At 48.2% G+C, this 115,343-nt stretch carries 104 protein-coding genes, 1 tRNA gene, 1 pseudogene and 1 riboswitch (1 of these 107 running past the window's edge); of the genes and pseudogenes, 30 read left to right on the forward strand and 76 right to left on the reverse strand.

Going from position 1 to position 115,343, the window contains the following annotated elements; all coding sequences use genetic code 11:
- Nucleotides 1–64: 64 nt before the first annotated feature.
- Both I3X05_RS11545 and I3X05_RS11550 read right to left on the reverse strand, forming a co-directional pair.
- The gene (locus tag I3X05_RS11545; RefSeq protein ID WP_045569554.1) at nucleotides 65–613 is read right to left on the reverse strand and encodes an NAD(P)H nitroreductase; all 549 of its coding nucleotides are present in this window, start codon (nucleotides 611–613) and stop codon (nucleotides 65–67) included.
- Nucleotides 614–788: 175 nt separating this feature from the next.
- Nucleotides 789–2,801 carry an NADPH-dependent 2,4-dienoyl-CoA reductase gene (locus I3X05_RS11550; RefSeq protein ID WP_193168122.1) on the reverse strand — a complete coding sequence of 671 codons (2,013 nt, stop codon included), beginning with the start codon at nucleotides 2,799–2,801 and terminating at the stop codon, nucleotides 789–791.
- A gap of 281 nt (nucleotides 2,802–3,082) precedes the next feature.
- Here I3X05_RS11550 and sppA point away from each other — a divergent pair, with 281 nt between their 5' ends.
- Both sppA and ansA read left to right on the forward strand, forming a co-directional pair.
- Nucleotides 3,083–4,933 (forward strand): signal peptide peptidase SppA, encoded by a 1,851-nt coding sequence (sppA, locus tag I3X05_RS11555; RefSeq protein ID WP_337970733.1) that lies wholly within the window; start codon nucleotides 3,083–3,085, stop codon nucleotides 4,931–4,933.
- Nucleotides 4,934–5,031: 98 nt separating this feature from the next.
- The gene (gene ansA / locus I3X05_RS11560; protein WP_039430003.1) at nucleotides 5,032–6,045 is read left to right on the forward strand and encodes an asparaginase; all 1,014 of its coding nucleotides are present in this window, start codon (nucleotides 5,032–5,034) and stop codon (nucleotides 6,043–6,045) included.
- Nucleotides 6,046–6,129: 84 nt separating this feature from the next.
- Here the strand turns inward: ansA and I3X05_RS11565 are convergent, their stop codons facing one another.
- Entirely contained in the window at nucleotides 6,130–6,414 is a 285-nt protein-coding gene (locus I3X05_RS11565) for a YeaC family protein (protein ID WP_337970734.1), read from the reverse strand.
- A 104-nt stretch (nucleotides 6,415–6,518) separates the two neighbouring features.
- Between I3X05_RS11565 and I3X05_RS11570 the strand changes: the two genes are divergently transcribed.
- Nucleotides 6,519–7,337 (forward strand): DUF2989 domain-containing protein, encoded by an 819-nt coding sequence (locus I3X05_RS11570; protein WP_413470317.1) that lies wholly within the window; start codon nucleotides 6,519–6,521, stop codon nucleotides 7,335–7,337.
- Between the two features lie 135 nt (nucleotides 7,338–7,472).
- Here the strand turns inward: I3X05_RS11570 and msrB are convergent, their stop codons facing one another.
- Nucleotides 7,473–7,892: a peptide-methionine (R)-S-oxide reductase MsrB gene (msrB, locus tag I3X05_RS11575; protein ID WP_139046274.1), complete on the reverse strand. Its 420-nt coding sequence runs from the start codon at nucleotides 7,890–7,892 to the stop codon at nucleotides 7,473–7,475.
- A gap of 338 nt (nucleotides 7,893–8,230) precedes the next feature.
- Here msrB and gap point away from each other — a divergent pair, with 338 nt between their 5' ends.
- The 3 genes and pseudogenes from gap to I3X05_RS11590 form a co-directional block, all read left to right on the forward strand.
- The gene (gap, locus tag I3X05_RS11580) at nucleotides 8,231–9,226 is read left to right on the forward strand and encodes a type I glyceraldehyde-3-phosphate dehydrogenase (protein ID WP_045569558.1); all 996 of its coding nucleotides are present in this window, start codon (nucleotides 8,231–8,233) and stop codon (nucleotides 9,224–9,226) included.
- Between the two features lie 187 nt (nucleotides 9,227–9,413).
- Complete coding sequence (locus tag I3X05_RS11585) at nucleotides 9,414–10,298, forward strand: D-hexose-6-phosphate mutarotase (protein ID WP_193168123.1); 885 nt, start codon at nucleotides 9,414–9,416, stop codon at nucleotides 10,296–10,298.
- Between the two features lie 103 nt (nucleotides 10,299–10,401).
- Nucleotides 10,402–10,782, forward strand: a pseudogene (locus I3X05_RS11590) (methyl-accepting chemotaxis protein); the annotation flags it as partial.
- Nucleotides 10,783–10,839: 57 nt separating this feature from the next.
- On the opposite strand, the gene I3X05_RS11595 reads toward I3X05_RS11590, so the two are convergent.
- On the reverse strand, nucleotides 10,840–12,273 hold the full coding sequence (locus I3X05_RS11595) for an AGE family epimerase/isomerase (protein WP_171816701.1): 1,434 nt from the start codon (nucleotides 12,271–12,273) through the stop codon (nucleotides 10,840–10,842).
- A gap of 231 nt (nucleotides 12,274–12,504) precedes the next feature.
- A riboswitch (purine riboswitch) is annotated at nucleotides 12,505–12,604 on the forward strand.
- Nucleotides 12,605–12,678: 74 nt separating this feature from the next.
- Between I3X05_RS11595 and I3X05_RS11600 the strand changes: the two genes are divergently transcribed.
- Nucleotides 12,679–13,683, forward strand: coding sequence for an adenosine deaminase (locus I3X05_RS11600; RefSeq protein ID WP_045569562.1), 1,005 nt, complete (start codon nucleotides 12,679–12,681; stop codon nucleotides 13,681–13,683).
- Between the two features lie 86 nt (nucleotides 13,684–13,769).
- Here the strand turns inward: I3X05_RS11600 and I3X05_RS11605 are convergent, their stop codons facing one another.
- A complete protein-coding gene (locus tag I3X05_RS11605) occupies nucleotides 13,770–14,234 on the reverse strand; it encodes a DUF2846 domain-containing protein (RefSeq protein ID WP_045569563.1) in 465 nt (154 codons plus the stop codon).
- A 455-nt stretch (nucleotides 14,235–14,689) separates the two neighbouring features.
- On the opposite strand from I3X05_RS11605, the gene I3X05_RS11610 reads away from it, so the two are divergent.
- A complete protein-coding gene (locus I3X05_RS11610; RefSeq protein ID WP_337970735.1) occupies nucleotides 14,690–16,054 on the forward strand; it encodes an endonuclease/exonuclease/phosphatase family protein in 1,365 nt (454 codons plus the stop codon).
- Nucleotides 16,055–16,194: 140 nt separating this feature from the next.
- On the opposite strand, the gene I3X05_RS11615 is transcribed toward I3X05_RS11610, so the two are convergent.
- From I3X05_RS11615 to I3X05_RS11630, 4 genes are all read right to left on the reverse strand, one after another.
- Entirely contained in the window at nucleotides 16,195–17,463 is a 1,269-nt protein-coding gene (locus tag I3X05_RS11615; protein ID WP_337970736.1) for an O-acetylhomoserine aminocarboxypropyltransferase/cysteine synthase family protein, read from the reverse strand.
- A gap of 133 nt (nucleotides 17,464–17,596) precedes the next feature.
- Nucleotides 17,597–17,755, reverse strand: coding sequence for a hypothetical protein (locus I3X05_RS11620; RefSeq protein ID WP_337970737.1), 159 nt, complete (start codon nucleotides 17,753–17,755; stop codon nucleotides 17,597–17,599).
- Between the two features lie 24 nt (nucleotides 17,756–17,779).
- Entirely contained in the window at nucleotides 17,780–19,237 is a 1,458-nt protein-coding gene (mgtE, locus tag I3X05_RS11625) for a magnesium transporter (protein ID WP_425304486.1), read from the reverse strand.
- Complete coding sequence (locus I3X05_RS11630) at nucleotides 19,167–19,667, reverse strand: hypothetical protein (protein ID WP_045569566.1); 501 nt, start codon at nucleotides 19,665–19,667, stop codon at nucleotides 19,167–19,169. The genes mgtE and I3X05_RS11630 overlap by 71 nt, the downstream gene beginning before the upstream one ends.
- An 840-nt stretch (nucleotides 19,668–20,507) precedes the next feature.
- Here I3X05_RS11630 and I3X05_RS11635 point away from each other — a divergent pair.
- Nucleotides 20,508–20,708, forward strand: a complete 201-nt coding sequence (locus I3X05_RS11635; RefSeq protein WP_193168127.1) for a hypothetical protein — start codon at nucleotides 20,508–20,510, stop codon at nucleotides 20,706–20,708.
- A 95-nt stretch (nucleotides 20,709–20,803) separates the two neighbouring features.
- On the opposite strand, the gene I3X05_RS11640 is transcribed toward I3X05_RS11635, so the two are convergent.
- From I3X05_RS11640 to I3X05_RS11650, 3 genes are all read right to left on the reverse strand, one after another.
- Nucleotides 20,804–21,040, reverse strand: a complete 237-nt coding sequence (locus I3X05_RS11640; RefSeq protein ID WP_045569568.1) for a hypothetical protein — start codon at nucleotides 21,038–21,040, stop codon at nucleotides 20,804–20,806.
- A 308-nt stretch (nucleotides 21,041–21,348) separates the two neighbouring features.
- Complete coding sequence (locus I3X05_RS11645) at nucleotides 21,349–22,065, reverse strand: hypothetical protein (protein WP_045569569.1); 717 nt, start codon at nucleotides 22,063–22,065, stop codon at nucleotides 21,349–21,351.
- Between the two features lie 627 nt (nucleotides 22,066–22,692).
- Nucleotides 22,693–22,769: transfer RNA gene (locus I3X05_RS11650), tRNA-Arg, on the reverse strand.
- Between the two features lie 203 nt (nucleotides 22,770–22,972).
- Here I3X05_RS11650 and folD point away from each other — a divergent pair.
- From folD to I3X05_RS11675, 5 genes are all read left to right on the forward strand, one after another.
- Nucleotides 22,973–23,830 carry a bifunctional methylenetetrahydrofolate dehydrogenase/methenyltetrahydrofolate cyclohydrolase FolD gene (gene folD / locus I3X05_RS11655; protein WP_039430037.1) on the forward strand — a complete coding sequence of 286 codons (858 nt, stop codon included), beginning with the start codon at nucleotides 22,973–22,975 and terminating at the stop codon, nucleotides 23,828–23,830.
- A 110-nt stretch (nucleotides 23,831–23,940) separates the two neighbouring features.
- Complete coding sequence (gene rlmA, locus I3X05_RS11660; RefSeq protein WP_045571779.1) at nucleotides 23,941–24,765, forward strand: 23S rRNA (guanine(745)-N(1))-methyltransferase; 825 nt, start codon at nucleotides 23,941–23,943, stop codon at nucleotides 24,763–24,765.
- A gap of 87 nt (nucleotides 24,766–24,852) precedes the next feature.
- The gene (locus I3X05_RS11665; protein WP_045571778.1) at nucleotides 24,853–25,782 is read left to right on the forward strand and encodes a ChaN family lipoprotein; all 930 of its coding nucleotides are present in this window, start codon (nucleotides 24,853–24,855) and stop codon (nucleotides 25,780–25,782) included.
- Nucleotides 25,783–25,922: 140 nt separating this feature from the next.
- Entirely contained in the window at nucleotides 25,923–26,279 is a 357-nt protein-coding gene (locus I3X05_RS11670; protein WP_337971191.1) for a hypothetical protein, read from the forward strand.
- 190 nt (nucleotides 26,280–26,469) lie between these two features.
- The gene (locus I3X05_RS11675; RefSeq protein ID WP_045571776.1) at nucleotides 26,470–28,047 is read left to right on the forward strand and encodes an alkaline phosphatase; all 1,578 of its coding nucleotides are present in this window, start codon (nucleotides 26,470–26,472) and stop codon (nucleotides 28,045–28,047) included.
- Nucleotides 28,048–28,147: 100 nt separating this feature from the next.
- On the opposite strand, the gene I3X05_RS11680 is transcribed toward I3X05_RS11675, so the two are convergent.
- Nucleotides 28,148–28,585 (reverse strand): YcgN family cysteine cluster protein, encoded by a 438-nt coding sequence (locus I3X05_RS11680; protein ID WP_045571775.1) that lies wholly within the window; start codon nucleotides 28,583–28,585, stop codon nucleotides 28,148–28,150.
- A gap of 146 nt (nucleotides 28,586–28,731) precedes the next feature.
- On the opposite strand from I3X05_RS11680, the gene I3X05_RS11685 reads away from it, so the two are divergent.
- The 5 genes from I3X05_RS11685 to I3X05_RS11705 all read left to right on the forward strand — a co-directional run bounded on the left by I3X05_RS11685 (nucleotide 28,732) and on the right by I3X05_RS11705 (nucleotide 33,328).
- The gene (locus I3X05_RS11685; RefSeq protein ID WP_082069773.1) at nucleotides 28,732–28,980 is read left to right on the forward strand and encodes a YkgJ family cysteine cluster protein; all 249 of its coding nucleotides are present in this window, start codon (nucleotides 28,732–28,734) and stop codon (nucleotides 28,978–28,980) included.
- Between the two features lie 128 nt (nucleotides 28,981–29,108).
- A complete protein-coding gene (locus tag I3X05_RS11690; protein WP_045571773.1) occupies nucleotides 29,109–29,831 on the forward strand; it encodes a winged helix-turn-helix domain-containing protein in 723 nt (240 codons plus the stop codon).
- Nucleotides 29,828–31,438 (forward strand): ATP-binding protein, encoded by a 1,611-nt coding sequence (locus I3X05_RS11695; RefSeq protein ID WP_045571772.1) that lies wholly within the window; start codon nucleotides 29,828–29,830, stop codon nucleotides 31,436–31,438. Before I3X05_RS11690 ends, I3X05_RS11695 begins: the two co-directional genes overlap by 4 nt.
- A 108-nt stretch (nucleotides 31,439–31,546) precedes the next feature.
- Nucleotides 31,547–32,536, forward strand: coding sequence for a DUF2860 family protein (locus I3X05_RS11700; RefSeq protein WP_045571771.1), 990 nt, complete (start codon nucleotides 31,547–31,549; stop codon nucleotides 32,534–32,536).
- Between the two features lie 18 nt (nucleotides 32,537–32,554).
- Entirely contained in the window at nucleotides 32,555–33,328 is a 774-nt protein-coding gene (locus I3X05_RS11705; RefSeq protein ID WP_052702582.1) for a PKD domain-containing protein, read from the forward strand.
- Nucleotides 33,329–33,397: 69 nt separating this feature from the next.
- Here I3X05_RS11705 and I3X05_RS11710 read toward each other — a convergent pair whose 3' ends face one another.
- The 6 genes from I3X05_RS11710 to I3X05_RS11735 form a co-directional block, all read right to left on the reverse strand.
- Nucleotides 33,398–33,814 carry a group II intron maturase-specific domain-containing protein gene (locus I3X05_RS11710; RefSeq protein WP_337970739.1) on the reverse strand — a complete coding sequence of 139 codons (417 nt, stop codon included), beginning with the start codon at nucleotides 33,812–33,814 and terminating at the stop codon, nucleotides 33,398–33,400.
- Nucleotides 33,815–33,942: 128 nt separating this feature from the next.
- Nucleotides 33,943–34,239, reverse strand: coding sequence for a reverse transcriptase domain-containing protein (locus I3X05_RS11715; RefSeq protein ID WP_337970740.1), 297 nt, complete (start codon nucleotides 34,237–34,239; stop codon nucleotides 33,943–33,945).
- Between the two features lie 14 nt (nucleotides 34,240–34,253).
- Nucleotides 34,254–34,706: a reverse transcriptase domain-containing protein gene (locus I3X05_RS11720; RefSeq protein WP_337971192.1), complete on the reverse strand. Its 453-nt coding sequence runs from the start codon at nucleotides 34,704–34,706 to the stop codon at nucleotides 34,254–34,256.
- 461 nt (nucleotides 34,707–35,167) lie between these two features.
- Nucleotides 35,168–36,291, reverse strand: a protein-coding gene (locus tag I3X05_RS11725) for an IS3 family transposase (RefSeq protein WP_337970741.1) whose coding sequence is annotated in 2 segments (ribosomal slippage) — nucleotides 35,168–36,039 and nucleotides 36,039–36,291 — 1,125 coding nt in all. Because the reading frame shifts where the segments join, the coding sequence is not laid out codon by codon here.
- Between the two features lie 272 nt (nucleotides 36,292–36,563).
- Nucleotides 36,564–43,838 carry an RHS repeat-associated core domain-containing protein gene (locus tag I3X05_RS11730; RefSeq protein ID WP_045570548.1) on the reverse strand — a complete coding sequence of 2,425 codons (7,275 nt, stop codon included), beginning with the start codon at nucleotides 43,836–43,838 and terminating at the stop codon, nucleotides 36,564–36,566.
- 12 nt (nucleotides 43,839–43,850) lie between these two features.
- Nucleotides 43,851–44,198, reverse strand: a complete 348-nt coding sequence (locus I3X05_RS11735) for a hypothetical protein (protein WP_045570547.1) — start codon at nucleotides 44,196–44,198, stop codon at nucleotides 43,851–43,853.
- 167 nt (nucleotides 44,199–44,365) lie between these two features.
- Here I3X05_RS11735 and I3X05_RS11740 point away from each other — a divergent pair, with 167 nt between their 5' ends.
- Nucleotides 44,366–44,728 (forward strand): hypothetical protein, encoded by a 363-nt coding sequence (locus I3X05_RS11740; protein ID WP_045570546.1) that lies wholly within the window; start codon nucleotides 44,366–44,368, stop codon nucleotides 44,726–44,728.
- Nucleotides 44,721–45,113: a hypothetical protein gene (locus I3X05_RS11745; protein ID WP_045570545.1), complete on the forward strand. Its 393-nt coding sequence runs from the start codon at nucleotides 44,721–44,723 to the stop codon at nucleotides 45,111–45,113. Before I3X05_RS11740 ends, I3X05_RS11745 begins: the two co-directional genes overlap by 8 nt.
- Before the next feature lie 54 nt (nucleotides 45,114–45,167).
- Here I3X05_RS11745 and recR read toward each other — a convergent pair whose 3' ends face one another.
- The 7 genes from recR to I3X05_RS11780 form a co-directional block, all read right to left on the reverse strand.
- Nucleotides 45,168–45,770 (reverse strand): recombination mediator RecR, encoded by a 603-nt coding sequence (gene recR / locus I3X05_RS11750; protein ID WP_039440073.1) that lies wholly within the window; start codon nucleotides 45,768–45,770, stop codon nucleotides 45,168–45,170.
- Between the two features lie 16 nt (nucleotides 45,771–45,786).
- Entirely contained in the window at nucleotides 45,787–46,116 is a 330-nt protein-coding gene (locus tag I3X05_RS11755; protein ID WP_039430063.1) for a YbaB/EbfC family nucleoid-associated protein, read from the reverse strand.
- A gap of 75 nt (nucleotides 46,117–46,191) precedes the next feature.
- Nucleotides 46,192–48,312, reverse strand: coding sequence for a DNA polymerase III subunit gamma/tau (gene dnaX / locus I3X05_RS11760; protein ID WP_045570544.1), 2,121 nt, complete (start codon nucleotides 48,310–48,312; stop codon nucleotides 46,192–46,194).
- Nucleotides 48,313–48,320: 8 nt separating this feature from the next.
- Nucleotides 48,321–48,866: an adenine phosphoribosyltransferase gene (gene apt, locus I3X05_RS11765; protein WP_045570543.1), complete on the reverse strand. Its 546-nt coding sequence runs from the start codon at nucleotides 48,864–48,866 to the stop codon at nucleotides 48,321–48,323.
- A 164-nt stretch (nucleotides 48,867–49,030) separates the two neighbouring features.
- Nucleotides 49,031–49,396, reverse strand: a complete 366-nt coding sequence (locus I3X05_RS11770; RefSeq protein ID WP_082069679.1) for a YbaN family protein — start codon at nucleotides 49,394–49,396, stop codon at nucleotides 49,031–49,033.
- A 42-nt stretch (nucleotides 49,397–49,438) separates the two neighbouring features.
- Nucleotides 49,439–49,570, reverse strand: coding sequence for a hypothetical protein (locus tag I3X05_RS11775; RefSeq protein ID WP_039430069.1), 132 nt, complete (start codon nucleotides 49,568–49,570; stop codon nucleotides 49,439–49,441).
- 183 nt (nucleotides 49,571–49,753) lie between these two features.
- The gene (locus tag I3X05_RS11780) at nucleotides 49,754–50,851 is read right to left on the reverse strand and encodes a response regulator (RefSeq protein WP_045570542.1); all 1,098 of its coding nucleotides are present in this window, start codon (nucleotides 50,849–50,851) and stop codon (nucleotides 49,754–49,756) included.
- Between the two features lie 278 nt (nucleotides 50,852–51,129).
- Here I3X05_RS11780 and I3X05_RS11785 point away from each other — a divergent pair, with 278 nt between their 5' ends.
- Nucleotides 51,130–52,017, forward strand: a complete 888-nt coding sequence (locus I3X05_RS11785) for a LysR family transcriptional regulator (RefSeq protein WP_202933408.1) — start codon at nucleotides 51,130–51,132, stop codon at nucleotides 52,015–52,017.
- A gap of 54 nt (nucleotides 52,018–52,071) precedes the next feature.
- On the opposite strand, the gene purF is transcribed toward I3X05_RS11785, so the two are convergent.
- The 10 genes from purF to fabB form a co-directional block, all read right to left on the reverse strand.
- A complete protein-coding gene (purF, locus tag I3X05_RS11790) occupies nucleotides 52,072–53,586 on the reverse strand; it encodes an amidophosphoribosyltransferase (protein ID WP_045570540.1) in 1,515 nt (504 codons plus the stop codon).
- Nucleotides 53,587–53,619: 33 nt separating this feature from the next.
- Nucleotides 53,620–54,114 carry a CvpA family protein gene (locus tag I3X05_RS11795; RefSeq protein WP_045570539.1) on the reverse strand — a complete coding sequence of 165 codons (495 nt, stop codon included), beginning with the start codon at nucleotides 54,112–54,114 and terminating at the stop codon, nucleotides 53,620–53,622.
- Nucleotides 54,115–54,175: 61 nt separating this feature from the next.
- On the reverse strand, nucleotides 54,176–54,730 hold the full coding sequence (locus tag I3X05_RS11800) for an SPOR domain-containing protein (protein ID WP_045570538.1): 555 nt from the start codon (nucleotides 54,728–54,730) through the stop codon (nucleotides 54,176–54,178).
- A complete protein-coding gene (gene folC / locus I3X05_RS11805) occupies nucleotides 54,731–55,993 on the reverse strand; it encodes a bifunctional tetrahydrofolate synthase/dihydrofolate synthase (RefSeq protein WP_045570537.1) in 1,263 nt (420 codons plus the stop codon). It lies immediately after the preceding gene.
- A 44-nt stretch (nucleotides 55,994–56,037) separates the two neighbouring features.
- Entirely contained in the window at nucleotides 56,038–56,964 is a 927-nt protein-coding gene (accD, locus tag I3X05_RS11810; protein ID WP_045570536.1) for an acetyl-CoA carboxylase, carboxyltransferase subunit beta, read from the reverse strand.
- A 171-nt stretch (nucleotides 56,965–57,135) separates the two neighbouring features.
- Entirely contained in the window at nucleotides 57,136–57,933 is a 798-nt protein-coding gene (truA, locus tag I3X05_RS11815) for a tRNA pseudouridine(38-40) synthase TruA (RefSeq protein ID WP_045570535.1), read from the reverse strand.
- A 104-nt stretch (nucleotides 57,934–58,037) separates the two neighbouring features.
- A complete protein-coding gene (locus I3X05_RS11820; RefSeq protein WP_337970742.1) occupies nucleotides 58,038–63,140 on the reverse strand; it encodes a FimV/HubP family polar landmark protein in 5,103 nt (1,700 codons plus the stop codon).
- Nucleotides 63,141–63,338: 198 nt separating this feature from the next.
- A complete protein-coding gene (locus tag I3X05_RS11825; protein WP_045570534.1) occupies nucleotides 63,339–64,352 on the reverse strand; it encodes an aspartate-semialdehyde dehydrogenase in 1,014 nt (337 codons plus the stop codon).
- Nucleotides 64,349–65,482: a 4-phosphoerythronate dehydrogenase gene (locus tag I3X05_RS11830; RefSeq protein ID WP_045570551.1), complete on the reverse strand. Its 1,134-nt coding sequence runs from the start codon at nucleotides 65,480–65,482 to the stop codon at nucleotides 64,349–64,351. The genes I3X05_RS11825 and I3X05_RS11830 overlap by 4 nt, the downstream gene beginning before the upstream one ends.
- Nucleotides 65,483–65,717: 235 nt before the next feature.
- Entirely contained in the window at nucleotides 65,718–66,929 is a 1,212-nt protein-coding gene (gene fabB / locus I3X05_RS11835; protein WP_045570533.1) for a beta-ketoacyl-ACP synthase I, read from the reverse strand.
- A gap of 129 nt (nucleotides 66,930–67,058) precedes the next feature.
- Here fabB and mnmC point away from each other — a divergent pair, with 129 nt between their 5' ends.
- Complete coding sequence (mnmC, locus tag I3X05_RS11840) at nucleotides 67,059–69,077, forward strand: bifunctional tRNA (5-methylaminomethyl-2-thiouridine)(34)-methyltransferase MnmD/FAD-dependent 5-carboxymethylaminomethyl-2-thiouridine(34) oxidoreductase MnmC (protein WP_337970743.1); 2,019 nt, start codon at nucleotides 67,059–67,061, stop codon at nucleotides 69,075–69,077.
- A 75-nt stretch (nucleotides 69,078–69,152) separates the two neighbouring features.
- Here the strand turns inward: mnmC and I3X05_RS11845 are convergent, their stop codons facing one another.
- From I3X05_RS11845 to I3X05_RS11855, 3 genes are all read right to left on the reverse strand, one after another.
- Nucleotides 69,153–69,677, reverse strand: coding sequence for an NADPH-dependent FMN reductase (locus I3X05_RS11845; RefSeq protein WP_045570531.1), 525 nt, complete (start codon nucleotides 69,675–69,677; stop codon nucleotides 69,153–69,155).
- Between the two features lie 112 nt (nucleotides 69,678–69,789).
- Nucleotides 69,790–70,053: a YfcL family protein gene (locus tag I3X05_RS11850; protein ID WP_045570530.1), complete on the reverse strand. Its 264-nt coding sequence runs from the start codon at nucleotides 70,051–70,053 to the stop codon at nucleotides 69,790–69,792.
- 14 nt (nucleotides 70,054–70,067) lie between these two features.
- Entirely contained in the window at nucleotides 70,068–70,598 is a 531-nt protein-coding gene (locus tag I3X05_RS11855; protein ID WP_045570529.1) for an elongation factor P hydroxylase, read from the reverse strand.
- 217 nt (nucleotides 70,599–70,815) lie between these two features.
- Between I3X05_RS11855 and I3X05_RS11860 the strand changes: the two genes are divergently transcribed.
- On the forward strand, nucleotides 70,816–71,439 hold the full coding sequence (locus tag I3X05_RS11860; RefSeq protein WP_045570528.1) for a trimeric intracellular cation channel family protein: 624 nt from the start codon (nucleotides 70,816–70,818) through the stop codon (nucleotides 71,437–71,439).
- 70 nt (nucleotides 71,440–71,509) lie between these two features.
- Here I3X05_RS11860 and aroC read toward each other — a convergent pair whose 3' ends face one another.
- Nucleotides 71,510–72,595 (reverse strand): chorismate synthase, encoded by a 1,086-nt coding sequence (gene aroC, locus I3X05_RS11865; protein ID WP_045570527.1) that lies wholly within the window; start codon nucleotides 72,593–72,595, stop codon nucleotides 71,510–71,512.
- 181 nt (nucleotides 72,596–72,776) lie between these two features.
- A complete protein-coding gene (prmB, locus tag I3X05_RS11870; protein WP_045570526.1) occupies nucleotides 72,777–73,709 on the reverse strand; it encodes a 50S ribosomal protein L3 N(5)-glutamine methyltransferase in 933 nt (310 codons plus the stop codon).
- A gap of 59 nt (nucleotides 73,710–73,768) precedes the next feature.
- On the opposite strand from prmB, the gene smrB reads away from it, so the two are divergent.
- Nucleotides 73,769–74,299 (forward strand): endonuclease SmrB, encoded by a 531-nt coding sequence (gene smrB / locus I3X05_RS11875; protein ID WP_045570525.1) that lies wholly within the window; start codon nucleotides 73,769–73,771, stop codon nucleotides 74,297–74,299.
- A gap of 48 nt (nucleotides 74,300–74,347) precedes the next feature.
- Here the strand turns inward: smrB and sixA are convergent, their stop codons facing one another.
- Nucleotides 74,348–74,812 carry a phosphohistidine phosphatase SixA gene (gene sixA / locus I3X05_RS11880; protein ID WP_193167649.1) on the reverse strand — a complete coding sequence of 155 codons (465 nt, stop codon included), beginning with the start codon at nucleotides 74,810–74,812 and terminating at the stop codon, nucleotides 74,348–74,350.
- Nucleotides 74,813–75,179: 367 nt separating this feature from the next.
- Here sixA and I3X05_RS11885 point away from each other — a divergent pair, with 367 nt between their 5' ends.
- Nucleotides 75,180–77,957 carry an insulinase family protein gene (locus tag I3X05_RS11885; protein WP_045570523.1) on the forward strand — a complete coding sequence of 926 codons (2,778 nt, stop codon included), beginning with the start codon at nucleotides 75,180–75,182 and terminating at the stop codon, nucleotides 77,955–77,957.
- A 98-nt stretch (nucleotides 77,958–78,055) separates the two neighbouring features.
- Here the strand turns inward: I3X05_RS11885 and fadJ are convergent, their stop codons facing one another.
- Entirely contained in the window at nucleotides 78,056–80,173 is a 2,118-nt protein-coding gene (fadJ, locus tag I3X05_RS11890) for a fatty acid oxidation complex subunit alpha FadJ (RefSeq protein WP_045570522.1), read from the reverse strand.
- Nucleotides 80,173–81,480, reverse strand: coding sequence for an acetyl-CoA C-acyltransferase FadI (gene fadI, locus I3X05_RS11895; protein ID WP_045570521.1), 1,308 nt, complete (start codon nucleotides 81,478–81,480; stop codon nucleotides 80,173–80,175). The genes fadJ and fadI overlap by 1 nt, the downstream gene beginning before the upstream one ends.
- Before the next feature lie 640 nt (nucleotides 81,481–82,120).
- On the opposite strand from fadI, the gene I3X05_RS11900 reads away from it, so the two are divergent.
- The 4 genes from I3X05_RS11900 to I3X05_RS11915 all read left to right on the forward strand — a co-directional run bounded on the left by I3X05_RS11900 (nucleotide 82,121) and on the right by I3X05_RS11915 (nucleotide 86,656).
- Nucleotides 82,121–82,696, forward strand: coding sequence for a sigma-70 family RNA polymerase sigma factor (locus I3X05_RS11900; protein WP_082069678.1), 576 nt, complete (start codon nucleotides 82,121–82,123; stop codon nucleotides 82,694–82,696).
- Nucleotides 82,689–83,420: a DUF3379 family protein gene (locus I3X05_RS11905; RefSeq protein ID WP_045570519.1), complete on the forward strand. Its 732-nt coding sequence runs from the start codon at nucleotides 82,689–82,691 to the stop codon at nucleotides 83,418–83,420. Before I3X05_RS11900 ends, I3X05_RS11905 begins: the two co-directional genes overlap by 8 nt.
- A gap of 284 nt (nucleotides 83,421–83,704) precedes the next feature.
- Nucleotides 83,705–85,027, forward strand: a complete 1,323-nt coding sequence (locus I3X05_RS11910; RefSeq protein WP_045570518.1) for an outer membrane protein transport protein — start codon at nucleotides 83,705–83,707, stop codon at nucleotides 85,025–85,027.
- Nucleotides 85,028–85,324: 297 nt separating this feature from the next.
- Nucleotides 85,325–86,656: an outer membrane protein transport protein gene (locus I3X05_RS11915; RefSeq protein ID WP_193157782.1), complete on the forward strand. Its 1,332-nt coding sequence runs from the start codon at nucleotides 85,325–85,327 to the stop codon at nucleotides 86,654–86,656.
- A 66-nt stretch (nucleotides 86,657–86,722) separates the two neighbouring features.
- Here the strand turns inward: I3X05_RS11915 and I3X05_RS11920 are convergent, their stop codons facing one another.
- The 31 genes from I3X05_RS11920 to I3X05_RS12070 form a co-directional block, all read right to left on the reverse strand.
- Nucleotides 86,723–87,502 carry an MlaA family lipoprotein gene (locus I3X05_RS11920; RefSeq protein WP_139046333.1) on the reverse strand — a complete coding sequence of 260 codons (780 nt, stop codon included), beginning with the start codon at nucleotides 87,500–87,502 and terminating at the stop codon, nucleotides 86,723–86,725.
- An 80-nt stretch (nucleotides 87,503–87,582) separates the two neighbouring features.
- Nucleotides 87,583–88,797 (reverse strand): c-type cytochrome biogenesis protein CcmI, encoded by a 1,215-nt coding sequence (gene ccmI / locus I3X05_RS11925; protein ID WP_193157783.1) that lies wholly within the window; start codon nucleotides 88,795–88,797, stop codon nucleotides 87,583–87,585.
- Nucleotides 88,797–89,279 carry a cytochrome c-type biogenesis protein gene (locus tag I3X05_RS11930; RefSeq protein WP_045570514.1) on the reverse strand — a complete coding sequence of 161 codons (483 nt, stop codon included), beginning with the start codon at nucleotides 89,277–89,279 and terminating at the stop codon, nucleotides 88,797–88,799. The genes ccmI and I3X05_RS11930 overlap by 1 nt, the downstream gene beginning before the upstream one ends.
- Nucleotides 89,276–89,830 (reverse strand): DsbE family thiol:disulfide interchange protein, encoded by a 555-nt coding sequence (locus I3X05_RS11935; RefSeq protein ID WP_045570513.1) that lies wholly within the window; start codon nucleotides 89,828–89,830, stop codon nucleotides 89,276–89,278. Before I3X05_RS11935 ends, I3X05_RS11930 begins: the two co-directional genes overlap by 4 nt.
- Nucleotides 89,831–91,813, reverse strand: a complete 1,983-nt coding sequence (locus I3X05_RS11940) for a heme lyase CcmF/NrfE family subunit (protein ID WP_337970744.1) — start codon at nucleotides 91,811–91,813, stop codon at nucleotides 89,831–89,833.
- A complete protein-coding gene (gene ccmE, locus I3X05_RS11945; protein WP_045570511.1) occupies nucleotides 91,810–92,295 on the reverse strand; it encodes a cytochrome c maturation protein CcmE in 486 nt (161 codons plus the stop codon). The genes I3X05_RS11940 and ccmE overlap by 4 nt, the downstream gene beginning before the upstream one ends.
- Nucleotides 92,292–92,498, reverse strand: coding sequence for a heme exporter protein CcmD (gene ccmD / locus I3X05_RS11950; RefSeq protein WP_045570510.1), 207 nt, complete (start codon nucleotides 92,496–92,498; stop codon nucleotides 92,292–92,294). The genes ccmE and ccmD overlap by 4 nt, the downstream gene beginning before the upstream one ends.
- Nucleotides 92,499–92,509: 11 nt before the next feature.
- Complete coding sequence (locus I3X05_RS11955) at nucleotides 92,510–93,253, reverse strand: heme ABC transporter permease (RefSeq protein WP_202933425.1); 744 nt, start codon at nucleotides 93,251–93,253, stop codon at nucleotides 92,510–92,512.
- A gap of 107 nt (nucleotides 93,254–93,360) precedes the next feature.
- Nucleotides 93,361–94,029: a heme exporter protein CcmB gene (gene ccmB, locus I3X05_RS11960; RefSeq protein WP_039430139.1), complete on the reverse strand. Its 669-nt coding sequence runs from the start codon at nucleotides 94,027–94,029 to the stop codon at nucleotides 93,361–93,363.
- Nucleotide 94,030: 1 nt separating this feature from the next.
- Nucleotides 94,031–94,648: a cytochrome c biogenesis heme-transporting ATPase CcmA gene (gene ccmA / locus I3X05_RS11965; RefSeq protein ID WP_193187036.1), complete on the reverse strand. Its 618-nt coding sequence runs from the start codon at nucleotides 94,646–94,648 to the stop codon at nucleotides 94,031–94,033.
- Between the two features lie 229 nt (nucleotides 94,649–94,877).
- A complete protein-coding gene (locus tag I3X05_RS11970; RefSeq protein ID WP_045570507.1) occupies nucleotides 94,878–95,375 on the reverse strand; it encodes a DUF2802 domain-containing protein in 498 nt (165 codons plus the stop codon).
- On the reverse strand, nucleotides 95,375–95,869 hold the full coding sequence (locus I3X05_RS11975) for a chemotaxis protein CheW (RefSeq protein ID WP_039430144.1): 495 nt from the start codon (nucleotides 95,867–95,869) through the stop codon (nucleotides 95,375–95,377). Before I3X05_RS11975 ends, I3X05_RS11970 begins: the two co-directional genes overlap by 1 nt.
- 40 nt (nucleotides 95,870–95,909) lie before the next feature.
- Entirely contained in the window at nucleotides 95,910–96,974 is a 1,065-nt protein-coding gene (locus I3X05_RS11980; RefSeq protein WP_045570506.1) for a chemotaxis protein CheW, read from the reverse strand.
- Nucleotides 96,964–97,743, reverse strand: a complete 780-nt coding sequence (locus I3X05_RS11985) for a ParA family protein (protein ID WP_045570505.1) — start codon at nucleotides 97,741–97,743, stop codon at nucleotides 96,964–96,966. The genes I3X05_RS11980 and I3X05_RS11985 overlap by 11 nt, the downstream gene beginning before the upstream one ends.
- An 8-nt stretch (nucleotides 97,744–97,751) precedes the next feature.
- Nucleotides 97,752–98,882: a protein-glutamate methylesterase/protein-glutamine glutaminase gene (locus I3X05_RS11990; protein ID WP_045570504.1), complete on the reverse strand. Its 1,131-nt coding sequence runs from the start codon at nucleotides 98,880–98,882 to the stop codon at nucleotides 97,752–97,754.
- A 29-nt stretch (nucleotides 98,883–98,911) separates the two neighbouring features.
- On the reverse strand, nucleotides 98,912–101,152 hold the full coding sequence (locus tag I3X05_RS11995) for a chemotaxis protein CheA (RefSeq protein WP_045570503.1): 2,241 nt from the start codon (nucleotides 101,150–101,152) through the stop codon (nucleotides 98,912–98,914).
- A gap of 9 nt (nucleotides 101,153–101,161) precedes the next feature.
- Nucleotides 101,162–101,902 carry a protein phosphatase CheZ gene (locus I3X05_RS12000; protein WP_045570502.1) on the reverse strand — a complete coding sequence of 247 codons (741 nt, stop codon included), beginning with the start codon at nucleotides 101,900–101,902 and terminating at the stop codon, nucleotides 101,162–101,164.
- 120 nt (nucleotides 101,903–102,022) lie between these two features.
- Nucleotides 102,023–102,391 carry a chemotaxis response regulator CheY gene (cheY, locus tag I3X05_RS12005; protein WP_000697869.1) on the reverse strand — a complete coding sequence of 123 codons (369 nt, stop codon included), beginning with the start codon at nucleotides 102,389–102,391 and terminating at the stop codon, nucleotides 102,023–102,025.
- Between the two features lie 45 nt (nucleotides 102,392–102,436).
- A complete protein-coding gene (locus tag I3X05_RS12010) occupies nucleotides 102,437–103,171 on the reverse strand; it encodes an RNA polymerase sigma factor FliA (protein ID WP_045570501.1) in 735 nt (244 codons plus the stop codon).
- A complete protein-coding gene (locus tag I3X05_RS12015; protein WP_045570500.1) occupies nucleotides 103,164–104,051 on the reverse strand; it encodes a MinD/ParA family protein in 888 nt (295 codons plus the stop codon). The genes I3X05_RS12010 and I3X05_RS12015 overlap by 8 nt, the downstream gene beginning before the upstream one ends.
- Before the next feature lie 13 nt (nucleotides 104,052–104,064).
- On the reverse strand, nucleotides 104,065–105,564 hold the full coding sequence (flhF, locus tag I3X05_RS12020) for a flagellar biosynthesis protein FlhF (RefSeq protein WP_045570499.1): 1,500 nt from the start codon (nucleotides 105,562–105,564) through the stop codon (nucleotides 104,065–104,067).
- Between the two features lie 30 nt (nucleotides 105,565–105,594).
- A complete protein-coding gene (flhA, locus tag I3X05_RS12025; RefSeq protein ID WP_045570498.1) occupies nucleotides 105,595–107,697 on the reverse strand; it encodes a flagellar biosynthesis protein FlhA in 2,103 nt (700 codons plus the stop codon).
- A gap of 155 nt (nucleotides 107,698–107,852) precedes the next feature.
- Entirely contained in the window at nucleotides 107,853–108,983 is a 1,131-nt protein-coding gene (gene flhB, locus I3X05_RS12030) for a flagellar biosynthesis protein FlhB (protein WP_045570497.1), read from the reverse strand.
- Between the two features lie 9 nt (nucleotides 108,984–108,992).
- Complete coding sequence (gene fliR / locus I3X05_RS12035; RefSeq protein WP_039430170.1) at nucleotides 108,993–109,775, reverse strand: flagellar biosynthetic protein FliR; 783 nt, start codon at nucleotides 109,773–109,775, stop codon at nucleotides 108,993–108,995.
- A 12-nt stretch (nucleotides 109,776–109,787) separates the two neighbouring features.
- Entirely contained in the window at nucleotides 109,788–110,057 is a 270-nt protein-coding gene (gene fliQ / locus I3X05_RS12040; protein ID WP_045570496.1) for a flagellar biosynthesis protein FliQ, read from the reverse strand.
- A 12-nt stretch (nucleotides 110,058–110,069) separates the two neighbouring features.
- Nucleotides 110,070–110,888 (reverse strand): flagellar type III secretion system pore protein FliP, encoded by an 819-nt coding sequence (gene fliP, locus I3X05_RS12045; protein WP_413470433.1) that lies wholly within the window; start codon nucleotides 110,886–110,888, stop codon nucleotides 110,070–110,072.
- A gap of 40 nt (nucleotides 110,889–110,928) precedes the next feature.
- Nucleotides 110,929–111,348, reverse strand: a complete 420-nt coding sequence (gene fliO, locus I3X05_RS12050; protein ID WP_193157788.1) for a flagellar biosynthetic protein FliO — start codon at nucleotides 111,346–111,348, stop codon at nucleotides 110,929–110,931.
- Between the two features lies 1 nt (nucleotide 111,349).
- Entirely contained in the window at nucleotides 111,350–111,760 is a 411-nt protein-coding gene (gene fliN / locus I3X05_RS12055; RefSeq protein ID WP_039430179.1) for a flagellar motor switch protein FliN, read from the reverse strand.
- 27 nt (nucleotides 111,761–111,787) lie between these two features.
- Complete coding sequence (gene fliM / locus I3X05_RS12060; protein ID WP_045570493.1) at nucleotides 111,788–112,834, reverse strand: flagellar motor switch protein FliM; 1,047 nt, start codon at nucleotides 112,832–112,834, stop codon at nucleotides 111,788–111,790.
- Nucleotides 112,835–112,841: 7 nt separating this feature from the next.
- Nucleotides 112,842–113,342, reverse strand: a complete 501-nt coding sequence (gene fliL, locus I3X05_RS12065) for a flagellar basal body-associated protein FliL (protein ID WP_193157789.1) — start codon at nucleotides 113,340–113,342, stop codon at nucleotides 112,842–112,844.
- Nucleotides 113,343–113,378: 36 nt separating this feature from the next.
- Nucleotides 113,379–115,343 carry the 3' portion of a flagellar hook-length control protein FliK gene (locus I3X05_RS12070; RefSeq protein ID WP_193157790.1) on the reverse strand. Its footprint extends 246 nt past the window's final position, so 1,965 of the gene's 2,211 nt are visible here — the last part of the coding sequence; the start codon falls outside the window, past its right edge — the gene reads right to left on this strand; its stop codon occupies nucleotides 113,379–113,381.

The raw sequence follows: 115,343 nt of genomic DNA on the forward strand, positions 1-115,343 counted from the left end.
CAATAAAGGGCCACCTTAGCGGATGTGGCCCTGAAAAATCAAGAAAAACTGTATAAATAACCAGTTACAAGTATTCAACAAACTTTGACAGATCGCGCTCAGGCACTTTCATCGCGCTGCAATCGGCCGTACCGAGATAGAGGAAACCGACAATTGCATCGTCGCCTTGTAGGCCAAACGCTTGAGTAACTTGAGGATGAAACATCCACTCGCCGGATCGCCAAATGCCTTGAAACCCTTGTGCCACCGCAGCCATTTGCATCGCTTGCACAGCGCATCCCGCGGAAAGATGTTGCTCAAAAGCGGGAACTTTGTCGTGTTCGGTCACTTTGGCCACCACAGTGATCACCATCGGCGCGCGAAACGGCGCATTTTTCAGCTTTTCCAGTACGGCTTCATCGCATTGATCTGCGCGTCCGGCTTTTAGCAAAATATCCGCCAGTTTTTTCAGGCCTGCTCCTTGCGCAATCACAAAGCGCCAAGGCGTCAGACCGCCGTGATCCGGTGCGCGTAAACCAGCGCGAATGATGTTTTCCAGCGCTTTGCCTTCCGGCGCAGGCGCACTCAACTTAGCGATAGAACGGCGGTTTAATAGCAGTTCGAGAGCGTCCATGGATCTGTCCTTTTCAAAAGTGTGAGTCAGTGAGTTGCTATTCTTAGCGGGGTAACCCGATTGCGCCTCACTTTAGCATAATTCAAGCGTGTCAATAACACCCTGTTTTCTGTGGAAATAACGCCAATAAAAAAGCCGCGCATGGCACGGCTCTGAATTGATTCACTTGGCGTAGTTACAGCTTAATCGCCAGTTTCACCCCTTGTTTGATGGCGCGTACCGCGTCAAGTTCGCCAGCGTAATCAGCACCACCGATGACGTGCAGTTTATCACCCAGCTCTGACCATTGACTTTCAAACGGACGAACGGACTCCTGCCCTGCACAGACGATGATGCTATCCGCATCAAGGATCTGTTCCTTGCCATCTAAACGAATGTGCAAGCCCTCTGGAGTAATTTTCTCATAACTCACCCCACCGAGCAGATTCACGCCGCGTTTCTCCAAAGTACGTTTGTGGATCCAACCTGTGGTTTTCCCCGGACCACGGCCGACGCGCCCTTTGCGACGCTGCAATAGCCACACGGTTTTATCGCTGACGGCGTCAGGGAATGGGTAGAGACCGCCCGGATGCGCCATCTCTTTATCAATGCCCCATTCGTGGAGCCAATCGTCGAGCGTGTGCTGCGCAGGCTCCGTTACCATGCTGGCCACATCAACGCCAATGCCACCGGCACCAATGATCGCCACTTTCTCGCCCACAGGCGTTTTGTCACGAATCAGGGTTTGGTAGTCAATCACTTTATCGCTGCCTTCAAGCCCCTGAATGCTCACTTTGCGCGGTTCAACCCCAGTGGCCAAAACCACTTCGTCGTACTCTTTGAGCAGCTCTAAGCTCGCTTCGGTATCGAGGCGCAGGTTTACGCCTGTTTCGTCAATCATGTTGGCAAAGTAGCGAATGGTTTCACGAAACTCTTCTTTGCCGGGAATTTGCATGGCTAAGCGGAATTGGCCACCAATGCGGTCATTTTTCTCAATCAAATCAACACTGTGACCACGTTTGGCCAAGGTTGTCGCACAAGAGAGCCCCGCCGGCCCTGCGCCCACCACTGCGATGCGTTTTTTCTCCAGCGCAGGCTCCACCACGATCTCCGTCTCATAACACGCCAGTGGGTTGACCAAGCAACTGGCTCGTTTAGCCTGAAATACGTTATCAAGACAAGCTTGGTTACAACCAATACAGGTGTTGATGAGGTGCGCTTTCTGCTGCTCCGCTTTGGCAATAAAATGCGGATCAGCCAAAAACGGGCGGGCCATGGAAACCATATCGGCTTGGCCTGAGGCCAAAATACGCTCGGCTTCTTCTGGCGTATTGATGCGATTACAAGTCACTATCGGTACTGAGACATGCGGTTTAACTTTCTCGGTAACCCAAGTAAATGCACCGCGCGGTACTTGGGTAGCGATGGTCGGAATGCGCGCTTCGTGCCAGCCAATGCCGGTATTGATAATGGTCACGCCCGCATTTTCAAGCGCTTTGGCCAGTAGGATAACGTCTTCAAACGTGCTGCCCTGCTCGACCAAATCGAGCATCGACAGGCGGAAGATAATGATAAATTCCTGCCCAACGGCTTTGCGTACCGCTTTGACCACTTCGACCGCAAAGCGCATGCGTTTACGGTAACTGCCGCCCCAATCGTCGTAGCGCATGTTAGTGCGTTTACAGAGGAACTGGTTAATCAGGTAGCCTTCTGAGCCCATGATTTCGACACCATCGTAACCAGCCAATTGGGCCAACTCTGCACTGTTGGCAAAAGCGTCGATGGTTTTGCGGATCTGCCTTGGGCTCATTTCGCTCGGAGCGAATTTGGCAATCGGCGCTTTGATGCCCGAAGCACTCTGCGCGAAAGGGTGCATCGCATAGCGACCCGCATGTAAGATCTGCAAGGCGATTTTACCGCCATGTTTGTGTACTGCTTCGGTCACCACTTGGTGCGCGCGAGCATGTTTGGGTTTGCTAAATTCGGCGCTGAGTGGATGTAAGCGGCCACGTAAATTGGGGGAGAATCCGCCGGTCACAATCAGACCAACGCCACCTTTGGCACGTTCTTCATAAAAAGCAGCCAGCTTTTGCAATCCTTCCTTATGCTCTTCCAGGCCTGTATGCATCGACCCCATCAAAACTCGATTGCGTAGTTGGGTAAAACCGAGATCCAATGGTTGTAATAAGTGTGGGTACATGGCAGACATGACAAACTTCCATTTTTATTTATTGTGGTCTGACCACGTTATGACGAACAAAGCAAAAAATCAAACAGGTGTTTACATATTTGTAACACTGATCAATCTTGTTTCGTATATGCCATTTCATGAAGTTGCATGTTAAGCTTTGAAAAAATTATCTTTTGCGTTCTCAGAACGATTTTACTCTCCCCGCAGGGAACTTATTTCACTGTCAAACCACGGAATACAAAAGATAAGAACTGGTTTTCGCCGCGCGAAAGCCCAACGCATCTCGTTACGGAGACACAATGAAAAAAATATTCAAGCTCATTGGTTTGATTTTTAAAGGGATCTGGAAAGCAATCAGCTTTGTACGTCTAGCCCTAACAAACCTGATTTTTCTGCTATCCATCGCGTTAATCTATTTTGTTTATCTTCATGGCGCAGAAACACAGCCTCAAGTGGAAAAAGCTTCGGCACTGGTACTTAACCTGTCAGGCCCTATCGTTGAACAAAGCCAATATGTTCACCCGATGGACTCCATTACCGGCTCTTTGTTTGGTAACGAAATGCCGAAAGAAAACGTGCTGTTTGACGTGGTGAAAACCATTCGCTACGCCAAAGACGACGACAAGATCACCGGTATCGTATTGGCGCTGCGCGATTTGCCGGAAACGAACCTCACCAAACTGCGTTATATCGCCAAAGCGCTGAACGAATTTAAAACCAGCGGCAAGCCGATTTACGCCATCGGCGCATTTTATAACCAAAGTCAGTACTACCTCGCCAGTTACGCGGATAAAGTTTACTTGGCACCGGACGGTGGCGTGATGCTCAAAGGCTACAGTGCCTTCAACCTCTACTATAAAACCTTGCTCGAAAAACTGGAGGTCACCACTCACGTCTTCCGTGTTGGCACCTATAAGTCGGCAATTGAACCTTTCATTCGTGATGATATGTCACCGGCGGCAAAAGAGTCCGCCACTCGTTGGTTAAGCCAGATGTGGGGCGCTTATGTCGATGATGTCACCACCAATCGTAATATTGATGCGCAAACACTGAATCCCTCGATGGACGAGTTCTTAACCCAGCTCAAATCGGTCAACGGCGATCTTGCCGCACTGGCTCTCGAACTGGGCTTAGTCGACGAGTTAGCCACAAGGCAACAGTTGCGCGCCAAATTTGCTGAGCAATTTGGCAGTAACGGCGAAGATAGCTACAACGCCATTGGTTATTATGACTACCAAGCGACCATGCGTGACAACTTCAACCACACTGCTGACGATGTTGCGGTGGTGGTTGCTAGTGGCACCATTATGGATGGACAACAACCGCGTGGCACTGTGGGAGGCGACACCGTTGCTGGGCTGCTGCGTCAAGCGCGCAACGACGACAAAGTGAAAGCGGTTGTGCTGCGTGTGGACAGCCCTGGAGGCAGCGCCTTTGCTTCGGAAGTCATCCGCAACGAAGTACAAGCCTTAAAAGACGCGGGCAAACCTGTGGTGGTGTCAATGTCTAGCCTAGCCGCCTCGGGTGGCTACTGGATTTCGATGAGCGCCGATAAGATCATCGCCCAACCAACCACGCTGACGGGTTCGATTGGGATTTTCAGTGTCATTACCACGTTTGAGAAAGGTTTCAACAAACTCGGTATCTATACCGATGGTGTCGGTACCTCACCGTTCTCAAAAGAAGGCATCAGCACTGGCATTTCAGAAGGCGCCGCGCAAGCGTTCCAGATGGGCATTGAACACGGCTACCATCGTTTTATTAGCTTGGTGGGCAATAACCGCGACATGTCATTGGAAGCGGTTGACAAGGTTGCTCAAGGTCGAGTGTGGACAGGTTTTGACGCACTCAATCATGGTCTGATTGATCAAATCGGCGACTTTGACGACGCGGTCGCTGAAGCGGCAAAAATGGCCAATCTCGAGAGCTATAACCTTTACTGGGTCGAAGAGCCATTGTCACCGACTGAACAGTTCATCCAAGAGTTCATGAAGCAGGTCTCTATCTCTGTTGGTTTTGGCGTGCAATCACTCATCCCACAAAGCTTACTGCCTGTCGCCAAACAAATGGAACAACAGGCGTCGCTGCTGCAAAACTTCAATGATCCCAAAGGCTATTATGCTTTCTGCCTGAATTGTCAGGTAGAGTAATCCGACCAACTGGGGCATCACACGATGCCCCTTTTTATTGCAGCATATTCCGCTATAATTCCCGCTCTGTTCCCCCTACATCAGAGCGACAACGCACTATGACAAGAAAACACATCTACATTGCCTACACGGGCGGCACCATCGGTATGCAGAAATCTGACCACGGTTACGTACCCGTCGCTGGCTTTATGGAAAAGCAACTTGCCAGCATGCCTGAGTTCCACCGACCAGAGATGCCGCAATACACCATCCATGAATATGAGCCGCTGATCGACTCGTCAGACATGACGCCAGCCGATTGGCAGCAGATCGCCGATGATATTCGTGACAACTACGACAAGTATGATGGGTTTGTGATTCTGCACGGCACAGATACCATGGCGTACACCGCTTCTGCGCTCTCTTTTATGTTGGAAAATCTCGGTAAACCTGTGATTGTTACCGGTTCACAAATCCCTCTGGCGCAACTTCGCTCTGATGGGCAAGCCAACCTGCTCAATGCTCTGCACATTGCCGCTAACTACCCGATTAACGAAGTTACACTGTTCTTCAACAACCAACTGATGCGTGGCAATCGCAGCGTGAAATCGCACGCGGATGGTTTTAACGCCTTTACTTCACCGAATTTACCGCCTTTGCTCGAAGCGGGCATCAATATCCAAGTGAGCAGCAACGTCAGTGTCGGCGCAAAACCGCAAGGCGAGTTTAAGGTGCACCACATCACCCCACAACCGATTGGCGTTATCACCATGTACCCTGGCATTTCCCATGAAGTAATCCGCAATACGCTGCGCCAGCCTGTGAATGCGATGATTCTGTTGACCTTCGGTGTAGGTAACGCACCACAAAACCCAGAGCTGCTCGGTCATTTGAAAGAGGCATCTGAACGAGGCGTAATCGTCGTTAACCTGACCCAATGTTTGGCAGGTAAAGTCAACATGGGCGGATACGCGACAGGGTGCGCTCTTGCGGAAGCTGGCGTGATCAGTGGCTATGATATGACACCGGAGGCGGCTCTTGCCAAATTGCATTACTTGTTAAGCCAGAATCTGACTTACGAAGAAGTGAAGCAGCAGATGCAGCAAGTACTGCGCGGCGAAATGAGCTTATAAAGGAAAACTTAGAACCTAGGCTTGTTCTAGGTTCTAGGTTCTAGGTTCTAGGTTCTAGGTTCTAGGTTCTAGGTTCTTTAGCGATCAATCTCGGTTAGGATTGACTCGAACAATATCTTCTTGTCCTGTTTGAAACTGCTTTTTCAGCTCGGCTTTAGACTTAAAGCAAATCTCGCCACCAGCCGCAACCGACATATGTTGCGCGTCCGTATTATGCTTAGATTGATATAACATCACAGCTTGCATACAGGAATCTCGCTGTGCCTTCGAAAGTATTGTACCCTCAGGCCAGCGCCCAGTTTCTACCGCATAAGCCAAACGCTGATACACTTCTGGCGTCATTGCGTTTAATAGCTGTTCTGTGTCCATAAACTACCTTCTTACTGACATTTTGTTCACAGAAAATATCCGGATACTAAACTGAGTCAAGAAAGAGTAAATGAATTGTTGTAATGGATCACAAGCAAACGTCTATGAAAGTAAAAAAATGGTTAATCCCATTAAGCCTTCCCTTATTTCTTAGTGGCTGTCTTGAAGGTAACAAAACCACCGAACAGTTATGCCAGGCTTATCCCGATTTACGCTGCAATAAACTCAATATGGATGACGGCCAGTGCCGTATTGCGCGCACCGATCTCATTTGGCATCGCTTTGAAGTACTCAAAGATCCGTCCGATAAAAATAAAATTCGCGAATACCAATTAGTCGCAGACTATCGCAAATGCTTGGAGCTCGCTTCGCAGATCACCCCCATCGATCAAACCGAGCTTAAACAGAACCGATTTAATGCCTTGGTCCACAGTATTGCTGAGCTAGAGCGCATCGTTAAGGAGCTGCGTCAGTCTTCAAAGCCTGAGAGCCTCTACTTTCTCTGGAGCCAAACGGGCAGTCATGAAGCGCGACGTCAGTTTTTACAAATGGAAGGATCGCCACAGTTAGAGACGGCAGAAATGCAGTACGCACTTGCTACGTTTTATACCACTCGAGATGCCAAGAAAACGCTCGCCTTACTCAACCATTCACTTGAGCTTACCAAAGATGGCAAAGTGAATGTCGATGCGCTCAAATCGCTCGCCAGCACTAACCAAGGTTTAAGGCGCATGAAACATGCCTATCTGTGGGCCATGGTGGCGAAAGAGTTTGGCGTCCCGCTCGCCACCCAGCGCGAACTCAATATTATGTTCGGCTTTACTGACCAAGAATATGAACAACTCAACGAACTGGCGGACGAAGTGGTGTCCGCGCTGAAAAGTGGCCAGTATCGCGCGAGTTTAGTCCCCAAAACACTCTAACCTCTTTTTAAAACATACAGAAAAAAGCTAAATCAAAAACCTTCCTCTCAGAAGGTTTTTTACGCTCACTCGTTCCCCTCTCAAAAGGTGACAAAGCTTAAGCATTTATGAAATCAGCCAACATATTCTGCTGAATTATTCGTCATTCGTTGCCATTTTGTTGAAAATTAACGACACAGAATTGACACAAAAACGCTCGCCAGTGGTTGCCGGACCGTCGGGAAAAACGTGTCCCAGATGACTATCACAGGCTGCGCAACGTATTTCAACTCGCCTCATTCCGTGACTTAAGTCTTCTAAATAGCGGATGGCTTGGTCATTGATCGGTGCATCAAAACTTGGCCAACCACAACCAGAGTCATACTTGTTGAGTGATGAGAACAGCGGCGTTTGACAGCACGTACACACATATTCTCCCGTCTCTTTGTTGTGCAGTAGTTTGCCGCTAAAAGGTGGCTCCGTTCCCTGTTGCCGACAGATGTAATACTCTTCCTCGGAGAGCAGTTCACGCCACTGCTGGTCTGACTTCACCACGTTTTTTTCGTCTGATACCACGTTATCGTTTTCCTTATTTTTCCATTGTGCTGTGGAGTTTTTTTGCAAAAAACTTGCGGAACATTAAAGTTGTAGCACATACTTTTTCACCATAGTGTCCCGTGTTTCAAAATGGGTCAGGAGTCCCTGACTCCTGAGTTATTTTACGCCAACTGGCGAGTAGAATAATCCGTTCGAAGTTTAAAAAACGAGCATTTGCGATGAATTGTTAAAAAAAGCGACGCTTTTTTTTGACTTTAAACAAGTTAAGTCCGATTATCACTTGCAGATGTTTACTGGATTCTGTAATTTTACTACCAGTTATCTTTAATCAGAAATTAAGTTGTGGAGCAACTATAATGACTATCAAAGTAGGTATTAACGGTTTTGGCCGTATCGGTCGTTTCGTTTTCCGTGCAGCGCAAGAGCGTGCTGACATCGAAGTTGTAGGTATCAATGACCTTATCGACGTAGATTACATGGCATACATGCTGAAGTATGACTCAACTCACGGCCGTTTCAATGGTACTGTTGAAGTTGAAGGCGGTAACCTAATCGTTAACGGTAAAACTGTACGTGTAACTGCTGAGCGTAACCCAGAAGACCTTAAGTGGGATGCAATCGGTGTTGACGTAGTAGCTGAAGCAACTGGTCTATTCCTAGACGACGCAACAGCTCGTAAACACATCACAGCTGGTGCTAAGAAAGTTGTTCTAACTGGTCCTTCTAAAGACAAGACTCCAATGTTCGTAATGGGTGTTAACCACACTTCTTACGCTGGTCAAGACATCGTTTCTAACGCTTCTTGTACGACTAACTGTCTAGCTCCTATCGCTAAAGTTCTTAACGACAAGTTCGGTATCGAGTCTGGTCTGATGACAACAGTTCACGCAACTACAGCAACTCAAAAAACTGTAGACGGTCCTTCTGCGAAAGACTGGCGCGGTGGCCGTGGTGCTTCTCAGAACATCATCCCATCTTCAACTGGCGCAGCTAAAGCAGTAGGCGTTGTTCTTCCAGAACTAAACGGCAAACTAACTGGTATGGCTTTCCGCGTACCAACTGCTAACGTTTCTGTTGTTGACCTAACTGTTAACCTTAAAAACGGTGCATCTTACGAAGCTATCTGTGCAGCAATGAAAGAAGCTTCTGAAGGCGAACTAAAAGGCGTTCTAGGTTACACTGAAGATGCAGTCGTTTCTCAAGACTTCATCGGTGAAGTTCAAACTTCTGTATTCGATGCTAAAGCGGGTATCGCTCTAACTGATAACTTCGTTAAAGTTGTATCTTGGTACGACAACGAAATCGGTTACTCAAACAAAGTTCTAGACCTAATTGCTCACATCTCTAAGTAATCCTTAGATTTAAAAGTGATTAACGAAAACTTTCGTTAGACAAAAAGGCGACCTTAGGTCGCCTTTTTAGTATCAGAGATTTGTGAATACCAATTTCAGTTGGCTATTGCTGACGATTCAACACAGCAACTCGACATTTGGTTTTGGCAAATCTTATCTTTAGAAGCTGATTTTTAAGGATATACAGATGGAACTCAAAAACCTTCCTGCTCTTACGGTGCTATCCGATTGCGTGACCATCGTCGAAGTCGATCAAGTGAAAATTGTCCGTGTCATGCACGAAAAAGCGAGCGCAGGCATTGCTTTACATGGCGGCCACGTGGTCTCTTTTGCGCCTCAAGGCCAAAAAGAGTTGATTTGGATGAGTGACAAGGCGATCTTTGACGGCAAAGCGGCGCTACGCGGTGGGATCCCGGTGTGTTGGCCTTGGTTTGGCCGCATTGCCGCGCCAGCACACGGTTTTGCCCGATCAACTGAGTGGCAGTTGCTGGAACATCGCGAAAACGAAAGCGGTGTGATTGTCGAATTAGGTTTATTTGCCAGCGAAGAGACCCACCAGATTTGGCCCTATCTGTTTGATGCTCGTTTGATCGTAGAGGTGGGCGACCGGCTTAACGTGACGCTGAAAGTGTCTAACATTGATGACAAACCTTGGACGTTTTCTGGCGCACTGCATACCTATCTAAACGTGGGTGAGATTAGCCAAACGGAAACATCCGGCATGGGCGCAGAGTACATAGACAGCTTATTGCAAGGCCAGGTTTGCCAAGGTGAAAATGTCCTGAAACTGAGCGACACCATCGATCGCGTTTACACTCAGCCTGAAGCGCAAATCCTCGTCAACGATCCTCTCTTTGAGCGTACCTTGTGTGTTGAGAACCAAGGCCACAACTCAGCCGTACTGTGGAACCCGTGGGCTGAAGGAGCCAAAGGCATGGCCGATATGTCAGATAACGGCTATCAAACCATGTTGTGTGTCGAATCGACGCTGCACGCAGCGAGTATTGATCAAGGTAAAACGCTGCAACCGGGTGAAACTCACCAACTCAGCACGACAATTTCCTCTCTATAAGTTCAGCAGCCGGCCTAGCCCGGCTGTTTTTTTATCCCGCTGTTCACTCATTTCTCAAGACTGACCAATTTTAATCAATCGATTTATTAATAAGAATCAAAGCACCTTGGCCCACCGCACGCAAATGTCCGTCAAAGAGGTCGTGACCATTATCGCCAAGCTCAAAGCCTCAACCGTTAATGCAGTAAATTTGATGACCCAAAGTCAAAGCAACGCCAATCAAGCCTTGGATAAAGCGCAAGAAGGTGGTTCAGCGCTAGAAGCGATTACTGGGCAAGTTCACGCGATTGCAGCGCAGGCCGATACGATTGCTGCCACCGCTGAAGAGCAGGCGCAAGTATCTTAAGAGATCGCCGCCAGTGCTCATACGATTAGCGAACTCAACCTCGAGAGCAAAGCGACCAGCGCGCAAACGGCGCAAAGTACCAACGAGTTACAAAAGCAAGCGAACTCACTCAAGCAGCAAGTGAGCTTTTTCCACTAACTCTTTCTCCAACAAGGGCAGTTCTCCTGCCCTTTGCTCATTCTTGGCCTGTAACGCTCATGGTTTTAACGACGTAAACTGCACTTTAATGCGTTGCAGCCCTGCCGCATTGGGTAGGCTTTCAACCTGTTGGACATCCGCGTTGAAATAATAAGGCGCGAGGTGCTCTGCTTGCGCCTTGTCCATCGCATAGTAGAGCGTAACCGGCTTTTTGCTCATCTGCTGGCTAAAAAGGTATCCAACCAATGCATGTTCAAATTGATGATAGGCATTGCCCCAGTGAAAAGCCTTGGTGGATTGCGGGTTGAGGCCCACGCCGCCAAAACGAGGATCAACCCAAATCTGCATAAAACTTGGTAAGGTGTAATACAGTACCTCGGGGACGTTGCCATCGAGTAACGCCAGCGTCATCGCCGCTTGGTCCAATTCGGCCCATTCCCAGGAAGAAATCCCATTATTGCCCGGACGGCTGCGCCAACTCAGGACTTGCTGCCCTTTCCATTGCGCTTGCAACGCTGGTGGGACCCAAGGTTCAATATCCGCCCAATTCGGTGCGTATTGCGCTTGCTGCAATGTATGCTGCATGCCTTTGTGCGCGAGCGTCTGCCAAGCTGCATTGCCCAGTTTTTGCCCACTCAGATAGGTCATCCAATACGCTTTAATGGTATGACCGAAATCGTTGTGCTTCGCGCTTTGCATCATCACCGATGTGTGATGAATTGCTCCATAGAAACGCTGTTCCTCAGCCGAGTAATAGTGGCTTAGCATCACTTGTGTCAGCCAATTGAGATCCTCTAGCCAGCGGCTTTTATGCGGTTCTGGGAGTAGCGGAGCAACCAACAGTAGATAGCCATTGATCTGATCAAGCTGAGCGACCAGCTCACGTTGCTTGGCACTTTGTTCATCGCCATCTTCCAGCACCCAAGCGAGTCCCTTGCCATCGGGTAAACGATACTTATCAAAAATAAAGCGCTGCTGCTGGATCAACACCGACTCAATTTGCGCGTCGCGAGTAAGATAATAGAGCATCGCCAGCCCGACCAAAGCATACGCTTGATCTTGCGAAGTGCGCTGTTGCCACTCAAGCCCAGCATTACCCTGCTGAGTGAAGCTGATAAAGCCGCCATGCTCCTTATCTTGCAGCTCTTCGATTAAATACTTCGCCCCCTGACGCGCGAGCTTGAGCGCCTCAGGATCGCCAGTGAGATGAAAAAGCACCCCGTACGCATAGGTTTGCCGCGATTTCATCCGCGTATATTCGCGGCCAAAATGCGGGGTTATCCAACCATAATTGAGCTCCGCGCAAACGCGTTTCACATCCAGCAACTGTCCATCGTCGCAACGAAAGGTGGGGAAATTACCCTCTGGCTCCCCTCGGGCACTCGGCATCATCCAATAAGGCGCTAACCCCTGCTTGGCATGCGCCAGCCATTGCTCACCATCTGGTAACGAAAGGGACGCGGCACTAGCATGCACAATGACCGCGCCCATTCCCAGAACGGCACTCAAACACGTTCTTTTTAACCATTTGTTTTTCTTCATCATTACCCCTAGGTGACAAATAAAACCGACTATACCTAAGTGCGGTTACGCATATCGCTGTTTGAGTCACACAATGCTCGCTCTATAGCCTGCAAGGGCATGAAGTGTTGGTTGGCAGTGGAACAGTGGACTTTTCTCAACTATTGGTTATTATTCGAGGCACGTTTTTGCACCGCACGCGGGCGAAATGACAATTTGCTTCGTATAACCCCACTAATAGGGTGTGGGGGTCTCTACCAGGATCCGTAAAGTTCTGATTACGAAGAGTAAAGTGATTATTCGCTTTTCTCTTTGTAGGATTTTCTGTTCAAGGTGAATGGCGCTTAATCGTAACTTTTTGATTAAGAGTGATATATGAAACAATTTATTGAGCAACTGCCGAAAGTCGAACTGCATCTGCACATTGAAGGTACCCTCGAACCCGAACTGATGTTTGAGCTGGCCACGCGTAACCAGATTGCCATTCCTTATGCATCGCCAAATGAAGTGCGCGAGGCGTACCAGTTTTCTAACTTGCAGTCTTTTCTCGATATCTATTATCAAGGCGCCAATGTTCTGATTCACGAACAAGATTTCTTCGATTTAACTTGGGCTTATCTGCTGCGTTGCCAGCAAAATAATGTCCTGCATAGCGAAATCTTCTTCGACCCGCAAACCCACACCGCGCGTGGTATTGCCTTTGAAACAGTGGTCAATGGTATTCATCGCGCCCTTACTCAAGCCAAGCACGAGTTAGGCATTTCCAGCCAATTGATTATGTGTTTTCTGCGCCATTTGAGCGAAGAGGACGCCCTAGCGACGTTAGAACAGGCTCTGCCCTTCAAGGATAAAATCGTCGCGGTCGGTTTAGACTCTTCAGAGCAAGGCAATCCGCCCGAAAAGTTTGCGCGGGTATTTGCCAAAGCCCATGAAGCTGGTTTTTTAGCCGTTGCTCATGCTGGTGAGGAAGGCCCGGCACTGAATGTAAAAAACGCGATGGAATTGCTCAAAGTACAACGGGTTGACCATGGCGTGCGCTGTGTTGAGGATGCTGCGTTAGTGGAAACACTTATCCAAAGTCGAATGCCGTTAACCGTCTGTCCGCTATCGAATCTGAAATTGAAAGTGGTAGAGAGCATGGAACAGCACAATGTGGTCGAGTTACTGCGTCAAGGTTTGTGCGTTACCCTCAACTCGGATGATCCTGCCTATTTCGGCGGCTACATGAGCGATAATTTTCTGGCCGTCGCCAACGCTCATCCCGTGACTAAACAAGAGCTGGCCCAGTTTAGCCTCAATGCGATTGAAGCCAGCTTTATCAGCCTTGAAGAGAAACAGCGACTCACCGAGAGGGTAACCAATTTTGTCAGTCAGGCGTAAGTCGCTCCTAAGCACGACGCCATCTCAACCATAACAAAAAACCCTAAGCGGTTACGCTTAGGGTTTTAGCTACGAGAAAAGCAAACTTACTTGCTAGAGCAGTTACCCTTAATCGCCATGTCGGTTTTCAGTACTTCTTTTTTGCCTAATGATTCATCGACCACCACAACGTCCGCACCGCCAACAAATGCACCCATCTTGATGTACTGCTGAACAAAGTAAAGACGACCTTGTTCCGTATACAGAGAAAGCTCATTCGGTGAGAACTCTGACTCCGTGCTCACGATGTGATCTTTATTACCGTCTACTTCATGGTAGAAGAATACGCCCGCAGCAGTTTCACCAATACATTCGCCATCGATGCGCACATCCTTTTTCAGTGCCGCACCAATTGGTGTGTCGATGCGGTAAACATACACGCCCGCTTTACCTTCTGTTGGAGCAGCAAACTGCTTCGCTTGATTAGTTGCTTCCTTATCGGCAGTTGGAACCGAGGCACAACCAGAGAGTACTGCTAGTACAGCCGAACATAGAATTAGTTTACTTTTCATAATGTTAACCTAGCCAAAGAAAACTGGGATGCTAATCCAAGAAAAGTTATCTATAAAATCATTTACATGGCAAATGTGACGCACTGCAATATATTTAGATTAAATAATCAATGTGAATCGCAAAATTTCCCCTCACCATCAATTTTTCTGTATAAATTTCAATCAAATAGAAACCGTCCAAACTCTCTTGTCGCTAGAAAAACTATCAACATAAACTTGCCCATCGTCCTACGCTGTCATTTTTCTCTCATCCAACTCGATTAGCGTATTTGCTTTCAGCATCTCGCTTATTAACGTGCTCTCTTTCTGTTGGAAGTGATGCGGTTTTGGCATTAATCACATATTAAATGCCAATCGATGTAACTATGCGGGCATTTGTGTGAGCAATGTCTCTTACTCAAGTTATTGATCAATTTAGTATTCGCCTCAATTATTACCAACGAGATTCCATGGTTATGAAAACTCTACTTACCCCCCTTGCCCTACTCATCGGTACCGCGTTACTGACTGGTTGTGATGAAGAAACAAAATACGTCGACGTACAACCGACCACGGTCAAAATTGCTACGTACAATCTCTCCTTCGATCGAGCCACCTTTGCCGATCTGGTCAATGAGATGCAAATTCCACCAAGCAAACAAACCCAATTGGTCACGGCGTATCTCGACGGCAGTATTGCTGACAACGAGAAAACCACCGCAGAAAAAGTCATCCAGATCCGTAATGTGGCGGCAATCATCCAGAAAAATCGCCCCGATGTGCTGATGATGGCAGAGTACAATAACGACGGTACAGGCGAAGATAAATCGGCGCTGATTGGATTTCAAAACAACTACTTGTCGGTAGCGCAGAGTTTACAAGGCGCTGGCGGCAGTGCAGAGCTGGAACCCATTGAGTATCCTTTTGCGCACTCTTACGCTACGAATACTGGTCTTCTGAGCGAATTTGACTTGGATAACAACGGCAATGCGGGTCAAATGCCGGGCGATGCGTGGGGATTTGGTTTGTATCACGGCCAATACGCGTTTGCTTTGATGTCTAAATTTGAAATAGATAATGCCAACACACGAACCTTCCAAACCTTTAAATGGAAAGATATGCAAGGCGCGCAAGTTCCTACCATCACCATTTGCGACGGCTCTCAAACTATCCCTGCGGGTATGAAGTGCGGTGATAATTGGTACAGCGATGATGAGTGGCAACAGGTACGTTTGTCGTCGAAAAACCACGTCGACGCACCAATCATTATTCCAACTGCCCACGGCAATCAAGTCGTGCACCTGCTGCTCTCTCACCCAACACCTCCGGTGTTTGACCCGGGCAAGAACAAAGCGCAGAACGCGGCTGAAGTCGCATTTTGGCATGACTATGTGCAAAACAAAGCCTACTTCTACGACGATGCTGGTAAGAATGGCGGCCTGAAAACTGGCTCACATTTTGTCATCATGGGCGATCTCAACCTCGATCCAGTCTCGGGTGACGGCATCAGTCAGGTGATGAAAGATCTGCACGCTGATCCATTGCTGAATCAAAAAGTAATGAATGGTGAGTTGTACCCAACCAGCTTCGGTGCCGCAGAGCATGCGGTCGATAAAGCGGTAAACCACCCATATCCGAATCGCATTTCGTCAACCTTTGGCCTTGGCGTCGATTACGCTATGCCGTCGGCAACCTTGAACATTGTTGATTCTGGTATCTACTGGCCTGCTTCCTATGAAGCGGGTCGCGCCTTATTTAATGACGCTCGTATCGGCAAATACGGTAACGGAAAAGACGTCTCTTCTGACCATCGGATGATCTGGATTCAGGCGCAGTTCTAACCATTTTCTCTCTCGCTACTTTGTGCATCGAGCCTCAAGATGCCTAAAGTGGCGGGAGAGAATTTATTTCGTGTTTTCGTTCATCTCACAAAAACAAAGGCCAGCGAAAGCTGACCTCTGTAAGTGCGAAATCCTGAGATTTAAGCGTTTAGCGCTTGTTCTAGATCGGCCAGAATGTCGTCAATATGTTCAATACCCACCGACAAACGGATCATCTCCGGCGCGACACCCGCTTGTTTTTGCTCAGCTTCACTTAGCTGGCGATGCGTGGTCGAGGCAGGATGGCAAGCCAGTGATTTCGCATCACCAATATTTACTAAGCGCTTGAAAATCTTCAGTGCATCATAAAAACGTACCCCTGCCTCGTAACCGTCTTTAAGGCCGAAAGAGAGAATCGCTGACGGTTTGCCTTTCATGTACTTCTCCGCCAATCGGTAGTGTTTGGAGCTTGGCAGCCCCGCGTAGCTAACCCAACTCACTTTGTCGTGTTCACTTAAAAACTGTGCGACTTTCATTGCATTCTCGGTATGGCGCTCCATGCGCAGGGAGAGCGTTTCCAGTCCTTGTAGCAACATAAACGCGTTCATTGGCGATAGCGCCGAGCCCGTATTACGCAGTGGCACAGTGCGAGCGCGGCCAATAAACGCCGCTGGACCAAACGCCTCGGTATAAACCACGCCGTGGTAAGAAGGCTCTGGTTGATTGAACACTGGAAAACGATCTTTATGCTGTGCCCAAGGGAATTTACCGGAATCAATAATAATGCCGCCAAGCGTCGTACCGTGACCGCCGACGTATTTGGTCAGCGAATGCACCACGATGTCAGCACCAAACTCTATCGGTTTGCAGATCGCTGGCGTTGCGACGGTATTGTCGACAATCACAGGTACCCCCTGCGCGTGAGCCAGTTGCGCCACTTTTTCCAGATCAATAATGTTGCCAGCCGGGTTACCAATACTTTCACAGTAGACGGCTTTGGTTTTGTCATCGATAAGCGCTGCCAAGCTTTCTGGTTGGTCGTCTTTGGCAAAGCGCACTTCAATGCCCATGTTCGGCAACATGTGCGCGAACAAGGTATAGGTACCACCATAAAGCTGCGGCGTGGAGACAATATTGTCCCCCGCTTGCGCCAAAGTCAGAATGGCATAGTGAATCGCTGCACTGCCAGCACTGACCACTAAACCAGCGATCCCGCCTTCCAATGCCGCCATACGTTTTTCCAACACATCATTGGTGGGGTTCATAATACGCGTGTAAATGTTGCCGGGTACGGCAAGGTTAAACAGATCTGCGCCATGCTGAGCGTTGTCAAACTCATACGCGACGGTTTGATAGATAGGCGTCGCGACGGATTTGGTGGTTGGATCGGTCTCATAGCCAAAATGAATCGAAAGGGTTTCGTCTTTCATGTCTCTTCCCTGAACAGTTGAGGTGAATGGTTATTCCGATATCATGCCGATCTTTTCAGCAAACTGCACGGTTATCAGTCACAGTGCGAGAAACATCACGCCAGCTTAGTGGCGTGAGTCTCCGGTAAAATGGTTAAACCTCGGCAACCTGCCAGCTCGCCAGAGAGACGGAAGGTTCAAGGCTGAGCCGACCAATCACCCGTACTTCAGAGCGCAGCGCCATGTTGGAGAGCAAAATCATCAGCGCCACCGCGAGCAGCAAGGGCAGAATAAAGACTTGGATATTCCACATGCTGTCTCTCCTCTATTTAGGCTGTTAAGCCATTGGCGGAAAATCCAAGATCATGGTCGCCACCGAGAAATAAATCATCACGCCAATCGCATCGGCGATAGTGGTAATCAACGGCGCACTGGCGGACGCTGGGTCAAAACGTAATTTGCTGAGAACAAAAGGCAGCAACATACCAACCACCGATCCCACAATCACCACTATTTGCATGGTGATTGCCACCACCAACGCAATTTCCGCACCGCCGCGCCAAAAACCGAGCAGAGCAACCGCCACCGCCATCGTCACCCCAAGCAACGCCGAGATAAGCAGCTCTTTGCTGAGCATTTTGGCCCAATCTTTCGCCACCACATCTCCGGTGGCTAAGGCGCGCACCATCAAGGTTGCCGATTGAGATCCTGCGTTGCCGCCGCTGTCGATTAACAAAGGTAAAAAGAACACTAGCGCCACGTAGGCTTGAATCGTGTCTTCAAAGTAGGCGATTCCAGCGCCAGAAAAAATGTTGCCGAATACCAAAAGGACCAACCAAAACACCCGTTTGCGATACATCAAACCGATGGTGGCGTCTTTCAAATTACCACTAAAATCCACCGCTCCCGCTTTATGAACGTGGCGGTCCGCCTCTTCTTCTGCCACATCCATCGCATCGTCGTAGGTGACGATCCCAACCAAACGGTTGTGCAAATCCAATACTGGCAAGGCCAGCAGGTCGTACTTGCTGATCGCTTGTGCCGCCACGCTTTGAAGTTCATCCACCCAAACAAAGATTAAGACCTGCGTCATAATGTCAGCGATGCGCTGGCTGGGCTCCGCCACCAGCATGTCGCGTAAAGAGACTGTCCCTTTCAGCTTTTGCTGCTCATCCACCACGTACGCTTGATAGATGGTTTCCCGCTCCGTGGCAATGCTGCGCAAGTGATGCATCGCTTCTTCTACAGTTAACGCCCCATCTAAGACAGCAAAATCGGTTGTCATCACCGCGCCAATCGAGTCCGATGGATAAGAAGCGAGACGTTCGATATCCTGTCTCTCACGGCTATCCATCTGCTGCAACACTTGCTGTTTGAGCGTAGGTTCAAGCAACGCAAGCAGATCCGCCCGCTCATCGTGTGCCATACGCTCACTCAAATGGGCCAGTTCATCAGCAGCCAACTGCTCGGCGATGGCCTGCTGCCAAGATAGGGAAAAATAGCCAAACAAAGCGGCCTGTTGATCCAGCGGAAGTAAACGCAGCAGATCGCGAACATCCTGGCTGTGGAGTTGCTGCTCATCAAGCAAAATAGAGAGTGCTTCAGCGCAATCCGCCAATGGATGCTCGGCAACAAAACGCTGCATTGCCGCTTGATGCTGGCTGATGTTCAGAGCCAACAGTTCTTGAGTCATGATAGAAATTGACATGAAAATTCCCCCTATTTTATTTCCAGAAGCGGATAAGACGTTGCCAACCTTTCGCTGGTTTGGCTGAAGATGGCTGCGGTGTCCCATCAAGACGCAAAATGGCTCGGGCGCGAGGCAGTTCAAGCACCCCCATCACGCGATGGCAGCTGTCTAGCACCGGAAGAATTGGCCAGACGCTTTGGCAAAGATGCTGCGCCGCAGAGTGCGCATCGCCTAATGCGCTGGCAAAATGCGCTTCCCCCTGACAAAGCTCGGCCACTGGTTGCTCGTCATGCGCGCTGATCAACTGCGCCATAGTCACCAGCCCTTGGTATTCCCCTTTTGCATTGATAAGCGCCACCACGTGCAACTGCGCAGGTAAACTGGGATTGGCGCGCAGCAGGGTAATCACCTCACCGACGGTGAGGCGCTTACTGACACTGAAAAATTCACGTTTGATATGGCTTTGTAGCGCTTGAGCTGCGGGTAAGCGCGCGCTTTTTACATCGGTGATGCGATGATGACGAAATGTAGTCATGGTTATCTCTCCTGAGTTGGCTCAGGACAAAGAAACCCCAACGCTGCGCGCGTTTTAGCCCGGACATTGGCCCGACAAAAAGCGATAAGCAGCGCACGACCTGTCGGCTCACTGCGGTGAGCATCAGTCAATCGTTACGCACGACAAAACCTTGCCGTTTGCATAAAACAAAGTCGGTATGGAATTTACGAAATAAAAGGAAGAGTTCGCTGACACCAAGGATATTTACTACCCGGCAACAGCTAAAAAAGCAGGCAGGTTAGTAAGAAACCATAGGCATTTTCGAACGTTCGAAAAAACCATACTGTAATATTCGACTACTCGACGAGTCCATAGGTTTCTGTTGTACCTCTATAAGTGAAACGATATCGATGGCATGGTGTCCATCGGGTAACTTAGCGAACGGGATGCTATTTTTCTTGGCAGACAAAGTCAATTGAGCAGCGTTCAATTTGACACTACGGTGACATTACTGACAAAAGCAAGACAAAGGGAGTCAAGGCAGAAAACGGGAATCCGTTTGGATAAAGACACTCGCCGTACGTTGAAACTGCAATGAAATCGACCCACTTGAAAGAACAGCTCGGTAGTTTTTGTAACCAGTTATGTCAACTTTTTAAACTCCACTCCTAAAGAAAATGCCTTAGATGTAGATCCACATCACAAATAAACACCTTAAGCATAATATGGACTTCAATAAGCGCACTCAATCATAACTATTCGCCATTTATTGCATAAATACGCTTAAATCATTCACCGCAGAAATTTGTTAATAAACTAGTGTCATATTACAATTAAAAGAACTTATACGCTTGCGACAAAACAACGAGGCTAACTAACATGGATAAACTACTCACTTCTGCACTGCAAATCAGGCAGCGAACCAAGGTAACGAGCTTGTTTGCCAACAACGGCTATAAAATCGCCATGACCGACTTCGACGATGTGGTTTTTGAAAAGGCAGGGGTTCGCGTCAACGTCAAATTTGATCACCACTCCAACGCAAAAGCGGTTTCAGTTCAGGACCCGCATTGCAAATAACCTATAGATAAACAATAGACAAAGCTGGCAATGCAAAATCGATTGCCAGCCCATGTCATATTCAGCGCAACAAATTGACTTCTCTTCTTCCTAACTCACTGGAACTCACTGCCATGATTTTCTAGAGTCTGATCGCCGCATTGCGTGCAGACCACATATCGTTCTATCAGATCCAGCGACGCCCCTGCTGGGCTGGCAACACCAGAGAAGAAGCCTTCAAGAAATGCTTTAAACTGCTCTTTTCGACTTTTGCCATACTTTGATGGCTTCTGCTTGATGATCTCTTTATGTTCTGTTTGCTTGGCACATTTCTCACAAAACCTCATGCTCATTTTAACCTCAGCATCAATTTATAAACTAAGGCAGAGATAATCATATCGTTGCACAAAAAGATGATAAGTACTTCACAATAGTCATAACTACATAAACGGCAGGGTCTCTGAAAGAAGAAGCTAAGCAGATAAAGGTCACCAAAAAGATAACTAAAGGCGCTATTTTCTTTCAAGTGCTAGAGCTGAGCAAAGCGAGGCTATAAACCTCGCGACCAGCATGGCATACTTTGAGGATATCCAGAATTTTTTGTCAACACTTTCACGAGATCATCACAAAATGTTCCTATTTTAAACTGCATTTCTTTAGCTCATTTAATGAATAAATGCCACACCCCATTAATTCCGTCTCCTTTGGTATCCCCTGTTTTACTGTCTTTAACCCAACGATAGAGAGGTTTTCCTTCATATGTCCACTGGTAGGTGTTTTTTTCTCTCTCAATTAAACCAAAGCCTCCTGTGAGCTTTAAATTTGAAAGATCTTTTTTTGTTAACATTGTATCTAAAATAGCAGGTGGCCAGTTGATTTCACAATCGTCAAAGCAAACTGATTCATTGACTTTATCTTGATCAAATGTATATAAAGTAAAGTTATTTCTGTCTACTAAGTAGCGACGTTTCTCATCATTGAACAATTTTATTGATACGTCATCAGCTCGCGCAAGTGGCCAAACTCCTTTAATACCTGCACCTTTTATGTCCCCGCTATTGGTATCTTTTATCCAGCGATATAGAGGCTTTCCATTTAACGCCCATTGCTTGGTGCCATTCGACCTTGTTATGATGCTGAAACCTTGGCTACTTAAATATACCGATTGATTCTGCTCATTAACCAACAATGGTGGCCAAAGCTTTTCGCAATCCTTCGTACAGACTGACTCGCCGACTGGATCTTTATCGAAAGTATATAAGCTTTTGCCCATTTGGTCTGAATATACATCACCTATGACAGTGGAACTTGTTGCGGCTATGCTAGGAAAATTCATCAATACAATGAGGGATATTATAGTGAACAGTTTTATTTTCATTTCATTAACCTTACTCGATTTAAGCTGATAGTGATCGTTATATTTATAAATTGTAATATATAAATTTTACGAATATTAGGGCTCTCATTTTAGAATACATTTAAGCATTACCTGAAATGGAATAATTAATAATGTGTTCTAGCCTATTTCAGTTTTTAACAAAGTAATGTCAGGATCTAGTCATAAAAATAAATTAATCTTGTGATTGAAATAAACAGTGTGTTTCTTACACACAAGATAGAAAAAAACCATAGCAACAATAGGAAAGTAAATAAATTAAATATTATTCAATTAATATATACTGATTTAAAAAATTGACGGAGCATGCTACATCACCATTTAAATAGTAATGCATCGACAGAAATTTATACTTATACGATTGGAACAGTGTTCATCTTTGATTCGATACATCCCAAATAGAGTAGCGTCTTCACAGTCTAACCGTTTGTATTGCTCTTGCTAAGATGAACTCAGTTGTGATTTGGTTTTGGTGGGATGAGCATAACTTTCACTATGCCGTTCAAAAAATCCGCCCGGAAAAACGGCAGGGTGCTTATTAGTTGACTAAAAAACAGCAAAAACGAAAAAGGGCGTAGCAAGTACTAACCTGCTACGCCCAGAAATAAATGGCACGCCCTGTAGGATTCGAACCTACGACCACATCCTTAGAAGGGACGTGCTCTATCCAGCTGAGCTAAGGGCGCGCTATAGGGACAGGATTATACGAGTTCATTTCGGTAAATCAACGGCTTTTCTAGACATTCTGTTCTAAGTGGCGAAAAAAAGTCCGCCAATCAAAGCGCTTGCTTAAAAACGCCACAAGGCAAACGTTTGCGTATAGATATTTATTTAACAATTTGCGACAATGCGCAGCGAATTTTTGCCATTTGATTTCTTAAGGAAAGTCATGACTGCTCAAAATATTGATGGAACTCTTATATCTCAAACTGTTCGATCGGAAGTGGCCGCGCGGGTGAAAGCGCGTGTTGAGGCAGGTTTACGCGCTCCCGGGCTGGCTGTGGTACTGGTCGGCGAGGATCCGGCGTCTCAAGTTTATGTCGGTAGTAAGCGCCGTGCGTGTGAAGAAGTCGGTTTTGTTTCCAAGTCTTTTGATCTTCCGGCTTCAACTTCTGAAAAAGCATTGTTGGAGCTGATTGACGAGCTCAATAACGATGCGCAGATTGATGGCATTCTGGTTCAGTTGCCTTTGCCTGCCGGCATTGACACGACGCAGGTTTTAGAGCGCATCCTCCCAGAAAAAGATGTCGATGGTTTCCACCCTTATAATGTAGGTCGCTTGGCGCAGCGCATTCCAAAACTGCGCTCTTGTACGCCCAAAGGCATTATGACCTTGATTGAACGCTACAACATTCCCACTCATGGCAAGCATGCCGTGATCGTCGGCGCGTCGAACATCGTTGGCCGTCCAATGACCCTTGAGCTGCTATTAGCTGGCTGCACCACCACCACATGTCACCGCTTTACGAAAGATCTGGAAGGTCATGTACGCCAAGCGGATCTGCTGGTAGTTGCGGTCGGTAAACCCAACTTCATCCCTGGCGAATGGATCAAAGAAGGCGCCGTGGTCATTGATGTCGGTATCAACCGCCTAGAATCAGGCAAGCTGGTTGGCGATATCGACTACAATAAAGCGCGCGAAAAAGCCAGTTTCATCACGCCAGTGCCGGGTGGAGTCGGCCCAATGACGGTAGCAAGCCTGATTGAGAACACCATGCTGGCCTGCGAGCAGTACCACACCAAGTAATCCTCCCCCGGCCTACTTGAATTGGTGGGCGACTTGACCTTGAAACTGGTGTAAACAGGTGGCTTTTGATAGACTCAGCCGCCTGTTTTTGTCTTACCTTCGAGGTCTTCATGACTTATCAGTGTCCTTTGTGCCACCTTGCCCTGCAACAAACGGATCGCACTTTTCATTGCGCTAACCGCCACCATTTTGACTTGGCGAAAGAAGGCTATGTCAATTTGATGCCCGCGCACCATAAGCGCTCAAAAGATCCTGGTGATAACAAAGAGATGATGCAGGCGCGGCGCCGTTTTCTTGAAGGTGGACATTATGATCCAATGCGGCAAAAAGTAGCCCAGCTGTGCCAAACATTCTTGCAAGGCAGTGCTCATCGTCTGCTCGATATTGGCTGCGGTGAAGGCTATTACACTGACCAAGTGGCACGCAGTTTAAGCGCGCAATACGCCGAAGCCACAACACATGGTTTAGATATCTCGAAAGTGGCAATTCGCTTTGCGGCCAAGCGCTACCCGTCCAGCCATTTCTGTGTCGCATCCAGCCACCGTCTCCCCTTTGCTGACCACGCTTTCGATGGCATTCTACGCATCTATGCTCCATGCAAAGCGGAAGAACTGGCTCGCTGTGTGGCAGACCATGGCGTGGTGATCACCGTGACTCCAGCAGCGCGACATTTGGTGCAATTCAAAGAAAAAATCTACTCCGACGTTAAGCTGCACGATGAAGAGCCAGAGCAGATAGAAGGCTTTGTCTTGCAACAGCAAGAAAAGCTTAACTACATGATGACACTTTCCGGCGCAGATGCATTTGACCTGTTACAAATGACCCCATTTGCATGGCGTGCCAGCGACGAGTTTCGCAAAGCGCTCAAATCGGCTCATCATTTTGATTGCGAAGCCGATTTTATGCTGCGGGTTTATCGCAAACTCAGCCAGTAGAGAATTAATAGAGAATCATTCTCATTATTATTGAATCTTCATGCGGCCTCCATTAGACTCAGCAACGATGTAAATGGAGGCAGTATAATGCGAACGTCTTTTTCTCTTCTTCTCGCCGCAATGATGTTAGGTGGATGTGCCACATCCCCTTCCACCAGCAGCTTGAACCACTTTTACGACTATCAGCTCAATTCCCCGCAAGGGCAATCGCTGTCACTGCAAAAACTGCCGAGCGAATTATTAACCGCCGACGTCATTTTGATTGGCGAGTGGCACACTCACCCCGGCGTTCACCGCTTCCAAACTGACCTTCTTCATACCCTGAGTTCACAGCACAGCGTGGCACTTTCAATGGAGCAATTCACGCGCGATAAGCAACCCGTGCTCAATCAGTATCTGGCGGGTGAGATCGGCGAGCAGCCGCTCATGAGCGAAGGCAATGCGTGGCCAAACTACGAAAGCGATTACCGGCCACTGGTTGAGTTAGCGAAGCGCCAAGGGTTGGACGTGATTGCCGCGAACGCACCGAAAGCGATCGTGCGCTGCATCGGCCGTCAGGGAATCGGCTACCTAGACAAGCTCGATGAGACAGAACGTCACTATTTGGCGGCAGAGATCAACACCGCCGATAGCCTTTATAAAGACAAATTTATGGCCTCAATGCACCACGGTCAGCCAGAACAAACCGAGAGACAATACGCCGCTCAAATCACTTGGGATGAAACCATGGCCGAATCGATTGTCAACTATCGCAAGGCTCATCCACAAACACAAATCGTCCATATCGCGGGTAAATTCCACACCGAAGGGGGCCTTGGCACGGCAAACTCTATCCTTCGCCGCGCACCTGAGCTTAAGGTCGTGGTGATTACACCTGTCGCTTCACTCAGTGAAAAAAATGGCAGCGATTATCAGCTTCAAGTGCTTGAGCCACCTGTGCGCTACGTGCAGCAAAGCAATCGCATGAAAGCGTATCAAGCGCTGAAAAACCGCAACGATGAGTTGGTGTGTAAGTAACCCTTTCACGCTTTTCCAAGAAAATGGGCCTGTTTCTTGCTGTACTTTTTTGCTTAAGTAACGAGCGGCAACGGGCTTTTTTACACAAGTTTTTCCACTTACCGCCGATAGACTATTAAGGGTTCAGATAGGAGAGCATGATGAATCCAGTCGGTTCCAATCCAGTTTCGGCCTACTCGGCCACCCAGCGGCAAGCAGCAACGCCCAGCGCAATCTCAGATGCTGCGCCTGACCCATTGCAGCTGGAGCAAAATAAAGTGACTCTTTCCTCTGAAGGAAAAGCCCTGCTGTCTGCTTTGCAGCAGATAGATAAAGAGAGCAAAAAAGTAGCCGCAGAAAACAAAACCGTCGGAGATAAAGTCGAAGCATTCACTTACGGCGCGCTGGGAATGAATCACCCTGACGAGATCCAGAAAGAAGCCGATAGCTCCTACTCTGCTGGCCAGTATCTTTCAGCGGCCGCCACCGTCGGCGGGATGTTACTGATTCTAGTTTGATCCACTTCTGACCTGCATAGAGTTAACCAGCCAGCGCTCTCTAAGTTGGCTTGTGCATTTTTATCGCATTCAATCTTCTAACTTACCGTTTTCCCTTAACTTTTCACTTTTGTGAAGTTTTTATTTATGCAACAAAAGCGTCATAAATACATGATGTAATTGCGCCGCTTTTATAAATAAGGGATAGACAATGAAGCACCTGATTAAACCTGTTGTTGCCGTAGTCGCAACTTCTACGCTCTCTTTCAATGTACTTTCGGCAGAAATTAAAAACGTCATTCTGATGATTGGTGACGGTATGGGCCCACAGCAAGTTGGCCTACTGGAAACTTACGCGAACAACGCGCCGCACTCGATCTACAAAGGCAAAACAACCGCACTCTACCAACTGGCAAAAGAGGGTGTTATCGGTTCTTCACTGACTCATCCAGAAGACGCTATTGTGGTCGATTCTGCGTGTTCAGCGACCATGCTGGCAACGGGCATCATGACGGGATCTGAAGTGATCGGTATCGACTCGCAAGGCAACACAGTGGAAACCGTGGTGGAAAAAGCCAAGCGCCTTGGCAAAGCCACGGGCATCATCTCCGATACGCGCTTAACTCATGCAACGCCAGCCGCATTTGCTGCTCACCAACCGCATCGCTCACTTGAAAATGAAATCGCCTCGGATATGCTCTCGGCTAATGTCGATGTCATGCTGTCAGGCGGTCTGCGTCACTGGATCCCAAAATCAGCCAACGATAAAGGCGAAACCTACCAACAGCTACAAACGCTGACACACGGTGATGTCCCTCTAAAATCAAAGCGTAAAGACGACCGTAACCTGCTCACAGAAGCGCAGCAAGCGGGCTACTCACTGGCGTTTAACAAAACCATGCTGGAAAAAGCGCAAGGCGATAAACTGCTCGGCCTTTTCGCCAACTCAGGCATGTATGACGGCATTACCTATAGCCAAACGAAGAATGACCCAGATCGTAAAGAGCCCACCCTCAAAGAGATGACCGATAAAGCGTTAGAGATCCTGTCAAAAGACAAAGACGGCTTCTTCTTGATGGTCGAAGGCGGCCAGATCGACTGGGCGGGTCACAGTAACGATGCAGGCTCAATGCTGCATGAAATGATTAAGTTCGACGAAACCGTTAACGCGGTTTACCAGTGGGCCAAAGATCGTGATGACACGCTGATCATCGTCACTGCCGACCACGAAACAGGCTCATTTGGCTTTAGTTACTCAGGTTACAACTTGCCGAAACCGGAAAAACGTTCAGGAAAAGCGTTTGAAAAACGCGAATACGCGCCCAATTTCAACTTCGGTGCGTATGAGATCCTAGATGGTTTGTACAACCAAAAAACCAGCTACTACGGCATGCTGAGCGAGTTTGAAAAACTGGACAAAAACCAGCAAACGGCGGCGAAACTGGCGGAAATTGTAAACAAAAATAGCGATTTCTCCATCACGGCAGGCCAAGCTGAAACGGTATTGAAGAACAAACCTAACCCATACCGCTTGGCTAACCACAGCTACTTAGCGGAAGAGAGCATCCCAACGATTAATGACTTTGACGCATTCTACCCTTACAACGACCGTACCAACGTATTGGCACGTGCGCAGGCGACCAAACAGAATATCGTTTGGGGTACGGGCACGCACACTCATACGCCAGTCAACGTGTTTGCTTGGGGCCCAGCAGAAACCATTCTGCCCGTTTCTCGCATCATGCATCACTCCGAGCTGGGTGAGTTCATCAAGCAACAGGTCAAGTAATGCCCTGCCGATGAGCATCTGCTCGTCAGCGAACATGCGGCAAAAAGCAATAAAGCGCCATCACGGCGCTTTATTTTTTTATCGGCTTTACCAAGAAAGACTAGAACGTGACATCGTCAACAATGTGATCTTCCCAATCTTTCACTTCGATTTCGTACACCACTTTATTGCGAATGCTCTGCCCTGCGGCATGCATCGCCGCTTTTGAACCCGTGATCAACGGGTGCCAACTTGGCAGAGGTTTGTTCTCCGCTAACAGTCGATACGCACAAGTGCTCGGCAGCCAGTGAAACTCCGCGATTTTATCTTGAGTGAGCTTGAGGCAGTTTTCGCCTGATGAAAAACGGTTCGGGTAATCTTTGCAAGCGCAAGTTTGGCTGTTGAGCCAACTGCACGCCACATTGGTATAAAAGACTTCATCAGTCTCGTCATCCATCAACTTGTGTAAACAGCATTTTCCGCAACCATCACACAGCGATTCCCACTCTTGCTCGTTCATCTGCTGCAACGTTTTACTTTGCCAAAATGGTAGGCTCATTGATTCATTACTCACTGTGACTGCGGGAGCCGTTTTATACCTTCGCCACTGGCAAAGTGCAAGCGCAAAAATTGCTCGTTTAGCTCTGCGTTAAAGTCTGCTACTATCGCGCACTTTGATTTTTCTGTGCAAAAAGGTGATCTCTGATGGATTGCAGACTTGGCTGCGGCGCATGCTGTATCGCCCCTAGTATTTCTTCGCCGATCCCAGGTATGCCTAATGGTAAGCCTGCCGGAGTGCGCTGTATTCAGCTCAATGAACAGAACTTGTGTAAGCTGTTTGGCCAAGCGCAGCGGCCCAAAGTGTGCCATGAGTTTAAGCCTTGCCCGATAGTTTGTGGCAGTAGCAATCAGCAAGCACTGCACAGTCTCACTGAACTTGAGCGACTGACGTAATAAACGAAGTCAGTCATCATCCATTTTTTCTATCGCATCACAACTTTACGCTTGTGTCACAATTCGTCACATAATCCACCGACACAATCCGCTATATTGCCTTCATTGCCAAATGGATATGGAACACAATGAACGAGACCTCTTCGACTCCTTCTCGGATCGTACTGGTGGAAGACGATCTTGAACTGGCAGTATTGATCCAAGACTTCCTCAGCCACTACGAATTTTCCGTCACCACCGTTGCCGACGGCATTACGGCGGTGGACGTGATTTTAAGTCAGCAACCCGAATTGGTTATTCTCGACATTATGCTGCCAGGGCAAAGTGGTATGGACGTTTGCCGCGCGGTGCGGGATAAATACCACGGCATGATTTTGATGCAAACGGCCTTGGACGATGATATCGACCAAGTGATGGGGCTGGAACTCGGCGCTGATGACTACGTGGTCAAGCAAGTAAAGCCGCGCTTATTGCTCTCGCGCATCCGCGCACTTTTACGTAGACAAGAGCGTACGGCCACTGCCGACAAGCATGAACTGCACATCGGCCCCTTGTGTATGAATCTTCAATACCGCACCGTTTCGCTTGCGCAGCAACCGATCAAACTGACCACCAGCGAGTTTGAACTGCTCTATCTTTTAGCGCAGCGAGTCGGCACCATCGTCACCCGTGACGATATCGCTCAGCAGATCCGCGGCTTTGAATATGATGGGTTGGATCGCTCGATTGACCGACGCATTTCCCGTTTGCGCCGCACCCTGCACGATGACCCGAATGAGCCCAAATTGATCAAAACCATCCGTGGCAAAGGTTACCAGTTGTGCGCGCCCGGCGAAGGAGAGATGGGATGATCCGCGCTTTCTTTATTCTTTGGATTGCGGTGTTCTTACCAATAGTACTGCTGATCATTCCCACCGATTTCAACCCAGTGCAACAGCTCAGCCGCAATGTGTCGGAAGATTTTTATAAACCCGTGTACGGCACCAATTTTGAGCTCTTGTCCAAGCGTTTACATCAAGCGCCCGAGGAGCAATGGCCAGCCATCATCGACAACTACGCTCGCCATTTCAGTTACCCACTACGTTTGGATGATTTGCAACGTTACCACGAGATGCCCTCCATTTATCACTCTTTGCAGCAAGGCAAACTGACGTTTCAGTACGGCGACCCCATGGCGTTAATTCAGCGGGTCAATGGCAGTGACAAAGTAATCTACTTTGCCATCAATGAGCCGAGCGAAATGAGTATTCTCAATCAAGCCAAAGGCACTTTGTATCTCGCCGGAGAAGATCTGCAACGCTATCCGCGCAGTGAATGGAAAGCCAGTTTAGAGCAACAAAACAGCCAGATTCCACTCGAGCTGAGTTTGCTCACCGACGACGAACTGCCCGAGGCTGCGAGAGAAAAACTGCGCAAAACACCCGATCAAATCATCAGCTACGTGAGCAAAGATGGCCATATTGCCCTGCTCTCCCCTGTTGTGCCTGGGGTTTGGCTGCACGTTGAAGATACCATTACCGCGCAAACTCAAATGAAGCTGACCACCGCCATTGGTGGCTTTTTCTTTCTGTGCATTTCTGCTGCGTTGGTAATGTGGGTCTACCCGCTGTGGCGCGACCTCAAACGTTTGGTAAAAACCGCCAACGAATTTGGTCAAGGTGTGCTCTCCCAGCGTGCCACCACGTCCAAACTCTCCGTAGTCTCACAGTTGGGGGATTCGTTTAATAAAATGGCCGACAACGTAGAAAAGCTGATCGCCGGGCAAAGAGCATTAACCAACGCGGTGGCTCATGACCTGCGTACCCCTTTGTATCGTCTGCGTTTCGCCTTTGAGATGCTGGAAGACGATGAGATAGCCGAGAGCCAAAAAGAGAAATATCGCAAAGTGATCCACTCCAGCATTGAAGACCTCGATCACCTGATCAACCAGACGTTACTACTATCGCGCTATAACCGCATGGCCGACATCAGCCACTTTACTCACTGCCAATTTGCTCAAGATTTAACGGAAGAAGTGGAACATTTCCGCTTGGAATATCCTCATTTGCAAGTTCAAGTCGATATCGCCGCATCATTAATGCAACACGCCTTTTTTATCGACCAAAAAGCACTGCTACGCGCGGTGAAGAATTTACTGAGCAATGCGGCCAGATTCGCGCAAAGCAATATCCATATCTCTCTCAAAGACAATCTGCAATCCTATCAACTGGTGGTGGAAGATGATGGCCAAGGCATTGCGCCCGAGCAAGCCGAGCGCGTGTTTGAGCCGTTTACTCAAATCGATAATCAGGAGCGCAACAGCGAGAAAGGGCATGGCCTCGGGCTGGCGATTGTGCGGCAAATTATCTGTTTGCATCAAGGCAGTGCCCATGTGGTGGCTTCTCCTTTGGGCGGCGCACGCTTTGAGTTGCAGTGGCCAAAAAATCTTTCCGTATTGAAAGAAACCCCTGCGCGCTGAATGTGACCAAAATGGACACACTTAGTCCATAAACTGCTGAGGAATCATTCACCCGGGGAATGCTAACTTGAGTTGACAGACCAATCTGACACTCAGCAAGGAGTTAGCATGAACATCAAAGGACTGGCATTGTGTTTAAGCAGTGCCCTTCTTATTCCGAGTTTACAGGCCAAGCCGATAGATTTTACCCCTGGGCTTAGCGGTGGCATTAGTCTCAACGCAGGTATCAACCAAACCAACTCCCAGTTCAACACCAACGACGACAACGCCATAACCCAAGACTTGAATCGTCAGGGAAAACAAACCGAAACAGCAGTACCGTTTATTCTCGGCCGCTTGCAATACACCTTTGGCAATCAAGCGATTTTCGTTGGTAACAGCGAAGATCAAATTAGTGAAGCGCAATTTCAAGCTGAAGTTGGCTACATCCAGATGCTGGCAAAAGGAACCTACCTCACCGCCGCGCTGTTTGGCAATATGCCGGGCATGGATGAAACGTGGCAAGATCCGTATCTGACTAACCAAGAGCGTCAAACGACGGAGCAGAACATTATGGGCGGCCGATTCGCCTTCAGTACACAGATCCCATTTCCAGTGACGCTCAAGTATGCCTTTGCTCAGAGTGAAATTGATGATGATACGATTGGCATTTCTCAATCGTTAAGCAGCGCTCAACAGAAATCGCTGCGACGCGACAGCACCTATCAGCGTGTCGGGGTTGAGCTTTCCTTTCCTTTGTCACAAACCTTCATCCTCTCACCTGCTTTTTACTACACAGATAAGGGTGCCGATGGCAGTGCACAGAGCTCAGCAGAAATCGCTACGCAGTTAACTGTAATTGCAGTACAAAACCGTCATGAACTGATTGCGACGGTACGCAACAGCGAAGCGGAATACGATGCCGCTAACCCCGTGTTCAATTTATACCAAGACTACAAAGCGTTTAGCGTATTTGCCGTGTACAACTACCACAATCCGTTTGCGCTACAGAATACTCAACTCAACGTAATGGCCGGATATCAACAGCACGAATCGGACATCGATTTCTACGACAGTGAGAACACTTTTATTTCAACGGGCATTAGCTACACCTTCTAGCACCTAAGGACAACAAACATGTTTAAGTCAGCGAAAATTATCCTCATGCTTGGCGTGATGGCACTCGTCTCAGGATGTGATGTCGATGATGTAACCGATGCCGACAAGCTGAGCAAGCCGACCGTCAATGCCGGATCAGATCAGCTGTTAAAACTGCCCCTCAACAGCATTACTCTCTCAGGCTCAGCCAAATCGTATCTCTCGGTTTATGACATTAAGACCACCAGCTGGAGCCAAGTTGCCGGGCCACAGCAACTGGCTCTGCTCAACGCTGATAAGCTTACCGCCACCGCGCTCTACCCAACCACCGCTGGAACGTATATTTTTCAGCTTTACGCCAAAGACACTGGCGGACGGAGCAATACCGATCAAGTGAAAATCATTATTGAGCGCGCCACTCAAGCCAGTGCAATTCGTCGCATGCAAAGCAACACGGTATCAAATGAAATCGCCGCCGTTTCATGGCAGTACGGCGCTCAGAACCAAGGCGTGCTGGTATTCGGGTCGCTCGGAAACGTTGATCTAAGCGAGCTCAAACAACAGCTCAATCTTGCCATCGAGGAACTCAACAGTGCAGCCGAGCTTTCACTTGATTTCTCGCAAAGCACTGGCGGGGATGTGCAAACTGCGCTGCAAATCATTGAGACTCTTTCACAACAAAGTTTGCCAGTTTGTCTACATGATAGGTGCTCTCCGTTGTATGAGGGGTTGGTGCTCGAAAAAGTGGGAGGGATTGAAGACGCATATCTGGAAAACAGTGTGAAAACATGGGTAGAAAAGCTACTTCATTAGCCATTGAAAACCTGCTAATCCATTTTTCTTCTGAATCGAGTAGGAGGAGGCCTCACGGCCTCCGTCCTCTCACACCACCGTACAAGCGTGGGTCGCATACGGCGGTTCCGAATACACTTTTAGTGACTCATACCCATCTCTCAATGAGTAAAGCCCCCTCTCCTCGAACCATTTGATTGGCATTGCGTGATTCAACTGGGGCGAGAGTGCTAAGCGCCACCACCCTTTATCTGACATCGCCAGCTTCCACGCATTTCGCTCTGTTACACCTTGTCGTTGTAACCATGTCGCTATGCTGTATCTGCGTTTGCGCTGTTTCAGGCGGTAGCATCTCAACCGACGCCGTATCCATTCGTCTAAGCGCTGCATCGCACTTTGACCTATGGCGAGCTTGAAGTAGTGCTGCCAACCTCGTAGGTATTGGGTTAACTCGGTGAGGATTACCGACAACTCTCGACCTCGATTTCGCTTCGTTATTTTCCGCACTCGCTTCTTCATTTGAGCTTGTGCCGATTTTGATATCTGGAGGGTTCCGTCTATCTTGAAGCTATGGCTTAGGTAAGCTCGCTCCGTCACTCTTGTTGCTGCACTTTTCTCACGATTTACCGTGAGCTTTAGCTTCTGCTCAAGAACTCCGTTATCGACTCTTTGACTCGATGGGCGGCTTCCTCACTAAGAACGTAGATTTGGCAGTCATCTGCATATCGACAGAACTTATGCCCTCTTCGCTCTAACTCTTTGTCCAGTTCATCTAATACAATATTGGAAAGTAACGGAGATAATGGCCCACCCTGTGGTGTTCCTCGTTGTCTTCGCTCTACTAACCCATCTCGCATTAAGCCTGCCTGTAGATAGGACCTGATGAGCTTTAATACTCGTTTATCACTAATGTCCTTAGATAATCTGTGCATCAGCCTATCATGGTTCACCGTGTCGAAGTATTTGGCAGATCGATATCCACTACATAACCCCGCCCTTCTCTGATATAGCGGCTTGCTGCCGCAAGCGCATGATGCGCACTGCGGTTCGGCCTGAACCCGTAGCTGCTGTTGGAGAACGTCGGCTCATAGAGCTCTGACAGTACTGATGTGATCGCCTGTTGGACTATCCTATCCAGTACCGTAGGGATACCTAATTGCCTGACGCCACCATTCGGCTTGGGGATTTCTACACCCAGAACTGGTTGAGGTTGGTAGCTTCCGTCCAGAAGACTCTGGCGGAGCGCTTGCCCATTTGAAGCTTGTCGAAGTTTAGAGATGGTCGCTGTGATGTCGAGTCTGTCGACACCTGCGCACCCCTTGTTCTTCTTCACGCGTCGAAGGGCATGGTTCAAATTCGCTGAGGAGCTGATTTGTTCCATCAGCGGAGTGGGGGTCACCAAGACTCGTCCTCCTTTCTACGCCGATCATGCTTGTCATTCTTCGTGACCATGAGCTTTACTTGCGGTATTGCCCATTGGGACGTAGAGATGTTTTCCATCTTGCTATGACTCCACATCATTGAGTAAATAGTGACTGCTTCTTGATATATTCAGTTCTGGCCTTCCTTTGAGTTGTACTTCCTCAAAGTACTATGCCTTCTGCTGACTTCTCATTGCCCATCACACAACATCACTGCTGTGTTGGTCTCATCTGAGACAGGCAATGAGCTCTCCCGAGGTAAGACGTTGCTCTTTCCCTTGGTCATGCCTGATTTACCTATACACACTTCCCGTCGAGGCATTGGGCTATTCTATCTATTGCTAGGTTACCCAAGTTGTACAGGCCTACTATCAGGTTTCTGAGAAGTGGACCCCAATGGTTGGACGCATAAGCTCATTTCTTAAGTGGTTGACCCAGCTCATGCTGCGTATCTTTGCCTACCGAAGTAGGCCTCATCAGGAGTGAGGTTATTGAGTCCTTGATGGTTACGCTCTTCATTATAAAACACCATGTAGTTGCCGATTTCAAGCTCGGCTTCACGGGGCGTGGTATAAGCCTTTAAGTAAACCTCCTCATATTTCAGGCTTCGCCATAATCGCTCAATGAAAACATTGTCAACCCAGCGGCCTTTCCCGTCCATGCTTATACGTATGTCATGTTCAATTAACTTCTGTGTGAACTCTGTGCTGGTAAACTGGCTGCCTTGATCTGAGTTAAAGATATCAGGTGGCCCATAATGCTTCAGCGCTTCCTCAAGCGCTTCGATACAAAAACTCGTGTCCATGGTGTTGGATAGTCGCCAAGCCAGCACTTTGCGGCTATACCAGTCGATAATAGCAACGAGGTACAGGAACCCCTTCGCCATTGGGATGTACGTGATATCAATCGCCCAAGCTTGGTTTGGGTAAGTGACTTCGATATCACGCAACAGGTAGGGATACACCTTGTGTGCTTTGTTCGCCAGCGTCGTTTTGGGCTTGGGGTAAATCGCCCCAATCCCCATATCGCGCATGAGTCGAACAACACGCTTACGATTAACGCTATGACCCTTCTTAGCCAGCTCAGTTCGAATGCGCCGACTGCCCATAAACGGATACTGAAGATGAATTTCGTCAATCATACGGCGCAACGCAATCTCCTCAGCAGAGAGTCCTATGGGTTGATAGTAAGCGGCAGAGCGAGCAATATTGAGCAGCTCACACTGGCGCTTTATCGGCAATGGGGTGGATTTAACCAGCGAACTCTTTCGCTGGGCTCGGTCTAACGACCGAGCACTTTGGCCAAAAAATCATTTTCCATGGTCAATTGACCGATCTTGGCGTGAAGTTTGTCCACTTCTTCGGAATTCTCTTTTCCTGTGTGATTTTCGGTGGCAAAAATCATGGCTGCGTTTTCAAGCAGCTCCTTTTTCCATGTCGAGATTTGGTTAGCGTGCAGGTTGTATTTCTGAGCTAACTCAGCGACGGTTTTATCGCCTTTAGCGGCATCGAGTGCCACCTTAGCTTTAAACTCAGGAGAGTGGTTTCTACGTTTTCTAGTCATAATCTGTCCCTGTATTGTTGGGTACTATCAAAACAGATCGACCACTTAAAGTCATGTCCGAAAATCGGGGGCCACTTCTCTGTTCGTCACAACCAAGTTTTGCCGTTTGCTTCCTTCAGGTTTCACCTCACGGTGAACACCCTTGCATAGGCTAACGGTTCTCGCTCGACTGAGCCCGTAGAGGACTTTCACCTCCTAGATCAACGCCATGCTCGGCGCACAATAAAAAAGGCGGATATGATATCCGCCTTGTTCTATTTTACCTATTCCACTTATTTCCGACCTAACTGTGTGTAAGGATACACCGGATATGGAGCGACTAACGCAGCACCTGTGTATATTGCCGCTGGCAACATTCCAACAAAACTATAAGTTTGAAACGCGAAATTGTAACTGTGCGTTCCTTGCAACCACTGACCACTCCATGAATCATAACCTTGGAATCCAAATAACTTAGATATATCCGAGTTAAAATAGTCATGAACCTTTGACACTTTATTAATAAAACGGCCAATTAAACCATTTTCGCTATAGAGATGCCGCCCTGATGCTTCTGGAGCCATACCTCCATTGACAAACATCCGAGTATACTCGTTACCTCCATTGGGAGATGTCCCAGGTATTTGTTTATGGCCACGAGTACCATCCGTTAATAAATCACCATCTTTATTGTATTTGCAGATTGAATGACTTCCTCGGCAAGAGCGAAGCTTATAGCTGTCAGTAGCATTCTTCATATACTCAAAGCCTAAAATGATCGCTTGAGATAATGCCGCAAACTTAGCGCCATCACTGCACGAGCCACCAACAATTTTCCCAGTTGCGCACCCTCCGGTCGCGGCCACGGCCACTTTACGTGTCGCATCTAGCCAACCTTTCGTTGGGCTCAAGCCATTATATGCACCAATAGCACCAGTAATTGCTCCTACCGCAGCCCCTCTCAATGCGCCGTCCCAACTGTCCGTCAATATTCCCCCCGCAAATGCACCACCAGATGCCCCCGCCAGCGCACCAGCCGTAATTCCGTTCGCCATCGTTCCTGAGACTAAATAGCTACCGCCATATTTAGCAAGCATACCGGCATAGGCTCCTCCGGTATAAACCGTGACAACAACACTTGCAACAATCGCAACGATCTTCCGATGTTTGTCGACAAAGTCTTTAAGATCGTTCCATTGTCTTCGGAACTCTCTGCCTATTCGCTTAAAGAAATGCCCCGAAGGATCGTTGTACTTCAGCGGATTATTCAGTACATAGCTGTACCTATTGAAAGATTGGCTGTTATCCGGCGATTGGATGAAGATATCAGCGCTAATGAATCGAGCAATTGAGGCATCATACAGGCGACCATTCATATGAATCAGGCCGACTTCATCAATACTCTCATGACCAGTGTAGGTTCGATTAAACATGACAGCTTGCAAAAGAACATTTTGCGGTTGGGCCCATTCAAATGGTCGAACTTTACCCCAAGGATCATATAGCTTACGGTCCACCACATTGCCCCACATATCTGTCACCATATCAACAGACTTCAATGCGTCAGCATGACTGTAGCGAATTTGACGATCGACAGAAGCAAAATTTCCCGAGCCATCAGTTTTAACGGTATTAATATTTACAGCAACCAAGCCATCACCAGCGTAAATAAATTGCTTGTGTTGAATGTCCCCTGAACTTAACTCTGTTCTTTCATATACCTTGCCAAAATACCAAGTAGTATCACCAGTATTTGTCTGTTTTTGATAACGAGTATTGGATTCATCGTAGTTGAAGCGCACCCAAGCATTACCCTTCACAATTTCAGTAGGTTTATTCCACACGTTCCATCGAATATCGCGATTACTGTCTGACAGCATATTTCCGTTAGCATCATAGGAATAAGTCAACTCACCAACTTGCGTAACAGCATGTTTATGCTTGGGATCTGCGTACACATAGTGTCCAACGTCGGATTTGTATCGGATATTGCCGTTGGCTGCGTATGCCATCGAGTACGTTTTATTAAACAATGGGTTATCAGCGTGAGCTTGGTTTACCCCTTCCAGATAATAGTCTGTCAAGCGGTCTTGCTTATCGTAATAGTAGGTTTCCTTGATGTCGTTGACTAAGTCATGGCGACTTTTCACATTGTCCATCCGGTCGTAACTATAATGAATACCGCGTACGAGTTTCGTGCCTTGCTTAGTATAGATATTCAGTAGCTGTCCGTTTCCTTCGTGATAGTCGTAACTGTTTACCAAACCATTGCCGAATATTTCGGATGTGATACGCCCCTCAGCATCCAACGCATTCAGTTTCCAATAGGTCACTTTACCTGCATCTGGATTTTGTTCTTTCAACTCGCTAAGCCAATTGGATTCGCTTTGAGATTGGCTCGCCAAGGCTTGATATTTCTGAGAGACCAGTTTGACCTGTTTCACCAACTTCACTAGTTGCTCTGCCGCAGCTAGGTAGCTTTGCATTCGCTGAGTTGTTAGCTGTTCAACATACTCCAGTCGATCAATTTCTCCCGCAAGATCGGTAAGTTCGGTAAACATCGCTCTCATGCGTTGATCGTAAAGTGGATCGTCTCTGTCCAGATTAAATGTGGCTAAACTCATACCACCGTCACGAGAGTAATTGCCATAATACGCAATCTGTCCCTCATCCTGCAGCAGATTTTTCACCATCTCCCACTCTTCCAAACTGACTTGTCTCAGCAAATTCCCTTCTATTTTCAGATGGAATTTAGGCTGCTGAATGATGGGAATAAGTACATTAGCTGGAATCAGCACCGTGCGAGAAGAGACTTCAAAATAGCGTTCTCCATATTCATCTACATATACCGTCAGTGGTCGGCCATGCAATTCGGAATACATTCTCTGAGAAAATTGTTCGTTCTCAGCTCGACCATCAAACGAAATAACATTGGCTTGCAAAGCTTCATACTCTTTCCGTCTTTGGGCGTAGAAATATTGTTGTTCCTGCAAGTCCCTAATGTTTGAAACATACTCCTTCGCTTTAGCCAGTGCTTCAGTGATCAAAGGTTGAATCACCTGCTTAAACTCTTGCTCAGTAAAGTTAACTTGCGCTTGAGAAATGTCCCCCCATACCTCGGTGTTTATCCCCGTGGCACCATCTCTTTCATAATGGAGTACAAACTGGTCAGGTCGAGATTCACGAATCAGTTGCCCAATCGTGTTGTATTCTAAGTCGCGAGTAAACGTATGATCTTCAGTGATCACTTCTTCACGGCTAAGTAACCCTTTGTCGTTATACACAAAATTCTTAATCGTTTCTCCAACGACTTCGGTCTGCAGTAACGCTCCAACCCATTGCCGAGAACCGACCTGATCGTATCTCCAGTAGATGGTTCTGCTCTTACTCTGCTCTTCTCCATTGGCTATTACGACATTCTCTTCGGTTTGAGCACTTTTTCGGCCCAACTTGTCATAGGAGAAATTGACTGTTTGTCCTTTTGCATCCGTTTGTTGTATCAACTGCCCAAAACCGTCATACACATATGTCCAAATTCCAAGATCTGGATCGTCTATAAACGTTTTCTTCCCTTGCAAGTTGTATTTGGTGGAAACCATTTCCCCCTCAGAAGCAATCGCATTTTTGAGTAAACCGTTCGCATAGTATTCGTAGCGAATGCTCCCACCTTGAGGTTCGGTTTTCTGGATCTCCCATCCCAGTACATTCGTATAGGTAGTATTAACCCGACCGTTGGCATCCGTTTTTGCCACAGAGAAAGGGGCATATTGATACGTTACCCAGTTTTCTTCTTTACCCGCAGGACCAGGTTCTCGAACGGAAACGATACGCCCTAAATCGTCGTATGCGGTAGTAATGTACTGTGGAATGTCCCCTTGGTAGTAGGGTTTGGTAACCGAAATTAAGTTCCCTTTGGCGTCATAGGAAGAGTCAACTAGCACCCATTTACCATCAACAGAAAGTGTCGCTTTTCGCACTTCTCGTTCAAGAAAATCGTACAAACTGATTTTCTTACCAGCACCTATGGATTCATTGACAATACAGTAAACTGCGTTGGATAGAGAAAACTTACAATTGTCACTGTCCGCTGAATATCTGTGAATGGCACTTTGTAGCATACCATTTGAAGTACGAATGTGTGTTTCTCTACCAAAACCGTCTAACGTCGTTGTCGTTGTTAAACCATTAGCGCCGCTATTTGAGATAACTCCTTGATAAAGATCCATGGACTCTTCAACAATTTGGCCCAGAGGGTTAGTGATTTTAGTTTTGACCACATCGCCTTCATACGTAAACTGATATTCTGTTGAGCGTGTTTCATTAAAGCTTCCGTTGGTGGCAGTGATTGCCTCAAGTTCAACAATACCTTGGGCATTTCTCTGTTTTGCAGTTTTGACCGCAAAAGCTGTTCCGGGGTATTCAATTTGTTCAACTAGCAATCCAGTTTGAGGGTCGTAGGCAAACGCAGCTTCTTTGCTACTTTGCGACCCATCGCTATGTACAAGCGTTGTTTTGGTATGCTCTAACAGACCGACAAGCCACCGACTCTCATTGTTAGAGTAACGGTTTTCTGTGATCTCACTGAAGACTTCTTCCCGACCAGTTATTGGGTTAACACCAGACGTTGTAGTAATTACTTTTCCAACATTGCCAAACTGATCAACATCCAACTGCTCTACTTTTACAACACTTTGCACATCCCCCGTATCGGTATAGCGCGTATCGACTCTTTGCTTCTGATAGGTCGCGTAACTAGAACGGTTTATTGGTGTCGAAATGTAATTGACGACCGTTGTATAGTCACTTTTCTTAACCGCCTTTACGATTTGGGTAGGAAGACGCTGCTGCAATAATTCCGCATTCATTTGATCCGATACCGTAGACATGGACCAAATTGGTGAAGCTATTTGAGGATCTGTAACCTCCTCTTCCACTAAGAAATACTGCGTTGATGGAACAATAATTGGTGTTAGTGGCGAACCACCGATCGGAACAAACTTATCTGCATCAGAAGCATATTTTTTCCCCTGATATTCAACGAGTTTGTAGTCTGAGGCAAGTAGCTCTACTTCACGTGCCACTTGGGTTTCTGAACGACGAATCTTGGTTGCGGTTAAGGTTTGTTGATGACTTGCATAATCCATTTGCGAAGAGCCAAGTAGTCTTAACTCTCTAAAGTTCCAAAATGAGCCTTCGAAGCACTCTTCGCAATCTGCAGACAAGTTCTGATGGTTACCTAAGTAATCGGTGTGTTTTCTAATCAAGCCCGTATAGGGAAACTCAGTATAAAAATGAGTTTCCGCGTTGCGTGTATTGATGCCATCGACAAAGTCTCGTTGACGGATCCAAGTAAAACCAGATTCAGTTGCCCCATCGAAGGAGTTGCGCACAGGACCAAACTGAAACAGATAGTTGTTTTTCCCTTTCCCGTTGTCTGTCTCTAAACGATAAGCCACCGGATAAGATGCCGGTAGGTTTCGTTTACCGGGTTCTGCGGACTGAAAAGATTCCACAATGGTGTGATCTTTATAAGGGCCAAACCAGACTCTCGATTTATGGCCCAGACCATTTGTGACGCTTTTGAGCAACAAAGTACCATGATTGTTTTGTGTTGCCGCTTGACACTCGATACGGTTAGATACTTTTTTGCAAAAATCAATCACACCGTCTTGGTTCAAGTCCATAAAGGAGTTAAATCCGCTTCCCCAAGCGTTCACCGAAAAATCGTAACTGCGTTTGTTGATGTTGGAACATTTAACGGTATTGCCTACGCCACGGCAGAAATCCACTACGCCATCTTGGTCTAAATCAACCCACCAACGTTTGTCTGCTGCGCCAAGCTCGGCAGTCCAATCAATACCTCCAACCAATACAATATCATCTTCCAATTGTTCGATTGTGCCCAGCGAACCTAGTGAACAGGTTAAATTTTTCTCTTGGCCGAAGTCATTTTTGGTTACTCGACAAAAATCACTCGCACCGTCGCCGTTAACATCCACCCACCAACGGCTATCAACTTTGGTTTCTGCAGACAGCGAATAAGTTTTGTTTTTCTCCAAGACATCGGAGCCAGAGAAAAAAGTACATCGAACGGTTTTATAATCCACACTGCAAAGATCGCTGCTTCCATCACCGTTCAAATCCACCCAAAATGTTGAATCGGCGCTAGCCCATTGCATACCTTTAACGCTGACGGTATCAGACCACTCTCCATCAGCTTGCGGCTCTGAACACAGCAATTCATCACCAAGGCGACGACAGTATTCAGGAACACCATTGGCATTGGTGTCTTTCCACCAACGAAACTCTTTCATACCCAACAGAGATAAAGGCCACTGCAGTTTCTCCGTTGTACCATCTGGGTTAAAACTATCACAATGTAACTGACCGGATTCCACGCGGCAAAAATCGGATTTGCTATCGCTGTTAATATCAATCCACCAGTGAGCATCCTTATCGCCCCATTGGCTTATTGAGTACGTTTTAACCGAGAGATTCGTGCCGACATCAAGGTGGCATATCAATCCGGTATTACCTGTTTTACAAAAATCACTAATACCGTTGCCATTGATATCAACCCACCAACTGTGAGTTACCGCAGCCCCCCAATTGGCAGGCATTTGTATATTGCCCCAGTTTTGCAAATCATGGCTGAGAACGGTTTGGCCAAAATATGGCTTATTGGCTTGAGGAAGTGTCATGGCTTGCCAATCAAAGCGAGTCCCTGGCATACAAACATCATTTTTATCGCAATACTCCACTTTACTCAGGAAAGCACCCGCTGTTTCAGCCATTCCAGCTTGCAAGTCATAGTGGAACTTGTAGTAATTTTTCAACTTGCCATTGATGTTAATATCAATTTTATGCAGATGTTCACGTTGAGCTTTAACTACTCCATTGACCTTGGAGTGAGTAATAAATGAGGAAGTAGAATTATAGATGTTTTTATAATTAAAGCTTACCTGGTAAATGTCATACTCTATCGACGCTAACTGGCCTAAATCATCATAGTGGTAGTTTATCGGCGCAGATTTGGGGTGACTTAACTCTGACGCAAGCAACCAAGATTGTGACAACTCATGGTAATTGTAACGCTTGGATGAACCGTTTTTCTCTTGTAAGACAAAATAGCTATTGCTGCTGGTTGTATTACCGGAGAGCGTTAATTTCGCTTGAGTATTGATATAGGTAGTGTAGATTGACTGATCTTTGCCAATCGTTCCGTCTACAGCAACAAGTCGGTTACCATCAAGGCAGTAATTGTCGGTTTCCGTCAATGTGACTGTATTGTAATCACCATCGATATAAGGCACATCACCACAACGGCTAATAGACGATAAGCCACTGAGTGTAAAACCTGCGCCAAGTGCGCTTCGCAACGTTCCAGCACTGGAATAGCTAAGTGCGAGTGCGGGTTGAATACCACCGATACCATTGGGAAGATTCAATGGGATCTGATAATAGGCGACCCCTTGTTCGATTGAGAGCTCACCGGGAAGTGTACCAACCGTCGAAGACCACGCTGGTATCGCTATTCCTGATATGAGTAAACCTAGCCATTTATTCATTCTTAAGCCTTTTTAATTAGACAACTCTATTATTTCTTTTTCTAAATTAGAAATTCTCTTGTTGATTTCCATATTTTCACCGTCAGAACTACTCTGTACATCAGTAGCTTTAATATCAAAACCATCATTAAACACCGATTGTCGCAAACTCTTAACGGCAATCTGGCTATTGAGCTTTTCAACAGTAAAAGTTTCTTTCCCAAGATCGCTGCTGAAATTCTCAGAGCGTTTTAAATATTTTTCTTCAACTGAATCTTTCGTACCAAAATCAGACCAAAGTAAAATATTTATTATTAGCAGAATAAGTATTGTGACAAATGTCACCGATATCCATACTTTAGGTATTATTCCCTTTTCCATTCAACCTCCAAAATAGAGAAAATAATAGATATGCTTTAAATCCAAAAGAAGAAATACATTCAACAATGACATACTTCACACACTTAATATAAAGTGTAAAAAATACTTTTCCGTAATTAATACCTGTAGATAATAGGAGCTTCAAATAAATAACTTAGGCTAGGAATATGAAAAAAATCATCATCGGCATTATCAGTTTACTACTTTCTTTTGCTTCACACTCTGAAATCTACACAGACGCAGGGACAAAATGGTACGGTCCTTATACAATTAAAAGCGTATCTCGCCAGATTCAGCATGTCCACCGAGTATCAATCCAATTTAATGAGTCCATAGAAACGACTTGTGAACTGAATAACACTACCAGAAGAGTTACTAACGTCGCTGACAATTACATCGTTGTTGACGCTATTTTTTCTGGCGCACTTGCAGCACAAGCGCAAAACAAACCAGTGAGAATACTATTGACTGGTGCGTGTCACGCTACACATGGATTAAACTTATGGGGAATTGAGGTCATCAATGAATAGAAATACAGGACTAAAAGCTTTTTTCCTAATCGCACTGCTGACTGCCACAAATGCTAGTGCTGAGATAGGTAAATGGTATGGGCCAGTGACTATAGAGAAAATGGGACACCTGATGGACCAACCTTACGGAAACACTGAACGTTCAAAATTATTTGTAAAATTCAAAGAGCCGATAGAGATAGGTTGTGCTGCGACACAAGAAGGAAAAATAGCCAGTTATCGCTCTCCGAGTCCAAATGAATGGAATCAAAACTGGAATGGCACCTGGCAATCGCTCATCATGACGGCCCATGCTCAGAAGAAGCAAGTAATGCTCTATCTTCAAAAAGAAATATGCGATCCGACTTATGGCGCACTCATACAAGGTGTCGAGATTATCCTTTAGCCTATGTTGAACAAAAAAACCGCGCCAAGGCGCGGTTTTTTACACAGAACTCGGCTAAAAAAGCTTGTGCCGCCCGAGGAGCGAATGAGACAAGGTTGTGCCATCCACCAGCTCAAGCTCGCCGCCAACAGGCACCCCGTGGGCAATACGGCTAGCAGTCACTTGATGCTCACGGCATAACTCTGCGATGTAATGCGCGGTGGCCTCGCCTTCAACCGTTGGGTTGGTCGCCAGAATCACTTCCGTGATGTCACCACGACGCAAACGATAATCCAGCACATCCAAACCAATATCACTCGGGCCGATGCCATCTAAAGGCGATAGATGCCCCATCAGCACAAAGTAGCGGCCAGAAAACTGCCCTGTAGCTTCTACGGCGGCGATATCTGCCGGGCTTTCCACCACGCACAATAAGCCGTTTTCCTGACGTTTTGGATTGGTGCAGATGCTACACACTTCCTCTTCAGTAAAGGTTCGGCATTCGTTGCAGTGGCCGATTTCGGTCATCGCATGATTTAGGGCGTCTGCAAGCTGCAATCCGCCTTTTCTGTCTCTCTGTAACAAATGAAAGGCCATACGCTGCGCCGACTTGGGGCCAACCCCAGGTAGACAACGTAAGGCCTCCATCAATTGTTCCAGCATATGACTGGTACGCATTGGCTAACCTTGTCGATTAGAAAGGCATTTTCATGCCCGGTGGTAGTTGCATACCGCCAGTGATGCTTGCCATCTTCTCTTTTTGCGTCTCTTCAACACGGCGCGCCGCATCATTGAACGCAGCGGCGATCAAATCTTCCAGCATCTCTTTATCGTCTTCCATCAAGCTTTCGTCGATGTCAACGCGGCGCACGCTGTGGCTACCTGTGATGGTGATTTTAACCAGACCCGCGCCTGATTCACCCACCACTTCCATATTCGCGATTTCTTCTTGAAGCTTTTGCATGCGCTCTTGCATTTGCTGGGCCTGCTTCATTAAGTTGCCCATACCGCCTTTACCAAACATGTTTATCTCTCTGGTTGAATGAGGTGTTCACAATGGATGGGGTCGAGAAAGCGATATTTCAACCCCGGGAATATTTTAGACAGGTCGAACACTGTCTCTGTCCAGTTCCGCGCTAAAGCGGCGCAAAATAAACTGCACGTTAGGATCTTCTTCTAGGCTGGTAAAAGCCTGCTGTAATTTCTGCTGATAGAGACGCTCACGCAGCTCCAAAGGTGTTTCACCTTGCTCGCCAATCTCGACCGAAAGATGACACTCATCTCCCAGCACTCGATTGAGTGCGTGCAGCAGCTCGTTTTGCGCCTTGTCGGTGTTCAAGTGTTGCTGATGCGGCCGTAGCGTCAAGGCGATGGTCGAGCCCTCTTTTTGGTAGACTGAATTGAGAGCAAGCTGCTCAACCAGTTTTGCCGTCTCCAATCGAGTAATAAGGCGCGCCCATTCACTTTGTTCAAGGGATTGCGCGATCAGCTTTTCCGCCATCTCTGGCGTTTTTTCATGCTCAAGAGCACGTTTGATTTCACTTGGCGTCAGCTCTTTCTGTTTTGGTTGCTGCGGTGCAAGGGTTGGACGCCACTGATAAGGCTCGTTATCCGCCTCTACCACCGTTTCTATGGCCGCAACTTTGCTTGGCGACATCGACATCGTGCCGGCATTTTTCTGCGCGACGCGATCTAACACCGACTCTTTACTCGCCGATGTCGCGTTAGGCTTTTTTGCCCCACCACTTTGTTGTAAGCCTTTGCGCTGCGATCTCAGCTGATGGCGCAACCCTGTAGCAGGAGTTGGCGCTGGAGATTCAGCAGCAGGCGTTGCCATTTCGCGCACGTCGGGGTGATAGGGCGACTCATAGTGCTCTGGTGGCCTATCATCCGTTGGAACGTCATCCATATAGTGCGCCGGCACATCATACTGCGCTGGCGGCTGTTGCATCGGTGGTGCAGACGCTAAAGGGCGTGATGGCTCAGGTTGCACATTGGGCTGACCACCCGTTACCTGTGCATGTTGACTGGCTGGTGCGCTGGACGATGCGGGTGCTTGAGCTTGCTCTACAGGCGCAGGAGCGGGCGAAGAAACCGGTGTGCTCTCGCTTGAAACAAGATTTATCTGCGCCGCTGTTGCTGGACGAAATGCCATCATACGCAACACGATCATTTCCATACAGATGCGGCCGTTTGGCGCAAGCGGCAAGTCTTGCCGCCCTTTCAAGCTAATTTGATAAAAAAGCTGCACGTCTTGCGGCGACAAACTGCGGCTCAACAGCTCAATTTTTTCCGCATCGGGCTGGCTTTTATCGAGTGTAGACGGTAATAGCTGATACATACCGACACGGTGCAACTGCGTCGCTAACTGCTGAAGTAGGCCATCCCACTCAACACCGTTTTGCGCCAGATACGCCACTTTTTCCATCGCGACTTGCGGCTGTTTGCTGCTGATGGCTTCCAGAAGATGAATAGCTTGGTCAGTATCGATGGTGCCGAGCATGTGACTTACAACGTCAGTGAGGATGTTGCCATTACCGAGCGCAATCGCTTGATCAGTTAAGCTCAGCGCATCACGCATACTGCCATCGGCAGCATAGGAAATCATGCCAAGTGCACGCGCTTCCGCCGTCACTTGCTCTTTGGCGAGGATCACATCCAACTGTTGGTGAATTGCATCAACGCCAATTGGTTTGAGATGAAACTGCAAACAACGCGACAAAATAGTCACTGGCAGTTTTTGTGGATCGGTGGTTGCGAGTAAGAACTTCACATACTCCGGCGGCTCTTCCAGCGTTTTTAACAGCGCATTGAAAGAGTGACGCGAGAGCATGTGAACTTCGTCGATAAGATAGACTTTGAATCGACCACGTGCTGGTTTGTATTGCACGTTATCCAGCAGTTCACGAGTGTCTTCCACCTTAGTGCGAGAAGCGGCATCAATCTCCAGCAGATCGACAAAACGGCCTTGGTCAATCTCCTGACAAGTCGCACACTGGCCGCAAGGCTGCGAGGTAATGCCCGTTTCGCAGTTCAATCCTTTGGCAAACAGTCGTCCAATAGTGGTTTTACCTACCCCTCGAGTACCGCTAAAAAGGTAAGCGTGATGTAAGCGATTGTGGGCTAGTGCATTTTCCAATGCGGTCAAAACATGACTCTGCCCAACCACTTCCTTGAACTGACGCGGACGCCACTTTCGCGCTAAAGCTAAATAACTCATTGACTTAATTAGTGTCCTTCGAATTCACAGATGCTGTAAACGTTAAGGCCTAGGGCTTCTAAACGTTTATCACCACCAATCTCTGGCAGGTTGATCACAAAAGCAGCGTGTTCGACCACACCACCTAGTTGGCGGATCAGTTTAGTGGTTGCTTCAATGGTACCGCCGGTGGCCAGAAGGTCATCAACCACCAAAACTTTATCACCTGCGCTGATCGCATCAACGTGGATTTCCAGCGTATCAACGCCATACTCGAGCTCGTAGGATTGAGCTAGCGTCGCGCGTGGCAGTTTACCCGGCTTACGCACAGGGACAAAGCCGACGCCCAGTTGCAACGCAAGTGGCGCACCAAACAGGAAACCACGTGCTTCTGTGCCGACCACTTTGGTAAAGCCCATCTCTTTGTATTTGTCGACCAGCAGTTGAATGGTCGCTTGGTAGGCCGCAGCGTCTTCCAGCAGACTGGTCACGTCGCGAAAGAGAATCCCCGGCTTTGGGTAATCCTGAATGCTTTTTATACTGGCTTTGATCTGTGAAATTGTGTTGGTAGTCATAATATCGATTTACTTAAGATTGGCTCACCGCCCTCTGTTGTTATCACGCTATTATGAGGGCAAGGAACGGGTGGTTCTCGTCGTTATAGGGCTGACATCGAAAGTCCATAACGCTAAAAAAACAAACGCCCACTCGAAGAGCGGGCACACTTTTCTTCCCAATTCTAGTCACTTTCCCTGCACTCATCAACCGAACCAATCACAGGGAGACGTACAAAAATGCTAAGCAAAACGATTAACCCGCACATCAGCGCAATTTTCAGCCAGAGAAACGGGACGAACCAAATGGAAAAGGCAAAACTGAAAAGGATAAATAGCGCACCACGATTTTTCACCTGTGGAGTAACGGCTCGGTGTTGCTGCCAGTTGGTCAATACCGGGCCAAACGTTTTGTGGCGATGTAACCAATGATGGAATCGTGGGCTAGAACGTAGAAAACAAGCGCTGGCTAGCAAGATAAACGGAGTGGTAGGTAAAAGCGGTAAGACAATGCCTGCAATGCCTAAGCATAAACTGAGCCCACCAACGATATTAAGCAGAAAACGGCGAATACGAATGATGGACTCCAGTATTTAAAAACCAGCGTAACCGTTAAAAACACGTAGCCAGGTTAAGGTTGCAGGTAGGGTTGGAATTAAAAGCACCGCGATAAAACCAAGGAAATAAAAAAGGTTGTACGGCTCTTTGAAGTCTTCGTTTGCCATGATGTCACTACTCTTCGCTAGATAACTTTACTTTTGCTCACTGGTTAACCTGAGGTTACCAAAGTGGCTTATTATTGTTGCGCGGCAACTATACAGCAAAGGTCTCCGGCCAAACACCGAAGAAAAGTAAGGTTAAATGACAAACGTGACGGACACCATCACGTTTGTCATTCTGATAAAGAGCTAGTTTTTACGCATCATCGTCAGACTGAAACTGGATGTTCCCAAACAGCCCAAAGTCAACTGGCCTACGCTGTGAATCGCCAAGTCCCGAGTAACAAAGTTAGCTAAGCAGCCATGACCCAGCTTCTTACCCGCCGAAATATGCTGTTTGCTATATCCGTTTGACCACACGCTATCTAGACCTGCGGGAAGCAGAGAAACCGTCCCGTCAGTCAGATCGGCAATACCAAACAGAGCATTGATGGGTTCGGCGCACTCAGAATAGCGGATGCCTTTCTCAAGAACATCAGCGATGTCTTTCAGATCCGCGTTAAAGCTTTTCAGATGGCGAAGGTAGTCATCAAATAGCGCGCGTATTAGCAAAGTACTGGCAGCGCCGCCCTGCTCCACCGATGATGAATCGACCAAGTAAAACGCAAACTGTCCGCTCATCAGCCACCGATAGTCGAAAATGAGCGGCATCATATCGGCAGATTGCAACAGCTTATAAGAACATTTCCAATCACCTAGCGAAGTGTCTCTCTCCGGCAACAAAGCATGAAGCAAGTCTTTTGCTGCGCTGGGATTGTCTTGCAAGTAGCTCAGGTGCCAATGCAGCTCTTGTTCATCAGGCAGTTGCCCACCGTCATCAACACGAAACCACTGACTGGAAAAATCTCGTTGATCGGCAATATGATGAAAAGAATCTTCCAAGGTATTTTCAATGGCTTGGGCTAGATGGCCATAATTACCTATCGGTTTGGGCAGAAAATCTTTGATGCCATAGCGAAGCGCTTTGGCCACATCGGACATCTCATCGGTCGCAGACACGACAATCAGAGGCAGTGAAGGGTATTCCAAACTCACTTCCTCTACAAATTCGATGCCATCTAGCACTGGCATGGACAGATCACAAAGGACCACGTCAGGATCGTGCTCACGCAGCAGTTGCAGCGCTTGCAATCCATTTTCCGACTCGACAACCTTGTATCCTAACCCAGCCAAATACGCACTAGTGATACGACGGAAAATGGGATCATCGTCAACAAGCATGATCTGTGTTGACGTTGCTGCTTCCCTTGCCGAGGCCGTTGCCGTTTGACTGTGAGTCTTGTACATATGCTTCACCTCACGCACTCAGTCAAAGTAGTTAACGATTTTTTATTATTGTATTGGGTAATTGAACAATGCGATTTCGCTCCCTGCGAACATCCCAATTGCGTTGTTTAAAAGTTAGCTGTTAAAGGCGATTTATACAAATGTTCCACACTATATCAGCACTTCCTACTAGATATATGGGAAACGCTAAACAGTGCGACATGTTGACATGAAGCAAGCTTTGATTGCAAAGTTAGCGCTAAATTAGGCCTCTTTGGTAAATCGATGTGTCAGGAAATATGAAACTAGATGATCTAAACCTATTTCGATTAGTAGTCGAAAATGGGAGCTATACCGCAACTTCGCGCAAGACCATGATTCCCGTGGCGACCATTACCCGACGCATTCAAGCCCTGGAAGAGTCCGTGAACTTACGCTTGCTCAATCGACATGCGCGTAAACTGTCTCTGACTGAAGCAGGCGAGCGCTTCTTCCATGAATGCTCACCGCTACTGCAACGGCTCACGAGCGCGGCGGAAGAGATCACAGATGAATGCCGCGGAGCGTCAGGGAAGATCAAAATCTCAACCCCATACAATCTGACCAAACGCATGATGATGCCGATGCTAAACGGCTTTATGCACAAATACCCAGAAATTAATATTGAACTCACCACAGAAAGCAATGCCGATCAGCTTGACCCAACCGAATGGGATGTCATTTTTCGCGTCGGCCCACAACGTGACTCCAGCTTGATTGCGCGCAAAATCGGCGAAGTCAAAGACATTTTAGTCGCCAGCCCAGCGTATCTGAGTACCCATCCTGCTCCAACTCATGCGGAAGATCTACACTACCACTCGCTGTTAAAAGGCCATCCTTTGATGAAATGGTCGCTAAGCAATAGTAAAGGCGAGACGGTGATTAACGTCGACAGAGGACGTTTCCAAGCCAATGCGCTCAATGTGGTACGCAGCGCTTGTTCAGAAGGTCTAGGCATTACTTTGATGCCAGATGTGATGATCCGTGAATACATCGCCAACGGCAGTCTGGTACGTATCCTGCCCGATTGGAGCGCAAACCCACGCGACATTTACATGCTGTATAACCATAAAGATCATCTGCCAGAGAAGGTGCGCCTGTTTATTGATTACGTGATTGCCTACGACCTGCACGAATACAGGAGCTGAAAGCAAAAAACCAGAGCCGCGGCTCTGGTTTTTCATTGTGTACAACGTTGAACGCTACGCTTCTTCGTTGTGCAGCTCTAGGTTGGCTAAGTCCTGCTGAATTTCACGCTGCAATTTCGCATCATCGTTGCGCAGTGAATCAAGAAAATCGAGATACTGTTGGTCGATATCACCCGTCACGTACTCGCCATTAAAGACCGAGGTATCGAACTGGGTAATGTCTGGGTTGCCCATACCAACGGCGTCCACCAAATCTTCCAATTTCTGGAAAATCAGCGCATCGGCACCGATCAGCTTACAGATGGTTTCGTTGTCACGTCCGTGCGCAATCAATTCGTTAGCACTTGGCATATCAATGCCATAGACGTTCGGGAAACGTACTTCTGGCGCCGCGGAAACGATATACACTTTCTTTGCGCCGGAATCACGCGCCATTTCGATAATCTGCTCAGAGGTGGTGCCACGCACGATAGAGTCATCAACCAGCAACACGTTTTTGTCTTTAAACTCAGAACGTATGGCATTGAGCTTACGGCGTACCGATTTCTTGCGCAGTTGTTGACCTGGCATGATGAAAGTACGACCGACGTAGCGGTTCTTCACAAATCCTTGTCGGTAGGGAATATCAATCGCTTGGGCGATTTGCAGGGCGATGTCGCAAGACGTCTCTGGAATGGGGATCACCACATCGATATCGAGATCGGCATACTCTTCTTTAATGCGTTCGCCAAGTTTTTTACCCATCTCTACGCGCGCACTGTAAACGGAAATCTTATCGATAAAAGAGTCAGGACGAGCAAAGTAAACAAATTCGAAAATACATGGATTGAGTTTCGGGTTATCGGCGCACTGTTTCGAGAACAGCTGTCCATCGAAGGTGACATAAATAGCTTCACCGGGAGCCACATCACGTAGGAAGTCAAAACCCACCGCATCAAGCGCGACAGACTCAGAAGCCACCATGTATTCCGTCTGGCCATTGTCTTCACGCTTACCCAAACAAAGCGGGCGAATACCATGCGGGTCACGAAAAGCCACCATTCCGTGGCCAATAATCATCGCCGTCACCGCATAAGCACCGCGGATCGTACGATGAACATTGGTGATGGCGCGGAAAACATCCTCTGCGGTCACATTGCCTTTGACGGTATCAATTTCATGTGCAAGCACATTGAGCAGAACTTCCGAATCCGAGGTGGTGTTGATGTGGCGACGGTCTTTTTCAAACAGTTTTTGACGAACTTCATGAGCATTGGTCAAATTACCATTGTGCGCCAGACAAATGCCAAAAGGAGAGTTTACGTAAAATGGCTGAGCTTCCGAGGCACTAGAACTGCCTGCTGTCGGATAACGTACATGGCCGATACCAACGTTTCCTTGTAGACGCTGCATGTGTTTTGCTTCAAAAACATCTTTCACCAGGCCGTTTGCTTTACGCAGACGAAAACGATTGCTTTCTATGGTACAAATACCAGCGGCATCTTGGCCACGATGCTGTAACACTGTTAACGCGTCATAAATTGACTGGTTTACAGGGGTTGTGCCCACGATTCCAACAATACCACACATGTCCTAATCCTCGATTTGCGACAGTTGCTGGCACTATCTGAAAGTGCCAGACAAAAAACTTGATGTTGCTTGTAAATGCTCGAAGAAGGGGGCGATGATGCGGCTGAATTCGGGAACCAACTGCGAACTCTTCCACCACTCCGAGCTTGGGAATGCAGTAAACGCATCCATAAAAAACAGCACCGCAGAGACGATCAGCACTCCACGTAAACCACCAAACACCACACCGAGAATCCGGTCGGTACCTGATAGCCCTGTTTTTTGTACCAGTTGAGCAATCACATAATTGACGACTGCACCAACGACTAAGGTTGCGACAAACAGTGCCGCTATCGCAGATCCGTTGCGAAACATGTCGTCTTCGATGTTGGTAAAATACACCGCAAGTTTGGTGTAGTAATTACTGGAGATAAAAAAGGCTCCAAACCAAATCACCAACGACAATGCCTCTTTGGCAAAACCGCGAACTAAACTGATCAGAGCTGAAAATCCGATCACCCCTAAAATGACAAAATCTAACCAATTCATTTTTTCTTCATCTTAAGTTGGCGCGCATTTTAACAGAAAAAATGCCGACGCAAACGTTTTCTTATGGGTTTAATGGTCTAAATTTGAGCAACTGACCTTTCGAACCGGTAATTTTTTCCAATTCTAGGATCTGTCGCTCCAGTTTACTTTTTGAAACATCTGGACCGATGACAACGCGGGTAAAACCGTTTTCTTGGATCGTGTGCGCTTGATAACCACGCTTTTGCAGATCCTTCACCATGTTCTGAGCATTTTCGGCATTACGCAGCGCCATCAATTGAATAATCCAGCCGGAATCCTGATAGCTGTTTTTCTCTTCGACCGATTGAACGGCAACGGCGACTTCCTCTTTGCTCGGCTTATCTTTACTCGCAGAGCCATCTTTCGACGTCACCGTGGTCATGACGGGTGACTCCGGCAGCGCCATGGTGTCTTCGACAGGTTCAAGGATCTCAAAGTTCTCCACTTCGCTGTCGAGCTCTGGCTTAATCGGGATAGTGGCAAACTCTTCTCGGTAGTGCAGTTTTTCTCCATCCAACACATCCGGTAGGATAATCACCCCAATCGCCACCAAAATGATGGTTCCGACCAGCCGGCTTTGAAACTTACTTGCCATTTAATTACCTTTTTGTTGCCAATACTCCAGCACTTCACCAACGGTATGAAACGAACCCACCACCAACACCATTTCTTCGCTGCTGGCGTCATTCATTGCTTGCTCAAACGCCGCGACAGGCGTCTCGTATCCAACCGTTTCCGGCGGCAAGTAGCCTAGCAGCTCGCGAGCGTTGGCCGCTCTTGGTCCGGTCAATGAAGCGGGATACCAATGCGCCGCGACAGGAGAAAGCGCGGCTAGCGTTGATCGGATATCTTTGTCATGCAGCATCGCGACCACCACACGGATGGTTTTATCAGGATAGTTCAACTGTAACTGGCGAGTTAGGTATTGCGCTGAGTGTGGATTATGCGCCACATCCATCAGCACCAACGGCGATTGCTGCAACACTTGCATTCGTCCGGCTAAGCGCGCATTTTTCAGGCCGTTGACGATGTTGATATCACTGATCTCTAAATTAGAGACCCCAAGTGCCATCAAGGCCGTCGCGGCATTGGGCAAAGGCAACCCAGGGACAGGGAGATCCTCTAACGCAAACGCACCATGTTGCCAGTTCCAACGTTCACCCTGCTGCTGATAATCAAATTGGATACCAACCTGATAGAACTCAGCGCTAATGTCGTCTGCGTGAGCAGCGACGGTGGCTGGCGGAGTCGGTTGACCGCAGATCGCTGGTTTGCCGCTGCGGAAAATACCTGCTTTTTCATAGCCGATCACCGCAATGTCATCGCCTAACCAATCAACGTGGTCCAAAGCCAAGCTGGTAATAACGCACACATCGTGGTCCACCACATTGGTGGCATCGAGGCGACCACCGAGGCCCACCTCGAGTAGCACGACATCCACTTGCTCGGTTTGAAATAGTCTCAGCGCCGCTAAGGTGCCAAATTCAAAAAAACTCAGGCTTGTCTCACCACGCTGTTTTTCAATAAAGTCAAACGCTGCGCTGTGTTTATCGTCTGCGAGATCCACGCCATTAACACGCACGCGCTCGTTGTAACGAATCAGGTGAGGTGAGCTATACACGCCCACGGAATACCCGGCATCTAACAGGATCGCTTCCATTAATGCACAGGTTGAACCCTTGCCGTTGGTTCCCGCAACAGTGATTATCGTCGGGGCAGGTTTGGTGAGTTGGGCCTTAGTCGCAACCACTTGAACGCGATCAAGACCAAGGTCAATTGCTGAAGTATGAATATTTGCTAAATAATCAAGCCACACCGCTATTGGGGATGTGGCTTGAGGAATTGGGTTTTGCTTCATCTAACGTTAACCATCAAAGACTTGGTTGTTTGTTAGCAGCTACTTTACCCTTTTTCGTCCGCTTCTGGTACAGAATATGCGGCTTCATTTGGTGCATCGTGCACAGAAACCACTAGCGGCGACTTATGATTGGTCATTTTCGCAATCAAACCACCAACGCGCTGACGCATTTCACGGCGGTCAACAATCATATCGATCGCGCCATGCTCAAGCAGGAACTCACTGCGTTGGAAGCCTGCTGGCAAGTCTTCGCGCACGGTTTGTTCGATCACTCGACGGCCAGCAAAGCCGATCAGCGCTTTAGGCTCACCAATATTGATGTCACCAAGCATGGCTAAACTTGCCGAAACTCCGCCCATGGTTGGGTCCGTCATGACCGAAATAAACGGCAACCCTTTGGCCGATAGGCGTTCAAGTGCCGCACTGGTTTTCGCCATCTGCATCAGAGACATCAACGCCTCTTGCATACGCGCACCGCCACTGGCCGAAAAACAAACCAGTGCACAGTTGTTTTCCATTGCAGCTTCAACTGCACGTACAAAACGAGCGCCAACAACAGAACCCATTGAACCGCCCATAAAGGAGAATTCAAACGCACAAGCGACCACTGGGATGCCCAATAGCTCGCCTTTCATCGCCACCAACGCATCTTTCTCGCCGCTGCTTTTCTGCGCCGCCGCAATACGCTCTTTGTAACGCTTAGAATCTTTAAACTTGAGTTTATCTTGTGGTTCCAGCTCTGCGCCTAGCTCCACTCGTTCACCCTCATCCAGAAACGTTTCTAAACGACGACGTGCTTTCATACGCATGTGATGATTACACTTAGGGCAAACTTCAAGATTACGTTCTAGCTCTGCATGGTACAGAACTTGTTCACATGACGTACATTTGGTCCAAACACCTTCTGGAATCGATGCTTTACGTGAACTTACAATGTTGCTTTTCTCTAAAATCTTTTCAAGCCAACTCATGGAAGACCTTTTCTATCAACGCTCCCGCTCCATAGCGAAAGACAAAAATTCGGAATTACGCGTGGGGATTAAACCACATATAAAGACAACTGTGGATAAAAAACTGGTTGTACCTATTTTTCTACAACATGTTACCTGCTAAACGACTCATTTTTTTGAATGCGAGTCTCACTATAAGTTCAAATTATCTGGCAAAAATAGCGGACCGATCGGCTCGCGAGGCAGTTCAAATGCCTGTGGATAATCAACATCCACCAGATATAAGCCTTCAGCCTTGGCAGTCGGACCCGCAAGTGTGCGATCTTTGGCTTCAAGCAACCATTGAATCCATTCGGGTGATTGCTCGCCACGCCCGACCATGATCAGGCTGCCCGTAATGTTGCGCACCATATGGTGGACAAACGCATTGGCTTTGATATCAATCACGATGTAGTGACCATGGCGCGTAACATTTAAGTGCATTAAGTTACGAAACGGACTATGCGATTGGCAATGCACTGCTCGAAACGAGGTAAAGTCATTCTCACCGAGCAGATATTGCCCAGCTAGATGCATTTTTTGCTCATCAAGGTCACCGTGATAGTGACTGACCCCACGCCCAAGAATGGCAGGTCGCAATGCGTGGTTATAAATGATGTAGCGATAACGCCGCGCAGTGGCAGAAAAGCGGGCATGAAATTCATCAGGTACTTCTTTCGCCCAGCGCACCGCAATATCTCCCGGCAGATTCGCATTGGTTCCCATCATCCAAGCAACCATCTTGCGACTAACATCGGTATCAAAGTGCACAACTTGCCCAGTACCGTGGACACCTGCATCGGTGCGCCCAGCACATTGAACTTCAACAGGATGGTTCGCGACCTTGGAAAGCGCACTTTCGAGCTTTTCCTGCACGCTCTTTACTTCTCGCTGTCTCTGCCAGCCAAAGTAGTCACTGCCGTTGTATTCGATGCCTAATGCAATTCTCATGTTAACCTTCGATTTGACTATGGGGCGGGAAGTATAAACGCTTGGCAAGAGAATTTCTAACCGTGAAAAGCAAGGGCAGCTTACGCTGCCCTTGCTTCAACCGATTAACGGCCATTAATTTTGTCAATGAGCTGTTTCGCTTCACGACGTACCACATCATCGCCGTACACTATCGCTTCTTCGAGTAGCTTAACAGCACCACTCTCATCGTTCATTTCGATGTAGATCTTGGCCAAATCGAGTTTACCCGCCGCTTCCGCGTTTTCATCCACATCAATGTCGCTGATATCGCCAATCACGTCCGGAAACTCATCTAGCCCGACATCCAACTTGAGATCCGGGTCATCGAACTCAACCTCATCGCCATCTACTTGGGCCATTAACTCATCAATAGTCATAAATTGATGGCGTTTTGGGTCAAAATCGTCCTGCTCGGCCCAGTTTTCGTCGTCAATCGTCGGCTGTTGCAGTGCTGCTTCAGAGCTCCAGATTTCTCGTTCATCTTCTGGCATCTCTTCCGTCGCGCCAAGTGTCGGCTCCTCTGGCAACTTAAAGCCATCCCAGTCTTCACCAACAGCCAACATTGCTTCAAGATCCATTCCCGCACTGGCCACGGTATCACCATCAAGCTCACCTGCGAAGAAGTCATCCTCAAAAGGCTCTTCAGAAAGCAAGTTAGCCATAGCGGCTTCATCAAACTGCTGCTGCAACACTTCATCTTCGGCGAGATTAAAATCCGCTTCTTGAGCAAATACATCATATAAGGCATCTTTCTCGTCATAAGATGATGCGCTGCCGTGAGCTGACTGACCAAGTTTCACTTCACCATCGTTTGCAAACGAAGGCAGTTCGAGATCATTAAACGGGAAATTTTGCTCATCCTGTTCAGACGGAACCAGCTCTTCGCCGAGTTCACTTGCAACCGAGCTAATCGCGTCTTCTTCGCCAAATTCAGGCAAGTCAAGATCATCAATGACGAAATCATCATCTTCTGGCTCAGGTAAATCGTCGAGCTCAAAGGAGGGTTCATCGGCCACCGCCTCAAGTGCTTCTTCTTCACCAAACTGTGGCAGTTCGATCTCTTCTACGTCTTCGTTTGGCAGATTCTCGGTGTCTAACGACGGCTCTGGTTCGAACTCTGCCAGCGCATCTTCTTCACCGAACTCAGGCAAATCAAGATCATCGAGCTCCAGTGCATCTTCTTCGCCAAACTCGGGCAGCTCGATATCATCCAGCTCCAGCGCTTGGTCTTCGATGAGCTCAGACTCCTCTTCTGGCTCTTCGGCCATCGCTGCCAGTGCGTCTTCTTCGCCGAACTCGGGCAGATCTAGATCGTCTAGCTCCAGCGCTTGGTCTTCGATGACTTCAGACTCCGCCTCTGGCTCTTCGGCCATCGCTGCCAGTGCGTCTTCTTCGCCGAACTCGGGCAGATCTAGATCGTCCAGCTCCAGCGCTTGGTCTTCGATGAGATCAGACTCCGCCTCTGGCTCTTCGTCCATCGCCGCGAGCGCGTCTTCTTCGCCGAACTCGGGCAGGTCTAGATCGTCCAGCTCCAGTGCTTCATCTTCGATGAGCTCAGACTCCGCCTCTGGCTCTTCGGTCATTGCCGCTAGTGCGTCTTCTTCACCAAACTCGGGCAGATCTAAATCGTCCAGCTCCAGCGCTTCATCTTCGATAAGCTCAGACTCCGCCTCTGGCTCTTCGGCCTCACCAAACTCATTTAACTCAAGTTCGTTCAGCCCAATTGCGTCAGCGCCTAATGAGGCTTCTGACTCTTGCTCAGCTTCGTTCTCACTAGCTGTCCGAGCATCTTCTTCATCAAATTCTGGTAAATCCGCATCATCCAGAACTTCATCATCGTGCGAGGCGGGAGCAAGGGCTTCCTCGTCTTGAAGCGCTGCACTCTCTTCATCAGCGAAAGCGTCTTCATCAGCGAAAGCGGCTAGCGATTCCTCTTGCTGCCTTGGCATGTCAGGCTCAGCTTTCCCAAAGTTTGCTAACTCGCTTTCGGCGTCGGCCCAATCTTCTTCCTGCGGCGTACCAAACTCATTGGCAACCGTATTCGGTGTTGGCGTAAATTGAGGGGCGTCATCCGCAGCAGGTTGCTCTTCTTGTACCTTGTTATCTGACGGTATCTGCTCAGGATCGCTTTCTTCACTCGATGGCTCAGCCTGCAAAGCTTCGTCTAATCTGTTATCGACCGGAGCATTTTCGTCCGCTTGAGTGACATCTTCGCCAGTACCCGCGCTTAACTCTTCATCAATCTGAGCATCTTGTGTTTCTTCATCAATAGGTTGCGCCTCAAAAGCAGGCTCTTCATCCGCTTTTGCTGCCGACTCAGGTTGCTCAACGTCGTCAATCGCGGCTTGTAGCCAATCTTCGTCGAGTTCGTCATCAACCAGTTCAGTCTCTTGCTGCGAGGCCGCTTCTTCTGTCAATTCATCAGGGGTTTCAACGGCTCGCGGTTCATCTACCGACTCCTCATATGCAACTCGTAGCTTCTCGACTTCATCAATCGCGGCTTGTAACCAATCGTCATCGTCGTCAGACTCTTGGTCTTCTTGCCATTTGTCATCTTCTGCCAGTACTTGTTGATCAAGTTCTGGCTCTAGTGAGGGCTGCTCGAAAAGCGCCTCTTGCTGAGATTCATCCGCAAGGTCTTGTTCGGGATCATGTTGATCGCGGTGCGACGTTTCGTCGCGACTTGGGCTTTCTTCAACTTCGCCACTCTCCCAAGCCTGCTCATCACCATCCGTCACTTCATCGAATGACACCTCATCAGGCAGCACATCCAAAAGCGGATCCATCAGCGGAGCAACATCCGCTAAGTCGTCAATAAAGTCTTGGCTATTGAACTCTTCGTCTAGCGACGCGATTTCATCGGTTTTCGCTTCATCTGGAGAGATTTGCTCCAATCGTTCATTGGACAAATCCGCCTCTGTAATAATTGGTGGCTCTTGTTGCGACTCTTGCGTCAAGGCTTGCTGGCGCTCTTCTTCGGCAGGTTCTTGCTTGTCAGCGCTCAGTTCAACCACCTCATCCGACGCGTCCAAAGCCGATTCGAACTCTTGGGCAAAATCGAACTCGCTTTCGCCCGGCTCAGGCAAAAGGTCACTGTCAGGCTGCGTTTCATCCAAGCCGATCAGTTCATCAAAAAGCGTTTCATCGGAATCATCTACACTCTCTTCAATTGATGAAGAGAGCGCTTCATCATCAAGCAGAGAAGTGTCATTTGTTTCCTCAAGCTCCGCTTCGAGCAGCTCATCGAGCAAATCGATACTGTTTTCATCCAGCTCAGGAACCGGATCAGCTTCACCAAAAGAAGCCAATTCATCAAGTTCGCTCAGCGGATCAAATTCTTCCTCTTCACTCTCTTCTGCAAGATCGAGCATTTCATCCAACAGCTCGGTGCCATCAGGCTCGAAGCTTGTTTGTGTCTCGTCAAGGCCGGCAAGCTGTTCTAGCTCATCCAACGCATCGAAACTGCTGGTATCCTCTTCCAGCATTTCATCGAGTAGTGCGGTAGAGGCGTCATCGTCATTGCTTTCACTAAGGCCTGACAACGCTTCTAGTTCGTCAAAAACATCGTCAGCCGATGCCGAACCTTTATCTTCCTCAAACTGAGCAAAGAGGCTTTCGACATCTTCATCTGACGCCATTCCGGCAGAAAAAGCGTCCTCTGGCAGCTTGGTGGCACTCGGCACTTCATCTTCAGCGCCTGGTTCCAGATCGAGATCGAATTCAGCGCTATCGTCTTCCTCATCCATGCTGGCAAATAAGTCATCCAGCATGGATTGATCGAGGGCAGCGTCGCCAAGCTCTTCACTTGGCTCGTCGGCCGCCAGCAACTCAGCAAAATCATCTTCCGACATGGCCAAATTGTCATCGGAGAGATCGAAGTTATCACTTTCTTCGTCGTCGGTGATTTCGAGATCGGGCAAGGCGTCATCCAAGGCGCGTTCCATCTCTTGCAAGCCCAGCGCTTTATCAGATCCTTTGACGCTGATGCCATTGGCTGAAGGTTCAAACTCATCGAAATCGGTATCGAGATCGCCATCGTCACCAATGCTGGCAAACGGATCTTCGCCATCTTCCCCTTCCAGATTAAAGTCGAGCTCGTCGTCGTCCAGATTGCCAAAAACATCATCTTCGTTGTCTGGGACATCATCAAACAGTTTATCGGCATCCCCTTCAGTCTCACTGAAGAGGTCATCATCCAGATCCAGCTCATCAGAAAGCTCGTCTAGCTCATCAGCGGCAACCGGCGGTGGTGTCAGTGGCGCTTGCTTGCTTTCGACTTCCGGTTCTGACGCCGATTCTTTGCGACGACCAAGCAACATGACGATCAGTAAGCCGATGAGCGCCCCCGGAATCAAAGCCGCCGCTGCAACCAACCAACCGTTTGACAAGAAGTTATCCAGCGCAGAAGGCTGTTTCTTTTGCTGATCGGCTAGTTTTTCACGCTCTTCCGCTAGCAGTTTTTCCACCTCTGAACGGATGCGGTTTTCATCACCAAGTTCAGACTTAAGGCCATCCACTTCCGATTGCACTTGAGCCAGCATCAAACGTAAGTTGTGATTTTTCTCTTCTAACGCGGTCAACTCGCTTTCTGAGCTTTCAAGCTGTTTTTCCAGTGTTTTGACTTGGGGCGACTCGGTCTGTGTGACGACAGGTGCTTGCGGCTGGACCGCTTCTGGCGAGGCAGGTGTCACTGGTACACTTGGCGGAGCAACCGTTGGACGCACTGGCGCTGGCTGCACTGCCACAGGCGCGCGTAGTTTGTCCTGATGCGCCTTCATGATGGTAACGGCTTGTTCTGTGGTCGCACTTCGTACTTGTTCTAAAGACGGGATACGCAGATTACTGCCAGGAATCAAACTGTGGATATTTTGGTTTTCAAACGCCTGCGGATTTAAACGGTAGATGGCTAAAAGGGTTTGCTGTACCGAGACGTTGTTGGCTGGTCTTAATTTGCTGGCCACAGACCAGAGCGTTTCGTTCTCTGCCGTTGGACCGTAAAATGTGGAAGGTTGGTTGCTGCTTGGCAGGGGCGCATTAGCGCGCTCAACCTGCTCGGAAAAACTGGGTGATGATTGCACTTCCCCAGTCGGACCTACCAGTCGAATGCCGTCCGCTTGGGATACTGATGTCGGTAGCGCGGTCATTAGCAGCAAAGGGGCTAACAGGCGCTGGAAAATTTGACGCATAGAAGGCTCAGCTATGTGCTTTGGAATTATTTAAAATCATGATCTGTTAAATATATCGGATAACCATGGCAAAACTATAGGGAATAAGCCAAAAAATGTGGGGCTCACATGATATTCGTACTAATCTCACACAATTTTTTTTAAATCGAACAAAAAAGCCTCGCGCGAGACGAGGCTTTATCACTATTGGAACAACGATTAGTAGTAATCGCGAATCAGCAGTTCCGCAATTTGCACGGCGTTAGTCGCCGCCCCTTTGCGTACGTTGTCTGCCACGATCCACAGGTTAACACCACTGTGATGGCTGATGTCGTTACGAATACGGCCGACCATCACATGATCTTTACCGCCAGCATCACGCACTTGAGTTGGGAAATCCTCTCCGTGAAACACGTCTATCCCATCGGTTTGTTCGAGCAATTGAACCACTTCTTCGGCGGTAATCGGTGAGCGCGTTTCAATGTGCACGGCTTCAGCATGACCATAGAAGACTGGCACCCGCACGCAAGTTGGGTTAACCGTAATAGACGCATCATTGAAGATTTTTTGCGTTTCCCACACCATTTTCATCTCTTCTTTGGTGTAGCCGTTATCCATAAATTGGTCGATTTGTGGAATGCAGTTAAAGGCAATTTGCTGGGAGAACTGTTTGGTTTCCGCCGGGATGCCGTTGAGCAATTTCGCCGTTTGGCCTGCTAACTCATCAATACCGGCTTTACCCGCGCCAGAGACAGATTGGTATGTGCAGACGTTGATACGTTCAATACCGACCGCATCGTAAATCGGCTTTAGCGCCACCAGCATTTGGATGGTCGAACAGTTTGGGTTAGCAATGATGTTGCGGTTACGAAACTCGCCAATCGCTTCTGGGTTAACGTCTGGCACAACCAGCGGAATATCGTATTCGTAACGGAAGTGCGAGGTGTTATCAATCACCACCACACCGGCTTCTGCGGCAATTGGTGCCCACTTGGCCGACAAATCGCCACCTGCAGAGAACAAGCCTATGTGTGCTTGTGACCAGTCAAACTCTTCGACATTTTGTACGTAAATTGTTTTACCGTTGCAACGGTAAGTCTTACCTTCACTGCGTTCGCTGGCGAGCAAGTAAAGCTCTCCAACAGGGAATTTACGCTCTTGCAGCACTTCCAGAATGGTTTCACCGACCGCGCCGGTCGCCCCTAAAATGGCAACATTGTATTGTTGGCTCATTGACTTACCTCAACTTGAAAACCTAATTTTGCCAGTGGTTTTAGGCGGCATTGCGCACTGCCCACCAGCGTGATGGCGCTGTATTCCCGACGATCCCAATACTCTTTACGCATCAGATCAAACGCACCCGGTGCGGCGATTTCACGTCGAAACAGCGCGTCATCTTTGCGCACATCGTAGACCAGTTGCGTGAGAGTATGCAGCGTTGCTTCATCCCATTTCCGATCCAGTACCACTTTTGGCACTGGCGCTTTTGGCAACAAATCACTCGCGTGTGCGCGCAATTCTTGACCGAGGAACTCACAATAGCTGTTGAAGATCATCGTCGTTCCACGTGCTTTCCCCTCTAAGCCATATCCGGCAACATGAGGGGTGGCGAATGCTAACAGAGGCAGCAGTTCCATATCAACCTCTGGCTCATACTCGAACACATCCAGCGCCGCGGTAAAACCGTCTTGTTGTTGCAAACGGCGCTTAAGTGCTTGGTTATCGACCACAGGACCACGTGCGGCGTTAATCAAAATTTGATCCGCACGCAATGAGTTTAGAATTTCTTCGTTGATCAGGTGATGTGTCGGATATTTGCCGTCGCGTGTGATTGGCGTGTGTAAAGTAATGACATCGGCTTCTTGCAACAAACGGTCAAGCGAAGTGAATTCACGCTCGTCACCTTCTTCTTGCTTATACGGGTCATTGATCAGTACTTTAATACCGATGCCTTCCAAACATTGCTGTAAGTAACTGCCAACTTGCCCGGCACCGACAATGCCAACGGTCTGTTCAAAGACAGAAAAGCCTTGCTGCTGCGCAAGCACCATCATCACACTAAAGACGTATTCAGCGACACCAACCTTGTTACACCCTGGGGCGGCAGTAAAGTAAATGCCCTTTTCTTGCAACAGCGCTTGGTCTACGTGATCCATCCCCGCAGTTGCAGTGCCCACAAATTTGAGTTTGTTCGCTTTGCTGATTAGTTCAGCATTCACTTTCGTCACTGAACGAATCATCAGTGCATCAATATCCACCAAGTCATCGGCAGTCAAACTGCGGCCCGGTTTCAAAATCACTTCACCAAGCTGGCTAAATAGCGCTTTGGCGTAAGGCATGTTTTCATCAACAAGAATTTTCATGGTGGCAAATCCCAGATCCATATTGGAAAGTTGCAGTGATTGTGCCCTTTTTGCTAAAAATCTCAACACATTCACAGGCAAACAAAAAGAAAAAACCCGGCAGTTAGCCGGGTAAAATTCCAGAACAAAAGGATCCCGTCCCGCTCTCCATGGGACAGAGTCTGCGTCTGTTCGATCAGTGACCTGACCAAGCTCTGGAAACAGGTTGCCACGCAAGCGTGGCTAATTTCTGGCGTTAGCCTTGGTATTTTTTGATCACCAGCGTCGCGTTAGTCCCACCGAAACCAAAGCTGTTGGACATGACAGTGTTGAGTTCCACTTCACGCATTTGAGTAACGATGTCCAGACCTTGCGCGGCTTGATCAAGATTGTCGATATTGATGCTTGGTGCGATAAAGTTGTGGTGCAACATCAAAGTTGAATAGATCGCTTCATGCACACCTGCAGCGCCAAGTGCATGGCCGGTCATGGCTTTAGTCGCTGAAATCGCCGGGCTGTTGGCCGAGAAAATCTCTTGAATAGCGCCAAGTTCTTTCACATCGCCCACTGGCGTTGAAGTGCCGTGGGTATTGATGTAGTCGATGCGATCCACATCTTGCATCGCCATCTTCATACAACGCACTGCGCCTTCACCGGATGGGGCGACCATGTCGTAACCATCAGAAGTCGCACCGTAACCGACGATCTCTCCGTAAATTTTCGCTCCACGTGCCAGCGCATGTTCCAGCTCTTCGACAACCAACATGCCGCCACCACCAGAGATAACGAAGCCATCGCGGTCCGCATCGTAAGTACGAGACGCTTTATCTGGCGTTTCGTTGTATTTAGTCGAGAGTGCACCCATCGCATCGAACATCATGGTCAATGTCCAGTCGAGCTCTTCACCACCACCAGCGAATACAATATCTTGCTTGCCCATCTGGATAAGCTCTGCTGCGTGGCCGATACAGTGTGCTGAAGTCGCACAGGCTGAACTCATCGAGTAGTTCACGCCACGAATTTTAAACGGCGTCGCCAAACAAGCTGAAACCGTAGAAGACATAGTGCGCGGCACCATGTAAGGGCCAATGCGCTTCACGCCTTTTTCGCGCAGAGTGTCAACCGCGATCGCTTGGTTGAGTGACGATGCGCCACCAGAACCTGCAACGATACCTGTACGGTCGTTAGAAACTTGCTCTTCCGTCAGGCCTGCATCCGCAATCGCCTGCTCCATAGAGAGATAAGCATAAGCTGCCGCGTCACCCATAAAGCGCATCTGTTTGCGATCAATATGGTCAGCAGGGTTAATTTTCAGATCACCCCATACTTGGGAACGCAGGCCTTTCTCTTTAAACTGCTCAGACGCAGTGATACCAGATTGACCTGCCTTTAACGACGCCAAAACTTCTTCGACGTTGTTACCGATACTTGAAACAATACCCATACCGGTGATTACGACTCGTTTCATGTGACATTCCTATAATTCAAAATCCGCTAGATAATAACCAAGAAGCTTAACAAAAGTGGTCAGCTTTCCCAGAAATTCGTACAATCCCTGCATCCTAACCGCGCCAAATCACACAATGACAGAAAATTTATGACCACCATTACCAATGCCCAGCTGGGTTGGAACGAAGTTGGCACCCCAGTTTCTGACCAATTCGACGATGTTTACTTCTCCAACGTCAATGGCCTTGAAGAAACGCGCTATGTGTTTCTCCAGCAAAACCTTATCCCACAAAGATGGCAGGAATTTGACCAAAGACGTTTCGTGATTGGAGAAACCGGTTTTGGTACTGGGTTGAATTTTCTCGCGGTTTGGCAGTATTTTAGCCAATTTCGCCAAGCCAATCCTGACGCAGCCCTCAAAGAGCTGCACTTTATCAGCTTTGAGAAATACCCACTGAGCAAAGCCGATTTAGTCAAAGCCCATCAAGCATGGCCTGAACTGGCGGAGTTTGCCGAAAAGCTGCATCGCCACTACCCGATTGCGGTGCCGGAATGCCATCGCATCATTTTAGACGACGGCGCGGTGACACTGGATCTGTGGCTTGGCGACATTAAAGAGTGCATGCCACTGGTACCACACGCAGAAAGCGGCCTGATTGATACATGGTTTCTCGATGGGTTTGCCCCGAGCAAAAACCCAGAAATGTGGAATCAAACCTTGTTTAACAACATGGCGAAACTCGCCAAGCAAGATTGCCGCGTGGCGACGTTTACCTCGGCAGGCTTTGTTCGTCGTGGCCTTATCGAAGCGGGCTTTGCGATGAAAAAGGTCAAAGGTTTTGGCACCAAACGCGAAATGATTGCGGGTGCCTTGGAAGCGAAAGAACCATACGCCAGCCATTTGCCTTGGTTTGAGCGCGTTGGCGCAAATCAAACGGGCGACATTGCCATCATCGGCGGCGGTATCGCCAGCGCCACACTGGCCAAAGCACTGGTTCAGCGCGGGCAAAAGGTGACTTTATATTGCCAAGAGGCGCAAGCAGCCGAAGGCGCTTCGGGCAATCGTCAAGGTGCCGTCTATCCGCTACTTAACGGCTCACACACTGGCGTGTCACGCGTGTTTGCTCCCTCGTTTCTTTTCGCTCGTCAGTTTATTGAACAAGCCGCAGAGCAAATCTGTTTTGACCACGATTGGTGTGGCGTTACCCAACTGATGTGGGATGACAAGAGCAAAAAGAAACTGGCTAACATGCTGGAGGGAAATTTTGACCCACAGTTGGTAAGCGCACTTTCGCCCGCTCAAACCGCACAGACTATCGGTTTGCCAATCGACATGGCTTCAGTGCACTATCCACTTGGCGGTTGGTTATGCCCAGCGCAGCTGACCCAAGGTTTGATTGCACAGTTGCAACAAAACTCGCTTTTCACGGTCTGCTTCAACCAACATATTGAGTCGCTCAACTGGCTTGAGAGCCGTCAGGTTTGGCAACTTGGCAGCCTTGCTGAACAATTTGAGCACGCGGTCGTGATCGTTGCCAATGGGCACAAATTCCAAACCTTTGCTCAAACAGCGGATCTGCCGCTTGGTCAAGTAAAAGGCCAGGTGAGTCACATCCCAACGACTGATGATCTGCGCCAACTCCATTCAGTGCTGTGTTATGACGGCTATCTAACCCCGCACAACCCCGTTAACCAAGAGCACTGTATTGGCGCGAGCTACGATCGCTTACAGCTCGATACTCAATTTGACCCAGTCGCGCAAATAGAGAATGGCGAAAGGCTGATCAAGTGCGTTCCCAACCAAGCTTGGCCGCAGCAAGTGGATACCTCGGGCAACTCATCACGCCAAGGCATTCGTTGCGTGAGCCGAGATCATCTGCCTTTTGTTGGCAATGTCGGCGATTTACAAGAGATCAAAGCGAAATATCAGGATCTGCAAGGCAAAGAGGATGCGGAGGTCACGCCAATCCACCACTACCCGAATCTCTTTTGTCTGCTCGGGCTTGGTTCACGCGGCTTAAGCTCTGCGCCACTGATGGCTGAGGTGCTGGCATCGCAAATCTGCGGCGACCCTATCCCGTTGCCAACGGATGTGCTTGAAAGTCTACACCCAAGCCGCATGTGGGTGCGCAAATTGCGCAAAGGTAAAGCCATTACTGAGCTTTAATTACCGAGCTTTAAATACAAAAAATGCCTCGTTTCTCATGAGGCATTTTCTCTAGGCTATGAGCTTTCTAGGCGATCAGCGCAGCGCTTGTACCGCTTGCTTGACTTTATCTGCCCACTCCGCGCTTTTGAACTCGCCGGTGCTGACATCAAAGTTGTCGTAAAAATTGGGCACGGAAAGCGAGGCTTTAACCTGCGCACCAAAATACGGCGCCGAACCGATGGCTGCAGCCAGTACGCTTTGCGCACCGCCCGCACCGGGCGAAGTCGCCAAATAGACGACAGGCTTGTTCTGAAATACTGAACGATCGATACGCGTCGCCCAGTCGAACAAATTCTTGTAAGCCGCAGGGTAGTAACCATTGTGCTCTGCATACGAGACAACGATGGCGTCTGCTTGCGACAAATCGCGAAGAAAAGCCTGTGCTCCTTCGGCTTGGCCGATCTCTTTCTCTTTGTCTTCGCTAAACATAGGCACGTTGTAACTGTTGATATCGAGCACAGTAACCTCTGCACCTTCCACTTGCTTCGCGGCGTAGGTGGCCAGTTGTTTGTTGATCGAGGTCGAGCTGGTTGAAGCGGCAAAAGCGACAATTTTCATGGTTGTAATCCTTGTTCCCGTTATGTGTGAATCATCATATAAGTGGAACAATCTGGCTACAACCACAAAAATTTTACGGAAAGGTTCGAATAATTTGAATAAAAGTCGAGCGCTAGATGTTCGCTTGCAGCGCTTGCCACAAGTCACTCACGATCACGCGATCCGCTGGCGTTAATTCGCTGCGTGCGTCATCCAAACTCTGCTGAATGCGCTTTTTTAGTTCAGCAAGGTCGTCAATACCCTCATCTTCGCAAGAAGCCGCTGAAAGGGAGATGTGACCACGGAGATAACCACCAGCAAACAGTTCGTCGTCTGACGCGGTTTCAATACGCGCATCAATCAGTTCCAGTAGCTTTTCTTCAAATTCAATAATCATGGCAATCTCTTGGGTTATTTAACGATAAAATCGGTCGCTTCCAGCGGCTTGATGGCATAAAACGCGCGTAGAGCGTCAGAGAGCATCTTAACGCGTACAGGCAATCCTGCTTGCAAAATGTCCATCACCTGCGCGTGCACCTTGTGCATAAAACCAAGCCTGTCTGGCTCGAAATCGCCGTGTAGATTGTCACAACTGACATTAAAAGGGAAGCCAGCACTGAGCGCCAGAATCCACTCGTAGGCTTGCGGGCGCACTTCCACTTGCTCAAACGCCGCCTGCACTTCGGCGGTCCGCCCGTCTGGTTCATACCAGTAGCCGAAATCTTCCAACAAACGGCGCTCTGGCCCGGCGACACACCAATGCGCAATCTCATGCAAAGCAGAAGCATAAAAGCCACGGGCGAAAATGATGCGGTGGTAGGGAGTTTGGCTATCAGCGGGTATATAGATTGGCTCATCGCCGCCCAGATCCAGCTTGGTATTGTAGTCAGCAAAAAAAGTCTGGTTAAAAATCTCAATCAGATCTTGATAGTTGTGAGTCATACTCTGCTCTCATTCCCCCGTTTATAAGCGCGGCATTGTCGCTTTTTTTCCTCAGCAGGTAAACCGTTGGCGTTATTAGTTGTGCTTATTTGAAGCGTCGCTTTCCCTTACAATTTCTCATTCGTCACTGGCAGTCTTTCCCTCTACACTCTCGCCTTATTTTTATATTCCCCCCGTTGTATAAACAAAATGCCACGGGTTTTACGAGTGTTCCACCATGTTATTGAGTGTTTTATATGTCATCGGCATCACGGCAGAAGCGATGACAGGTGCCCTGAGCGCCGGACGCAGAAAAATGGATTGGTTTGGGGTGATGTTGGTTGCGAGTGCAACAGCAATTGGTGGGGGCACAGTGCGGGACATTCTGCTCGGCCACTACCCGCTCGGCTGGGTAAAGAACCCGGAATTTCTTGCCATTACTTGCGTGGCGGGGATCTTAACCACCGGGCTGGCTAAATGGGTCATCAAACTCAAAGGGCTATTTATTCGCTTAGACGCACTTGGGCTGATTGTTTTTAGCATCATCGGCACTAAAGTCGCCATGGGGATGGGCCTGCACCCCGGAATTTGTATGGTCTCGGCGTTAGTCACTGGCGTTTTTGGTGGTCTACTGCGCGATTTGATCTGTCGTCAAACACCGTTGGTGCTGCATGAAGAGCTCTATGCTTCTGTCGCTTTAATCGCTTCTGGCCTCTATCTGCTGTTACTGGAGTTCAACATCCCCGATGTCACCGCAACCATAATTACCTTGATTACTGGCTATCTGCTGCGCATGGCGGCAGTGCGTTTTAAATGGCGTCTGCCCTCGTTTCAGCTGGATGCCGAATCTTCTGTGCATTAGATTTCTAGCACTAGAATGTATCAAGGGCGGCTGATATAGCCGCCCTTTAATTTTTGCTTATATTATTTGCTTATATTGTTGGCGTTTGCGTGCTGACACCGTGATTTTGCCCTCGATGACGCAGCAGATGATCCATCACCACTATCGCCAACATGGCTTCGGCGATTGGCACAGCGCGTATTCCCACGCAAGGGTCATGACGACCTTTGGTGATCAACTGGGTCGGCTCACCCTGCACGTTGATGGTATCTCCCGGCACGGTAATGCTTGAGGTCGGTTTGAGTGCAATATTCGCCACAATCGCTTGCCCAGTCGAAATGCCGCCAAGAATGCCACCCGCATGGTTGCTGCCAAAGCCTTGTGGCGACAGCGTATCGCGATGTTGGCTACCTTTTTGGCTCACCACGGCAAAACCATCGCCAATTTCAACCCCCTTCACCGCGTTAATGCTCATCAACGCGTGGGCAATGTCGGCATCAAGGCGATCAAACACCGGTTCACCTAAACCAACAGGGACATTGGTTGCTACCACTTGAATCTTGGCGCCAATCGAGTCGCCCTCTTTTTTCAAGTCGCGGATCAACTGGTCATAAGCTTCTACTTTATCGGCATCAGGGCAGAAAAATGGGTTGTTTTCGATTTCGTTCCAATCCACTTTCTCGATCTCGATATCACCCATTTGCGACAGATAAGCACGAATCTCTACGCCAAACTCCTGTTTAAGGTACTTTTTAGCGATCGCGCCCGCCGCGACTCGCATTGCAGTTTCACGCGCAGACGAACGGCCACCGCCGCGATAGTCACGAATGCCGTATTTTTGATGGTAGGTATAATCCGCATGCCCAGGACGAAACTTGTCCTGAATGTCTGAGTAATCTTTCGAACGCTGATCGGTGTTCTCAATCAGAAGACCAATGGAAGTGCCCGTCGTTTTGCCTTCAAACACACCAGAGAGAATTTTCACTTCGTCCGGTTCACGTCGTTGGGTGGTATAGCGTGATGTGCCAGGACGACGACGATCCAAATCAATTTGGATATCTGCTTCGGTAATTTCTAATCCTGGGGGACATCCGTCAACGATACATCCCAGTGCGATACCGTGACTTTCTCCGAACGTGGTCACTCGGAAATGTTGTCCGATACTGTTTCCTGCCATTACTTCCTCAAATTTTGCTAGCGCTGTAAACCAGGCTATACATTCCAATTCTTCGTGAATTCATAGTGGCGCTATTGCGATTTGAAGTAAACCCCTAAAAGAGATCAATTTTGCCATTTTGTCGCAATAAAAACGCCAGCTTTAAAAGCTGGCGCAAACAGTCTGATGGCATGATGTGGGATCAGTCTTTGTACAGACGGAAATCTTCCGCGTGCTCAACCAACTGATCACGGGTCAGCATAAAGACACCGTGGCCACCATTTTCAAACTCAATCCACGTAAATGGGATGTGTTGGTACTGTTCCATCATGTGCACCATGGAGTTGCCCACTTCACAAATCAGAATACCTTGCTCGGTGAGATAATCTGGCGCATTGGCTAAAATACGGCGTGCCAGTTTCAGGCCGTCCGTTCCTGCCGCTAATCCCAATTCCGGTTCGTGCGTGAATTCACGCGGTAGGCTGTTCATGTCTTCTTGATCGACATACGGTGGGTTGGTCACGATCAGGTCGTATTTCTCTTTTGGCAGATCACGGAACAGATCCGAACGGATTGGGAACACTTGCTGCTCCATGCCGTGGTCTTGGATGTTCTGCTCGGCGACTGCAAGTGCGTCAACGGAGATATCGATAGCATCCACTTCGGCATCTGGGAACGCGTGGGCGCAAGCAATTGCAATGCAGCCGCTGCCCGTGCAAAGGTCCATAATGCGCGTAGGTTCTTCAATCAACCAAGGCTGGAATTGCGCTTGAATAAGCTCGCCGATTGGCGAACGAGGCACCAAAACGCGCTCATCAACAAAAAACTCTAAGCCACAAAACCACGCTTTGTTGGTGAGATAAGCCGTCGGTGTGCGTTCGTTAATGCGTTTGATAACGCGTTCAACAATACGCAAGCGCTCACTGCTGGTTAGGCGTGAGTTAAGCACATGCGGAGGCACATCAATCGGTAAATAAAGGGTTGGTAGAATCAGCTGAACGGCTTCATCCCACGCATTGTCTGTGCCGTGGCCATAAAACAGGTTGGCTGCATTGAAGCGGCTGACTGTCCAACGAATCATATCTTGAAGGGTATGAAGCTCAGAAACCGCTTCTTCTACAAAAATCTTATCCAAAATTGCCTCCGAAAAGCGCTACAATACTGCCAATGATGTACGAATTCAGTGTTAACCCCATGAGTAACAAAGACAACGACCTTGATGACGATCTCTCGATATTCCGGGAAGCAGTACAGGGCGTAAAAAAGTTGCGCCAGGATACCATAATCCAGCAACCAAACAGAAACACTAAACAAAAAGAAATCAAGCGTGTTAGCCGAGAAGCCAGCGACGCCGAATTCTATTTTTCTGACGAGTTTGTCCCACTTCTCAGCGAAGAGGGACCAACGCGTTATGCTCGCGATGGCGTCTCGACTTACGAGGTAAAACGGCTAAGGCGCGGCGTGTACGTCCCCGATGTCTTTTTGGATATGCATGGCATGACCCAACAAGAGGCCAAGCGCGAACTGGGGGCGATGATCGCTTACTGTGTGAAAAACGAAGTGCACTGTGCGTGTGTGCAACACGGCATTGGTAAACACATCCTTAAACAGAAAACCCCTCTTTGGCTTGCGCAGCATCCGGATGTGCTGGCGTTTCACCAAGCGCCTTTGGAATTTGGCGGTGATGGCGCATTGCTGGTACTGCTCTCGATTCCTGAAAAATAATCACCAATCAGTGCAGCGCTTACAGCAGGCTTTCGCCTGCTGATGAGTTTACGCTTTGAAGTTAAAACAGATCTCGCCACGAGCAGTTTTCGGTTCGAAATCGATACACACCATGCCAGAGGTCGGGAACATTGGCGCTGGCATATCTTTAACAAACTCTGCAGTCAAATACCCCACCAAAGGCAGATGCGAAACCAACAGAACATGCTGCGGTTTTTCGACTTCAATCAACGCACACAAGTAATCAAACACCTGATCAGAGTGACCGTATGGCGTGATGTCCTCACAGGTTTGTACGGTTTTGGCGTCAAAATGGTGGCTAATCGCTTGCCAAGTTTGCTGAGAACGTAAGTAAGGACTAACCAACACTTTGTCGAAGTGGGTGAAACCTTGCTCAGCGCATGCCATAGCAACCACATCCGACTCCAAACGGCCACGACTGGTCAATGCACGCTGCGCATCACTTTCCGCGAAATGTTCCGCTTCACCATGACGCATAATAAATACTTTCATGTAATATCCTTGGACTGAATACAGGATAAGAGTTATCGCCCAGTAACCTTGATGACAATGCCCATATTAGGCTCATCACTCAATAAGGAAACTCGGCAAGAATACTGCATATTTCGATCCGCTTTTTAATATTGCTTAATCAACTTTTTCGTCGCAACGGCGAATTCTTAGGTCGGTAGACTCGATAATCAGCCTATTAATTATATCAATTAGCTTGCCAAAGACTCCGACTTTCTTAACAATCTATTAAAAACATTAATGCAAAGCGTTATCGGCATCGATATTTAGCATCCAAAATGTCATGCAGAATTTGCACCCACTTGTTTGAGGTTCATACTTACCATAATGACCATTTCGGAGACGCACCGTGCATCTAAGCCCAAATGATACTCATCACTACCGCTACTTGACTCTCGAAAATCAGTTGCGAGTTTTGCTGATCCACTCCGAAGATGCCCAAAAATCGGCGGCTGCGCTGGCGGTCAATGTGGGCCATTTTGATGATCCACTTGAACGCGAGGGCCTTGCGCACTACTTGGAACATATGCTGTTTCTCGGTACTCAAAAGTATCCCAAGGTCGGGGAATTTCAGAATTATATCACTCAACATGGTGGGAGCAATAACGCCTGGACGGGCACAGAACACACCTGTTTTTTCTTTGATGTCAGCCCGTCTGCTTTCGAAAAATCGCTCGATCGTTTCAGCCAATTTTTTATCGCACCGCTGTTTAATGAGGAGTCCTTGGACAAAGAGCGCCAAGCGGTTGAATCTGAGTATCGTCTGAAGCTAAACGACGATTCGCGCCGCCTCTACCAAGTAAGCAAAGAGGTGGTCAACCCACGACATCCGTTCGCCAAGTTTTCGGTTGGCAATCTGCAAACACTGGGCGATCGCGATGGCGTCTCAATCCGCCAAGAGATTGTGGATTTCTATCAGTCCACCTATTCGGCCGACCTAATGACACTGACGCTCTACGGTCCTCAAAGTTTGGACGAGCAACAAGCTTGGGTGGAAGAGATGTTCTGTGCGATTGTTAATCGACATCTGCACGGAAAATCGATTGATGAACCCATCAGCGACGAAAACAGCACTGCGATTACCGTACGGGTCGAACCCATCAAAGAGATCCGTAAACTGGTGCTCACCTTTCCTCTGCCCGGTATGGATCAGTACTACTCCATTAAACCGCTTTCCTACTTCGCGCACTTATTGGGCTACGAGGGCGAAAGCAGCCTAATGCTGCAACTGAAAAACAGAAACTGGATCACGTCGCTGTCAGCGGGCGGTGGTGCCAGTGGCAGCAACTATCGCGACTTCACCATCAGTTGCACGCTGACTAAAGAAGGGATGCAGCACTACGAAGATATCGTACAAGCTGTTTTCCAATATATTTCAATGATTAAGCTTGAAGGCTTACAAGAGTGGCGCTATAAAGAGAAGCAAGCGGTGTTAGAATCGGCCTTCCGCTTTCAAGAACCCTCTCGCCCGCTGGATATGGTCAGCCATCTGGTGATCAACATGCAGCATTATCTGCCGCAGGATACCATTTATGGCGACTATAAAATGGCCGGTTACGATGAGGCGTTGCAACGCTCTTTATTGCAATATTTCACCGTCGATAACCTGCGTATTACTCTGATTAGCAAAGGCTTTGAGGCGCAGAAGTACGCGTCTTGGTACCACACGCCTTACTCGGTGACTCCCTTTAGCTCTGAGCAAAAACAGCGGTTTACCGAGATCGAGCCAGAGTGGTGCTTCGCCCTACCTGAACCCAACCCATTCATCTGTTACAACTTAGATCCTCGCCCGTTAGAAGTAGATGGAACGCTACCGGAACTGATCGAAGATCTAGACGGCTTTCGTCTATGGCATTTGCAAGACAGCGAATTCCTTGTGCCGAAAGGGGTGGTGTATGTGGCGATTGACAGTCCTCAATCGGTTTCGTCTGCGCGCAATATCGTCAAAACACGTTTGTGCGTGGAGATGTTTCTTGACTCGCTAGCTAAAGAAACTTATCAGGCAGAAATCGCGGGAATGGGTTACAACATGTATGCCCACCAAGGTGGCGTTACGCTTACTCTGTCCGGTTTCTCCGAAAAACTGCCACAATTGCTGGAGATGATCCTAATTCGCTTTGCAGAACGCAATTTTAACCCAATGCGTTTTAGCAATATCAAAAAACAGTTGCTGCGTAGCTGGCGTAATTCTGCCCAAGATAGGCCCATTTCGCAGTTGTTTAATGCGATGACTGGCATCTTGCAGCCGAACAATCCACCTTATGCCGCACTGGTTGAAGCGTTGGAGGAGATCGAGGTCGATGAACTGGCGAGTTTTGTCGATGCAATTCTCGCAGAGCTCTATGTTGAGATGTTTGTTTATGGGGATTGGCAACGCCAGCAGGCCCATGATATGGCCACGACATTGAAAAATGCCCTGCGCGTTAAAGAACAGCGATACGAAGAGTCCTTGCGTCCTTTGGTGATGCTGGGCTCAAACGGCAGTTTCCAGCGTGAAGTGCCCTGCAATCAGCAAGATTCTGCTGTGGTTATCTATCATCAGTGCGAAGATACTTCACCACGCAGCATTGCACTCTATTCACTGGCCAACCATTTGATGTCAGCGGCGTTCTTCCACGAAATTCGCACCAAACAGCAACTGGGTTACATGGTCGGCACAGGGAACATGCCGCTAAATAAACATCCCGGAATTGTGCTCTACGTCCAGTCACCAAACGCTGCGCCAGCCGAGTTGGTGCGCTCGATTGATGAGTTTCTCAACGCATTTTACATGGTGCTGCTTGAGCTGAACGAGTACCAATGGCACAGCAGCAAGCGGGGCCTTTGGAATCAAATTTCGACACCAGACAACACCTTGCGCAACCGTGCACAACGCTTTTGGGTCGCGATTGGCAACAAAGACACCGACTTTAATCAAAGGGAGAAGGTGCTGGAAGAGCTGAAAGTGCTGACTCGCGCCGACATGATCCGCTTTGTAGTCAATGAATTAAAACCACGTACAGCCAATCGTTTAGTGATGCACACGCAAGGAATAGCTCATGCCGACGAGCCGAAAATCCACTTGGGCCAAGAGATAGGTTCGATTGAAGAGTTTCAGCTTCGGCCAAAAGATTGTGGGCTTGGCTAGTGAGAGCGTCTACCGCTTAAACTGCCTAGAGGTAAAATCACTTAAAATGAAGAAGGCTGACCGAGGTCAGCCTTCTTTTTACCTTAAATACGCCCGATTTAGTTGTCGTAAAAACGACGCCTTTCCCCGGCACGCGTCAACAAGCCGTCGCAAGGCGCGAAACGGTCACCATATTTTTCCGCAAACTGATTCATCTTCTCAACCAGCTCTTTCAAACCAAACTGATCCATATAGCGGAAAGGACCACCGAGGAATGGAGGGAAACCGATACCAAAAATCGCACCGATATCACCGTCGCGTGGTGAACGAATAATGCCATCATCAAGACAGCGCACCGCTTCATTGAGCATCGGCAACACACAGCGCAGCGCAATGTCATTATCACTCAATTTCGATTCTGGTTTGAGTTTCAGCAGTTTGTAAACCGACTTATCAACTTCCTTTTTCTTCCCTTTGTAGGTGTAGAAGCCTTTGCCACTTTTACGCCCTTTGCGACCATCATTGAGCAGCGTATCAAAGACATCCGGGCCACGGAAACGCTCACCGAGCTCATTGAGCAAAATTGGCATGATCTTCGCGCCGATATCCACGCCCACTTCATCCAACAAAGTAATAGGACCGACAGGGAAACCGAAATCGAGCAGCGCGCTATCGACTTTGTCAATCGGTTCATTGGCCAGCAGGATGTGTGCTGCCTCATTCATGTAAGGCGCCAAAATCCGGTTAACGTAGAACCCTGCTTTGTCTTTTACCACAATTGGGGTTTTGCCTTGCTTTTTCGCTAAAGCAACCACGGTGGCAATCGTCTCTTGTGACGTGGTTTCGTGCGGGATCACTTCCACCAGCGGCATTTTTTCTACCGGACTGAAATAGTGCAAGCCGACGATATTTTCTGGGCGTGCCGCTTTTTCGGCGATTTTATGGATTGGCAAAGAAGAGGTATTGGTTGCAAAAATCGTCTCCGCTTTCGCATTCGCTTCAATGTCCGCCACCATTTGTTGCTTCAGAGCCAGATCTTCAAAAACGGCTTCGATCACTACATCAAGATGATTGAAACTGGTGAAATCAGTGCCGCCACTAAGTTGCAGCATTTTCGCTTGCAACTGAGCTTTTGAGAGAATGCGACGTTTGCGCTGTTTGTCGAACAACTTGTAGTTGTACTTCAGTGCATTCAACACACCGTCGTTGCTGACATCTTTGATACGCACAGGAACTTTCGCTTTCGCCACACTGACATGGCTAATGCCTGCCCCCATCAAACCGCCGCCAAGCACGCCGACCGCGGCAACTTTGCTTGGTTTCGCGTCGCTGCCGTGCTCTTTTTTCATCTCCGTCGTTGCGAAGAAAATAGAACGCAGTGCTTTTGACTCAGGGCTCATCACCAGCTCGCCAAAGCGTTTCGCTTCAAGCTCCAACCCTTGCTTCATGCCTTTTTCTAGGCCGTGTTGGATCACGTCCAAAATAGCGACCGTTGCCGGATAGTTGCCGCGTGTTTTCTCGTTGGTCTTTTTCGCTGCTTGTTCAAAAACAAACTTACGTCCAAGGCGGCTACCAGAGAGAATCTTCTCTTTGGTGGTCACTTTCTGCTTCACGCTGCGCTTACCTTTGTCGATGAACTGTTTCGCCACCTCAAGCAAAATGGTGGCCGGCACACACGCATCAACAACACCCAGTTTTTTCGCTTTTTGCGCACGCAGCTGCTTGCCCGTCAAAATGAGATCCAGTGAAGGCAAAAGGCCAATCAGGCGCGGCAAACGCTGCGTACCCCCCGAACCTGGCAACAAACCAAGCTGCACTTCTGGTAGACCAAGACGAGTCGCATCAGCGTCGGTACAAACGCGATAATCACAAGCTAGCGCCAACTCGAGTCCACCGCCCAAACATGGGCCATGAATCGCGGCCACCACAGGATAAGGAAGATCGGATAGCTGCTGGAACAAGGTTTGCCCTTGACTGGCTAAAGACTCGGCCTCCGCTGCACTTTTACACGCTTCCAACATACGAACATCGGCGCCAGCAACAAAGTTATCTGGCTTGAGCGAATGAACAATCAGCCCTTTCACCCCACTGCTGTCTTTGAGCTGAGCGAAAATTTCCGTCATCTCATCGGCAAACGCTGCTTGCAGGGTGTTCATTTTTTCATTAGGAACATCAATCGCTAACCACGCGATGTTCTGTTCATCAATCTTTAGACTAAACGCTTTTTGCTCGCTCATTATTCAACCTCCAGAATCATCGCTGCACCTAAGCCACCGGCCGCACAAGCGGTATTAAGGGCCAAACCACCACCGCGACGTTTTAACTCGCGCAGGGTTTGCGTCATCATGCGTGCCCCCGTTGCCGCAAATGGGTGTCCGTAAGCAATCGAGCCACCGAGGACGTTGAATTTGTCCATATCGATCTCGCCAATCGCTTTGCTACGGCCGAGGTTTTCTTGAGCAAACTTATCTGAAGCAAACATCTTCACGTTGGCCAGCGCTTGCGCGGCAAACGCCTCATGCATGTCAATCAACGTGAGATCCGACAGTTCCAGCCCCGTGTTAGCGAGCACTTTAGCGGTGGCGTACGTTGGCCCCATCAACATATCGGTTTCCACGCCGATAGCAGAGAAAGCATAACCACGCAGATACCCGAGGATTTCCATCCCCAGTTCTTTGGCTTTACCTTCACGCATCAGTAGCACTGCGGCTGCACCATCGGTCAACGGTGTACTGTTGGCCGCGGTGACGCTGCCATATTGACGATCAAAGGCCGGACGCAGCTTCGCGTAACCTTCTAATGTGGAGTCGTGGCGGATGTTGTTGTCTTCAGCAATCCACTTCTTGTAAGGCTCTGGAAATGCGGCCATCACCTCACCCTGAATTTTGCCGTCTTTCCACGCTTTTGCCGCGAGTGTGTGGGAGCGATGTGCCAGCGCATCTTGCTCTGCGCGCGAAATGCCGTGAGTCTTCGCCATTTGCTCCGCAGTTTGTCCCATAGATAGGCCAGTCGAGTACTCGGCGACTGCTGGCGGTACAGGCATCAAATCTTTCAGGCTGAGCGTTTTGAGAATACTCAACTTTTGCCCCAGCGTTTTGGTTTTGCTTAAGGCGAGCAAATTGGCCGCGAGCTTTTTCGACACACCAATTGGCAACACGGAGGATGAATCAGCCCCACCTGCAATACCTATATCAATACTGCCAGCCATAATGCTTTCCGCCACGTTCACAGCGGCTTGAAAGCTGGTGGCACACGCACGTGTCACACTGTAAGCATCGGTATGTACGTGCATGCCCGTGCCTAACACGATCTCGCGCGCGATGTTTGGCGCTTCTGGCATCTGCACCACTTGACCAAACACCACTTGTTCAATCAATTTTGCATCGATGTCGGTGCGAGCAAGCATTTCGCTTACCACCATTTTGCCCAGATCAACAGCCGGGACCTGACTAAACTCTGTGCTTTGACGAGCGAACGGGGTTCTTAACCCTGCGACGATAGCAATACGCTCGCCTTGGCGTGTTTTCACTTCCTGCTTGCCCATTATTTCTCCTTAAAAACAAGAGGTCTGACCTGATGCATTGTAATCAGTTTGTTAAATTTATCAAACATGCGTTTAAATAAACGTGAGGTTTGTAGATCTATTGCCAGTATCATTTCCAAGAAATGACTAAATTTCATTACGTTAGCATAAACAAAAGGAAGGTAGGTTAGCTGCAGGCAAAAAAAAACCACACAGATTTGTGTGGTTGGAATTGGTATAAAACAATTAACTTACGCCAATTGAAATAATCAGTTTCCTGATTAGGAGAAAGTAAAGTCAGCCTTCAAAAGGAAGTGTCATCTTGCTCAACACGTTAACCCAGAGGATTAACTAGATGACAGGGTTTACTATAACCAGTTTGCCGCAATGAAATTTGAATTAGATCAATTTTATCTCGATTTTCACGCTTTTAGGCGCATTAGCAAACACGATTATCGGCTTTCTCTGATCTTCATCATCTAAATGTATTTTTCTAGCAAATCATGCAACAGCTTGTTTGTTTGAATAAACCTTTCAAACCCGCTATGCCTTTAGTACCCAAAAGGTCAGTAATTGCGTTACACTTCGGCACACTTGCTGAGTTTATAAAATTGATAAGACTCATTTTTGTATCAATGCGCTTATCCCACTCCGAGCAAGAATGGAGGCTCTTGTGGCAATTTTTCATTTTTTCGGAAAGAAAAAGTCAGATGATCCGGTCAATCCTGACATGGACAAACAAAGAAAATATGAAGCTCTAGTTCGAGCTTATCACCGAGATTTATACCGTTACGCGTATTGGTTGTGCAAAGATCAAACAATCGCTGAAGACTTAGTACAAGAAACCTGTCTGCGCGCGTGGAAATCTCTAGATAGCCTACTGGATGAAAAGGCAGCGAAATCCTGGTTAATCACTATTTTGAGAAGGGAAAACGCTCGCCGCTTCGAACGCAAACAGTTTGAGTTAGTAGACATCGAAGATTACAGTGGCGAAGCTCGTGTCAACGACGATGCCCATCACCAAAACGCATGGCTACAAGCACAAATTATGAAACTGGACGTTGAATATCGTGAGCCTCTCTTTCTCCAAGTCGTTGGTGGATTTAGTGGCGACGAGATCAGCGAGATCTTGGAATTAAACACCAACACGGTCATGACACGTCTGTTCCGTGCCCGAAATCAGCTCAAAGATCTGTTAGATTCGGACAAGACTCAAAGGGGGCAAATAAATGGATGATTTAGAATTCCGTCGCCGTATTTTGTCGGATCCTAAACAGCTTGATGAAGAGATGCTACAAACACTGGCGGGCAATGAAAGTCACAACAAGTTCTTAGACGATGTCCTTGATCTTGATAGCCAGATTAAGCAAGCCATGAATGTCAGCGTGCCTGACGATCTGGTGGATAAAATTTTGTTCTCTCAATCCTCTATCGCTGGGCGAGAGAATATCGCTCGCCCTGCGTTTGGAAAAAAAGCGATGGCGATGGCCGCTTCCTTCGCCTTTACTGCAGGCTTGCTATTTGGCCAACTCAACTGGGGTAACTTGCTTGTCTCTCCAGCACAAGCGAGCCTTGCCGAAACCGCCGTACAGCATGTGATTGCGGAGAGTGCTTTTGTAAACCAATTAGATGAGCAAGTCTCTTCGGAGCAAATTAACGCCAAATTGTCTCCTTTTGAGTATCAGTTTGATCAACGCTTTCCATACCATGTTTACTACCTGAACCATTGCGGCTTTGGCCAATCCAATGCTCTGCATATGGTATTTCAGGGAAAACAGGGTAAGGTGACGCTCTTTCTTACCAATATCCCGCCAGAAACGACTGGCGATTTTTCCCAGTCCGGTCTGTCCGCCATAGTAAAAGCGGTCGGCAACAGCAGTTTGATTTTGGTGGGGGAACAAGGGGAAGATGTCGCTCAACTGGCAAACAAACTGGCACCGATGATTAAACCCATGCCTTAGTCGAGCTTTGTGATGAAAAAAGCCGCCAACTTAGTCGAAGAGGCGGCTTTTTTATATCAAGCAGACATACCATTCACTCTGATTATTGACAAATAGAGTCATAACTCTATTTACTGCCACTTACCCCCTAAATCCTGTCAGATAGGCTACATTTATTTAATTTTCGCTCCTTTTTAGCCAATGGTCGGATTTGTATTCGCTATGCTTAGGAATAGGATCTCAGCGAACTGAGCAAAAGCTCAAACACAACGCCCATTAGAGGCGCTTATTCAAAGGAAAATACAATGACTAACAACACGCGTCTGTTTAAAAAGTCTCTCCTCGCAGTGACAGTCGCCCTTGCTTCAGGCCAAACCTTGGCAGCAGGTTTCCAACTTAATGCCCAATCGGCAACAGGTATCGGGCGTGCTTTTGCGGGTGATGCGGTTATCGCCGATAATGCTGCTGTTATGGCACGTAACCCTGCTGCGATGGCGCTGTTTGATGAAAAAGCGCTATCGCTTGGTTTTGAAACAATTACCACCGATATAACTGCAAAAAATGTTCAATATGACGGTTCGTCTGCGGAATCTTATAGTGATGCAGGTGGTACATCGATTGCACCAAATATCCATCTTATCGTGCCAGTAAACGAAAAGTTTGCTTGGGGTGTTAATGCTTATTCAAACTTTGGTACAAAGACTGACTTTTCTAACGATCTTTCTTGGTCTGAATACGGCGGCTTAACTGATGTTAAAAGTGTAAACCTTGGCGTTGCAGGCTCATATCGTTTAAATGAGCAATGGAGTTTTGGTTTAGGTCTTGACCTCATCTACGGAAGCGGAAAGCTACAACGTAAAGCAGGTTCAGGAACCAACACTATCTTGCCATTTAGCGACCCGCAATGTAGTGCTATTGGCGGTACTGTAATAGGTCCTGGTCAATGTTATGTTGGAGCACCAAAAGGAACGTCTTTAGTGGATGCTGAAGCTGACGGTTTTGGTGTTGGTTTCAACGTGGGCACTGTTTTTGAACTAGACAAAAACAACCGCTTTGGCCTTTCTTATCGCCACAGTCCAGAAATTGAAGCTAAAGGCGACGTACAGTACCTAACAAACTCCGATAGCAATGGTAAGCTTCACATGCCACTACCGGATATTGCTGAATTTTCTGGTTATCATAGAATCAAAGAAACTAAATTCGCTGTTCACTATAGTGTTCAGTACATTGGTTGGAAAGCATTCGATAAGCTAGATGCAACTATCAATGGAACTAAGACCACGTTAAATGAATACAACTGGCAGGATGGATGGCACTACTCTTTAGGTGGCACTTACTATTTAAATAACGACTGGACGCTACGTGGTGGCTACATGTATGACACCAGTGCACAGGATAAAACCACATCTGTATCAGTACCAGACTCAGATCGTCAGTGGTTTTCCGCAGGTGCAACCTATCAGATAGACGACAAATCAAATGTTGACATTGGTCTGACTTATTTAGTTGGTAAGGACGTTCACGTGAATGAAAGTACCGAGATGGGACCATTAGAGCTGTCTAGTATTTCTGCTACTACCCGCGCAAACGCCATTCTTTTTGGCTTACAGTACAGCCGTACTTTCTAAGCAAAGTATCGCTTTGTCATGATCAATAAAGAGCTGGTTTTCCAGCTCTTTTCTTTTTTTTCGCCACGAAAAACACGCCACTTTGAGTGCACAACTGTGTGCTGCAACAGCGATTTTATAGCACGAGTGTTCGCTGAAATTAAAAGACACTACAATATTAAACAGTTTATTAATCTAATAATACCAATTCTATAGATAAAAACTCCAAATACCCCAACATTGCAGAATCTCATTTCTAAAGCAATTACTCTATCTTTAAAATTCTTGCCTACCTATTCACAAATTCAGCGAACAATAATGAAAACCAACAAGACTCTCCTCTCCACGGCGGTCGCTTTTAGCCTGCTAACTTCAATCCATCAAGCTCACGCTGCGGGCTTCCAATTGGCCGAGTACTCGGCAACTGGCTTAGGACGTGCGTATGCTGGCGAAGCTGCGATGGCTGACAACGCAGGCGCACAGTGGCGCAATCCTGCTATGTTGACTTACCTCAAAGGTACTCAGATCTCTGTCGGTGCGATTTATGTGAATCCGAATATTGATGTAAAAGGTGAAGTTCGTCACCCAATGCTAGGTAACTCTTCAGCCAGTTCTGAAGACTTTGCACACGATGCCATCATTCCAAACCTATACATCTCTCATCGCTATAACGACCAGCTAGCTATTGGTTTTGCTCTGGGTACCAACTACGGAATGGAGACCGAACTGAGCAAAGATTTCACGGCCTCACACTTTGGCAACGAAGCGAGTGTCATCAGCAAAGAAGCGAATTTGAATCTGGCTTATCAGCTCAATGAACAACTCAGCATCGGTGGTGGTGTTCGCTACATTGTTGCGGAAGGAAGCTTTGGTGCAACAGCGCCAGCAAAGAATGTTGTAGCATTACATCCTGTGACCAACCAACCAATTAGTGTTCCGCAAGGCACCACATTAAAATATATGGAAGGGGACGACACTGCGTGGGGATGGCAGCTCGGCTCTGCATGGCAAATCAACGAAAGTCACCGCGTTGGCTTTACTTACAAATCTGAAGTAGAGCTGAAACTCGAAGGGCACGCGGAGGGCATTGGCTTCGGCTTTGGTACACAGCAGCTTCCTCAGTTGCGCGACAATGGCTATATGCTCCTCACTCTTCCTGCCACAGCTGAGTTCGCTAGCTTCCATCAATTAACTGAAAAACTTGCCATGCATGCGAGCGTCAATTGGACCGATTGGAGCTCCTTTGGAAAACTCGAAGCAAACTTAGACACCATCGGCACAAAAATGGTCAAAGTCGAAAACTGGGAAGACAACTATCGCTTCGCGCTAGGTGCGACTTACCAGTGGGATCCCAAGCTTGCACTACGTACGGGTGTGGCTTACGACACCTCTGCGGTGAGCGATAAAAACCGCACCATCACCATCCCAGAAACGGACCGTACTTGGCTGAGCATCGGTGCAAGCTATCTGCTCACCGACGACTTAACCCTAGACGCTGGCTTTACTTATATCTTCGCCAAAGATGCCAAGATAAAGGAATCGCGCGGCTATGAATCTGACGACAAGGCACAGCTAGTCGGCGGCGCTTTCGAGGGTGAAGTTTCTGGTAATGTTTGGCTAGTTGGCGTTCAGGCAAGTTACCGCTTCTAAGCAGCTCCGTTCATTGAGCTGAGCAAGATAAAAAAGGGCCTTGGTATAAGCAAGGCCCTTTTTCGTTTAGTAATCTTCAGCGAGATATTCATCGAGCAGATCTTCTTCTTGCTCATCAATCTCATCGACCGTCACTTCCGCTTTAAACGCTTGGCGTTGTAAGTAGACTTCTCGCGTCAGAGCATACGGATCGGGCGACGTATCCAACTGCGCTTCTTGAGAAACGAGCAGCGCGCGTGTTTCCATCCCTTCGAAAGCCCATTTGCCTAAACTCGCCCAAAAGTTGAGATAAACTAATGGCACATATAGGCCATCCACCGTATCAGTCACTTCTCGCACGGTATAAGGGCCATAGCCTGGGAGCATTAAATAAGGACCGTTGCCAACACCATAGTGCCCTGCTGCATCACTAAAAGACTTATTGTCGTTTTTATTGATCCCCGCGGCTGAAGCAATGTCGATTAAGCCAAGCAGGCCAAAGGTCGAGTTTATCCAAAAACGGTTAAAGTGATTGACCGCTTTCTCGCCATTGCCCATTAAAAGGTTATTCACCACACTGGATGGCTCATCCAAGTTGGAAAAAAAGTTGGCAATGCCAGAGCGAACGGGGGTCGGCGTGTATTCTACATACGCTAATGAAACGGGTCTCACTAAGTAGGGATCGAGGTATTCGTAGTTCAGTGTCCACATCGAGCGGTTGAACGATTCAAACGGATCGCCATCGTAGCTTGTTTGGTCCGAAGTGGTTTCAGACGTTTCTCCTGCACTCTCTGGCACGGATGAACAGCCAGCGAGTCCCATCAGCAGTGCCAGCAAAACCAGCAAAGATTTCCCTTGGTTTAACATGATCATTTCCATCGTGACAACGAATCAATATAAAGGCCAGCAATCGCTGGCCCATAGATTCTACGCAATAGTAAACGAGATTAATATTGTTTATTAATCGTTACTGTAACAGGCTGATTGATTGCAACCGCCTCACTTTCACCATACCAATCATGATCGCGAGTGGTGACATTGCCATCCGAATCCAGTCGGGCTCTGACCATCACTTCGCTTAAGCTCGACAAATTTTGCCCTTGCATCATGCTGTTACTATCATCCAACATCACTGTCCGCGGAAATGAACCGAGTGGATAACGTGCCGCTGCGACGGGCATCGGTGAACCATCAGCGCGATGCACTGAGACAATCAGCACCGCATTGGGATCCGCTTGTACATTTGGCGCAAGTTCAATGGTAACAGCAACACCGGAGGCGGCTGGTGCTCCTTCTCCCAAACGCTGTTTGGCACTTTCAATACTGCGAGAGAGCATCTCATAGCGGCTGTCTTCAGGGCCAATCATCTGTTGCATGATGCTCCAGTACTTCACTGCTGCGGCAAAATCTTGACGCTCAAAAGCATCAAACGCCAGCAAAGAGAAGACTCGCAAATCAACATAATCTTGCTGGACCAGCTCACCTAAAATAGACCGTGCATTGGCTTGATCCATTTCATCTTGTGACAACATTAGCGCTTGTGCATAACCCAGCTTGACGTCTGCGTCGTTAGGTTGGATATCGTACGCTTTTCGCATGGCATCAATCGCAGTGCCAATATCGCGGTTAGCCAACGCAATACGCCCCAACAACAACCAGCCTGTGGAATCTTGTGGCTGGTAGTGCAAACGGGTACGTAGTGCCAGAGTCAGGTCTTGCATCTCTTCATCGCTGAGTGGCTCTGCAATGGAAGACATCAGCTTTTTCGATAATTCCGGCAAGTTGGCACTGACTTGATGCCACGCATCCACCTCTTGGTATGCGCCAAATTTGATGTACAAGCCGTAACTGAGCACAATCGTAAGCAGTACAGAAGGGACAATTACCGCCGTGGAGGAAATGCGCGACTGCATTTTATCCGTCTGCGATGGAATATCGTCGAGAAGTGACTGCTTAAGATCGGCGATCAATTCTTGTTGATCGACCACCAAACCTTCTGACGTTTCTTCTTGCAGCTCAGATAAACGGTCTTTGTAGAGCGCCTTGTTCAGTTCGTCACGCAAGATGTCGTCATTGTTCTCTTTGCGCTTGATGAGCGGCAAAGCGATCATCACGCACGCTAATACACTCAGGGCAACGGTGGATAACCAAAATAGTGTCATTACTGCTTGTCTCCGTTGTTTTCATCCTGAAGTAATGCTTTTAAACGCGCTTCTTTCTCTGCGTCCCATTTTTCTTGCTCGCTAGCACTGACTGCTTTGCGCTTTCGGCTGCGCAAGATAATCAGAGAAAATCCGATGAGCAAGACCGCCAGCGGTCCAAGCCAGAGGATGGACGTCGCGGCAGTGAGCGGCGGATTGTAAGTCACAAAATTGCCATAGCGCGCCACCATATAATCGATGATTTCTTGCTTGGATTTACCTTCTTTGGTCATCTCATACACTTTATGGCGCAAATCTTGCGCTAAAGCGGCGTTCGAATCAGCGATAGTGTTGTTTTGACATTTCGGGCAGCGCAAGGTGTTACCAAGCTCTTTAAATTGCTGTTCTTGCTGCAAATTATCGAACTCGTACACTTCAATCGCGGCATAAGCAGACAAAGAGAAAGTCATGGCGGTGAATAACGCCCAAATCCACTTTTTCATTGCTTCGCCTCCTGAACTAACTGCTGGTAAAGCGGTTCAAGGGTTTCGGCCCAGTTGCGCGGATTGACATCCCCAACATGGCGATAACGAATCACCCCTTCGGCGTCAATGACAAAGGTTTCAGGAGCGCCATACACGCCGAGATCCAAGCCCAACATGCCGTTGCCATCAAACAAGCTGATGAGATAAGGATTGCCGAGATCGTTCAGCCATCCCACCGCTTTATTGCGATCATCTTTGTAGTTCATACCGATGATTTTTACCCCTTGCGAGGCGAGTTGATTGAGATACTGGTGCTCTGCGTAGCAGGTTGGACACCAAGTAGCCCAAACATTAAGCAGTAACGGCTCACCTTTAAAGATCGCTTGATCATAAAGCTTGCCCGGCTCAACCAAATCTTCCAAACGGAACTGAGGTACTGGTTTACCGATAAGTACCGACTCCAATTTGGTTGGATCATCACCGTGCTGGTTCCTTACCAACTGGGTGGCAAACGTCGCCGCGAGAATCAGAAAAATCGCCAGCGGAATAAAGAGCACTTTCTTATTCATTTACGCCTCCTGCTCTTGGTTTTTCATTGGCTCTTTGGCTCCTTTTTTCTTGCGAAAACGGTAGCGCCTGTCAGAAATCGCCAAAATACCGCCGAGTGACATGATGATAGAGCCAGCCCAGATCCAACGAACAAAAGGTTTGTAGTAGATACGCACTGCCCATGAGCGGTTATCTTCCAAACGCTCACCCATTGCAATGTATAAATCGCGCGTAATACCACGGTCGATCGCCGCCTCAGTCATCATGGATTTCGCTGTGCGGTAGAAGCGTTTTTCCGCATGCAAGGTATTGATGTAATTACCGTTGTGGCTAACTTCAAAATCGGCGATATAGCCGTCGTAGTTCGGGCCGTCTTTATCTCTTAGGCCTGAGAAGTAAAAGTCGTAGCCTTGGATTTGAAAATGCTCACCCGGTGCCAAGCGCACATCTCGCTCAATGCTGAAATTTTGTACCATGGCAATACCGATCACCGTTACCGCCAAACCGACGTGGCCCAACATCATTGCCCAGTGACTGCGTTGCAGTTTACCTACGCCTTCAACGAATGAGTGGCGATGAGTCGCGCGTTGATACAGTTCAAAAGCGTGCATTGTGATGATCCAAATGGCCATCACCCAACCAATGTACGCCATGGCATCAAAGAAGTCCGCGAGTAAATAGACACACAATGCGCCGAGACCCAGTGAAATCACCGCTGAGATCAGCATCGGTTTGTACAAAGACGAGAGCTGGTCACGCTTCCAACGAATCAGTGGGCCAATCCCCAGCAGGAAAGCAAACGGCATCATCAACCATGCGAAAAGCATATTGAAGAATGGCGCGCCAATCGAGACCGAACCCAAACCCAACTGTTTATGCACTAGCGGCAGCAAGGTGCCAACCAGCACCACCACGAGAGCGGCGATGAGCATGACGTTATTCGCAAGCAAGGCATTTTCTCGTGAAATGAGCTCAAAGTTGCCGCGAACTCGCACTGATGCGCCTTTAACGGCAAACAGTAACAGTGAGCCGCCGATGACAAACACCAAGAAACCAAGAATAAACATACCACGAGCGGGATCAGAGGCAAAAGCATGCACCGAGACCAGAACACCCGAACGGACCAAGAAGGTACCGAGCAGGCTGAGCGAAAACGCCGAAATCGCGAGTAGTACCGTCCAAGCTTTAAAAGTGCCGCGTTTTTCAGTGACCGCTAACGAGTGCATGAGTGCGGTGCCCGCCAACCAAGGCATGAACGACGCGTTTTCTACTGGATCCCAGAACCACCAGCCGCCCCAGCCAAGCTCGTAATATGCCCACCAAGAACCTAGAGCGATGCCCAACGTCAAAAATACCCAAGCCGCAGTTGTCCACGGACGAGACCAACGCGCCCAGGCGGTGTCCAATCGACCAGTCATCAGTGAGGCAATCGCAAACGAGAAGGCAACCGAAAAGCCGACATAACCCATGTAGAGCATTGGAGGATGGACGATAAGACCTGGGTCTTGCAGCAGCGGGTTAAGATCGCGGCCATCAACCGGGAAGAAAGGCAGAGTACGTAAGAATGGGTTCGATGTGACGATGATGAACAGCAAAAAGCCAACAGATATCATCCCCATGACGGCAAGTACTCGCGCGACTGATTCTTGCGGCATACCACGGCTAAAAGTGGCGACGGCAACGGTCCATGCGGCTTGGATCAAGACCCACAGCAGTAAAGAGCCCTCGTGAGCTCCCCAAACCGCTGTGAGACGATAATACCAAGGTAACTGGCTGTTTGAGTTACTCACGACGTATTGCAAGGTGAAATCGTTGGCATAAAAGCCGTACGCAAGCGCCGCGAAGGAGAAGAGCAACATCAAGAACATCGCCCAAGAAAGAGGGCGAGCGCTGTTCATCAGCATGGTGTTGTTGTTGGAAGCCCCCCACAATGGCAATGCGCTCAATAAAACGGCCATTGACAGAGAGAGGATCAGGGCAAAATGCCCAATTTCAGCAATCATTGACCACTCCCCTGTTTTTGCTCATTGGTGTACTGCAACGGTGCATGATTTTTTTCCATCGCTTCGGCAATTTCTGGCGGCATGTACTCTTCATCGTGTTTTGCCAGTACTTCGAAAGCTTCTACTGTGGTCGCATTTTTGAGCACGCCTTGAGCCACAATGCCCTGCCCCTCGCGGAACAGATCAGGGAGTATGCCCTCGTACTCAATGGTCACTTTGGGTCCAACATCGGCAAGTTCGAAGCTCACTTTCAGTGATTCAGGATCGCGACGAACCGATCCCTTCACCACCATTCCGCCAATTCGAAGCCGCTGCCCCACTTCGGGTTTAGTACCATCATCTTTGCCTTGAACGAGCTCAGTTGGCGTGTAAAACAGGTCCATATTCTGGCTCAGCGCGTACAACATCAAACCAATGGTCGCCCCAATGCCGACAAAGATGGCTAAGATAATACTCAGTCTCTTTTTACGTCTTGGATTCATAGGGTATTCTCCATATTCTTGGCGGCATCAATACGAGCCTGTCTATCAATTTTTGCTTTCACTTCGTCGAGCAAAGCACGTGTGCGACGAGCGCTGCTTACGTATAAAGCCAACATGGCCAAAAAAGTAATAGCAAATGAGCCCCACACATATGCTGCGTAGCCACCCATAGCAAAAAAATCACTCAGAGATTCAAAATACATAACTCAATACCTCACTGAGTTTTAGCCAAAGCGAGCTCTTTCACCCAAGGGCGATGACTCTCTTTACTTAAAATTTCATTGCGAAAACGCACCATAGCGACCGCACCAAAGAAGAACGCAAAACCAAAAATGTTCAGAAGTAACGGCCAAAGCATTGAAGCTGATATGGACGGTTTTGCAAATTTAGTAATCGTGGCGCCTTGATGAAGCGTGTTCCACCACTCGACTGAGAAATGGATAATCGGTAGGTTAATTACGCCAACAATCGCCAATATACCTGCTGCTTTCGCGGCGGTTTTTTGATCATCAAAAGCGTGATAAAGGGCAATTACGCCCAGGTAGAGAAACAGCAGGATCAACTCTGAAGTTAGGCGTGCATCCCAAACCCACCACGTTCCCCACATGGGTTTACCCCAAACTGCCCCCGTCACTAAAGCAATAAAGGTATACACAGCGCCAATCGGAGCCATCGCCAGCGCTGCCATATCCGCGAGACGTAATTGCCATACGATGCCAATAAACGCGGCTATCGCCATCGACATGTACACCCCCATAGACCAAATGGCCGATGGGACATGGATATAAATGATACGGAAACTATCGCCCTGTTGGTAATCTGATGGGGCAAACGCCAACCCCCAAATGCTGCCAACGAGCAACAAAATTAAGGCCAGCACAGAAAACCAAGGCAACAATTTACCACTGAGTTGGTAAACTGCCTCCGGCTTTGCATAGGGATGGAGCCATTTCCACATGTCTATTTCTCACTCTACTTCACAGGACACAAACAGCGTGTGACACACTCGCTGTGCGATCGTTATTTTTATTAGTGTAATCTTGTTGCAAAGGTGATTTGACACACCTAGTTAACGCTGACTCTCAGAGCCGCGCTTATTGCAAATGGAGTTAAGGTTGTTGCCCCCACCAGCATCGCACCCAGAATGGCCAGTTGGCCGCTATAACCCATTCCTAATGCCGCAGCATCAATCGCCGAGGTAGCAAAAATCAAAATAGGGATGTACAGCGGTAGGATCAATAAGCTCAGTAGCACACCACCTTTTTGTAACCCTACGGTTAACCCGACGCCAATCGCACCAATGAAACTTAGCGTCGGAGTGCCAACAAGCAGTGTCAACACCACCGCTAACCAGGTATTAAAATCGAGCGATAAAATAATCGCCAATACTGGGCTAATCAAAATCAGCGGCAAGCCTGTCAATACCCAATGAGATATGACCTTAGAGATCACCACAAGTTGCAATGGGATCGGCATCAGCATCATTTGCTCAAGCGAGCCATCTTGAAAATCGTCACGAAATAATCGCTCAAGCGATAACAAAGCAGAGAGCAGTGCAGCGACCCACACAATGCCTGCCGCAATTCGTGCTAATAGGTTGGGCTCTGGACCAATGCTCAATGGAAATAAGGTAATCACGATGATGAAAAACCACAGTGGATTTAACACGTCAGCTTGACGTCGAAACGCTATCAGCAATTCACGGCGGATAATGGTCGTCATGGCCGAGATCATATTAGTCACCCAACTTAATTTTTCTGAGTTTCGGGCTATCAGCAAACATGTCCTGATGTGTGGTCAGAATCACAATGCCACCATTCTCAGCGTGCTGAGCAAACAGCGCCTCAAGAACTTTCACCCCTTGCTTATCTATCGCGGTGAGTGGTTCATCCAAAATCCAAAGAATTTGTTTACTCAGCCATAAACGTGCCAGTGCAACTCTTCTTTGTTGACCGGCAGACAGTTGGGCGACAGGCACATCTTCTCGCCCTGCAAGCCCGACTTTGGCCAATGCTTGAAATATCACATCCCGAGAAGAAGATTCTTGATGAACAGATTGATAAAAACTGAGATTTTCAAGCGCGGTCAGTTCTCTTTTTACTCCGGTCTGGTGCCCGAGGAATAAGAGATCTTGATGAAACTCATCTCTGCTTTTGTCAATTCGCTCCCCTTTCCAAAGAATCTCCCCCTCTTCTTTATCACCCAGCCCCGTGACAATGCGCAGTAAAGTCGTTTTGCCAGTGCCGTTACGCCCCTCGATCTGTACCAGCTCTCCGGGTTGGATAGAAAATGTCAAGTTCTCGAAAAGAACGCGCTCATCGCGAATAGCAGTTAGATTTGATACTTCCAGCATAAGCTTCATAGCTATATAAAATGAGCGGGTATATTAGCACATCTGTTCCGAGACAAGACAGGATAACAGGGCGTTCAAATTTGTAACTTCGTGAGAAATTGTTAACTGCTATCACAATTATTTAAATCTACGTCTAAAGGGGGATAGAATGGTTGAACCTTGTACCAAGTGTTTCATGCAAAAGCAAAAAAGAAGCCGGAGCTTCTTTTTTGTTTGACTGATTTCACGTTTATCGGCGTCCTTTGGGACGTTGAGATCGCGATGGCTCAAATTCATTAGGATGACCACTCAACGGCGGGACTTTCTCTTTACCCGCAATTTTCTTTTGCAGTGACAGCATCAGCTCCGCTTCGGCTTTGGGTAGCTCACACTCTTCAATCAGTTCGTTAATATCCGCACCGAGTTGGACCATCTTACTAGCTCTCGTGTAGAGACGACCATCAGTATCCGCCTGCTCTAACTCCACAATGCGATCGTTAAGATGCTGAATAATATCTTGCTGTTCAGTCACTCTCTGCCCCAATCCGACAACGACGGAGCGCACTTCAAGTAGCTGTTTATTCGCTTTTTGTAACTCTTTTTCAACGCTGCGTAATTGCAAACGCTGGTGATCTTGCTGCTTCTGCAATGCACTCTTCGTGCGCCACTGCATGGATAACAAAAGCAGCACCACCAACATGGCACCACCAATCCACACAGCGGGGCTTTGGAAAAACGCTTCTACCATTACAGATGAGCCATCTCATCCCATTCTTCGTCAGTCAGGAGTTTGTTCAAGTCAACCAAGATCAACAGCTTGCCGTCGCGGTTGCTGACACCTTGAATAAACTTAGCACTCTCATCGGTGCCCACTGAAGGCGTTGAATCGATTTCAGAAGAACGTAGGTAAACCACTTCAGCCACACTGTCCACCAAAATACCAATCACTTGGTGTTCAGACTCAATCACAATGATACGTGTGTTATCAGTAACTTCACCTTCCATCAAACCAAAACGTGCACGCGTATCGATAACGGTGACGACATTACCACGTAGGTTGATAATACCTAGCACATAATCAGGGGCGCCAGGAACTGGAGCGATTTCAGTGTAGCGAAGTACTTCACGTACCTGCATTACGTTGATGCCGTAAGTTTCTTCTTCCAGCTGGAACGTCACCCACTGAAGTACTTCATCACTTGTTTTATCTTTTTTCACTTCTACTTCGTTAGAATGAGACATAGGTAATCCTCGTTAATGTCGTTCCCGACTTCTCAAATGCTTAATTTAGTGATTTTACATCTAGTCCGGCATTTAGCATGGAAATTAATGCTTCTACATGAATTAAAGCACACATTTTTTCTTTCACCATCCCGGCAAGCCACGGACGTTTGCCCGATTGCTCGCGCCAACGCACCTTTTGCGGGTAAAGCAATTCGGTCCCTAAAAGCTTACTGCTGGCAAGCCCCCACATGCTCGACCCCAGCATAACGATGTACTGATAGTGGGTTTTATACTCGTCATCTTTCAGTTTATCTGGCATCACCCACTTTGCGGTATCGACCACATCTAACTGCTGATCGCGGTTCGTCTGTAGACCAAGATACCAGCCTGGACGACCAATCAAGTGATTTAATGTAGTCATCTGATGGATACCGCCAAGCTCATCTAACGGCACAGCGAATGTAACACTATTGACTTCAAAATAGAGCACTTGAAACGCTTCTGAGCGTTCAGTTGAGGTCCACTCACGCTTCCCTGCACCAGAAGTTTGGGTCTTTGGCTCCGGCTCTGCCTCTATATGAGTTTCTATTTTTGCTTCAAGCTCGACCTGTTCTTGTACAATCGTCTCAGGTTCTATCTCCTCGATAATAGGTTGGGCGATTAAAGATTGCGAAAGGGTCCAATCTTGGATCTCTTCAACCTCGTCAGCAATATCCCACTCTTGAATTTCTTCAACCAAGTCGGCTTGCGAAACAAAAACCTCTTGTTCTAAAGGTTTAGCTGCGTCTTCTTTCAGACTGGCTATTTGCGCAGTATTTTGCTCGAGTAGCTCATCAATACCCAATTCATCAACCACATTGGTTGATTCCAATTGACTTAGAAGACGCTGAACATCCTCAAGGTTAGGCGCTTCAAGTTCTTTAACCTCGATTTCCGCGTAACTGTATGATTCCGGCTCTGAATACCGTAACTTCAACTCCGGCTCATGCTCTGACGTCTGCCAAGTAATCACTGAACTCGGCTCAGACACAATCAGCTCAAGTTCCTGCTCTTCAGACAGTAAAGCACTAAAATAATCATCTAGTGCTTGTTCACTCGATAACACCGCTGCTTTACTGCTCATCAATCGCTAACCTCTCTAAATAGATTAGCAACTGCTTATAAGCAAACACTCCTCGACTGCCATCTGCAAAGTGCGAAGCTGGGAGGCGTTTTAAACTTGCGTCTCTAAATTTGGTGTCAATTGGCACCGCCGACGTCCAAACCTTATCGGGATAGTCTTCTTTTAGTTGGGTTAAAGTTTGCAAAGAAGCCTTAGTCCGCTTGTCATACATGGTCGGAACTATCGTCACTTTAAACGGATCTCGACGAGATTTTTGCATAATGGTCAGCGTCCGGATCATGCGTTCTAGCCCCTTCATGGCAAGAAACTCCGTTTGAACCGGGATCAGAATACGATCACTCGCCGCTAATGCATTGACCATCATCACGCCAAGGATCGGTGGACAATCAATCAGTACATAGTCATATTCTTTCGACAACGCTATCAAGGCTCGTTTGAGAATCAACCCCATTCCACTGCGGTTACCCATCACACGGTCTAGAGTCGCTAAAGACATGTGCGCTGGAATTATGTCGATACCTTCGATATCGGTTTTCATCACTAGAGGTTTCACACTCTCGCGATTAAATTCTTTGAGCTGGAATAAATCAAAAAGACTGCTTGACACTCCATCAGGATCAAACCCCAGATAAGTGGTCAAAGAGGCATGGGGATCCGTGTCAACTAACAACACGCTATGCCCTTTCTTACTCAGCAAGCCAGCTAAAGTCACTGTGGTGGTCGTTTTTCCGACGCCGCCTTTTTGGTTCGCTACACTCCAGACAATCATACCTTTCCTTATGCCAGCCCAACTTCAACCAGCATACGCTCGGCAATGCGATCCAAAGGCAAGTCTTCGCTAGAGATTCCTGCTTTTGCCACCGCCTGAGGCATACCGTAGACCACGCAGCTCTCTTCGTCTTGAGCCCAAATTGTTGAGCCTGCAGATTTAAGCATGCGTGCACCTTCACGTCCGTCAGCGCCCATGCCAGTCAGCACCATAGAAAGGACTTTGTCCGCGTAGATCTTTGCCGCAGAGCCAAAGGTCACATCCACACATGGCTTATAGTTCATTCGTTCGCCACCATCGATAATTCTCAAGCGCGCAGCGCCAGGCCGACCATCAATCATCATCTGCTTACCACCAGGCGCCAGGTAAGCCACACCCGCTTGTAACACATCGCCATCTTCCGCTTCCTTCACTTGGATTTTACACAGCGAATTTAAACGGCTTGCAAAGGCAGCAGTGAACGTTGCAGGCATGTGTTGGATCAAGACAATAGGATGCGGGTAATTAGCCGGCAATTTGGTGAGAATTTTTTGTAATGCGACCGGACCACCAGTAGAAGTACCAATCGCAGTGAGCTGATATTTTTTCCCAGAAGCACGAAATTTTGTTGTCACTGGCGCTCGAGTTGGTGCTGGAGCGGCTACATCACGGCGCAACCCAAAACTGCCACGCGTGGAGCTTGCAGGCGAAGCAGGTGTTGTTCGTTCAATAGGTTGAGCTACCGGGCGTCGCATAAATGCACGCTTTGAGGCAATCTGCAGAACACGCTGCTGCAACAATGACACCGCTTCGTCACGGTTACGGGCGATGTCTTCAAATTTTTTCGGTAGAAAATCCAAAGCACCAGCATCAAGTGCATCCAGAGTGGCTTTGGCACCGTCATGAGTCAAAGAAGAAAACATTAGAATCGGCGTCGGGACCGACGCCATAATTTCACGAACAGCCGAAATTCCATCCATCACGGGCATTTCGATGTCCATCGTAATGACGTCTGGTTTGAGGCGTTGGGCTTTCTCAACCGCCTCTTTCCCGTTGACTGCGACGTCAATCACCTCTAGGCGCGATTCTGCATTGATGATTTCACTGACGCGTCGTCTGAAAAAGCTTGAATCATCAACTACTAATACTTTAATCGCCATTTGAATCCTTATAAAAATCGTGGCTCAAATTATATCCGCGACGCGGCTGCATACTGTTTGAGCAGATCCGGCACATCCAGAATCAGAGCTATGTGGCCATCACTAGTAATGGTTGCACCCGCCATTCCCGGCGTACCTTGCAGCAAGTTATCCAGCGGCTTAATAACCACTTCTTCTTGACCAATTAAGGTATCGACGACAAAACCAACACGCTGACTGCCAATTTGCACGATAACCACGTGACCATGCCCTTTGCGCAGTTGGATCTTACCCGCTTTGGGCGCAAGCCAATTTTGCAAGTAGAACAGCGGAATAGACTTGTCGCGCACAATGATGGTCAATTGTCCATCAACAATGTTTGTTCGGCTAAGGTCAAGATGGAAGATCTCATTCACAGACGCCAGTGGCAATGCAAATGGGTGCCCGGCCACTCCTACCATTAAGGTCGGCAGAATAGCCAGAGTCAAAGGAACCTTGATGGTGATCTTCGTCCCTTTGCCCATTTCAGAATCAATATCAATCGAACCGTTTAACGTATTGATTGCCGTTTTCACCACATCCATACCGACGCCGCGCCCGGAGATGTCAGAAATTTTCTCTTTACTAGAGAAACCTGGCGCAAAAATGAGGTTAAAACACTCTTTATTTGATAAGCGTGCTGCAGCATCTTCGTCCATCATGCCACGTTTGACCGCAATAGCACGTAGCTTATCTGGATCCATACCACCGCCGTCATCGACAATCGCTAGCTCAATGTGATCCCCTTCCTGGGATGCAGAGAGAATGACTTTACCCGTACGAGATTTACCCGCTTTGACTCGGTCTTCAGGCATTTCGATGCCATGGTCTACAGAGTTACGCACTAAGTGGATCAATGGATCAGCTAGGGCTTCAACCAAGTTCTTATCTAGATCCGTTTCTTCGCCGCGCATTTCCAGTACGATGTCTTTTTGCAGACTACGAGCAAGATCTCGAACAACGCGAGGGAAGCGACCAAACACCTTTTTAATCGGCTGCATGCGCGTTTTCATAACCGCGCCTTGCAGATCGGCGGTCACAACATCAAGGTTAGCAACGGCTTTGGCCATCTCTTCATCGTTGCTATTTAATCCAAGACTGAGTAAACGGTTACGCACTAAAACAAGTTCACCAACCATATTCATAATGGTATCGAGTGTCGAGGTATCAACACGAACCGTCGCCTCTGCTTGTGTCTTTTTCGCTGCAGCGACGGCGGGTGCTTTTGCATCTTGAGTTGCTGGTGGAGCAGGAGGCGCTGCTTTTGCGACTGCGGGTGCGACTTTAGGCGTTGCTTGCGGTGCTGGTTTTACAGCCGGTTTCTCCACAGGTTTAGGCGTTTCTTTAACGTTTGCTGAAGCAGGCTTCGTTGCCATTTCCAGTTCTTCAATAGAAGGGCCTTTACCTGTACCGTGCAATTCGTCGAGCAGTTTCTCAAATTCTTCATCTGTCATCAAATCACTGTCTGCAGCCGCGACCGATTTGGTGGGGGTTGCAGGCGCAGCAGGTGACACTGATTTAAAGTCTGACGAGGAAGGGCTCTTACCTGCTCCGTGTAATTCGTCTAGAAGTTTTTCAAACTCGTCGTCGGTAATGTCACCATTATCAACAACTGGAGTTGCAACCGATTTAGCAGCAGGCACCACCACAGTATCTGCATTCTTACCTGGCGCTGAACCTTTGCCATGCAGTTCATCAAGCAATTTTTCAAATTCATCTTGAGTGATTTCATCGACAGAGGAAGCACTGACAGCAGTTGGTGCCGTTTCTTCTAGCACTGGCTCTTCGATGATAGACTCTGGTTCAAATTCTGGTTCCGGCTCAGCGACTTCTATCGTTTCTTCAGCAACTTCGTCTTCAGATTCAGGTCGGCAAAGATGATGAAGCTCGTCCAACAACATCGGATCAGCGGCCTGTAAAGGCTCGTGATCTTGAACTGCCTTGAACTGGGTATTCACGGTATCCAGAGCACGTAGCATGGTATCCATCAGTGCAGGCGTAACAGAACGCTGTCCATTACGCAGCACATCGAAGACGTTTTCTGCGCCGTGACAGGTATCAACGAGTTCAGCGAGTGATAGAAAGCCAGCACCACCTTTAACAGTATGGAATCCACGGAAAATAGCGTTAAGAAGATCCCTGTCTTCTGGATTATTTTCCAATTCTACTAACTGCTCAGAAAGCAGTTCCAGAATTTCCCCGGCTTCAATTAAGAAGTCTTGTAGGATATCTTCGTCTAAATCGTAGCTCATACGTTACCTTTAAAATCCGAGACTGGATAACAAATCATCGACTTCATCTTGCGACGCAACCGCATCCTCACGAAGTTCTGGGTGCAAAATCGGCCCTTCGGGCTCGCTTCCACTTTTTTCTTTGTTGGCACTTGGGGTGGTGTCTAAAACATTTTCTTTTAATGGTTTATTTGCGGCGAAGACGGTTAATATTTCGACTAATCGCCCTTCCACTTCATTAACCAAAGCAATGACTCTACGGATTATCTGTCCTGTGAGGTCCTGAAAATCCTGGGCCATTAATATTTCTGTTAATTGACTTCTCAGCTCAGTGCTGTCCCCTTCAACCTGAACCAATAACTCGTCAATACGATGACAAAGGGCCTTGAACTCACTCAGTTCGATGCGACCACGCATTAACTCGTTCCACTGTGGCCTGACCTGCAACAAACACTGATGCAAGTTGTCCGCAATCGGTAGACAATGCTCGACAGCGTCCATGGTTTTATTGGCGGCAACTTCCGTTTTATCAATGACGTATTGAAGGCGATCCCTCGCATCAGGGATTTCATCTTGAGTGATTTCCGTCATTCGCTGATCAAACGCGAAGTTTTTCAGTGAATCATGTAGATCTCTAGTCAACACGCCAATTTCCTGCAGCATAAGGTTTCCCTTATCTTCGTAAATTGAAGCGACCAAAGCATCTGCCTGTGCCTGTTCACCGTTTTCCAGCAATTCAACTAGAGACTTTGCTTGCTCTAATGAGATCATTCTGAATAGACCCTTTTCGTTTTATGCTCCGTAAGCATGCTGCGCTGATGAGCCGCTAAGATCGAATTTGAATTTTTCTTAGGTTATAGCAGCTCTGACGAAGTTATCTTCAAACGAGTCTTATAAACGTTCGAATATTTTATCTAATTTTTCTTTCAGGGTTGCAGCAGTGAACGGTTTAACGATATAGCCATTTACTCCAGCTTGGGCGGCTTCAATGATCTGCTCACGCTTCGCTTCTGCAGTAATCATCAATACTGGCAGGTGTTTAAGCTCCTCATCGGCACGAATATTTTTCAGTAGATCGATACCCTGCATGCCAGGCATATTCCAATCCGTCACGACGAAATCGAAATCACCTTTTTTCAGCATAGGTAACGCTGTCAAACCATCGTCCGCCTCTTGGGTGTTGTTAAAACCCAAATCACGAAGCAGGTTCTTTACAATACGGCGCATTGTTGAGAAATCATCAACAATAAGGATCTTCATGTTTTTATTCAAAATTGCCTCCACTGAATTTCACAATCAGTGTCTTTAGTCATGTTGTGTCCAAGCACTAAGTTTAGTACGAAGACGTTGCATGGATTGGCTCAATATCTGACTGACACGTGACTCGCTAACACTCAGAATTTCCCCAATTTCTTTTAAGTTTAGCTCTTCATCATAATAGAGCGAAAGTACCAAAGCTTCACGCTCTGGAAGCTGTTTTATTGATTCAACCAATGCTTTTCTGAAATATTCGTCAGCAACGCCTTTGAATGGGGTGTTATCTTCTGAATCTTCGACTGAGGTGATGACGTCATCTGAAACGCCTAAATCCTCAATACCAATCAGACGGGAGCAATTTATATCCGTCAGCGCTGCGTGGTATTGCTCCATGGTTAATCCCATGTGAGCAGCCACTTCTGCATCGTTTGGATCACGATTGAGAATCCCTTCCAATTCTGCAATCGCCTGACTGATTTCTCGGTTGTTTTTATGAACCGAACGCGGAACCCAATCACCACGCCTGATATCATCAAGCATGGCACCGCGAATACGGATTCCTGCGTAAGTTTCAAAACTGGCGCCTTTTGAAGCATCGTAATTTTGCTGTGCTTCAATCAACCCTATCATGCCCGCTTGAATTAGATCTTCCACTTGTACACTGGGTGGCAGTCGACCTAACAGGTGGTGCGCAATGCGTTTGACCAACACGGAATACCGCTCGATAAACAGCTTTTGGCTGTTTACATTGGCGTGTTGATCATAGGTTAGCGCTTTATTCACCAAACGGTTCCTCTAAAAATTCATTGCGGCTTAGCAATCGCTCGACAAAAAACTCAAGATGCCCACTTGGGGCCTTCGGTATCGGCCAGGTCAAAGCTTTGTTTGCCAATGAACTGATCGCCAGCGCAGCCGGAGAACGCGGGAAGGCGTCAACGACTATCTTTTGCTTTTTAACCGCTTGTCGAACTTTATCATCTAATGGAATACATGCTACGAGTTCGAGGCTCACATTCAAGAATCGCTCTGTGACCAAAGTCAATTTTGCAAACAATTCTCGCCCTTCACGGTAGCTTCTGACCATATTTGCAACAATCTTGAAGCGTTGCACCTGATGTTCCTTGCTTAACAACTTAATTAAAGCATAAGCATCGGTAATTGACGTAGGTTCATCACAAACGACAACCAAAACATCCTGCGCAGCGCGCGAAAAGCTGATCACCATGTCTGAAATGCCTGCTGCGGTGTCAATCAGCAGCACGTCCATTTCGTCTTCCAAACTACCAAAGGCACGGATTAAGCCAACGTGCTGAGCGTGTGAAAGCTCAGTCATGCTTTGTGTTCCGGAAGTCGCGGGTATTATTCTAATACCATACGGTCCTTCAACAATAGCATCTTTTAATTCACACTCACCAGCTAAGACATGCCCTAAGTTGCGTTTTGAACGAATTCCGAGCATAACGTCAACATTTGCTAAGCCAAGGTCGGCATCAAGTACCATGACTTTTTTACCTTGACGTGCCATGGCTATCGCCAATCCAAGGGTAACGTTCGATTTACCCACACCACCTTTACCACCAGTCACCGCGATCACTTTAGTGAGTGAAGGTTTTGTTAAGCGACGGAGGCCGCTTGCTTGATCGTGTATCATATTCTCAGTCATAATTGTCCGCCGCCTAGAATCCTTCGTTGTCACTATTCCAGTAGTGAGGTTCATTCTCTGTCGACTTCTCAAGCAGTTCATTCGCTTTCGCGATCATGTATTTCGGTTGTGCAATCACGATGTCTTCAGGAACTCTTTGTCCGTTGGCGATATAAGCCACGGGTAAAGCGTTTTGAATTACAACGCTGATAAACTCCCCCAAGCTCAACGATTCGTCGAGCTTAGTCAGGATGCAACCTGATAAAGGAATTCGTCGGAAATGTTCTATAGTTTCCTGAAGGACTCTGCGTTGCGCCGTCGCAGGAAGGACAAGGTAGCTATGGATTACTTCGCCGCTTTCTTGCATTAACGTGTCTAACTGTTCGGACAAACGTACATCACGCTGACCCATACCGGCGGTATCAACCAAAATGAGTTTTCTATTTCTCAATTGGTAGATTACATCGGCTAACTCTTTAGAATCTTTAGCAACTTTTACTGGGCAGCCCATAATTCTGCCGTAAATGGAGAGTTGCTCATGTGCACCTATTCGATAGGTATCTGTGGTCACCAAGGCAACATTATTCGCCCCGTACTCCATCGCCGCACGAGCAGCGAGTTTGGCTATGGTGGTGGTTTTCCCGACCCCTGTAGGGCCAAGCAGGGCAACAACGCCACCTCGCTTAAGGATATCTTGCTTGGTGATCGCAATTTGGTCTGAAACCAGGGCCAATAGTGCTTTCCAAGCGCGCGCGGGTTTGGTGTCCTCGGGAATGTAGCAAGCCATTTGATCTGCCAATTCCGCTGACACACCCATGCGTTCAAGGCGTTTTATCAGCATGGCGCGAAGCGGTTCTCGACGCTCCACTTCTTGCCAAAGAAGGCCAGAGACTTGATGTTCAAGCAGACGGCGAATCGAGGTCATCTCTTCACGCATGTTCTCCAACTCGTTGGCCGATTCATCGCTTTCCTGAGGAAGCTGACGGCGATCATAACGGGTTGGATCAAGACGCGGTTGTGGCTTATCAATACGTCGGTCTTCGGCGATCAACTTAGCGAGCGGCGAGTTTTCACGCACCCTCACTGAGTTATGTTGATCATCACGGTGTTTGGATTGACGTTGCAGCAGGGCTGATAATGAATCTTCGTTTTCGCGTTTGCGTTGTGGCTCATCACTCTGTTGGTTGTACTGCTTCAGCATGTTGGCGAAACGTTTGGTCATTGAACTGTTGTCGCTCTTTGCCGCGCTTTCACTACGCAAACTGACGCGATCATCTTCAACCGCACGAGCGGTCAGACGCCCAGCAGAGCTACTTGAAAACTGCCCGGACTCTTGTACCGAGCTTGCTGTCTGTCTGCGGCTTGACGTAGCAGCAAAAGTCGAAGACGCACTGTCCCCGTCAATGGCCGCAACGATCTCCACCCCTCCGGCCACTTTTTTATTGGACATGATCACCGCGTCCGCTCCGAGCTCTTCTTTCACTTGAAGGAGCGCCGTTCTCATGTCTTTGGCAAAAAATCGTTTTATTTTCAAACCATTCGTCCATTTAACAGGGTTTAACTATTAGTTACCCACTGCCTGTACAATGCGGATCTGTTTCTCGTCTGGGATCTCCTGATACGAGAGCACTCTGAGATTTGGTATTGTGTTCTTCACAAATTTCGCCAGAGTTGAACGCAACATACCGGAAGTCAGTAAGACAGCTGGTTCGCCTTTCAGCTCTTGCTCTTGAGTTGCCATACTCAGAGAGGCTTGCAGACGTTCTGCGAGACCAGGTTCAATTCCCGCAGACTCCCCGCCCGACGCTTGCATTGTCTGATGCAATATTTGTTCCAGCTCTGGAATTAAGGTTATCACAGGCAGCTCAGGCTCTATTCCATTGATTTCTTGGACAATTAGACGCTTAAGTGAGATGCGAACCGCCGCTGTGAGGATGTCGGGTTCTTGACTCTTCGAAGAGTATTCAGCCATGGTCTGAACTATGGTGCGGATATCGCGGATTGGAATTGCTTCGTTAAGTAGATTTTGTAATACCTTCACGACCACACCAAGCGGCAGTTGGTCAGGGACAAAATTCTCCACCAATTTAGGTGCGCTACGACCCAGCATCTCCAGCAGGTTCTGCACTTCTTCGTGACCAAGCAACTGCGAGGCATTGTTGGTTAAAAGCTGGCTCATGTGCGTTGCCAATACCGTCGAGGAATCCACCACGGTGTACCCAAGCGCCTGCGCATGTTCACGCTGCTCTGGGCGGATCCAAACCGCTTCGAGGCCAAAAGCAGGATCGATGGTCGGTTCTCCATCAATCATGCCATACACTTGCCCAGGGTTGATCGCCAGCTCTTGATCGGGGCGAATTTCTGCTTCACCCACGGCCACCCCCATTAAGGTAATGCGATAGCTGTTGGGCGTAAGTTCAAGGTTGTCACGAATATGCACGGGGGGGATGAGGAAGCCAAAATCTTGCGACAGTTTTTTTCGTACCCCTTTGACTCGCTCTAGCAACTCTCCGCCTTGATCTCTATCCACCAAGGGGATCAGGCGATAGCCCACCTCCAAGCCAATGATGTCAACTGGCTGTACATCGTCCCACGAAAGCTCACGCACTGATGGCGCATTGCTGGTATCAATAACGGCGGGGGTTTTGGGCTGTTTGGCTTTTTGCTTATGCTTTTTGTCGATGAAGTACGCTCCCGCGCCCGCAGCAATGGCGAGCAGTAAAAAGGAGAAATGGGGCATACCAGGAACAATCCCCATGACCCCTAAAATCGCGGCGGTGATCATCAGTGCTTTCGGGTTATCAAACATCTGAAATATCAGTTGCTCACCCATGTCTTCATCGGTATTTTGCCGTGTCACCATCATGGCCGCTGCAATCGATAAGAGTAGTGATGGGATCTGCGCAACCAGACCGTCACCGATGGTCAAAAGGGTATAAATCTGGATGGCTTCAGAAAAGCCCAGACTATGTTGCGCCATGCCGATAGACAGGCCACCAATGATGTTGATGAACAGAATCAAGATACCCGCGATGGCATCCCCTTTGACAAATTTGGAGGCACCGTCCATCGAACCGTAGAAGTCCGCTTCTTTGGTCACTTCAAAGCGGCGCAAACGGGCTTGCTCTTGATCAATCAAACCAGCATTTAGGTCGGCATCAATTGCCATCTGCTTACCAGGCAAAGCATCCAAGGTAAAGCGAGCACTCACTTCAGAGATACGCCCCGCACCTTTGGTCACTACCATAAAGTTGATGATCATCAGGATGAGGAACACCACTAAACCAACGGCGTAGTTTCCGCCGATAACCACGTTACCGAAAGCTTCAATCACGTTACCTGCGGCATCGCCACCTTCATGGCCTTTCAGCAACACGACCCGCGTCGAGGCAACGTTCAGTGCCAAACGTAACAGCGTTGCAATCAACAACACGGTCGGAAACGCCGCAAAATCGAGTGGGCGGCGCGTATAAACGGTCACCAACAACACCACCATCGACAGGGCGATGTTGAAGGTAAAAAACATGTCCAACAGGAACGCGGGGATAGGCAATACCACCATCGCCAGTGTCGCCAGCACCATCACTGGTGCGCCGATCGCAGGCATGGAGCGTTGGGGAATTTTAGGCAACTTATCTGCAAACGGCAGAGTAAATTTTTTAGCCATTACTTCGTCTCGGTTGGGTGAAACTTAACTCGCTTGTCATCTGAAAATGCGGGCACTTAACTGTCAGTCAGCAACTTTCAAAAAGCGGAACAAGCAATCTCTATACCAGAGTTGCGCCAAACAATTGACTGCACAAATCGTTTTAAATTGAATACTTAGTGGCGCATATCCGGTGGAATGGGTAGATCGTAATCCTGTAGTTTTGGCCTGTGCCCACCACGTCTGCGATACTGTTTGAGCTGGAATACGTAGGCTAGAATCTGCGCGACTGCAGTAAACAGCCCTTCAGGAATTTCTTGCTCAAGCTCAGTGGTGTAATAGAGAGCACGCGCTAACGGCGGTGCTGGCACAATGTAAATATCATGCTCACGAGCCACCTCTCGGATCTTCATCGCCATGTGATCAGAGCCTTTGGCAACCACCACTGGCGCGCGATCAGTCCCTTGCTTGTAGCGCAGCGCAACCGAAAAGTGCTCCGGGTTGGTGACAATAACATCGGCGGTTGGCACATCAGCCATCATGCGGCGCTGCGCCGCTTCTCGTTGCAACATCCGAATGCGGCCTTTGACTTCCGGTTTACCTTCGGTGTCTTTGTACTCGTCTTTCACTTCCTGCTTGGTCATTTTTAACTGATCAGCGTGTTGCCAGATCTGAAACGGAATGTCGATGGCCACGACGATTAACAAGGAGCAGCTGATCAGCAAAATAAAATTGAGCAAAATATCGAGCGAGTGAAAAATATTCTGTGGATAAACATCCATACTCAGTTGAATCAAGTCGGCTTGCGAAGCTTGGATGAGATAGATGGCCACGCCAGTCACAAGACCTACTTTGAGAATCGATTTGATCAGCTCCACCCAACTCTGTAAGCCAACCATGCGCTTTAAGCCACTCAGCGGATTCATTTTAGACAGCTTAGGCATAGCGGCTTCAGCAGAAAAACTGATGCCCCCCACCCCAGCAGCCCCTATGACAGCGGCAATAAAAAGCGTAATGAGGATCAACAGCAGCGGCACAAGCAAAGCCGTTATTGCACCACCTGCAATATCCAGCAGTTTCCCAGTGTCAAAAATTTCTTCTCGGGTGAGATCAAAAAGCCGCCCCATGATCTTAAATAGAGCGCGAGCTAAAGGCTCACCAAACCACATCAGTGCCACTGCCCCTACGATAAGCACAGAAGCCGAGGCAAGTTCTTTCGAGCGCGCAACTTGGCCTTTTTCTCTTGCTTGTTGTAATCGTCGGGGGGTGGCATCTTCGGTACGTTCTTGACCGTCTGACTCTGCCAATTCAGCCTCCTAGCAATTTAGCCGAATAAAGCGGCAAATCTGTTCTTCACCTTCTATCCAGTACAGTTCATAGTGGCTGTAAAGGCCAGCAAGAATATACCAACAGAGTAATAAACCCACGAGCAACGCGAAAGCAAAACCGAGCGAGAAAATGTTTAACTGTGGCGCAGCACGTGTCATCACCCCAAACGAGAGGTTAATCGTCAGCAAGGCAATAATGCCGGAGAGCGACATACTGAGCGCGACTTTGAACATGATGCCAAGCCAGAGTGCGAGTTCGCGAAAGTCCACGGCATTGAGCGAGCCGAGACCTACCGGCAAGGTTTTAAAACTGAACACCACCAGTTGCAGCATTTTCAAGTGCCCGTCGGTGGCGAGGAAAAACATGGTCGCCAAAAACATAAACAATTGACCAAGCAAAGGGGTGTTTTGCCCGTTGGCCGGGTCAACCATTGAAGCAAAACCAAGGCTTGATTGCATACCCAATATTTGGCCAAGCATAACAAAGGTTTGAATCAAAAACTGCGTCACCATTCCCATCGCCACGCCAATCACGATTTGTTCAAACACCGTCAGATAGCCTTGAAAAGAGAGCAGTTCTATCTCCTGTGGTACCGCGGGGAGTGCTGGCATTACCGCAAACGTCACCGCCAGACTGAGGTAAAGGCGGATGCGTGGCGAAACAAAACGCGCCCCAGTGACGGTCATCACCATCAACATGGATGAGATTCGCGCAAAAGGCCAGAAGTAGTTGGCTATCCAGTCAAGGATGATTGTGGTTGGATACTCCATCTCATCACCCCGTCAATACAGGACCTGAGGCAGACGTTCAATCAACGAGAAAAAGAACTCCATCATCATCTGTGTCATCCAGTGACCAAACAGCATCAAAGCCAATAGAGTGATGATAAGACGTGGCAAAAAGCTCAACGTCTGTTCGTTGATCGAGGTAGCCGCTTGAAAAATCGCCACAATCAAACCGACCAATAAGCTGGGAATAATGATGGCACAGACCATGACCAATACCATCCATAGTGCATCCTGGAATAGCTCAACAAATATTTCAGGTGTCATGCTCTCTCCCTGCTATAAGGCGAAACTGCCAGCCAGCGTTGTCAGAATAAGATTCCATCCGTCAACCAGCACAAACAGCATCAATTTAAACGGCAGCGAAACAATCATTGGTGAGAGCATCATCATACCCATCGCCATCAGCACCGATGCAACCACCAAGTCGATGATCAAAAAGGGCAGGAAGAGCATAAAACCGATTTGAAATGCCGTTTTCAGTTCCGAGGTAATAAACGCAGGAATCAATACCGCCATCGATACATCTTCCGGGTTAGCCACCTGCTCCCCCGACATATTGACGAAGGTTTCCAGATCTTTGACGCGGGTTTGCTTGAGCATAAACGCTTTGATTGGTCCCTGAGCGACATCAAACGCTTGTCTCGCCGTCAGTTGCTCATTTAAGTAGGGCTGCACCGCCTGTTCATTCACTTCATTGATCACCGGAGACATGATAAAGAAAGTCAAAAACAGCGCGATGCCAATAATCACTTGGTTTGATGGCGTCTGTTGTAAGCCCATCGCTTGGCGCAATATCGACATCACCACCACAATCCGGGTAAAAGAGGTCATCAATATCACCATGGCAGGCAAGAAGCCCAGCATGGTCATGAGCGCAAGAATTTGCAGCGTAACCGAGTAGTCCTCGCTGCCATCTGGATTGGTGGTCATGGTGAATGCGGGAATGCCACCCCCTTGTCCTACGCTCATGCTGCGACTTTGCGCAGAACCATTTTTCATCTCGGAGAGGGTAACGCTGCTGCCCGCTGCCAGATTATCCGGCAGCGACGTTTCCTCCGCTTGAGCCAGCGCCAGGGGAGCGAGCAGTGACAACATCAGTAGCCATAAGGTCAGCCACAAAGAAGGGAAAAAGTGTTTACTGTTCATGCTTTTTTAGTAACTGGCTAAATTGGGACGCAAAGGCACTCTTAACCAGTTCCTCCTGTTTTAACGGCTGTTCTAAACGGGCAATCAGTTGGATCGACTGCGCGGTAATCCCGACCAAAAATTGCTCCTCACCCGCCTGCACCACCGCAATCCGTTCCTTAGTACCAACCGCTATCTGGCTGACGATTTTTAGCCCATGTTGCTGACCGAACGCCGGAGCTTGCAGGCGTTTCATTAGCCATGCCAGCAATAAAATAAAGGCGATCACCAGCAACAACGAACCAAAGGTGGTCGCCAGATTAAGCTCTGGTGCGCTAGACGCGGCCCAAACACGAGGAGCACTGAACAACCCGCTCAGTGCTCCTAACGCGCTTATCAGCCGTACTTTGTTTGTCATCGGACTCATCATATCAGCGCAGTTTCTTGATGCGTTCCGTCTGACTAATCACATCCGTGAGACGAATACCAAACTTGTCGTTCACCACCACGACTTCACCATGCGCAATCAATGTGCCGTTGACCAACACATCTAAAGATTCACCCGCCAAGCGGTCAAGCTCAACCACCGAGCCTTGGTTGAGTTGCAGCAGGTTACGGATACTGATTTGTGAGCGCCCAACTTCCATCGAGATGGTCACGGGAATGTCCATGATGGTGTCGAGTTTACGTCGCTCATCAGCGGTGATAGGCTTTGACGTATCTTTCAGCTCTTCCAGCGGCGCGGCCATCACTTCATCGATGTCAACATCAGGCGCGGAAGGGTCTTCACCCAGAGCCGCCGCCCACTCTGCTGCCAGCTTCTCATCTTCACTTGATGCCATAGTCATATCCTGTTTTCATTTTCGTTATCAATCTTCATTATCATCGTCACTTTCAAGCTCAGACATGATGTCCTTACCCAAGAAAGTTAAATCGGTTTTCACCACATGCGGGCGCTCAATTTCTTGTGAAATCTGCACGGCCAACTTGTCGTTAGACTGGCCCATTTTGACGCGATAGGTTGGCAATTCTTCAACAAACATCACCGCATGTTTGGGCATTTCTATCGGAATGACGTCACCAGGGCGAAGCTCCATCAAATCTCGTAGAGAAATGGTTCTCTCGAGCAAATTGACGCGAAAGTTCACCGGACAGTCCATGATTTCTTCGCGTAAAGCGGAGCTCCAACGTACGTCGGTTTCCATCTTATCCGATTGCACCCCCGCATCCAGCAGTTCACGGATCGGTTCCACCATCGAATAAGGCATGACCACGTGAAAATCGCCGCCGCCACCGTCGACTTCAATGTGGAACGAACTTACCACAATCACTTCCGTCGGACTGACGATGTTGGCCATGCTGGGGTTCACTTCAGAGTCGAGGTACTCAAACTCTACCCCCATCACAGGTGACCATGCTTCTTTGTAGTCTTCAAAAACGATTTTTAATAGCAACTGAATGATGCGTCGTTCGGTAGGCGTGAACTCGCGCCCTTCAATTTTAGCGTGGAAACGGCCATCACCACCGAAGAAGTTCTCCACCAGAATAAACACCAAACGCGCTTCCATGGTAATCAGCGCCGTGCCTTTCAAGGGTCGAAAACGCACCATGTTCAAACTGGTTGGTACGTACAAGGTGTTCTGATATTCACCGAACTTCATCATCTGTACGCCGTTGATCGACACTTCCGCCGTTTTTCTCAACATATTGAACAGGCTGATGCGCATATGACGGGCAAAACGTTCGTTGATAAGCTCCAGCGTCGGCATGCGGCCACGGACGATGCGATCTTGCGAGGAGAAGTCGAAGTTAACCGCGCCGTCTCGGTCGTTATCTATCGGCTCATCGACATCATCGACATCATCGACCCCGTGGAGCAGCGCATCAATTTCGTCTTGGCTTAATAAATCAGTCACACGATACCTACTGAATCACAAAATCGGTAAACAGAACTTTCTCAATCACTGGCTGACCGACCGACTTGGTCAGCGCCGCCTTAATATCTTCTGTCGCTTTATCGCGCAGTTCAACACGCCCAGTTGGTGAGCGAAGCTGATCCACCGTCGCCGAGGCAAAAGTGGATAGCAGCGAGCTTTCAATCAGAGGTGAATGGTAACGTGCGAGGTTTTCGTTTTCTGAGCCGCGCACCATTAATTGGACTTTGATTTGCACCATGCGATCCCGGCTATCGCCAGTGACATTAAAGACAAATGGCTGAGCAATATTGACGTAAGCGACCGGATTTTCGTTAGGTTTCACTTCGACCTGCTCTTTGGTCTCCGCCTCTTCTGCTGAATCGGAGCCCATTAAAAAGAACGCCGCACCACCGCCGCCCAATAACAACACCACCGCAGCGACGATGATAATGAGAAGTTTGCCTTTGCCTTTCGGTGCTTCCTCACCCGTTTGTAGTTCTTCTGCCATGATCTGTTTTATCCCGTAACCTTAACAACTTGTATTTTATGCGTAAAAACTGATTCCATCACGCTTTGATGCCACATTTACATCAAGTTTCATCTCAGGCTCAAGATTTTCATCATTACCTGAAGCAAATCTGCCGGTTTGTTGCCCATTGTCTTGTCCATCAGCAGAGTATTGTCGCTGCTGCTGACCAGATGACTGCTGTTGTACCGAAGAGTCCGCCAATTGCATGCCTTGCTGCGCTAACATTTCTCGCAGGCGAGGCAAGGTTTGTTCAATCATCTCACGTGCTTGTGGGTTGGTCACCGTGAAATGTACATGGGCCAAATCGTTATTCATGGTCATGCGGATCTGCATCCGCCCCAGTTCAGGAGGGTCAAGACGAATATCCAAATTCTTCAGGTTTTTGGACATCATCACCTGCACTTTTTCCGCAACCTGATCACTGGCCATTTCACGCGTGAGTTGCATCGATACTTGTGAAGCGGCTTCGGTGCGTAATTGCCCACTCGTGGTTGGCGAGCCTTGCGCACTGTAGAGACTGCTTTGGGTGGTGTTGGTCGCACGTTCACTGCTCTGCTCGTTGGCTGATTTTCCTTTCAGCGCCGTCAAACCACTGGCCGCCAACGCTGCTTGTAGCCCTTTTGCGGGCGCTACATTGGGCTGCACAGTACTCTGCAGCGCGGCCATTGCATTCGGCGCTAAGCCATCAGGCAGCGCGGCTGCGGGTGACTTGTCGCTGGTTGGCTGCGGCGTCACTAACGCTTGGGCTGCTGGTTGGCTGTTTTGCAAAGCGCTATGCACCGCCTGAGAGAGCGCGGTGGTGGTTGCGGCAAGTTTTGCGCCGCTCTCTTTCGCACTGTGCGCGTTATCTATCGGCGCAGGTTGGTTCCAGTCAATTGCAGCTTGAGGCTCGTTGGCTACTCCGTTTGCACTTCGCACCGTACTTAACTCAGCATTGCTTGCCGCCATCAGCACAGTGCTTAGTGCGGGTAAAGCGGCCAGCACCGCGGGATCGTCGGCTTGCAGTTGGCCATCAAGTAGTCCTTGCAGGATCTGTTGATCTTCCCCATTGAGCGCTTGCTCGGTCGCCAACTTTTGCTCAATCTCGGCTAAACGCGGCGCAGGAACTAGCATCACTGGCAGCTCAGAGTCAACTTGCTGCTGAAGGTGTAGCGGAATCTCATCTTGTGCTTGCATCTGCAACCCGGCAGTTGCGTGCCACTCAATTTGCCCATTGGTCATTTGAGCGGCCATAGCAGGATCAGAAGTAAGAGTTTCCGGCGGCAAAGATCCTGCGGCGATGCTAGACGCTGACAGCGCCTGAGGCTGTAACTGCGCCAACGGAGTCTGTGGGGATTGAAGCGAATTTGTTGCAGAAGGCGGCAAAGATTCTGCGCTTTGGTGACTGACACCAACTTGTGCTGAGCCAGGCACAGATGCGACCTGTTCTGCGGTGAGCGCATTTGCGTTAAGCGCCGTCGCATCGCCTGCCTCTAACTGACGACTCGGCAATAGATCCGCTGAATTTTGAGGCGATACGGCCGCTTGCTCTGCCGAAAACGATTGACTTTGAAGCGCCGTCGCATCGCCTTCCTCTAACTGACGACTCGGCAATAGATCCGCTGAATTGTGAGGCGACACTGCCTCGGCGACTGCTTTTGTCGGCAATGCTTTGCCACCGTTTTTAGGCTGCAAAGTGGCATTAGCCTGCTCCAACTGGCCGAGAATTTTTGAGCCTTCATGCATGATGCTCTCTTGCATCGCTTGTTTGTCGCTGCCAGATTTTGTCGAGGAACTGCCCTTGGTTAACCCTACATCTGCTGCAACATCATTGGTTATTTGAGTTTTGGGGGAGGATGTTGACGCTAGAGTTTCGCCCTGCCCTGCAGACGATACCTGTCCCCCCGACTGGACAGAGCCATCCGTTTGCGTCTTTCCCACCTGCAACAATTCATCACTGCTTTGCGCGTCTTCAAGCGAAGCGCCATCGACAACTTCTTC

Source organism: Vibrio navarrensis, assembly GCF_015767675.1.
Lineage (GTDB): Bacteria > Pseudomonadota > Gammaproteobacteria > Enterobacterales > Vibrionaceae > Vibrio.

Coding starts and splice junctions, on each gene's coding strand:
- I3X05_RS11545 (WP_045569554.1), bottom strand. CDS start 613: ATGGACGCTCTCGAACTGCTATTAAACCGCCGTTCTATCGCTAAGTTG.
- I3X05_RS11550 (WP_193168122.1), bottom strand. CDS start 2,801: ATGTCTGCCATGTACCCACACTTATTACAACCATTGGATCTCGGTTTT.
- sppA (WP_337970733.1), top strand. CDS start 3,083: ATGAAAAAAATATTCAAGCTCATTGGTTTGATTTTTAAAGGGATCTGG.
- ansA (WP_039430003.1), top strand. CDS start 5,032: ATGACAAGAAAACACATCTACATTGCCTACACGGGCGGCACCATCGGT.
- I3X05_RS11565 (WP_337970734.1), bottom strand. CDS start 6,414: ATGGACACAGAACAGCTATTAAACGCAATGACGCCAGAAGTGTATCAG.
- I3X05_RS11570 (WP_413470317.1), top strand. CDS start 6,519: ATGAAAGTAAAAAAATGGTTAATCCCATTAAGCCTTCCCTTATTTCTT.
- gap (WP_045569558.1), top strand. CDS start 8,231: ATGACTATCAAAGTAGGTATTAACGGTTTTGGCCGTATCGGTCGTTTC.
- I3X05_RS11585 (WP_193168123.1), top strand. CDS start 9,414: ATGGAACTCAAAAACCTTCCTGCTCTTACGGTGCTATCCGATTGCGTG.
- I3X05_RS11595 (WP_171816701.1), bottom strand. CDS start 12,273: ATGGGCGCGGTCATTGTGCATGCTAGTGCCGCGTCCCTTTCGTTACCA.
- I3X05_RS11600 (WP_045569562.1), top strand. CDS start 12,679: ATGAAACAATTTATTGAGCAACTGCCGAAAGTCGAACTGCATCTGCAC.
- I3X05_RS11605 (WP_045569563.1), bottom strand. CDS start 14,234: ATGAAAAGTAAACTAATTCTATGTTCGGCTGTACTAGCAGTACTCTCT.
- I3X05_RS11610 (WP_337970735.1), top strand. CDS start 14,690: ATGAAAACTCTACTTACCCCCCTTGCCCTACTCATCGGTACCGCGTTA.
- I3X05_RS11615 (WP_337970736.1), bottom strand. CDS start 17,463: ATGAAAGACGAAACCCTTTCGATTCATTTTGGCTATGAGACCGATCCA.
- I3X05_RS11620 (WP_337970737.1), bottom strand. CDS start 17,755: ATGTGGAATATCCAAGTCTTTATTCTGCCCTTGCTGCTCGCGGTGGCG.
- mgtE (WP_425304486.1), bottom strand. CDS start 19,237: ATGGGACACCGCAGCCATCTTCAGCCAAACCAGCGAAAGGTTGGCAAC.
- I3X05_RS11630 (WP_045569566.1), bottom strand. CDS start 19,667: ATGACTACATTTCGTCATCATCGCATCACCGATGTAAAAAGCGCGCGC.
- I3X05_RS11635 (WP_193168127.1), top strand. CDS start 20,508: ATGGATAAACTACTCACTTCTGCACTGCAAATCAGGCAGCGAACCAAG.
- I3X05_RS11640 (WP_045569568.1), bottom strand. CDS start 21,040: ATGAGCATGAGGTTTTGTGAGAAATGTGCCAAGCAAACAGAACATAAA.
- I3X05_RS11645 (WP_045569569.1), bottom strand. CDS start 22,065: ATGAAAATAAAACTGTTCACTATAATATCCCTCATTGTATTGATGAAT.
- folD (WP_039430037.1), top strand. CDS start 22,973: ATGACTGCTCAAAATATTGATGGAACTCTTATATCTCAAACTGTTCGA.
- rlmA (WP_045571779.1), top strand. CDS start 23,941: ATGACTTATCAGTGTCCTTTGTGCCACCTTGCCCTGCAACAAACGGAT.
- I3X05_RS11665 (WP_045571778.1), top strand. CDS start 24,853: ATGCGAACGTCTTTTTCTCTTCTTCTCGCCGCAATGATGTTAGGTGGA.
- I3X05_RS11670 (WP_337971191.1), top strand. CDS start 25,923: ATGAATCCAGTCGGTTCCAATCCAGTTTCGGCCTACTCGGCCACCCAG.
- I3X05_RS11675 (WP_045571776.1), top strand. CDS start 26,470: ATGAAGCACCTGATTAAACCTGTTGTTGCCGTAGTCGCAACTTCTACG.
- I3X05_RS11680 (WP_045571775.1), bottom strand. CDS start 28,585: ATGAGCCTACCATTTTGGCAAAGTAAAACGTTGCAGCAGATGAACGAG.
- I3X05_RS11685 (WP_082069773.1), top strand. CDS start 28,732: ATGGATTGCAGACTTGGCTGCGGCGCATGCTGTATCGCCCCTAGTATT.
- I3X05_RS11690 (WP_045571773.1), top strand. CDS start 29,109: ATGAACGAGACCTCTTCGACTCCTTCTCGGATCGTACTGGTGGAAGAC.
- I3X05_RS11695 (WP_045571772.1), top strand. CDS start 29,828: ATGATCCGCGCTTTCTTTATTCTTTGGATTGCGGTGTTCTTACCAATA.
- I3X05_RS11700 (WP_045571771.1), top strand. CDS start 31,547: ATGAACATCAAAGGACTGGCATTGTGTTTAAGCAGTGCCCTTCTTATT.
- I3X05_RS11705 (WP_052702582.1), top strand. CDS start 32,555: ATGTTTAAGTCAGCGAAAATTATCCTCATGCTTGGCGTGATGGCACTC.
- I3X05_RS11715 (WP_337970740.1), bottom strand. CDS start 34,239: ATGCACAGATTATCTAAGGACATTAGTGATAAACGAGTATTAAAGCTC.
- I3X05_RS11730 (WP_045570548.1), bottom strand. CDS start 43,838: ATGAATAAATGGCTAGGTTTACTCATATCAGGAATAGCGATACCAGCG.
- I3X05_RS11735 (WP_045570547.1), bottom strand. CDS start 44,198: ATGGAAAAGGGAATAATACCTAAAGTATGGATATCGGTGACATTTGTC.
- I3X05_RS11740 (WP_045570546.1), top strand. CDS start 44,366: ATGAAAAAAATCATCATCGGCATTATCAGTTTACTACTTTCTTTTGCT.
- I3X05_RS11745 (WP_045570545.1), top strand. CDS start 44,721: ATGAATAGAAATACAGGACTAAAAGCTTTTTTCCTAATCGCACTGCTG.
- recR (WP_039440073.1), bottom strand. CDS start 45,770: ATGCGTACCAGTCATATGCTGGAACAATTGATGGAGGCCTTACGTTGT.
- I3X05_RS11755 (WP_039430063.1), bottom strand. CDS start 46,116: ATGTTTGGTAAAGGCGGTATGGGCAACTTAATGAAGCAGGCCCAGCAA.
- dnaX (WP_045570544.1), bottom strand. CDS start 48,312: ATGAGTTATTTAGCTTTAGCGCGAAAGTGGCGTCCGCGTCAGTTCAAG.
- apt (WP_045570543.1), bottom strand. CDS start 48,866: ATGACTACCAACACAATTTCACAGATCAAAGCCAGTATAAAAAGCATT.
- I3X05_RS11775 (WP_039430069.1), bottom strand. CDS start 49,570: ATGGCAAACGAAGACTTCAAAGAGCCGTACAACCTTTTTTATTTCCTT.
- I3X05_RS11780 (WP_045570542.1), bottom strand. CDS start 50,851: ATGTACAAGACTCACAGTCAAACGGCAACGGCCTCGGCAAGGGAAGCA.
- I3X05_RS11785 (WP_202933408.1), top strand. CDS start 51,130: ATGAAACTAGATGATCTAAACCTATTTCGATTAGTAGTCGAAAATGGG.
- purF (WP_045570540.1), bottom strand. CDS start 53,586: ATGTGTGGTATTGTTGGAATCGTGGGCACAACCCCTGTAAACCAGTCA.
- I3X05_RS11795 (WP_045570539.1), bottom strand. CDS start 54,114: ATGAATTGGTTAGATTTTGTCATTTTAGGGGTGATCGGATTTTCAGCT.
- I3X05_RS11800 (WP_045570538.1), bottom strand. CDS start 54,730: ATGGCAAGTAAGTTTCAAAGCCGGCTGGTCGGAACCATCATTTTGGTG.
- folC (WP_045570537.1), bottom strand. CDS start 55,993: ATGAAGCAAAACCCAATTCCTCAAGCCACATCCCCAATAGCGGTGTGG.
- accD (WP_045570536.1), bottom strand. CDS start 56,964: ATGAGTTGGCTTGAAAAGATTTTAGAGAAAAGCAACATTGTAAGTTCA.
- truA (WP_045570535.1), bottom strand. CDS start 57,933: ATGAGAATTGCATTAGGCATCGAATACAACGGCAGTGACTACTTTGGC.
- I3X05_RS11820 (WP_337970742.1), bottom strand. CDS start 63,140: ATGCGTCAAATTTTCCAGCGCCTGTTAGCCCCTTTGCTGCTAATGACC.
- I3X05_RS11825 (WP_045570534.1), bottom strand. CDS start 64,352: ATGAGCCAACAATACAATGTTGCCATTTTAGGGGCGACCGGCGCGGTC.
- I3X05_RS11830 (WP_045570551.1), bottom strand. CDS start 65,482: ATGAAAATTCTTGTTGATGAAAACATGCCTTACGCCAAAGCGCTATTT.
- fabB (WP_045570533.1), bottom strand. CDS start 66,929: ATGAAACGAGTCGTAATCACCGGTATGGGTATTGTTTCAAGTATCGGT.
- mnmC (WP_337970743.1), top strand. CDS start 67,059: ATGACCACCATTACCAATGCCCAGCTGGGTTGGAACGAAGTTGGCACC.
- I3X05_RS11845 (WP_045570531.1), bottom strand. CDS start 69,677: ATGAAAATTGTCGCTTTTGCCGCTTCAACCAGCTCGACCTCGATCAAC.
- I3X05_RS11850 (WP_045570530.1), bottom strand. CDS start 70,053: ATGATTATTGAATTTGAAGAAAAGCTACTGGAACTGATTGATGCGCGT.
- I3X05_RS11855 (WP_045570529.1), bottom strand. CDS start 70,598: ATGACTCACAACTATCAAGATCTGATTGAGATTTTTAACCAGACTTTT.
- I3X05_RS11860 (WP_045570528.1), top strand. CDS start 70,816: ATGTTATTGAGTGTTTTATATGTCATCGGCATCACGGCAGAAGCGATG.
- aroC (WP_045570527.1), bottom strand. CDS start 72,595: ATGGCAGGAAACAGTATCGGACAACATTTCCGAGTGACCACGTTCGGA.
- smrB (WP_045570525.1), top strand. CDS start 73,769: ATGAGTAACAAAGACAACGACCTTGATGACGATCTCTCGATATTCCGG.
- sixA (WP_193167649.1), bottom strand. CDS start 74,812: ATGAAAGTATTTATTATGCGTCATGGTGAAGCGGAACATTTCGCGGAA.
- fadJ (WP_045570522.1), bottom strand. CDS start 80,173: ATGAGCGAGCAAAAAGCGTTTAGTCTAAAGATTGATGAACAGAACATC.
- fadI (WP_045570521.1), bottom strand. CDS start 81,480: ATGGGCAAGCAGGAAGTGAAAACACGCCAAGGCGAGCGTATTGCTATC.
- I3X05_RS11900 (WP_082069678.1), top strand. CDS start 82,121: ATGGAGGCTCTTGTGGCAATTTTTCATTTTTTCGGAAAGAAAAAGTCA.
- I3X05_RS11905 (WP_045570519.1), top strand. CDS start 82,689: ATGGATGATTTAGAATTCCGTCGCCGTATTTTGTCGGATCCTAAACAG.
- I3X05_RS11910 (WP_045570518.1), top strand. CDS start 83,705: ATGACTAACAACACGCGTCTGTTTAAAAAGTCTCTCCTCGCAGTGACA.
- I3X05_RS11915 (WP_193157782.1), top strand. CDS start 85,325: ATGAAAACCAACAAGACTCTCCTCTCCACGGCGGTCGCTTTTAGCCTG.
- I3X05_RS11920 (WP_139046333.1), bottom strand. CDS start 87,502: ATGTTAAACCAAGGGAAATCTTTGCTGGTTTTGCTGGCACTGCTGATG.
- ccmI (WP_193157783.1), bottom strand. CDS start 88,797: ATGACACTATTTTGGTTATCCACCGTTGCCCTGAGTGTATTAGCGTGC.
- I3X05_RS11930 (WP_045570514.1), bottom strand. CDS start 89,279: ATGAAAAAGTGGATTTGGGCGTTATTCACCGCCATGACTTTCTCTTTG.
- I3X05_RS11935 (WP_045570513.1), bottom strand. CDS start 89,830: ATGAATAAGAAAGTGCTCTTTATTCCGCTGGCGATTTTTCTGATTCTC.
- I3X05_RS11940 (WP_337970744.1), bottom strand. CDS start 91,813: ATGATTGCTGAAATTGGGCATTTTGCCCTGATCCTCTCTCTGTCAATG.
- ccmE (WP_045570511.1), bottom strand. CDS start 92,295: ATGAATCCAAGACGTAAAAAGAGACTGAGTATTATCTTAGCCATCTTT.
- ccmD (WP_045570510.1), bottom strand. CDS start 92,498: ATGTATTTTGAATCTCTGAGTGATTTTTTTGCTATGGGTGGCTACGCA.
- I3X05_RS11955 (WP_202933425.1), bottom strand. CDS start 93,253: ATGTGGAAATGGCTCCATCCCTATGCAAAGCCGGAGGCAGTTTACCAA.
- ccmB (WP_039430139.1), bottom strand. CDS start 94,029: ATGATCTCGGCCATGACGACCATTATCCGCCGTGAATTGCTGATAGCG.
- ccmA (WP_193187036.1), bottom strand. CDS start 94,648: ATGCTGGAAGTATCAAATCTAACTGCTATTCGCGATGAGCGCGTTCTT.
- I3X05_RS11970 (WP_045570507.1), bottom strand. CDS start 95,375: ATGGTAGAAGCGTTTTTCCAAAGCCCCGCTGTGTGGATTGGTGGTGCC.
- I3X05_RS11975 (WP_039430144.1), bottom strand. CDS start 95,869: ATGTCTCATTCTAACGAAGTAGAAGTGAAAAAAGATAAAACAAGTGAT.
- I3X05_RS11980 (WP_045570506.1), bottom strand. CDS start 96,974: ATGAGCAGTAAAGCAGCGGTGTTATCGAGTGAACAAGCACTAGATGAT.
- I3X05_RS11985 (WP_045570505.1), bottom strand. CDS start 97,743: ATGATTGTCTGGAGTGTAGCGAACCAAAAAGGCGGCGTCGGAAAAACG.
- I3X05_RS11990 (WP_045570504.1), bottom strand. CDS start 98,882: ATGGCGATTAAAGTATTAGTAGTTGATGATTCAAGCTTTTTCAGACGA.
- I3X05_RS11995 (WP_045570503.1), bottom strand. CDS start 101,152: ATGAGCTACGATTTAGACGAAGATATCCTACAAGACTTCTTAATTGAA.
- I3X05_RS12000 (WP_045570502.1), bottom strand. CDS start 101,902: ATGATCTCATTAGAGCAAGCAAAGTCTCTAGTTGAATTGCTGGAAAAC.
- cheY (WP_000697869.1), bottom strand. CDS start 102,391: ATGAAGATCCTTATTGTTGATGATTTCTCAACAATGCGCCGTATTGTA.
- I3X05_RS12015 (WP_045570500.1), bottom strand. CDS start 104,051: ATGACTGAGAATATGATACACGATCAAGCAAGCGGCCTCCGTCGCTTA.
- flhA (WP_045570498.1), bottom strand. CDS start 107,697: ATGGCTAAAAAATTTACTCTGCCGTTTGCAGATAAGTTGCCTAAAATT.
- fliR (WP_039430170.1), bottom strand. CDS start 109,775: ATGGAGTATCCAACCACAATCATCCTTGACTGGATAGCCAACTACTTC.
- fliQ (WP_045570496.1), bottom strand. CDS start 110,057: ATGACACCTGAAATATTTGTTGAGCTATTCCAGGATGCACTATGGATG.
- fliP (WP_413470433.1), bottom strand. CDS start 110,888: ATGTTGTCACTGCTCGCTCCCCTGGCGCTGGCTCAAGCGGAGGAAACG.
- fliO (WP_193157788.1), bottom strand. CDS start 111,348: ATGATGAGTCCGATGACAAACAAAGTACGGCTGATAAGCGCGTTAGGA.
- fliN (WP_039430179.1), bottom strand. CDS start 111,760: ATGGCATCAAGTGAAGATGAGAAGCTGGCAGCAGAGTGGGCGGCGGCT.
- fliL (WP_193157789.1), bottom strand. CDS start 113,342: ATGGCAGAAGAACTACAAACGGGTGAGGAAGCACCGAAAGGCAAAGGC.